The sequence below is a fragment of the Natronorubrum sediminis genome (assembly GCF_900108095.1).
Lineage (GTDB): Archaea > Halobacteriota > Halobacteria > Halobacteriales > Natrialbaceae > Natronorubrum > Natronorubrum sediminis.
The window spans coordinates 224432-336114 of sequence record NZ_FNWL01000002.1 but is presented as its reverse complement, the minus strand read 5'-3'; the positions used below and the strand labels follow the sequence as shown (position 1 = coordinate 336114).

Annotated in this window: 117 protein-coding genes, 2 tRNA genes and 2 pseudogenes (2 of these 121 running past the window's edge); 49 read left to right on the top strand and 72 right to left on the bottom strand. The window is 60.3% G+C overall.

Annotated features, from left to right (window positions below; genetic code table 11):
* From BLW62_RS08970 to BLW62_RS08955, 4 genes are all read right to left on the bottom strand, one after another.
* A protein-coding gene (locus tag BLW62_RS08970) for a helix-turn-helix domain-containing protein (RefSeq protein ID WP_090507553.1) crosses the window boundary here: on the bottom strand, positions 1-373 show its 5' portion. The gene continues 284 nt to the left of window position 1, outside the view; the window shows 373 of its 657 coding nt (coding positions 1-373); the start codon lies at positions 371-373; the stop codon falls past the left edge of the window.
* 78 nt (positions 374-451) lie between these two features.
* Positions 452-1699 (bottom strand): hypothetical protein, encoded by a 1248-nt coding sequence (locus tag BLW62_RS08965; RefSeq protein ID WP_090506747.1) that lies wholly within the window; start codon positions 1697-1699, stop codon positions 452-454.
* Positions 1700-1835: 136 nt separating this feature from the next.
* Complete coding sequence (locus BLW62_RS08960; RefSeq protein WP_090507552.1) at positions 1836-2282, bottom strand: universal stress protein; 447 nt, start codon at positions 2280-2282, stop codon at positions 1836-1838.
* Between the two features lie 120 nt (positions 2283-2402).
* On the bottom strand, positions 2403-3182 hold the full coding sequence (locus BLW62_RS08955) for a sulfite exporter TauE/SafE family protein (protein ID WP_090506746.1): 780 nt from the start codon (positions 3180-3182) through the stop codon (positions 2403-2405).
* A gap of 192 nt (positions 3183-3374) precedes the next feature.
* On the opposite strand from BLW62_RS08955, the gene ggt reads away from it, so the two are divergent.
* The 3 genes from ggt (at position 3375) to gyrA (ending at position 9752) form a co-directional block, all read left to right on the top strand.
* Positions 3375-5135: a gamma-glutamyltransferase gene (gene ggt, locus BLW62_RS08950; protein ID WP_175459722.1), complete on the top strand. Its 1761-nt coding sequence runs from the start codon at positions 3375-3377 to the stop codon at positions 5133-5135.
* 192 nt (positions 5136-5327) lie between these two features.
* The gene (gene gyrB, locus BLW62_RS08945; protein ID WP_090506745.1) at positions 5328-7262 is read left to right on the top strand and encodes a DNA topoisomerase (ATP-hydrolyzing) subunit B; all 1935 of its coding nucleotides are present in this window, start codon (positions 5328-5330) and stop codon (positions 7260-7262) included.
* Positions 7263-7280: 18 nt separating this feature from the next.
* Positions 7281-9752: a DNA gyrase subunit A gene (gyrA, locus tag BLW62_RS08940; protein ID WP_090506744.1), complete on the top strand. Its 2472-nt coding sequence runs from the start codon at positions 7281-7283 to the stop codon at positions 9750-9752.
* 245 nt (positions 9753-9997) lie between these two features.
* Here gyrA and BLW62_RS08935 read toward each other — a convergent pair whose 3' ends face one another.
* The 3 genes from BLW62_RS08935 to BLW62_RS08925 all read right to left on the bottom strand — a co-directional run bounded on the left by BLW62_RS08935 (position 9998) and on the right by BLW62_RS08925 (position 12471).
* On the bottom strand, positions 9998-10531 hold the full coding sequence (locus BLW62_RS08935) for an Rrf2 family transcriptional regulator (RefSeq protein WP_090506743.1): 534 nt from the start codon (positions 10529-10531) through the stop codon (positions 9998-10000).
* A gap of 143 nt (positions 10532-10674) precedes the next feature.
* Positions 10675-11640 carry a ZIP family metal transporter gene (locus BLW62_RS08930; RefSeq protein ID WP_090506742.1) on the bottom strand — a complete coding sequence of 322 codons (966 nt, stop codon included), beginning with the start codon at positions 11638-11640 and terminating at the stop codon, positions 10675-10677.
* 150 nt (positions 11641-11790) lie between these two features.
* Entirely contained in the window at positions 11791-12471 is a 681-nt protein-coding gene (locus BLW62_RS08925) for a metal-dependent transcriptional regulator (protein ID WP_090506741.1), read from the bottom strand.
* 87 nt (positions 12472-12558) lie between these two features.
* Between BLW62_RS08925 and rocF the strand changes: the two genes are divergently transcribed.
* Both rocF and BLW62_RS08915 read left to right on the top strand, forming a co-directional pair.
* The gene (gene rocF, locus BLW62_RS08920) at positions 12559-13479 is read left to right on the top strand and encodes an arginase (RefSeq protein ID WP_090506740.1); all 921 of its coding nucleotides are present in this window, start codon (positions 12559-12561) and stop codon (positions 13477-13479) included.
* Between the two features lie 133 nt (positions 13480-13612).
* On the top strand, positions 13613-14767 hold the full coding sequence (locus BLW62_RS08915) for an NAD(P)/FAD-dependent oxidoreductase (RefSeq protein WP_090506739.1): 1155 nt from the start codon (positions 13613-13615) through the stop codon (positions 14765-14767).
* 158 nt (positions 14768-14925) lie between these two features.
* Here the strand turns inward: BLW62_RS08915 and BLW62_RS08910 are convergent, their stop codons facing one another.
* From BLW62_RS08910 to BLW62_RS08865, 8 genes and pseudogenes are all read right to left on the bottom strand, one after another.
* Positions 14926-15447, bottom strand: coding sequence for an acyltransferase (locus tag BLW62_RS08910; RefSeq protein WP_090507550.1), 522 nt, complete (start codon positions 15445-15447; stop codon positions 14926-14928).
* A 258-nt stretch (positions 15448-15705) separates the two neighbouring features.
* A complete protein-coding gene (locus tag BLW62_RS08905) occupies positions 15706-16560 on the bottom strand; it encodes an Nmad3 family putative nucleotide modification protein (RefSeq protein WP_090506738.1) in 855 nt (284 codons plus the stop codon).
* A 1246-nt stretch (positions 16561-17806) separates the two neighbouring features.
* Positions 17807-17983, bottom strand: coding sequence for a hypothetical protein (locus tag BLW62_RS18665; RefSeq protein ID WP_175459721.1), 177 nt, complete (start codon positions 17981-17983; stop codon positions 17807-17809).
* Positions 17976-18218: pseudogene (locus BLW62_RS18975) on the bottom strand (DUF7563 family protein). The gene BLW62_RS18665 and the pseudogene BLW62_RS18975 overlap by 8 nt, the downstream one beginning before the upstream one ends.
* Before the next feature lie 112 nt (positions 18219-18330).
* Positions 18331-18401 (bottom strand) — tRNA-Pro (locus BLW62_RS08880).
* A 53-nt stretch (positions 18402-18454) separates the two neighbouring features.
* Positions 18455-19375, bottom strand: a complete 921-nt coding sequence (locus BLW62_RS08875) for an RNA-guided pseudouridylation complex pseudouridine synthase subunit Cbf5 (protein WP_090506734.1) — start codon at positions 19373-19375, stop codon at positions 18455-18457.
* 2 nt (positions 19376-19377) lie between these two features.
* A complete protein-coding gene (cmk, locus tag BLW62_RS08870; protein ID WP_090506733.1) occupies positions 19378-19953 on the bottom strand; it encodes a (d)CMP kinase in 576 nt (191 codons plus the stop codon).
* Positions 19954-20091: 138 nt separating this feature from the next.
* Entirely contained in the window at positions 20092-21036 is a 945-nt protein-coding gene (locus BLW62_RS08865) for a DUF106 domain-containing protein (RefSeq protein WP_090506732.1), read from the bottom strand.
* A gap of 231 nt (positions 21037-21267) precedes the next feature.
* Between BLW62_RS08865 and BLW62_RS08860 the strand changes: the two genes are divergently transcribed.
* On the top strand, positions 21268-22824 hold the full coding sequence (locus tag BLW62_RS08860) for a DUF7289 family protein (protein WP_090506731.1): 1557 nt from the start codon (positions 21268-21270) through the stop codon (positions 22822-22824).
* 9 nt (positions 22825-22833) lie between these two features.
* On the opposite strand, the gene BLW62_RS08855 is transcribed toward BLW62_RS08860, so the two are convergent.
* Positions 22834-23469: an adenylate kinase gene (locus tag BLW62_RS08855; protein WP_090506730.1), complete on the bottom strand. Its 636-nt coding sequence runs from the start codon at positions 23467-23469 to the stop codon at positions 22834-22836.
* Positions 23470-23528: 59 nt separating this feature from the next.
* Here BLW62_RS08855 and BLW62_RS08850 point away from each other — a divergent pair, with 59 nt between their 5' ends.
* The 4 genes from BLW62_RS08850 to BLW62_RS08835 all read left to right on the top strand — a co-directional run bounded on the left by BLW62_RS08850 (position 23529) and on the right by BLW62_RS08835 (position 28417).
* Entirely contained in the window at positions 23529-23996 is a 468-nt protein-coding gene (locus BLW62_RS08850) for a DUF7975 family protein (RefSeq protein WP_090506729.1), read from the top strand.
* A gap of 376 nt (positions 23997-24372) precedes the next feature.
* The gene (gene coxB / locus BLW62_RS08845) at positions 24373-25368 is read left to right on the top strand and encodes a cytochrome c oxidase subunit II (RefSeq protein WP_090506728.1); all 996 of its coding nucleotides are present in this window, start codon (positions 24373-24375) and stop codon (positions 25366-25368) included.
* Entirely contained in the window at positions 25368-27842 is a 2475-nt protein-coding gene (locus tag BLW62_RS08840; protein ID WP_090506727.1) for a cbb3-type cytochrome c oxidase subunit I, read from the top strand. Before coxB ends, BLW62_RS08840 begins: the two co-directional genes overlap by 1 nt.
* A 314-nt stretch (positions 27843-28156) precedes the next feature.
* On the top strand, positions 28157-28417 hold the full coding sequence (locus tag BLW62_RS08835) for a cytochrome C oxidase subunit IV family protein (protein WP_090506726.1): 261 nt from the start codon (positions 28157-28159) through the stop codon (positions 28415-28417).
* Between the two features lie 102 nt (positions 28418-28519).
* Here the strand turns inward: BLW62_RS08835 and BLW62_RS08830 are convergent.
* The 26 genes and pseudogenes from BLW62_RS08830 to BLW62_RS08705 all read right to left on the bottom strand — a co-directional run bounded on the left by BLW62_RS08830 (position 28520) and on the right by BLW62_RS08705 (position 44151).
* A pseudogene (locus BLW62_RS08830) lies at positions 28520-29288 on the bottom strand (SDR family NAD(P)-dependent oxidoreductase).
* Positions 29289-29536: 248 nt separating this feature from the next.
* Positions 29537-30997, bottom strand: a complete 1461-nt coding sequence (secY, locus tag BLW62_RS08825) for a preprotein translocase subunit SecY (protein ID WP_090506725.1) — start codon at positions 30995-30997, stop codon at positions 29537-29539.
* Positions 30998-31000: 3 nt separating this feature from the next.
* Positions 31001-31507: an uL15m family ribosomal protein gene (locus tag BLW62_RS08820; RefSeq protein WP_090506724.1), complete on the bottom strand. Its 507-nt coding sequence runs from the start codon at positions 31505-31507 to the stop codon at positions 31001-31003.
* A 2-nt stretch (positions 31508-31509) separates the two neighbouring features.
* Positions 31510-31977: a 50S ribosomal protein L30 gene (gene rpmD / locus BLW62_RS08815; RefSeq protein WP_076582164.1), complete on the bottom strand. Its 468-nt coding sequence runs from the start codon at positions 31975-31977 to the stop codon at positions 31510-31512.
* Positions 31974-32627: a 30S ribosomal protein S5 gene (locus tag BLW62_RS08810; RefSeq protein ID WP_090506723.1), complete on the bottom strand. Its 654-nt coding sequence runs from the start codon at positions 32625-32627 to the stop codon at positions 31974-31976. The genes rpmD and BLW62_RS08810 overlap by 4 nt, the downstream gene beginning before the upstream one ends.
* Complete coding sequence (locus BLW62_RS08805; protein WP_076582161.1) at positions 32624-33172, bottom strand: 50S ribosomal protein L18; 549 nt, start codon at positions 33170-33172, stop codon at positions 32624-32626. Before BLW62_RS08805 ends, BLW62_RS08810 begins: the two co-directional genes overlap by 4 nt.
* Positions 33172-33621 (bottom strand): 50S ribosomal protein L19e, encoded by a 450-nt coding sequence (locus tag BLW62_RS08800; RefSeq protein WP_076582160.1) that lies wholly within the window; start codon positions 33619-33621, stop codon positions 33172-33174. Before BLW62_RS08800 ends, BLW62_RS08805 begins: the two co-directional genes overlap by 1 nt.
* A complete protein-coding gene (locus BLW62_RS08795; RefSeq protein ID WP_090506722.1) occupies positions 33614-34366 on the bottom strand; it encodes a 50S ribosomal protein L32e in 753 nt (250 codons plus the stop codon). Before BLW62_RS08795 ends, BLW62_RS08800 begins: the two co-directional genes overlap by 8 nt.
* 3 nt (positions 34367-34369) lie before the next feature.
* Positions 34370-34903, bottom strand: coding sequence for a 50S ribosomal protein L6 (locus tag BLW62_RS08790; protein ID WP_090506721.1), 534 nt, complete (start codon positions 34901-34903; stop codon positions 34370-34372).
* 2 nt (positions 34904-34905) lie between these two features.
* Positions 34906-35298 carry a 30S ribosomal protein S8 gene (locus BLW62_RS08785; RefSeq protein WP_076582155.1) on the bottom strand — a complete coding sequence of 131 codons (393 nt, stop codon included), beginning with the start codon at positions 35296-35298 and terminating at the stop codon, positions 34906-34908.
* Between the two features lies 1 nt (position 35299).
* Positions 35300-35482, bottom strand: a complete 183-nt coding sequence (locus BLW62_RS08780) for a 30S ribosomal protein S14 (RefSeq protein WP_076582154.1) — start codon at positions 35480-35482, stop codon at positions 35300-35302.
* Positions 35475-36014: a 50S ribosomal protein L5 gene (locus tag BLW62_RS08775; RefSeq protein WP_076582152.1), complete on the bottom strand. Its 540-nt coding sequence runs from the start codon at positions 36012-36014 to the stop codon at positions 35475-35477. Before BLW62_RS08775 ends, BLW62_RS08780 begins: the two co-directional genes overlap by 8 nt.
* Positions 36011-36760 carry a 30S ribosomal protein S4e gene (locus BLW62_RS08770; RefSeq protein ID WP_090506720.1) on the bottom strand — a complete coding sequence of 250 codons (750 nt, stop codon included), beginning with the start codon at positions 36758-36760 and terminating at the stop codon, positions 36011-36013. The genes BLW62_RS08775 and BLW62_RS08770 overlap by 4 nt, the downstream gene beginning before the upstream one ends.
* On the bottom strand, positions 36757-37134 hold the full coding sequence (gene rplX / locus BLW62_RS08765) for a 50S ribosomal protein L24 (protein WP_090506719.1): 378 nt from the start codon (positions 37132-37134) through the stop codon (positions 36757-36759). The genes BLW62_RS08770 and rplX overlap by 4 nt, the downstream gene beginning before the upstream one ends.
* A 3-nt stretch (positions 37135-37137) precedes the next feature.
* A complete protein-coding gene (locus BLW62_RS08760) occupies positions 37138-37536 on the bottom strand; it encodes a 50S ribosomal protein L14 (protein ID WP_076582148.1) in 399 nt (132 codons plus the stop codon).
* Positions 37536-37979, bottom strand: coding sequence for a 30S ribosomal protein S17 (locus tag BLW62_RS08755; protein ID WP_090506718.1), 444 nt, complete (start codon positions 37977-37979; stop codon positions 37536-37538). Before BLW62_RS08755 ends, BLW62_RS08760 begins: the two co-directional genes overlap by 1 nt.
* On the bottom strand, positions 37970-38416 hold the full coding sequence (locus tag BLW62_RS08750) for a ribonuclease P protein component 1 (protein WP_090506717.1): 447 nt from the start codon (positions 38414-38416) through the stop codon (positions 37970-37972). Before BLW62_RS08750 ends, BLW62_RS08755 begins: the two co-directional genes overlap by 10 nt.
* An 8-nt stretch (positions 38417-38424) precedes the next feature.
* On the bottom strand, positions 38425-38640 hold the full coding sequence (gene rpmC, locus BLW62_RS08745) for a 50S ribosomal protein L29 (RefSeq protein WP_090506716.1): 216 nt from the start codon (positions 38638-38640) through the stop codon (positions 38425-38427).
* Entirely contained in the window at positions 38640-39596 is a 957-nt protein-coding gene (locus tag BLW62_RS08740) for a 30S ribosomal protein S3 (protein ID WP_090506715.1), read from the bottom strand. Before BLW62_RS08740 ends, rpmC begins: the two co-directional genes overlap by 1 nt.
* Positions 39596-40075 (bottom strand): 50S ribosomal protein L22, encoded by a 480-nt coding sequence (locus BLW62_RS08735; protein ID WP_090506714.1) that lies wholly within the window; start codon positions 40073-40075, stop codon positions 39596-39598. The genes BLW62_RS08740 and BLW62_RS08735 overlap by 1 nt, the downstream gene beginning before the upstream one ends.
* Before the next feature lie 7 nt (positions 40076-40082).
* Positions 40083-40505, bottom strand: a complete 423-nt coding sequence (locus BLW62_RS08730; RefSeq protein ID WP_076582139.1) for a 30S ribosomal protein S19 — start codon at positions 40503-40505, stop codon at positions 40083-40085.
* Positions 40502-41224 (bottom strand): 50S ribosomal protein L2, encoded by a 723-nt coding sequence (locus BLW62_RS08725; RefSeq protein ID WP_090506713.1) that lies wholly within the window; start codon positions 41222-41224, stop codon positions 40502-40504. The genes BLW62_RS08730 and BLW62_RS08725 overlap by 4 nt, the downstream gene beginning before the upstream one ends.
* Positions 41225-41226: 2 nt before the next feature.
* Positions 41227-41481, bottom strand: a complete 255-nt coding sequence (locus BLW62_RS08720) for a 50S ribosomal protein L23 (protein WP_090506712.1) — start codon at positions 41479-41481, stop codon at positions 41227-41229.
* Entirely contained in the window at positions 41478-42230 is a 753-nt protein-coding gene (rpl4p, locus tag BLW62_RS08715; protein WP_090506711.1) for a 50S ribosomal protein L4, read from the bottom strand. Before rpl4p ends, BLW62_RS08720 begins: the two co-directional genes overlap by 4 nt.
* Positions 42231-42233: 3 nt before the next feature.
* Complete coding sequence (locus tag BLW62_RS08710) at positions 42234-43253, bottom strand: 50S ribosomal protein L3 (protein ID WP_090506710.1); 1020 nt, start codon at positions 43251-43253, stop codon at positions 42234-42236.
* 4 nt (positions 43254-43257) lie between these two features.
* Positions 43258-44151, bottom strand: coding sequence for a putative RNA uridine N3 methyltransferase (locus BLW62_RS08705; protein WP_076582131.1), 894 nt, complete (start codon positions 44149-44151; stop codon positions 43258-43260).
* Between the two features lie 306 nt (positions 44152-44457).
* Here BLW62_RS08705 and BLW62_RS08700 point away from each other — a divergent pair.
* From BLW62_RS08700 to BLW62_RS08690, 3 genes are all read left to right on the top strand, one after another.
* A tRNA-Gly gene (locus BLW62_RS08700) sits at positions 44458-44528 on the top strand.
* Between the two features lie 576 nt (positions 44529-45104).
* Positions 45105-45458, top strand: a complete 354-nt coding sequence (locus BLW62_RS08695; RefSeq protein ID WP_090506709.1) for a HalOD1 output domain-containing protein — start codon at positions 45105-45107, stop codon at positions 45456-45458.
* Between the two features lie 172 nt (positions 45459-45630).
* On the top strand, positions 45631-45945 hold the full coding sequence (locus BLW62_RS08690) for an MTH1187 family thiamine-binding protein (protein WP_090506708.1): 315 nt from the start codon (positions 45631-45633) through the stop codon (positions 45943-45945).
* Positions 45946-46036: 91 nt separating this feature from the next.
* Here BLW62_RS08690 and BLW62_RS08685 read toward each other — a convergent pair whose 3' ends face one another.
* Positions 46037-46480, bottom strand: coding sequence for a universal stress protein (locus BLW62_RS08685; RefSeq protein WP_090506707.1), 444 nt, complete (start codon positions 46478-46480; stop codon positions 46037-46039).
* 102 nt (positions 46481-46582) lie between these two features.
* Between BLW62_RS08685 and BLW62_RS08680 the strand changes: the two genes are divergently transcribed.
* The 4 genes from BLW62_RS08680 to BLW62_RS08665 all read left to right on the top strand — a co-directional run bounded on the left by BLW62_RS08680 (position 46583) and on the right by BLW62_RS08665 (position 48904).
* Entirely contained in the window at positions 46583-46792 is a 210-nt protein-coding gene (locus BLW62_RS08680; protein WP_090506706.1) for a heavy-metal-associated domain-containing protein, read from the top strand.
* Positions 46793-46861: 69 nt separating this feature from the next.
* The gene (mch, locus tag BLW62_RS08675; protein WP_090507549.1) at positions 46862-47794 is read left to right on the top strand and encodes a methenyltetrahydromethanopterin cyclohydrolase; all 933 of its coding nucleotides are present in this window, start codon (positions 46862-46864) and stop codon (positions 47792-47794) included.
* A gap of 14 nt (positions 47795-47808) precedes the next feature.
* The gene (locus BLW62_RS08670) at positions 47809-48330 is read left to right on the top strand and encodes a double winged helix-containing putative transcriptional regulator (protein ID WP_090506705.1); all 522 of its coding nucleotides are present in this window, start codon (positions 47809-47811) and stop codon (positions 48328-48330) included.
* A 163-nt stretch (positions 48331-48493) separates the two neighbouring features.
* Positions 48494-48904, top strand: a complete 411-nt coding sequence (locus BLW62_RS08665; RefSeq protein WP_090506704.1) for a hypothetical protein — start codon at positions 48494-48496, stop codon at positions 48902-48904.
* 45 nt (positions 48905-48949) lie between these two features.
* Here the strand turns inward: BLW62_RS08665 and BLW62_RS08660 are convergent, their stop codons facing one another.
* Positions 48950-50605: a GTPBP1 family GTP-binding protein gene (locus BLW62_RS08660; protein WP_090506703.1), complete on the bottom strand. Its 1656-nt coding sequence runs from the start codon at positions 50603-50605 to the stop codon at positions 48950-48952.
* Positions 50606-50793: 188 nt separating this feature from the next.
* Here BLW62_RS08660 and BLW62_RS08655 point away from each other — a divergent pair, with 188 nt between their 5' ends.
* Complete coding sequence (locus BLW62_RS08655) at positions 50794-50973, top strand: hypothetical protein (RefSeq protein WP_090506702.1); 180 nt, start codon at positions 50794-50796, stop codon at positions 50971-50973.
* Positions 50974-50979: 6 nt separating this feature from the next.
* The gene (locus BLW62_RS08650; protein ID WP_090506701.1) at positions 50980-51237 is read left to right on the top strand and encodes a hypothetical protein; all 258 of its coding nucleotides are present in this window, start codon (positions 50980-50982) and stop codon (positions 51235-51237) included.
* 33 nt (positions 51238-51270) lie between these two features.
* Here BLW62_RS08650 and pyrF read toward each other — a convergent pair whose 3' ends face one another.
* Positions 51271-52071, bottom strand: a complete 801-nt coding sequence (gene pyrF / locus BLW62_RS08645; protein WP_090506700.1) for an orotidine-5'-phosphate decarboxylase — start codon at positions 52069-52071, stop codon at positions 51271-51273.
* A gap of 201 nt (positions 52072-52272) precedes the next feature.
* Between pyrF and BLW62_RS18660 the strand changes: the two genes are divergently transcribed.
* The gene (locus tag BLW62_RS18660; protein WP_090506699.1) at positions 52273-52557 is read left to right on the top strand and encodes a hypothetical protein; all 285 of its coding nucleotides are present in this window, start codon (positions 52273-52275) and stop codon (positions 52555-52557) included.
* Positions 52558-52660: 103 nt separating this feature from the next.
* Here BLW62_RS18660 and BLW62_RS08635 read toward each other — a convergent pair whose 3' ends face one another.
* Positions 52661-53080 (bottom strand): VOC family protein, encoded by a 420-nt coding sequence (locus BLW62_RS08635; RefSeq protein WP_090507548.1) that lies wholly within the window; start codon positions 53078-53080, stop codon positions 52661-52663.
* A 359-nt stretch (positions 53081-53439) separates the two neighbouring features.
* On the opposite strand from BLW62_RS08635, the gene BLW62_RS08630 reads away from it, so the two are divergent.
* The 5 genes from BLW62_RS08630 to BLW62_RS08610 all read left to right on the top strand — a co-directional run bounded on the left by BLW62_RS08630 (position 53440) and on the right by BLW62_RS08610 (position 60905).
* A complete protein-coding gene (locus BLW62_RS08630; RefSeq protein WP_090506698.1) occupies positions 53440-55104 on the top strand; it encodes an alkaline phosphatase family protein in 1665 nt (554 codons plus the stop codon).
* Between the two features lie 72 nt (positions 55105-55176).
* Positions 55177-56943, top strand: coding sequence for a carbamoyltransferase family protein (locus BLW62_RS08625; RefSeq protein ID WP_090506697.1), 1767 nt, complete (start codon positions 55177-55179; stop codon positions 56941-56943).
* A gap of 72 nt (positions 56944-57015) precedes the next feature.
* Positions 57016-57390, top strand: a complete 375-nt coding sequence (locus tag BLW62_RS08620; protein WP_090506696.1) for a methylglyoxal synthase — start codon at positions 57016-57018, stop codon at positions 57388-57390.
* Positions 57391-57496: 106 nt separating this feature from the next.
* Entirely contained in the window at positions 57497-59233 is a 1737-nt protein-coding gene (locus tag BLW62_RS08615; RefSeq protein ID WP_090506695.1) for a cation:proton antiporter, read from the top strand.
* Positions 59226-60905 (top strand): cation:proton antiporter, encoded by a 1680-nt coding sequence (locus tag BLW62_RS08610; RefSeq protein WP_090506694.1) that lies wholly within the window; start codon positions 59226-59228, stop codon positions 60903-60905. The genes BLW62_RS08615 and BLW62_RS08610 overlap by 8 nt, the downstream gene beginning before the upstream one ends.
* Before the next feature lie 113 nt (positions 60906-61018).
* On the opposite strand, the gene BLW62_RS08605 is transcribed toward BLW62_RS08610, so the two are convergent.
* Together BLW62_RS08605 and BLW62_RS08600 are read right to left on the bottom strand one after the other, a co-directional pair.
* Positions 61019-62722 (bottom strand): cation:proton antiporter, encoded by a 1704-nt coding sequence (locus BLW62_RS08605; RefSeq protein ID WP_090507547.1) that lies wholly within the window; start codon positions 62720-62722, stop codon positions 61019-61021.
* Complete coding sequence (locus BLW62_RS08600; protein ID WP_090506693.1) at positions 62715-64469, bottom strand: cation:proton antiporter; 1755 nt, start codon at positions 64467-64469, stop codon at positions 62715-62717. The genes BLW62_RS08605 and BLW62_RS08600 overlap by 8 nt, the downstream gene beginning before the upstream one ends.
* 260 nt (positions 64470-64729) lie before the next feature.
* On the opposite strand from BLW62_RS08600, the gene BLW62_RS08595 reads away from it, so the two are divergent.
* Entirely contained in the window at positions 64730-65425 is a 696-nt protein-coding gene (locus BLW62_RS08595; protein ID WP_090506692.1) for an HAD family hydrolase, read from the top strand.
* Positions 65426-65554: 129 nt separating this feature from the next.
* Here the strand turns inward: BLW62_RS08595 and BLW62_RS08590 are convergent, their stop codons facing one another.
* Positions 65555-65905: an avidin-fold protein gene (locus BLW62_RS08590; RefSeq protein WP_090506691.1), complete on the bottom strand. Its 351-nt coding sequence runs from the start codon at positions 65903-65905 to the stop codon at positions 65555-65557.
* 56 nt (positions 65906-65961) lie between these two features.
* Entirely contained in the window at positions 65962-67458 is a 1497-nt protein-coding gene (locus tag BLW62_RS08585) for a flippase (RefSeq protein ID WP_090506690.1), read from the bottom strand.
* A 221-nt stretch (positions 67459-67679) separates the two neighbouring features.
* Here BLW62_RS08585 and BLW62_RS08580 point away from each other — a divergent pair, with 221 nt between their 5' ends.
* Positions 67680-69113 carry a sulfatase-like hydrolase/transferase gene (locus tag BLW62_RS08580; protein WP_245726698.1) on the top strand — a complete coding sequence of 478 codons (1434 nt, stop codon included), beginning with the start codon at positions 67680-67682 and terminating at the stop codon, positions 69111-69113.
* A gap of 122 nt (positions 69114-69235) precedes the next feature.
* Positions 69236-70216, top strand: coding sequence for an alkaline phosphatase family protein (locus BLW62_RS08575; RefSeq protein ID WP_090506689.1), 981 nt, complete (start codon positions 69236-69238; stop codon positions 70214-70216).
* Positions 70217-70276: 60 nt separating this feature from the next.
* On the opposite strand, the gene BLW62_RS08570 is transcribed toward BLW62_RS08575, so the two are convergent.
* From BLW62_RS08570 to BLW62_RS08550, 5 genes are all read right to left on the bottom strand, one after another.
* A complete protein-coding gene (locus BLW62_RS08570; RefSeq protein ID WP_090506688.1) occupies positions 70277-72031 on the bottom strand; it encodes a PQQ-like beta-propeller repeat protein in 1755 nt (584 codons plus the stop codon).
* A 175-nt stretch (positions 72032-72206) separates the two neighbouring features.
* The gene (locus tag BLW62_RS08565; protein ID WP_090506687.1) at positions 72207-72590 is read right to left on the bottom strand and encodes a DUF7993 family protein; all 384 of its coding nucleotides are present in this window, start codon (positions 72588-72590) and stop codon (positions 72207-72209) included.
* Between the two features lie 23 nt (positions 72591-72613).
* Positions 72614-73084: a DUF2240 family protein gene (locus tag BLW62_RS08560; RefSeq protein WP_090506686.1), complete on the bottom strand. Its 471-nt coding sequence runs from the start codon at positions 73082-73084 to the stop codon at positions 72614-72616.
* Between the two features lie 426 nt (positions 73085-73510).
* A complete protein-coding gene (locus tag BLW62_RS08555; protein WP_090506685.1) occupies positions 73511-74668 on the bottom strand; it encodes a Gfo/Idh/MocA family protein in 1158 nt (385 codons plus the stop codon).
* A gap of 182 nt (positions 74669-74850) precedes the next feature.
* Positions 74851-75486, bottom strand: coding sequence for a ribonuclease H family protein (locus tag BLW62_RS08550; protein ID WP_090506684.1), 636 nt, complete (start codon positions 75484-75486; stop codon positions 74851-74853).
* A gap of 231 nt (positions 75487-75717) precedes the next feature.
* Here BLW62_RS08550 and BLW62_RS08545 point away from each other — a divergent pair, with 231 nt between their 5' ends.
* From BLW62_RS08545 to BLW62_RS08515, 7 genes are all read left to right on the top strand, one after another.
* Positions 75718-77259: an ABC transporter substrate-binding protein gene (locus BLW62_RS08545; protein WP_090506683.1), complete on the top strand. Its 1542-nt coding sequence runs from the start codon at positions 75718-75720 to the stop codon at positions 77257-77259.
* Positions 77260-77524: 265 nt separating this feature from the next.
* A complete protein-coding gene (locus BLW62_RS08540; protein ID WP_090507545.1) occupies positions 77525-78514 on the top strand; it encodes an ABC transporter permease in 990 nt (329 codons plus the stop codon).
* Complete coding sequence (locus BLW62_RS08535) at positions 78511-79527, top strand: ABC transporter permease (RefSeq protein ID WP_090506682.1); 1017 nt, start codon at positions 78511-78513, stop codon at positions 79525-79527. Before BLW62_RS08540 ends, BLW62_RS08535 begins: the two co-directional genes overlap by 4 nt.
* A 1-nt stretch (position 79528) precedes the next feature.
* Positions 79529-80845: an ABC transporter ATP-binding protein gene (locus BLW62_RS08530; RefSeq protein WP_090506681.1), complete on the top strand. Its 1317-nt coding sequence runs from the start codon at positions 79529-79531 to the stop codon at positions 80843-80845.
* Positions 80842-82158, top strand: a complete 1317-nt coding sequence (locus BLW62_RS08525; RefSeq protein WP_090506680.1) for an ABC transporter ATP-binding protein — start codon at positions 80842-80844, stop codon at positions 82156-82158. Before BLW62_RS08530 ends, BLW62_RS08525 begins: the two co-directional genes overlap by 4 nt.
* Positions 82159-82465: 307 nt before the next feature.
* Positions 82466-82831: a DUF7344 domain-containing protein gene (locus BLW62_RS08520; protein WP_090506679.1), complete on the top strand. Its 366-nt coding sequence runs from the start codon at positions 82466-82468 to the stop codon at positions 82829-82831.
* Positions 82832-83012: 181 nt separating this feature from the next.
* Entirely contained in the window at positions 83013-83939 is a 927-nt protein-coding gene (locus BLW62_RS08515; RefSeq protein WP_090506678.1) for a DMT family transporter, read from the top strand.
* 16 nt (positions 83940-83955) lie between these two features.
* Here BLW62_RS08515 and BLW62_RS08510 read toward each other — a convergent pair whose 3' ends face one another.
* Together BLW62_RS08510 and BLW62_RS18300 are read right to left on the bottom strand one after the other, a co-directional pair.
* A complete protein-coding gene (locus BLW62_RS08510; RefSeq protein ID WP_076582075.1) occupies positions 83956-84234 on the bottom strand; it encodes a DUF8028 family protein in 279 nt (92 codons plus the stop codon).
* A gap of 634 nt (positions 84235-84868) precedes the next feature.
* The gene (locus tag BLW62_RS18300; RefSeq protein WP_139305394.1) at positions 84869-85288 is read right to left on the bottom strand and encodes a hypothetical protein; all 420 of its coding nucleotides are present in this window, start codon (positions 85286-85288) and stop codon (positions 84869-84871) included.
* A 568-nt stretch (positions 85289-85856) separates the two neighbouring features.
* Here BLW62_RS18300 and BLW62_RS08500 point away from each other — a divergent pair.
* Positions 85857-86114: a DUF5789 family protein gene (locus BLW62_RS08500; RefSeq protein WP_090506676.1), complete on the top strand. Its 258-nt coding sequence runs from the start codon at positions 85857-85859 to the stop codon at positions 86112-86114.
* A gap of 65 nt (positions 86115-86179) precedes the next feature.
* Here the strand turns inward: BLW62_RS08500 and BLW62_RS08495 are convergent, their stop codons facing one another.
* The 3 genes from BLW62_RS08495 to BLW62_RS08485 form a co-directional block, all read right to left on the bottom strand.
* Positions 86180-87187 carry a TIGR04024 family LLM class F420-dependent oxidoreductase gene (locus BLW62_RS08495; protein ID WP_090506675.1) on the bottom strand — a complete coding sequence of 336 codons (1008 nt, stop codon included), beginning with the start codon at positions 87185-87187 and terminating at the stop codon, positions 86180-86182.
* 143 nt (positions 87188-87330) lie between these two features.
* Positions 87331-87654 (bottom strand): DUF8152 family protein, encoded by a 324-nt coding sequence (locus BLW62_RS08490; protein ID WP_090506674.1) that lies wholly within the window; start codon positions 87652-87654, stop codon positions 87331-87333.
* A gap of 39 nt (positions 87655-87693) precedes the next feature.
* Positions 87694-88926 (bottom strand): M48 family metallopeptidase, encoded by a 1233-nt coding sequence (locus BLW62_RS08485; RefSeq protein ID WP_090506673.1) that lies wholly within the window; start codon positions 88924-88926, stop codon positions 87694-87696.
* A 201-nt stretch (positions 88927-89127) separates the two neighbouring features.
* On the opposite strand from BLW62_RS08485, the gene BLW62_RS08480 reads away from it, so the two are divergent.
* Positions 89128-89481 (top strand): hypothetical protein, encoded by a 354-nt coding sequence (locus BLW62_RS08480; protein WP_090506672.1) that lies wholly within the window; start codon positions 89128-89130, stop codon positions 89479-89481.
* A gap of 15 nt (positions 89482-89496) precedes the next feature.
* Here the strand turns inward: BLW62_RS08480 and BLW62_RS08475 are convergent, their stop codons facing one another.
* Complete coding sequence (locus BLW62_RS08475; RefSeq protein ID WP_090506671.1) at positions 89497-91188, bottom strand: thiamine pyrophosphate-binding protein; 1692 nt, start codon at positions 91186-91188, stop codon at positions 89497-89499.
* A 121-nt stretch (positions 91189-91309) separates the two neighbouring features.
* Between BLW62_RS08475 and BLW62_RS08470 the strand changes: the two genes are divergently transcribed.
* Positions 91310-92170 carry a UbiA family prenyltransferase gene (locus tag BLW62_RS08470; protein ID WP_090506670.1) on the top strand — a complete coding sequence of 287 codons (861 nt, stop codon included), beginning with the start codon at positions 91310-91312 and terminating at the stop codon, positions 92168-92170.
* Positions 92171-92258: 88 nt separating this feature from the next.
* Here BLW62_RS08470 and BLW62_RS08465 read toward each other — a convergent pair whose 3' ends face one another.
* Entirely contained in the window at positions 92259-92528 is a 270-nt protein-coding gene (locus tag BLW62_RS08465; protein ID WP_090506669.1) for a hypothetical protein, read from the bottom strand.
* Between the two features lie 216 nt (positions 92529-92744).
* On the opposite strand from BLW62_RS08465, the gene BLW62_RS08460 reads away from it, so the two are divergent.
* The 3 genes from BLW62_RS08460 to BLW62_RS08450 all read left to right on the top strand — a co-directional run bounded on the left by BLW62_RS08460 (position 92745) and on the right by BLW62_RS08450 (position 94640).
* Positions 92745-93182: a DUF7344 domain-containing protein gene (locus BLW62_RS08460; RefSeq protein ID WP_090506668.1), complete on the top strand. Its 438-nt coding sequence runs from the start codon at positions 92745-92747 to the stop codon at positions 93180-93182.
* Positions 93175-93516, top strand: a complete 342-nt coding sequence (locus BLW62_RS08455; RefSeq protein WP_090506667.1) for a HalOD1 output domain-containing protein — start codon at positions 93175-93177, stop codon at positions 93514-93516. The genes BLW62_RS08460 and BLW62_RS08455 overlap by 8 nt, the downstream gene beginning before the upstream one ends.
* A gap of 224 nt (positions 93517-93740) precedes the next feature.
* Positions 93741-94640, top strand: coding sequence for a polysaccharide deacetylase family protein (locus BLW62_RS08450; RefSeq protein ID WP_090506666.1), 900 nt, complete (start codon positions 93741-93743; stop codon positions 94638-94640).
* 15 nt (positions 94641-94655) lie between these two features.
* On the opposite strand, the gene BLW62_RS08445 is transcribed toward BLW62_RS08450, so the two are convergent.
* Entirely contained in the window at positions 94656-95633 is a 978-nt protein-coding gene (locus BLW62_RS08445; protein ID WP_090506665.1) for an asparaginase, read from the bottom strand.
* Between the two features lie 202 nt (positions 95634-95835).
* On the opposite strand from BLW62_RS08445, the gene BLW62_RS08440 reads away from it, so the two are divergent.
* From BLW62_RS08440 to BLW62_RS18295, 3 genes are all read left to right on the top strand, one after another.
* Positions 95836-96159 (top strand): hypothetical protein, encoded by a 324-nt coding sequence (locus BLW62_RS08440; protein WP_090506664.1) that lies wholly within the window; start codon positions 95836-95838, stop codon positions 96157-96159.
* Between the two features lie 287 nt (positions 96160-96446).
* Positions 96447-96587: a hypothetical protein gene (locus BLW62_RS18655; protein WP_175459719.1), complete on the top strand. Its 141-nt coding sequence runs from the start codon at positions 96447-96449 to the stop codon at positions 96585-96587.
* 189 nt (positions 96588-96776) lie between these two features.
* Positions 96777-96974: a hypothetical protein gene (locus tag BLW62_RS18295; RefSeq protein WP_139305393.1), complete on the top strand. Its 198-nt coding sequence runs from the start codon at positions 96777-96779 to the stop codon at positions 96972-96974.
* A gap of 83 nt (positions 96975-97057) precedes the next feature.
* On the opposite strand, the gene BLW62_RS08435 is transcribed toward BLW62_RS18295, so the two are convergent.
* A complete protein-coding gene (locus tag BLW62_RS08435) occupies positions 97058-98236 on the bottom strand; it encodes a redox-regulated ATPase YchF (protein WP_090506663.1) in 1179 nt (392 codons plus the stop codon).
* 156 nt (positions 98237-98392) lie between these two features.
* Between BLW62_RS08435 and BLW62_RS08430 the strand changes: the two genes are divergently transcribed.
* A complete protein-coding gene (locus tag BLW62_RS08430; RefSeq protein WP_090506662.1) occupies positions 98393-98803 on the top strand; it encodes a DUF2267 domain-containing protein in 411 nt (136 codons plus the stop codon).
* A gap of 143 nt (positions 98804-98946) precedes the next feature.
* On the opposite strand, the gene BLW62_RS08425 is transcribed toward BLW62_RS08430, so the two are convergent.
* Positions 98947-99678: a GNAT family N-acetyltransferase gene (locus BLW62_RS08425; RefSeq protein ID WP_090506661.1), complete on the bottom strand. Its 732-nt coding sequence runs from the start codon at positions 99676-99678 to the stop codon at positions 98947-98949.
* Between the two features lie 239 nt (positions 99679-99917).
* Here BLW62_RS08425 and BLW62_RS08420 point away from each other — a divergent pair, with 239 nt between their 5' ends.
* Positions 99918-100373, top strand: a complete 456-nt coding sequence (locus tag BLW62_RS08420) for a hypothetical protein (RefSeq protein WP_090506660.1) — start codon at positions 99918-99920, stop codon at positions 100371-100373.
* Positions 100374-100422: 49 nt separating this feature from the next.
* Here the strand turns inward: BLW62_RS08420 and BLW62_RS08415 are convergent, their stop codons facing one another.
* From BLW62_RS08415 to BLW62_RS08400, 4 genes are all read right to left on the bottom strand, one after another.
* Entirely contained in the window at positions 100423-101004 is a 582-nt protein-coding gene (locus tag BLW62_RS08415; protein WP_245726697.1) for a DUF7344 domain-containing protein, read from the bottom strand.
* Between the two features lie 494 nt (positions 101005-101498).
* A complete protein-coding gene (locus tag BLW62_RS08410) occupies positions 101499-102191 on the bottom strand; it encodes a helix-turn-helix domain-containing protein (protein WP_090506659.1) in 693 nt (230 codons plus the stop codon).
* A 392-nt stretch (positions 102192-102583) separates the two neighbouring features.
* The gene (locus tag BLW62_RS08405; protein ID WP_090506658.1) at positions 102584-104926 is read right to left on the bottom strand and encodes a catalase; all 2343 of its coding nucleotides are present in this window, start codon (positions 104924-104926) and stop codon (positions 102584-102586) included.
* Between the two features lie 175 nt (positions 104927-105101).
* Positions 105102-105497, bottom strand: coding sequence for an SPW repeat domain-containing protein (locus tag BLW62_RS08400; protein ID WP_090506657.1), 396 nt, complete (start codon positions 105495-105497; stop codon positions 105102-105104).
* Positions 105498-105713: 216 nt separating this feature from the next.
* Between BLW62_RS08400 and BLW62_RS08395 the strand changes: the two genes are divergently transcribed.
* Positions 105714-106169 carry a response regulator gene (locus BLW62_RS08395; protein ID WP_245726696.1) on the top strand — a complete coding sequence of 152 codons (456 nt, stop codon included), beginning with the start codon at positions 105714-105716 and terminating at the stop codon, positions 106167-106169.
* A gap of 104 nt (positions 106170-106273) precedes the next feature.
* A complete protein-coding gene (locus BLW62_RS18650; RefSeq protein WP_175459718.1) occupies positions 106274-106432 on the top strand; it encodes a hypothetical protein in 159 nt (52 codons plus the stop codon).
* 347 nt (positions 106433-106779) lie between these two features.
* On the opposite strand, the gene BLW62_RS08390 is transcribed toward BLW62_RS18650, so the two are convergent.
* From BLW62_RS08390 to BLW62_RS18645, 3 genes are all read right to left on the bottom strand, one after another.
* Positions 106780-109254, bottom strand: coding sequence for a PAS domain-containing sensor histidine kinase (locus BLW62_RS08390; RefSeq protein WP_175459717.1), 2475 nt, complete (start codon positions 109252-109254; stop codon positions 106780-106782).
* A 401-nt stretch (positions 109255-109655) separates the two neighbouring features.
* Positions 109656-110687, bottom strand: coding sequence for a tyrosine-type recombinase/integrase (locus tag BLW62_RS08385; RefSeq protein ID WP_090506655.1), 1032 nt, complete (start codon positions 110685-110687; stop codon positions 109656-109658).
* On the bottom strand, positions 110684-110845 hold the full coding sequence (locus tag BLW62_RS18645; RefSeq protein ID WP_175459716.1) for a hypothetical protein: 162 nt from the start codon (positions 110843-110845) through the stop codon (positions 110684-110686). The genes BLW62_RS08385 and BLW62_RS18645 overlap by 4 nt, the downstream gene beginning before the upstream one ends.
* Positions 110846-111444: 599 nt before the next feature.
* Here BLW62_RS18645 and BLW62_RS08380 point away from each other — a divergent pair.
* Positions 111445-111683, top strand: the 5' portion of a protein-coding gene (locus BLW62_RS08380; RefSeq protein ID WP_090506654.1) for a transcriptional regulator. Its footprint extends 43 nt past the window's final position; 239 of the gene's 282 nt are visible here — the first part of the coding sequence; it begins with the start codon at positions 111445-111447; the stop codon falls past the right edge of the window.

Genomic DNA, 111683 nt, shown 5'->3' with positions numbered 1-111683 from the left:
CGGAGATATCCTGTCGACTGTCGGCGCGAGTTTCGAACGTCCACTGGTCGCTCGTTCCGACGGCTTCAATGAGTGCCACGTTCCCCTCCGAGAGTGCACGCAATACGCCGTCGTACTCGAGCGCCCACTCGACGCGCAGGAGGTGTTGGTCGTCGACGGAATCGACGAATCGAATGTCCTCGACTCCCGGGTGCTCCGCGAACGAATCCGCCACGTCGTCGACCGTCGTCCCGCGGACCCAGAAGTACGGGACTACGACGTCCTGTGCAGGAATAATTCGCTCGAATTCGACCGTAACACTCGGCAGTCGATCGAAAACCGTCCCAAGTGGAAACTGCGCTGCCGGAATCGTAAACGTCGCCTCAGCTGCCATCATCCGTACTGTTTGACTTCGAGTTTGTAAATCCCTATTACACCACGTTCAACGTACGTTCGACGATGAATCGCTCCATTAGGGCTCTTCGTCGATCACCGAAGCCAGCACGTCTGCGATCTGTTGATTCGTCTCCGGACTGTAGTGACCTCCCTCTCCGCGTTCGACGTACAGCGACTCGACGCCGTCGTCCGGGTCTAAGTGTCGAGCCATGTCGATCGTCTCGAGGGCGTCGTAGGAGTCGTCCAGTCGGTCCATCAAGTCGCCGTATATCGCTCCGTGTTCGGACTCGTACGTCGCGTATCGAAGCTGTTGAACCATCACGAACACCGGCGTGAACTCCTGTTCGTCCGCGTAGTCGACGAACTCCTCGATGAGCGCGTCGAAGAGTTGCTCGTGCGTCTCGAACAGTCGTTCGTGATAGTGGACGCGAGGGCGTTCCATTCGCAGCGCTGACTGCGTTTGCGCCTGATCGAAGTCGACACCCGGAACCGACCGCCCGGCGCGGCGCTCGAGTTCCTTCCCTCCCGTGTAGAGGGCGTACCGAAGGTACTCCGGCTTGTCGAGGAAGTCCGACGTGTACGGAAACGTCGCGTAGTGGGGTTTGAACCAGTGGTCGTAGTGAAAGTCGTACTCCCGCAAGACGTCAGCTTTGGCCGGCAGGTCGAGCAGTTCCTCTTTCTCCTGAACGGGGTTCTCGACGCGCTCGAGCGTGCCGTTCTCGAGGACGTATCGGGGCTTGACCGCGAGGATGTTGCCGAACTCCTGGTAGTGTTTCCAGACGGAGAGGATTCTGGCGATCGATGCAGCGGTGACGACCATGAACACGTAGTCGGTCTCTTCGTCGGGGTACTGGCGTTTGAGCCGCATCAGCGCCTGATCGAGACCGTAGTTGCCGCCGCCGTAGTTCGAAACGTGGGTGTCGAGGTCCGTCGAGAGATAGTGTTGAAACGTCTCGTCGTCGTCGACCTCCCGGCAGAAACAGTACGAATCCCCGTACGTGGAAACGGTGAGGTCGGCGTCTTCGTCCCGGTCTTTCGGGACGCACACTCGGCTTCCGTACTCGTCGGTCGAGTACGTGACGACGCTGCGAACTTCTTCGCCAGGGAGGTGATCACCCGTGTCTTTTTGCTTTTCGCGGTTTGGCTGTGGAGACCACCCTAACTCCGGATCGTAGCTGCTGAATTTGTCCAGCAGCGTTCGATCGATCTCCGGAAACTCTTCCGTCGCAACGGCGGGGATCCGTTTGAGTGAGGCGTACGAGACGACCTCGAGCACGATCACGAGTGCGACGAACGCGAGCACAAGCGCGACAACTGGAAGCATTCGGGTGTGGCTACCAGCACTGGTGGTAAGTGAATTTTGGCGATTGTCCCTACAATCTCGATTGTTGAACTCCACTGGGGCTGAATGGAGGTAGTAACTGATACGCTAGGAAAGTAACGCAGGAGAGCAGTCCCGATTAGCGAACGACTGTCACCGGCACTGGGGAATGTCGGACGACGACTTCGGCGACACTCCCGAGAACGACGCGTCGCATACCGGAGCGCCCGCGACTTCCGATCACCACGTGGTCGATCGATTCGGTCTCGGCGAACTCGACTATTTCTTGGGCCGGCGATCCGAGTCGCATTCGCGTCTCGAGGTCTACGCCCAATTCGTTCGCGAGCGATTCGGCGGTTTGTAGGTGTTCGTCGACGGAGGTGGATTCGTCCGATTCTCCGAAGAGTTCCTCGAGTCTGTCACGGGCTTGCGCGTCGGTTGCACTGTTCGGGATGAACGGCATCGTCGTCACGTCGACGACGGTCAACGCGACGAACTCGCCATCGGGAAAGAGGTCGACGGCGTACTCGAGGGCCTCGCGTGCGGGTTCGGAGTCGTCGAACGGGATGAGGATCCGGGGGGACATAACCGGTAGTCGAACGGAGAATCGATAGCGAGTGACTTCAGTGTCTGGCACGATGGTGCCGACGCTCGGCCGGACTGGCTGGCCGACCATTCCACGTCGACGTACTCGTCGACACGCGAGCTACAGCGCGAGGTACGGACCGACGCCGAGGAGGACGACCCCGAGGATGAGCTTGAGGCGTTCCGGCTCGATCATATAGGCGATCTTCCACCCCATGATGACACCGAGGAGCAGCGGAGAGCCGATGGCGACGGCAAGTGGTAAGATGACCTCTCCCTGCAAGGCGTACCCTGCGGTGGCAAACGCCGCGATAAAGATCGACTGGACCTGCGCGACGGCGACGGCGAGTAACATGGGGACGCCGATCAACACCAGGGCCGGGACGGCCAACACGGGCCCACCAATTCCCAAGAGGCCGCTACAGACGCCAAGAAACACGCCGAGACCCGCGAGCGCGAGTTGCCCCTGTCGCTCGAGCGCGTCGAGGTCGTACAGCGGGGTGAAGCCTCGTCGCTCTCGATAGAGGATAATAGCGCCGACGGCCATCGACACGGCTCCGAGCAAGATTCCGAACACGGTTCGCGGCACGAACGAGTTGATGTACGCCCCGGCGAGGGCACCGACGATACTCGAGGCGCTCAAAATAACGGCGATCGCGCGACTCTCGCCGGTGTCCATCTCGCCGGAGTAGAGGTAGGCGACGCTACCGACGAGACCGGTGACGACGAACGTCGCGTGGGCGGTCCCCGCGACCTCGCCCGAGGCGAGCGGTGTTAGCGAGTAGAGGGCGATGGTGACGAAGATGCCACCGGGACCGATCGTTGTGATTCCGATGCCGGCGAAGAAGGCGATCGAGACGAGCAACAAGACGAGGGTGAGTTCGAACGGAAATCCAAGCATCTGCGGGCGTTGGTGAGACGCTCGTGGCGGGGGTTGTGACTCTTCTGATTAGCAGGCCAATCACAACAAGAGAGACTGTTCAGCAGTCGTTTTCGTCGCCGAGTTTCGTTTCCTTTACCAGACTGTCAGGCACCGCAGACGGACAGAGCGATCGCCAATAACCGTTTAGTCAGTGCTTCAGGTATCGACGGTGTGACGAACAGACGGACGTTCCTCGAGCGATTCGGTTCTGAAACGGCAGTGACCGGTGTTATCGGGGCCAACGCACCGGGTGGGAGTGGTATCGGGGCCGCCGAACGCAACGAGTATAGTCCGTCTTCGACGGGCGAGTTCGAGTATCCATGGCAGTTCATCGGCCGTCGCTCGGCCGTCATGGCCCGAAACGGAATGGTCGCGACGAGCCATCCACTGGCGGCAGAGACGGGGGTTCGCGTCCTTCAGAACGGTGGAAACGCGGCCGATGCGGCCGTCGCCGTCGCGGCCGAACTCGCGTTCGTCGAACCACACATGACCACGCTCGGCGGCGATATCGTCGCGCTCACGCACTTCGACGGCGAGTACAAGGCGCTCAACGGAACGGGGTACGCACCGGCCGCCGCCGACGTCGAAACCTATCGCGAGAAAATCGACGAGACGGACGGGGACGCGTCCCCGAGTATTCCGTCCGAAGGACCACTATCTGTAACGGTCCCCGGTGTCGTCGACGGGCTCTACCGGCTGTCGGATCGCTACGGAGACCTCCCGTTCGCCGACGTGCTTCAGCCAGCGATTCAACACGCCAGAGACGGCGTCCCGATCAGCGAGTACATCGCGACTCAGTGGGAAGCCGCTGCACCGCGCGTTGCAGCGTTCGAGTCGTTTCGAGAGACCTACCTCGAGAACGGCGAGACGCCGGCTCCCGAGTCCGTCTTCACCAATCGTGCGTTCGCGGAATCGCTCGAGCGAATCGCAAACGAGGGCATCGAGACGGTGTACGGGGGGCAGTTAGGACAACAGATCGTCAATCGCGTGCAAGAACACGATGGGTTACTCGAACTCGAGGACCTGGAGGCGTTCGAGAGCAACTGGAACGACCCGATCAGCACGGAATACCAGGGGTACGAGGTACTCGAACACCCACCTAACACGATCGGAGTAGTCGCACTCGAGGCGTTGAACATCGTCGAGCACCTCGAGTTGCCCGACGAACCGACCGATCCAGAACGACTCCATAAACTGATCGAAGCGATCAAAATCGCCTTCACGGACGCCGAGGAGTACCTCGGAGACCCACTCGACGCAGACGTTCCACTCGAGTCGAAACTCGATGAAGCGTACGCTCGCGAGCGTGCAACAGAGATCGGCGAGTCGGTCGGGGAGTACGACCCCGAGGCCGGCGACACACCGAATTCGAATACGGTCTATCTCACCGTCGTCGACCGGAACGGAAACGCCGTCTCGATGCTCACCAGTGGCTTCAAGCCCTTCGGAAGCGGTCTCGTCGTCGGTGGCTTCACGCTCCAAAACCACGCGACAGAATTCAGTCTCGATCCAGCGGATCCGAACGCGATCGAACCGAGAAAACGTCCGTTCCACACGCTCATCCCCGGCATGCTCGCCCACAACGGCGAGTTCCGCGCTTCGTTCGGCGTGATGGGTGGGTCGATGATGCCACAGGGACACCTCCAATTGCTGGCTAACACGTTCGAGTCCGGGTTGAACCCCCAGGCAGCGATCGACGTTCCCCGATTCAGATTCGAGGAGGGCCACGAGGTCGCCCTCGAGACGACGCGACTGCCCGAGGAGACCATCGACTCTTTGCGCGAGCGAGGCCACGAAATCGTCCTCGAGTCGGAGTACTTCGAACCGGATGCGAATCACTTCGGTGGCGCACAGTTCATCTACCGCGATTCGGATGGGACGTTGATCGGCGGCTCCGATCCGCGACGGGATGGACAGGCGATCGGGTTCTAACGCTCGGGGCCGAGTACGCCCGGTCTTTCGGTCTCCAACGACCCATTACCTGTCGTATTCGATGAACGGGTTGCGTCCGCGACTGCGGGGGCGGTAGACCTCTTAAAACGTAATCACACATTGCCCCCTGCTCGCCCGCGCGCGTACGTGACTTTTATTAGTGCCCGAACACTACCAGAAAGCAGGTTTTACATGTCCCAGGAAAGCGAGTACGGCGCTGGTCAAATTCAGGTCCTAGAAGGCCTGGAAGCCGTCAGAAAACGGCCAGCGATGTACATCGGCTCTACCGATTCTCGAGGACTCCACCATCTCGTCTACGAAGTGGTGGACAATTCGATCGACGAGGCACTGGCCGGCCACTGCGACGACATCACCGTCACCATCCACGAGGATGACTCGGTGAGCGTCGCAGACGACGGCCGTGGTATCCCCGTCGATACGCACGAAGAGTACGATCGCCCCGCTCTCGAGGTGATTCTGACCGTCCTCCACGCAGGCGGGAAGTTCGACAACAAGTCCTACCAGGTCTCCGGCGGCCTCCACGGTGTCGGCGTGAGCGTCGTCAACGCGCTCTCCGAGCGCCTCGAGGCCCAGGTTAAACGCAACGGGAGCGTCTTCGAGCACGCCTTCGAAGGCGGTGAACCCGTCGGCGACATGGAGCGCGTTCGAGACATGGACGCAGACGAAGAGACCGGGACACAGGTTCGGTTCTGGCCCGACACCGGAATCTTCGAATCGGATGGCTTCTCGTTCTCGACGCTCTCGAATCGGCTTCGAGAACTCGCCTTCCTCAACTCCGACGTGCGGATCACGCTGCGCGACGAGCGCGAAGCGGCCGGAGAGGGCGAGGGAATCGTCGAAGAGACCTACGAGTACGAGGGCGGCATCCGCGAGTTCGTCACCTACCTCAACGAGACGCGCTCGGCGATGCACGAGGACATCATCTACTTCGAAGACGAAGAACAGAACATTCAGATCGAAGTCGCGATGCAGGCCACCGAGGAACTGCAGGGCTCGATCCACGCCTTTGCGAACAACATCAACACGCGCGAAGGCGGCACTCACCTCACCGGCTTCAAAACAGCCCTCACGCGGACCATAAACGACTACGCACAGGACAACGACTTGCTCTCCGACCTGGAGGAGAACCTCAAGGGTGAAGATATCCGCGAAGGACTCACTGCGGTCATCTCGATCAAACATCCAGACCCGCAGTTCGAAGGCCAGACGAAGACCAAACTCGGTAACTCGGAAGTTCGTGGCATCGTCGAGAGCGCGATGCACGAGGGGCTGGGAACGTACTTCGAGGAACACCCAGACACCGCACAGGCCATCGTGATGAAGGCCGTCGAGGCCGCGAAAGCCCGGAAAGCGGCTCAGAAAGCCGAAGAGTTGACGCGCCGGAAATCCGCCCTCGAGTCCACCTCGCTCCCCGGAAAGCTGGCCGACTGCCAGACCAAAGACCCGGAGAAAGCAGAACTGTTCATCGCGGAGGGTGACTCCGCAGGCGGCAGCGCGAAGCAGGCTCGAAATCCGGAGTTTCAGGCGGTGCTCCCCATCAAGGGGAAGATCCTGAACGTCGAGAAACACCGTCTCGATCGCATTCTCGAGAACGACGAGATACGGAACATGATCACCGCAATCGGCGCGGGGATCGGCGACGAGTTCGACGTCGAAGACGTGCGCTACAAGAAGATCATCATGGCGACGGACGCCGACGTCGACGGGGCGCACATCCGGACGCTGATGCTGACGTTCTTCTACCGGCACATGCGTCCGCTGCTCGAGGGTGGCTACGTCTACGCGACCCAGCCGCCGCTGTATCGGATTCGCTATCGTGGTGAGACCTACGATGCGATGACCGACGCCGAACGTGACGAAATCGTCGAAGAGAAGTGCGACGGCAATCCGACCCAGGTCCAGCGGTTCAAGGGACTGGGCGAGATGAACCCCGAACAGCTCTGGGAGACGACGATGAATCCCGATAACCGGATTCTCAAGCAGATCACCGTCGAGGACGCGGCTGCAGCCGACAAGATGTTCTCGGTGTTGATGGGCGACGCCGTCGAGCCACGAAAGCAGTTCATCAAGGACAACGCGCCGGAAGCCGAGTGGATCGACATCTAAGCGTATTGAGTTGATTACATGAGTTCAGACGTACCCGATCCGACTGATATCGAGGCGCGGGCGGTCGAAAACGTCCGCATCGAAGACGAGATGGAACAGAGCTACATCGACTACGCGATGTCCGTTATCGCGGGTCGAGCCCTCCCGGACGTTCGGGACGGGTTGAAACCAGTCCACCGACGCATCCTCTACGCGATGCACGAGATGGGCGTCACCAGCGGCTCGAGTCACCGCAAGTCCTCCTCGATCGTCGGGGAGACGATGGGTGACTACCACCCCCACGGCGACAGCGCGATCTACGACACACTGGTCCGCATGGCCCAGGACTTCTCGATGCGCTACCCGCTCGTCGACGGCCAGGGGAACTTTGGCTCGATGGACGGCGATCCGGCCGCAGCACCCCGGTACACGGAGGCTCGGATGGCCCCCGTTTCCGAGGAACTGCTCGAGGATATCGGAAAGGACACGGTCGACTTCTCGGCGAACTACGACGACCGCTTACAGGAACCCGACGTCCTGCCCGCAGCGTTCCCGAACCTCCTCGTCAACGGCTCCTCGGGGATCGCCGTCGGCATGTCGACGAACATTCCGCCACACAACTTGGGCGAGGTCATCGACGCCACGATCGAGTTGATCGACAACCCCGACGCGACCGTCGAGGACCTGATGGACCACGTCAAGGGTCCAGACTTCCCGACCGGTGCGAACATCGTCGGCCGCGACGCCATCTACTCGGCGTACAAGACCGGCCGCGGGCGCATCCGCGTTCGCGCCGAGTTCGAGGTCGAAGAGTGGAAGAACAGCCGTGAACGCATCGTCATTACCGAACTTCCCTACCAGTCGAACAAAGCTCGATTGGTCGAACGAATCGCCGAAGACGTTACCGAAGGGAAGATCGAGGGCGTCTCCGACCTGCGTGATGAATCCGACCGCGACGGCGTCCGAGTCGTCGTCGAGTGCAAACGTGGCGCGAACGTCGAGGTCGTCAAAAACCAACTCCTCGAGAACCACCTCGAGCGGACCTTCGGCGTCATCAACCTCTCGGTGGTCGACGGTCAACCACAGGTCCTCTCGCTGAGAGAGACCTTAGAAGAGTACATCACCCACCGACGAAACGTCGTTCGTCGGCGCAGTGAGTACGACCTCGGCGAGGCCGAAGACCGCGCACACATCCTCGAGGGCCGACTGAAGGCACTCGAGAACGTCGACGATGTCGTCGACCTCATCCAGAACTCCGAGGACCGCGACGCTGCGAGAGCCGGCTTGCAGACAGAGTTCGACTTCTCCGAAGACCAGGCTGCACACATCGTTCGGATGCAACTGGGGAGTCTCACGTCGATGGAAGCGGCCGAGATCGAAGACGAGTACGACGACGTGACCGCCGAGATCGAACGCCTGACCTCGATCCTCGAGAGCGAGTCCGAACTGCTCACGGTTATCAAAGACGAACTTCGCGAGGTCAAAGACGAGTACGACGACGACCGGCGGACCTCGATCATCGAGGACACGGGAACGGTCACGCACGAGGACCTCATCCCGGAAGAAGAGGTCTTCGTCGTCATGACCGAAGACGACTACGTCAAACGGATGCCGATCGACCAGTTCGACCCCCAGGGTCGAGGCGGGAAAGGCATCATCGGCGCGGACGTCAAAGAAGACGACCGCGTGACGACGGTGTTCCAGGCGAACACCCACGACTTCCTCCTGTGCTTTACGAATCAGGGGAAGGTCTATCAGCTCAAGACCTACGAAATTCCCGAAATGGGCCGAACTGCCCGCGGGAAATCGGCCGTCAACATCCTCGACCTCGATCCGCGAGAGGAGATCACGGCCATCGTCGACACCGACGCCTTCGGCGACGACGAGTACGTCACGATGGCGACTCGCCACGGCTACGTCAAGCGAACGGCCGGCGAGGAGTTCGACAACATTCGCTCGACGGGGATCATCGCGGCCGACTTAGAAGACGACGACGAACTCGTCGACGTCGAGGTCACCGACGGTTCACAGGATCTCGTCATCGCGACGGAAGGCGGCATGACGATCCGCTTCGACGAATCCGAAGCCCGTGCGATGGGCCGAACCGCACGCGGTGTCAACGGTATCAAACTTGAGGGCGAGGACGCCGTCGCAGGACTCGTTGCAACCGACGAGGACGACGGACAGGCGCTGTTGACCGTGACTCGAAACGGCTACGGCAAACGGACCCGCCTCGCCGAGTATCGCACGCAATCGCGATACGGTAAGGGACTGATCGACATCAAAACCGGCGAGCGAAACGGCCCGGTTACGACCGTCAAAGCCGTCTCCGACGCCGACCACCTCGTGTTGATGAGCGAGCGCGGCCAGATCGTCCGCACTCGAGCCGACGAAATTTCGGAAGTCGGCCGAAACACGATGGGTGTGATCGTCATGGACGTCGACGAAGGCGACGCCGTCGCGAGCGTCGACGACATCCCCGCCGCAGTCGCCGCTGACGACGAACACTAATCGAAGCGCGTTTTTTCTGGTCGCTCCCTATCTCGACTGAAAGTGAGTACGGGATCGCTACACAGGTACCCAACACTCGACTGGCAGTAGTCGACTCCAAGACGTCACAGCAAATCACCGAGACAGCACTCGGTACACTCGAGAGACCAGTACGCCACTACAAGAAGATTACGCCGCTGCAAGAAGATTACGCCGCTGCAAGAAGACGACGCCGCTGCAAGAAGTATAACGGAGAGTCGCTTGGCTCAGTGGGCCGGCTCTTCGGCCGGTGCAACCATGTCCTCGATGCGCAAGATGAGAATGTTGTTCGTGTCGTCTTTGCCGTCGACGCGACCCTCGATGCGGAGTTTCGAGAGCGGCGTCGGACCGACGATGACAGCGTCATCCTCGGAAATATCACTCATCGCACCCTGGATGTGTATCTCGGCACGACAGAGTTCCGGATGATGAACGCTCGAGAGATCGATCTCTTCGACGATGACGTCTTCGACCGACTGGCCTTCGTGCTCGAGTGGGACGGACGCCGGGTCGTCCATCTGTTGAATCTCGAGGGCCTCGTAGGCCGAGGCAGTCGGCTTGTAGCCACCTTTTGGTCCCGGTACACCTTCGACAAGCTGGAGCGCTTTCAGACTCTGCATCTGGTTTCGAATGGTCCCCGGATTCCGATCGACTTGCTCGGCGATATCCTCGCCTTTGATCGCTGCTTCCGATTCTTTGTGGAGATTTGTCAATGCGCGGAGAATCTTTTTCTGGCTGGGGGTGAGTTCGATTGATGACATACTATGATCTTCGTAATTGATTTCCTTAAACCCGACGGGTGAGTTGGTCGGATACGCTCAGATTCTTGTGTTTGAACCGGCCATAGTAAGGCGTTTTGTTTCGATCTATACAGGTGGATCCACGTACGTACGAGTTGAAAAAATTAGACAGGGACGAGCCAGCCCTCGAGAAGGACTTCAGTCAGCACATCTTCGAGTAAGAACATGACAATGAAGCCGAACGAAAACGTGGCCGCGTTCGTTCGCGTCAGGACCGCCTCGGCGTCGAAGCGAATGAGATCGGCAACCTCGAGGAGCACCTGCAAAATCGCGCCGATTGCGATGGCGAAGAACAGGACGGCGAGCAGATTCGACTCCGCAAAGCTACCGATCCAGCCGCCAAGAATAACGGGGCCACCGGCGATGACGCCCATCGCAGCGAAGTGTCGAAGCGGTGGCGTTTCCCGTTCGCGTGCGACTGCGGCGACGATGGTCGGCCCCTCCATCACGTTGTGCATGATGAACGCGAGCACGAGGAGCATCAACAGCGACGCGTCTCCCTGTATGTAGGCGACGCCGATTCCGAGACCTTCGCCGATACTGTGGAGTCCAAGCGCCAGGGCAACGAGGTAGGCGATCTCGAGACCGCTCTTCTGGGGCGACGCCATCTTTCGTTGACGCCACTCGCTTGCGGCGTACATGACCACGAAGGTGCCGCCGACCCCAACGATTGCAGCCGTTCCGGCGAGGATCGTTCCGTCGATCGTACTGCCGGCGAGCGTTGCGCTCTCGACCTCGAGGCCGTAATCGAAGATCATGTCTTCAGTCATCTCGACGGCGATGAAGGCGAGAACACCGGCTGCGAGCGCAAGAAACGCGTGTAGGTATCGTGGATCGAGATCCCGGATGAACGGAAACCAGAGCATGCCGATTGCGACGGGGATGATTCCGGCGATAGCCCCGATTACGGTCAGCATCCAGAGGATCTCGAGCGTACTCGCTTCCTCGACGGTAGAGAGATCACCGAACGGTGAGGTGAGATAGAGTGCGCCGAAGACGATCGCGAGAATGGCAACTGGGCCGACGAGTTGCACCCACCGTGGCAGATCGAGAACCGAACGATTCGTCACGGGTCCGATACACCCCTTCGACTGTGGACGAGATTGGTCATCAACAAAGGATTAGACACATCTAAACTTATAACTTGCCCATTGATGGTCCTCGAGCGTACTGCCGAGTTGGCACTACTGAACATCGACAGAGACCGAGGAACAGTCGGGTTACTGCTCTATCCCGGCAGGCTGTGACACGCGAACGTGATGTGCGACGGCCTCGGGCAGCGAAACTGGCTCGTCGCGATTGGTCGACTGTGCCGTTACCATGCCGAACGGTGCAACCTCGACGATCTCGAGTTCGACGCCGGGTTCGACGCCGTGTTCGGCGAGATACGAGAGGACGTCCGGGTCCCGGTCGGCGACTTCTTCGACGACGACGGCGTCGCCTTCGGAAAATTCCATCACCGATTCGCCGGAGGGGCGCTCTGGTGGCTCGAGATCCGCGCTGGGAATCGGGGACCCGTGTGGGTCCACCGTCGGCTGGTCCAGCGCGTCGGCGACCCGAGCCTCGAAGTTTTCGCTAATGTGGTGCTCGAGTCTGTCGGCTTCCTCGTGAACTTCCGCCCAGTCGTAGTCGAGGTGTTCGGTGAGGTACGCCTCGAGCAACCGGTGGTGACGGACGACCTCGAGTGCAACCGTTTCGCCTTCGTCCGTCAGCGTGACGCCGCGATACTTTTCGCGGTCGACGAGTCCGCGCTCCTCGAGTTTGTCGAGCATGCTGGTGACGGTCGGCGACGTGACGTCTAACTCCTCGGCGATCGCCGACGTCTTGATGCGGTCGTCGGTCTCTCGCTGGAGTTGGTAGATCGCTTTGAGGTAGTCTTCCATCACGTCACTCAGCATCATCGTACTCACGAATTAGCCCCATCTAACCCTAAATCTGTCGCCATCTCGACCGCTACCATCAAACGGGACCACCGTGTACGAGTGAGTATGAGCGAAACAGTCAGAATACTCGGCGCGCCGATGGACTACGGGGCCGACCGGCGGGGCGTCGATATGGGGCCGTCTGCGATTAGATACGCGGGGCTCGCCGATCGACTCGAGGACGCCGGTGTGACGACGATCGACGATGGCGACCTGTCGATCCCGCGGGCCGAAGAGCGGGACCCGGACGTGGAGCAACCGGCGGACGGACACGCGAAATTCCTCCGGGAAGTCGAGGACGTCTGTACACGCCTCGGCGAGCGCGTCGAATCGACGCTCGAGAGCGGCGAGTTTCCGCTCGTACTCGGCGGCGACCACTCCGTCGCCATCGGCTCGATGCGTGGGTCCGCCCGCGACGCCGACCTCGGTGCGATCTGGTTCGACGCCCACGCCGATTTGAATACACCCGCGACCTCACCCAGCGGAAACGTTCACGGGATGCCACTCGCCGCGACGCTCGGCAGGGGAGCGTTTGGCGACGTCGACTGGGCGCACGCACCGCGTGTGCGCGAGGAATCGATCGCCTACGTCGGCCTTCGGAGTATCGACGACCGCGAACGTGAACTCGTCCGCGAGAGCGAGATGACGGCGTTTACGATGGCCGACATCGACGAGTACGGCATGACGGCCGTCGTCGAAGATGCCCTCGACGTCGCGACGAGTGGGACCGACGGCGTCCACGTCAGTCTCGATCTGGATTGGCTCGATCCCAAAACCGCCCCCGGTGTCGGCACTCCGGTTCGCGGCGGCGTCACCTATCGCGAAGCCCACGCAGCACTCGAGACCGTCGCCACCCGTCACGAACGCGACGAAGTCGTTCGATCGATGGACGTCGTGGAAGTGAACCCGATACTGGACGAGCGAAACGAAACGGCCAGACTCGCGGCCGAACTCACTGCGAGTGCGTTCGGGAACCGAATTCTCTGAAGCGGCCATCACTTCTCGACATCGCGGGTCGCAGAATCTGGTGAGAAACCGCCAACCACTGTTCCTTGGTAACACCAATCACTGTTATATTCGTTTCAACACCTTTGTATCGTAGTGTATCAGACTGTCAGCTATGACTGAGAACGTCGTCGTGCTCGGTGCCGGATACGCCGGTGCTGGTGCGATCAACAAGCTCCAATCGGAACTCGGGGGAAGCGCGCAGCTAACCTGGATCGCTGACGTCGACTACCACCTCGTATTGCACGAATCTCACCGCGTCATCCGCGACCCGAGCGTCCGATCGGACATCACGTTCCCGATCGACGACATCGCAGACCCGTCGACGCGATTCATCCGTGACGAAGTCACCGGCCTCGACGTCGACGAACAAGTCGTCGAACTCGCCGACGGTGACGACGTCGAGTACGATTACGTCATGGTCGGCCTCGGGACGCAGACTGCCTACTACGGAATCCCTGGCCTCGACGAGCACTCGCTGACGCTCAAGAGTCTCGACGACGCCCTCGAGATTCACGACGCCATCAGCGACGCCAGTCAGGACGCGACCCGTGGTGACCCCGCACAGGTCGTCATCGGCGGTGCCGGACTCTCGGGTATCCAGACTGCTGGCGAAATCGCCGAATTCCGCGACAACCATCGCGCGCCCATCGACATCCATCTCGTCGAAGCGCTCGAGGAAATCTTCCCGGGCAACGATCCGGAAGTCCAGCAGGCCCTTCGAGACCTCTTAGAGGATGCTGGCGTCCAGATCCATACCGACGACCCGATCACGGAAGCCAACGAAGACGTCATCGAGTTCGACGAGGGTGAACCGCTCGAACACGACGTCCTCGTCTGGACCGGCGGAATCACCGGCCGCGACGCGATGGACGACGTCGACCTCGAGAACGAACACAACCGCGTCAACACAGAAGCGAACTTCCAGACCTCCGACGAACGCGTGTTCGCGATTGGCGACTCAGCCATCGTCGATCAGGGTGACCAGCCAGCACCGCCGACCGCACAAGCAGCCTGGCAGGCCGCGGAAGTCGTCGGTGAGAACATTTCCCGTGCAATCGAGAACCGCCCGCTCAAAACGTGGGAGTTCAAAGACAAAGGGACCGTCATCTCCGTCGGCGACAAGGCCGTCGCCCACGACGTCATGATGCTTCCCGTCGATACCTTCGGCGGCATTCCCGCAAAGAACCTGAAAAAGATGATCGCCGCTCGCTGGATCGCAGACATTACCTCCTGGAACGAAGCGCGCAAGTCCTGGTCGTCGCTGTAATTCGGAGACGAACGCGACGTTTAGTCACCGATTTCAATTCTGACGATCTCAGTCTCAGTACGCACACGTTCGATCGGATACGTTCGTATCGAACGCGATCGCCAGTGTCTCGGCGTTCCCGTAGACCGTTATTTCTCGTTTGCACTCGTCGACACGTCTTACTCGTCGTCACGGCTCGATGATCCCATCGGCTCGGCTGGCACCCCGGCCACCGTCGTCTCCGGCGGCACGTCTCGAGTCACGAGCGAGTTCGCTGCAACGCGCGCATCAGCACCGATTTCGACGCCTGGGAGGACTGTCGCGCCCGCGCCGATCATCGCGCGCTCACCGATGTGGACCTCACCCGTCCGATACTCGTCTTGAAGAAACTCGTGGCAGAGAATCGTCGCGTCGTATCCGACGATCGCCTCGGCTTCGACCGTGATCAGTTCCGGCCAGAAGACGTCCGGCGTGGCCTCGAGACCCCAGGAAACTCCCGGCCCGACCGTTACCCCCAGTCGGCGAAGCAGCCATCGTTTGAGGGTGAGACTCGGGGAGATCCGGACGAGCCAGACGACGGCGTACGATATCGCCAGACGGAGTGGACTACGATTGCGCCACCATCCAGAGAGGGAGTTGCCACTTCCTGGCGTCGGATGTGTCTGAATTCGATCGTGACGGGAGTCCGTATCGTCGGTCACTACCACGAGATATGATCTATCACTACATGAAACCGACCGTTCGAGTACACGCCGAGCAATCGTACGGATATCGTCCCCCGGTGTAGTGGACGACGACTGGTATGAGGGCCCACAGTACGGAAAACCGTTGTTGGATCCGTCGTCGTTTTCTCGTTCATTGGGACGTCCTAGCAAGGCCACTCGAGTGAAGTCATTGTCCAGGGTCCGACGGTCGAATCCATCGAACCGGACAGCACCGATCAGGACATTCCAGTCAACTCATCGTGACGGCTCTGTGGCTGATTTGCCGATCGGATCGTTCGAACCGTCGATCAGTTCGTCGGTTGCACTCCGCGAGCCGGGTGTCCCAACACGATCGTAAAACGCATCGGCCGTCAGGTCACACCGATATGCGGGCTTGTACATCATATTCTCACCCCCTTCGGTGACGTTCAACGCTGAAGCGACCGAATCGCGTAGATAATACTGTGCACGTTCATTTCCTTCTTTCACGTAGTACTCGGAGAGGCGAATCGGATGTCGCTCGAACAACCCGCCGGGCCCTCGGCCATCGACGAGCACGATTGGCTTCTCGAGATAGCACTCTCCGTCTCGAGCACGTTTGGTATGGGCATTGTCCGGGTGCTTCCCGAGAATTTCCTCACGTGTCTCGCCCGACATCTCGGGCGTCACGACGTCGACGCGTTCGACCGTGAAGTAACCGATCAGGTACCGATGTGCGCGCCCACCATCGGGCTTGCGCAACCCCGCGTAAAACCCTACCACGTCGCCGGCCTCGAGCGTCCGGAGTCTGGAAACGTAGCCGCTCGTTCGGTGTTCGCCGTACGTTAGCGCCTCGAAGTTCGGGTCGTGATGAAACGGCCAGGACTCGAGGGCGTCACCGCTAACCGTTCGGTCTGCGTCACCGATAGGCTGTGGGGTGATCCGTGTCGTCAGATCCACAGCTGTTCGGTCTGTCGTCCGCAACGCCCAAGATCCGAGCGTTTCAGTTTCGTCCGTCTCGGGTGTCTTCTCGGGGATTGGAACGTACTCGAAGGTGCCATCGTCGTATATCGGTGCCAGTGAACCGAAATTCGTACTATCAGCACCAACCCCTGCGAGAACGACCGTCATTGTCTTACCGTCAGGATGGATTGCACGTAAAGCCGCCGGTCGCGGTGTGGCAGGCGCTGAATTGGTCTCACACCACTATTTCTCTCCCCACAGCTATCGTTCTGGAGTAGAAGGGTTGAAATAATAGTGTGGAATACGGCCGTTCATGCCCGTGAAAGGTCGCCGATCGATCGCCATTTGCCGTCGATGCAACGGGGCCATTGCCGTCCGAATTGTGAGCGACGGATCGATTCGGCCAATTGGAACCGGAACACACTGTTCTTGTGGGGGCGACTCGTTCGACGTTATCGGCTCACCGGAATCGGTACCAACCGATTCGACCGAGTGATTCGAAAGAGGTCGTACACCACGGTATCGGTGCCTGTCGTCCGTGTCGTCACAGCGTTCGCACCCAGTACCCAGTAGAGTCATCGAGTTGGCCCATCGTGTACTTCCCTCGAGGTAGTGCTCACGTTTGCCGACCGCTCTCTGTTACTACTTCAGTGACACTCGACAGTGTGCTCCTCTCGTCCTCACAGCGAATTTTTCTCTGATTGATTCTGAGGCGGAGTCGATGGGAGGTGACGACGAAACGTCTCGCATGATGGCCACGTGTGTGGAGTGTGAATCTGTGTTCGCCGCTCTCGAGTTCCCGAACGGAACGATCCAGCCTATCGGAAGTCGTGATGGATGTACTTCGTGTGGAGCAACGGAGTTCGAACCGTTACCGGAGCCCTCGTTCGACTTCGACGAGACCGGCACCTAACTGGTTTGATGAGAGGAGGAATCGCCACCAATATCGACAGTCCGTTTACAGTAGCTCGACCAGTACCAATGAGAGCGCGTTGGAGTTTACGGACTCAGTCGAGTTACTTCTAGCGGCCCCCACTCTCGTGGGCCGTCGTCTCAACCTTAGGCACGCTCCGCACCTTCCTCGTGGCCAGTATCCGCACTGAACGTTCGTCGTGTCATCTCAACCTGCCCGACATCTCGCTCGTTCACCTGCTGGTTCAAGCGGGTGATTTTTCGAGACGGAAACCGGACTAGTCGTGATGGAGAGAGCATATCTTCTGCTGCTCACACTAGTGACGACTGGCGTCGGGACGCTAATCGTCGCATGGCTCGGCTTACTCGCAACGAACCAAAACCCGTGGCTACCGGATGCGATCGAGTTCCTCGTTATCGGAATTTTGAGCCTCGTAGTGCTCCTCGTGTGGATGCAACGGAGTGAGGACCTAATCTGATTGTACTCCGATCATCTCTTTCTTTAGTTAGATCGTTCAGGTCCACTCGAGTCGGTCCCGTCGCCGGCCCGTAACTGGCGTTCGCCTTCGGCCTCGAGCGCATGGCGTACGTCGACATTGGACACCTGGTGGCTGGATGGGCGATGGGTCTCACTCTCGACGTGGTAGAGTTCGCTCGCCGGGACGAACTCGCTACACATCAGTCTCACCTCCGCGGTGGCCCAGTGTCGTCTCTGGATCTGGAACGCCGACCGCGATGCCAGCGGCAGAGCCACGTTGAATTCGGCGGTAGGAATCACAGTGCCGACAGCGGTGAACGCGGTCACGATCGTCGCCGAAGACGCGACCGAACTGGTCGGTGACGTACGACCCACAGTGACGACACGTCGAGTCACTGCCAGTCGACGGTCAGGGGGCCGTCGTCACGCAGACCACCCCGAGACTGTATCCTGTCGTCTACATAGAATTATCGGAAAGGCGAGGATAGGACCTACAGGCGTTTCGCCGGACTGAGGCTCTAAGAGTTGAGTACTCCAATAATTTCGAGTGGGACCGCCGAGAATTGAACTCGGGTCCTACGGACCCCATCCGCAGAGGATACCACTACCCCACGGTCCCGCAGTTTCACGAAAGGCGCTCCGCTGTTTAAGCATATCGTTTCGATACTCGAGTTACACGAGTACACGCTCGAGGGACACGGCGATACCGTGGTCGGCATCGCCCGACCTGGCGAACGTACCGAGGCAGACGGCACTCCCGTTCGGCGTGTAACAGGCCACGAGCGACCCCTGCTCGATACCGTCGTCCACGTCGAGTACGCCCGGTTCGTACACTGGCGCACCGTTCGCTACTTCTTGGGCAGCACTTTCGGCAATCGTCACCGACGGAAGGTCCTCGAGGATTCGTTCGGCCGGGTCGACCACCTCGCGAAGGAGGGTCTCGTCATCGTCTTCGAGCCAGAACGTGAGCGCATCGAGGAACTCAGACGTGTTGTGGAGGTCGGTATCGTCGAACGGCGTCGTGGCCGACCGCCGAAGATGCCCCATGTGTCCGCCAGTACCGAGGGCTAATCCAAGGTCGTGACACAGTTTGCGCACGTACGTGCCACTCTCACACCGAATTCGCAAGAGCACCTTCCGGTCGTCGGTTTCGAGCACCTCGAGGTCGTATATCTCGCGGACGCGCAATCGACGAGAGACTGCACTTTTGCGCGGTGGCTTCTGATAGATCGGTCCCTCGAAGTCACTGACGACTGATTCGACGTCTGCTGGGACGGGGGCGTGACACTCGAGGACGGCGATGTATTCCTTCGACCCTTCGAGAAAGACCTGCGCGAGACGCGTCGCATCGCCGAGCATCAGTGGGAGACAGCCAGTAACCTTGGGGTCGAGCGTCCCGGCGTGGGCCGCTTGCTCGAGTGTGTCCTCCGAACCATATGCAGAAAGCGTTTCGTCGACGGAGTCGCGTAACCAACCGCTGACTTGGTGTGAGGATGGTCCCGGTGGCTTATCGAGGTTGACGACACCGAAGGTGAGCAACTCGACCGGCGTTCGGTCGTCGGGTGGACCACGAAGACGGGAATGCTCGGCCATGGTCAAAACTCGTACTCGAGTTGAATCGCTGCCTGTCCTTCGTCACCCGATTCGTCGTACTCTCCAACGGCCGTGACGAGCATGTCGAGTACGGCGTCGGGTTCCCAGCGAGCCGTATTCACGGAGAGATCGTAAATCGTCAAATCCTGAATGTTGATGTCGTAGTACTCTAGATATCGGGAGGCCTCGCTCGCCTCACGCGCTTTCGTCTCTTCAGTCGCCCGTTCGGGATCCTTCCCTTCGCGTTCTGCGATTCGTTCGCCCCGAACCTGTGGCGGCGCATCGAGCCAAAACCGGAAATCAGCCTGTTCGCCTGCGAGCCAACCTGCAAGACGGGATTCCAACACGAGTCCGTCCGCTTCGACGGCAATTTCGCGAAGTCGCCGATCCAGGTCTCGATCGATCTGGTCGTTTTCCTCCGCGAGTTTGTTGAACTCGAGTGGCGTATAGCCGCGTTCGTCGGCGAGTTCTCTAAAAATATCGCCACCACTGACGTGATCGAGGTCGAATGCATCGGCGAGCAGTTCCGCAGTGGTACTCTTCCCGCTTCCCGGCGGGCCGGAGACGGTCAGTAACATATCCAAACTGCGCGGTGGCGGGTAAAATGGGTTTTGAATCGCTCACAAGCAGGTCGAAACCGATCTGAGACCCACATTACGATTGATAATCCAGCGTGATCTCGTGAGAATGAACCGTCCGGCGGGACGGGACGTTCGTTAGGTTCCCGACGGCGTCATGTCGATATTGAGCGACTTGCGCAGTAACTGCGAGAAGCCCATCGAGCACAGGAAGTACCAGACAATCCAGGCTGGCATCGGACCGAGGAGGCCCGCGTTCCAACTCGTCTCACCGACGAGAGGCATGATGATCGTTCCCTCGACGCCGACACCGTGAATTCGCCAGTACATCCAGAGGAACAACGGAATGGTAAAGAGCATGATCCAGACCATCGGCCGGAGTTGCTCTTTGAACATGCCGAGGTTCTCCGCCATCGCCTCCATTTGCTCTTCACGAACGGCATCGAGTTCGTCGTCGAGTCGCTCGATTTCGGCTTCGCTGGCTCCGCGTTCTTCGGCCTCTTTCTTGCGCTCGCGGGCATCCTTTTGCTTCTCCTGCATCGCCTTCATGCGCTGTTGGTACTTACCCATGATTTCGGGGTTCATGAGATTCGCCTGCAACAGCGTGGAGTACAGTCCCGTCAGGAGGGCAACCGAGAGAATAACCGCATAGAACGGAAGCGCGGCGTCGAGTGGACCGAGTGCAGCGTCGATCGTTCCACCGACCGTGTCACGGACGGATTCGATCCAGTAACCGAACATCAACAATAGCGAGGCCACACCAGCCATCTTGTCGTACTGGGACCACTGTGATTCCTCGGCCTCGATCTCGATATCGGTATCGTAGCTTTTAGCGGACGAATCACCATCGAGGGCGTCGTCGTACGCCTCACGATCGGAGATTTCGAACCCATTTTCGCCGTCAACTAACACTCCTTTTTCGATCAGTCGGCCCCATTGCCCGCTCGTCAAATCGTCGCGGACGTCGGCCCACTCGACCTCGCCACCGTTCTGATCGGCCGCCTCACGGATGGACTCGAGTGCATCCGTCATGGCGGAATCCTCCCGGACGAGGGCGTCGATTTTCTCCGCTGTACGCGTCATCTATGTGTGGCTAGGGGAGGTTCGGTATACAAGTGTTTATCTTCGGTGCTCGAGTGGCCAGTGGTCGACTATTTTATCGGTAGATCTTGGATCCAAATTCGATAAAGAGTTTTCGCACCACTTTTTCCGCTACAAACGAGGAGAAAAATTCTCACTGTGAACTAATATAAACTGTCTGGAAATACTTGTCCGACCGATATTACTATAGTATTGGTTTTCTAGCTGTGTATCATGACTGTTCAGTCCGGGGACCAATCACTTCCATCATCCCTCCGGGGGCAATCCACAGTACTTGGTATCGTCCTCCTGATTGGGATGGTAGCAGTCGGCAGCACTGCACTTTTTCTCGTTGCGACTGACTCGATCTCGAGTGTCGAGCAAGATGCCGAGCATGACCGTGTCGAGTCTGGATTCGTCGAATTGAGCCAACAGATGGAGGCTGCCTCCTCAAGTAATGACATTCCACAGTCGATGGACATGGACGTCGGAGAGCATGGGGCAGTGGTGATGAACGAAGCTGGAACGCTTCGTATCGAAGGTGGTGACGGGAACGAAAGTGATGGGAATTACGTGAACGAAACGCTCGACATCGGAGCAATCGAATACACTGGCGATGACGGCACCAAGATCGCATATCAGGCAGGTGGTGTATTCCGTGAAACAGGTGAGGAGACGCAGGTAGTCTCTGCTCCGCCAATCGAATACGACGATGATTCCGAGACGCTTTCATTCCCTATCATTAAAACCCAAAACGAGGCCGAGCTGACCTCGGGTCAAGTGACGGCAGTACACAACGAAACGAACCCGATGCACAACGTGAGTGTCGTCGAAAACGATTCGGTGACAGTCGAGGTGACGAGTGAGTATTACCGTGGGTGGGAGAACTACTTTGAGTCCCAAGGTGGTGCATCAACCGTTCAAGACGTTGAGGTTCACGATGATGATACAGGAACGGTGACTGCAGAATACGGGTTTAGGCAGGTATCTGACGCGTTCAAGAGTGGAGCCGTCCATGCTGCTGATGATATTGAAGGTAATCGCGGTGACGATGTTGAGTCAGAAAGATCGATATATCCGCCATTAGACGATGAGGTTAATCGGTATATCAACCAGACAAAGGATGATGAAGAGGTTTTGGATCCTTTCGATGAAGAGTATATAGAAGATGATGTATCAAAATTAGAGGATGGAACATATTACACTGACGATATGTCTGATGAACATCTAGATTTCAACCTTTCTGAGGGGAATGCAACACTCGTAATCGATGATTCCATTTATGCAGGAACTGATGAAATAATTACAGTTAGTGAGTATGAAGATGGAAACAGCCTGAGTATTTACCTCGAAGGAGACCTCGATATTGATAGCGGGAAAATCTGTGTTACCGACGGAAAGGATTGTACTGAGAACAAAGAGGGCACAGGCTCAGTAATCCAAACAGTTGTTTCATCAGACTCTCGCATTGAGTTTAACCAGGGTGGAAGTCCTCGGTATGAAGGTGTAATCTATGCTGGGGGTGGTAAAGTCAATGATGAAGAGGATGCTGAGTGGGAGCACTCAAGTGGTTGTGAAGAGCAAGTTTGTGTCCACTCAAACCCAGACTTTTACGGTTCTTTGGTTGCCACATCAGTTTATATACAAGGCGGTGGTGGAGGCCTCGATTTCGAATATGATGACAACCTCAAGAACGAAGAACTCTCTATCTACCCTGATCCAGATATGCTCCCACCACAACTCACCTACCTCAACGTGGCTGAGCAACGAGTCGACATCAACGTAGAATAGCCGCTCGAGTTACGCTGCGTCTTCGATCGTCTTCTTCACGTCTTCCCACACGTCTTCAGGAGCCTGTTCGCCGTCGACGCGCTCGAGCGAGCCCTCGTCTTCGTAGTGCTCGATCACCGGTTCGGTGTTCTCTCGGAAGACACGAAGCCGTTCCTTGACGGTTTCCTCTGTATCGTCCTCGCGTTGCTCGAGTCGATCCTCAACTTCCGGATCTTCAGGCGGGTTGTACTCGACGTGGTAGATATCGCCAGTTTCGGGATCGAGTCGCCGGCCCGTCAGTCGGTGGACGAGTTCCTCCTCGCTCACGTCGAGATAGAGCGCGAGGTCGAGATCGGTCATGTCCTCGAGTTCGTCGGCTTGCTCGAGATTTCGTGGGTAGCCGTCGAGGACGAAGCCGTCAGCCTGTGAGAGAGCCTCGTCGACGATCGCGTTGACGACTGCGTCGGGGACCAGTTCACCTTGATCCATGTACTCTCGTGGAGTGTCGTACTCGGTATCCATGTCGGAGATGTCCATCTCCTTGTTCGCACGGAGTGCATCACCGGTGGTGACGTGGTCGATGTCGAATTCGTCGGTGATCTTTGCACTCTGGGTCCCCTTGCCTGCCCCTGGTGCGCCCAGGATCAGCATTCGTGGCTGTGCCATAGGGACCCGTTCTCCGGCGTCACATAAAGGCTTAAAGAAACGGGCACATCGAATGAAGTATGACTCGATTCGACGCGTCCAAGCCACCAGAACGGCGAAAACTGTACGTCGACGCCATCACGGCACACCGAAACCGAGGCAGCGAATTCCTGACACTCGAGGCCGACAGGTCGGTCCTCGAGTCGACCGACGCCGACACCGATACACCACTCGAGGAATCGGGCGGTGTGTCGGACACCGAACTCGAGGGCCCCGATCCGGAACTTGGCCTTCCCTGGATACAGTTCAGCGACGGAACGATCAACCTCGATTGTACGGATTCGGAACTCGAGGCACTCAAAGCTCTCTTAGGTGAGTTTCCCGCGTTCAAAATCGACGAGATTCGACGTCCCGAAGATGCGACGGGAGTGAACGTCCACGTAAGCGCGAAGGCGGATCCGAATCGAATTGCACAATGTCTCGATGCGATCTTTCAGCGTGTGTATGGACTCGACGAGAGCGCTCGAGTATGGGTCGTCGGAATCTGAATTATCGGGGCGCGCGCGAGGGTGAATTTGGCTTTTCAATTCGCTGCTCGAGCATCGAACCACAGTCGCCTCAATTTCGGGACGAACACGTTCGCTTCCGTCGTCAATTTGAGGCAGTACGTGTTTTCCAGGAGACACGATAATCGGGAAACAGCGATAGAAAAAAGGTCCCTGCCTCGAAGCTACTGATGAAGGACCCCGGAGTGATGGCCCTGAAGCACGACGATATATCGATAATAATCGCCGTAGCAGGTGATGACGTCTCCGATTCGGTCAGAGCGTTTCCAAATAGATAAGTGTCCACGGCCATCATCGTCCGACATATAAGCGGTTCCAAAACGAGGTGAATACAATCTTCAGCGCATTTACGACTCCGATGGAAGTGCAGACGCGCGTCGACGTGTTCGAGAGCATCTTTCAGGTGTTTCTTGCACTCGGGACGCTCGTCGGTGTCATCGTGATCGCATACACGATGTACAACGCGTACAAGTATCGCGATACCGACGACGCGGAAGCCGACGATTCTGTGCCAACACTCGGGGAGTTACCGACAGGAGGAAAGGGCGGCAAGAAACTGTTCCTATCGTTCGGTATCAGTGCAATCATCGTCATTTCGCTGGTTGTTTGGACGTACGCGATGCTGTTGTACGTCGAGAATCCAGAGGACGACTTCGACGAAGATCCAATCGAGATCGACGTCGAAGGTGAGAACTTTGCCTGGTACTTCGAGTACGAAAACGGCGTCGAAGCGACCAATACCATGAACGTCCCTGCCGATCACCCAGTCGCAATCGAGGTGACTGGCGGTGACGTCTGGCACTCGTTCGGCGTCACGGACTTACGGGTGAAAGCTGACGCAATCCCCGGTGAATACGACGAAACGTGGTTCATCGCAGAAGAAGCCGGTGAGGATCACGAAATCGAGTGTTTCGAACTCTGTGGTGACCAGCACTCCGATATGGTCGGCACCGTGCAGGTTATGGAAGAGGACGAATTCGACGACTGGCTCGACGACCAACTGAACGTCGAGATTACCCTCGAGGACGAGGATGAAGAGCCAGTCGAAGAAGGCACCTACGAAATCACCCTCGAGCACCAAGAAGAGGACTTCGTCTACGACGAAGACGATGGTGAGTACGACAACGGAACGATCACCTTCGAAGATATCGAGCAAGGTGGCGAGTACGAGCTGACGATCGAATTCGAGGACGACGAGTACGAGACGATCGAGGACTCGTTCAACCTCAACGGTCCAGAGAACATCTCTGAAACGCTCGAGGATCCGGATGCAGAAGACGATGAAGAGGATGACGAAGAAGATGACGATGATGAAGAAGAAGCGGATGACGACGAGGACGGAGGTGAGAGCTAATGGGTGATCTCCCCCCAATGACGTCCGTCAAACGGTGGTTAGTCACAACAAACCACAAGGACGTCGGGATCCTCTACATGGTGACTGCGTTGTTCTTCCTGTTGTTCGGCGGGATCCTCGCGTTGATCTTCCGTGCACATCTCTGGGAAGCAGGCGGAACAGGACTCCTCACGGGTAACGAGTTCAATCAGGCCGTCTCAGCCCACGGGCTGTTGATGGTGTTCTGGTTCCTCTCGCCCATCGCATCCGGGTTCGCGAACTACTTCGTCCCGCTTCAAATCGGTGCGAAAGACCTCGCATTCCCGCGACTGAACGCCTTGAGTTACTGGTTCTACCTGTTCTCAGGGATTCTCATCGCACTGTCGTTCTTCCAGGGCGGAACGTACGCCGGTGGTTGGACGATGTACGCGCCACTGAACGTGCCAACGTACACCCCAGCGATGGAAGCGACGTCCGGTGGCACCGCAACGGTTCTCGCGTTGTTGATGTTCGTCCTTTCGATTACCTTCGGGACCATCAACTTCCTGGTCACGATCCATCGCTCCCGCGCGGAGGGACTCGGCCTCTGGAACATGCCGCTTTTCACCTGGTCGTGGCTGCTCACGGTCTGGATGATGCTGTTCGCATTCGCAGCGCTCCTCGCAGCATTACTCCTGTTGTCCATCGACCGGCTGTTCCTAACACAGTACTTCATGACCGATCAGGGATCGGGCCTGCTGTGGGCGCACCTGTTCTGGTTCTTCGGCCATCCGGAGGTGTACATCGTCTTCTTCCCCGCGTTAGGGATCATGTTCGAGACGTTCCAGACGTTCACCGGCCGACGGCTCGTCGGTCGTAAGTGGGTTATCGTCGCAATGGTACTCGTGGCCGTCCAGTCGTTCCTCGTCTGGATGCACCACATGTTCCTGACGACGATCAACCTCGAGATTACGACTCTGATAATGGCGACGACTATCGGGATCTCGTTGCCGTTCGACCTGATGGTCTTCGCGCTGATCTACACGATGGTCAAGGGACGCGTGCGGTTCACGACGCCGTTCCTGTTCAGCCTCGGCGCGCTCGTCTTGTTCATCCTCGGTGGAATTACCGGGGTGTTCCTCGGTGCCGTCGTGCTGGACTACGAGTTCCGTGGCACCTACTGGGTCGTCGCTCACTTCCACTACGTGATGGTTTCGGGCGTGACCGCGTTGGTCGCGGGCCTCTACTATTGGTGGCCCAAAATCACCGGGAAGATGTACTCCGAAACCCTCGGGAAGCTCAACTTCGCAGTGTACTTCATCGGCTTCAACCTGCTCTACTTCCCGATGTTCCTCGCCTGGGAGACGCCACGACGTGTCTTCGGCTTCAGCGAGGGCTTGGAGATCTACCATCAGGTTGCGACCGTCGGTGCGTATATCCTCGGCGCGTCGTTCCTGATCATGTTCTACACGTTCGCGAAGAGTTGGATTTCGGGGCCTGAAGCACCCGACAATCCGTGGGAGTTCTCCCGAACCGCCGAATGGGCGATTCCATCACCACCACCGCTCGACAACTGGGGCGGACGACCGAGCTACGCGAGTGGTCGACTCGAGTTTGTCGACGATTCGAAAGCGGCGACCGACGGCGGTGTCGCGACTGGTCACGATGCTGCGACGGCAACTGAGACGGCTCACGAAGAAGAACACGCAGACCACGCCAGTATCTGGCCACTCGGCATTGGATTTGGTACCTTCGTGTTCTTCCTCGGTCTGTCTGGCTTCACGCCATACATGATCCAGTTCGCGGAGAACCGTGGGTTCGAAGAGGCCGCAATGGATGCCGACCCGAACATCATGTATCCAGTCCTCATCGTTGCTGGACTGGCGATCCTCGCGTACACGCTGTTCAAGTTCGGTGTCGAGCAATTCGACGCACCGACGATGGAGATTGCCGAACGCTGGCCGTTCGAAGGCGTCGGGAACTCGAAACTCGGTGTCTGGATCTTCCTGGCGTCGGACGTCGTCGTCTTCGGGGCCGTCATCGGCGCGTTCGTCTTCATGCGCCTGCACATGGGCTGGGGCAGCTGGGAGACCGTTCCGTTCGCCTCCTGGCCTGGCCTGCTCAACACCTATGTGTTGCTCACCTCGAGTTTCACGGTCATCATGGCCCTCGTCTTCGCAGAGCGCCAGAACAAGAAGGGACTTCTCGGCGCGATGAGCGTCACGCTCCTCCTCGGGCTGACGTTCATGGGGGTCAAAGCCTACGAGTACAGCGTCAAGTTCGCTGAGGGCGATTACTGGTGGAACGGAGTCGAGTACTCCATCTACTTCGTCACCACCGGCCTGCACGCACTACACGTGATCCTCGGGCTTCTGATCGCGATCTTCATGATCTACCGGATCGTGAGCATCGACGCCTACCTCGAGGACCATCGGCCCGTGGAGTTCTTCGGACTCTACTGGCACTTCGTCGACATCGTGTGGGTCTTCCTGTTCCCACTGTTCTACCTGATGTAGTGCCGGCGGGCTACGCAGGTAGAATCGATTCATTTTGCAGTTTTCGTTCTAACGCCACACTTACACTCGAGTTGTTCAGTTCGGCTCATACCTCGAGTCCATCGCTCCACGACTACGACCCCCTCTCAAAAACACGAGTGCGTCTCTTGCGCTCACTTGCACACTATTCGGTGGGTGGTGAGTCAAACCAAACGCGATGTCCGAAGCAGTGTGGAATCGTACCGAGAGATTGTGCGACCGGAGCTGAGTGAGTAGATCGACAGCATCGATCGTATGAGGAAGGTATAAGTGTCCGTCTTCCACATTGTATACCAATGGCTGACGTTCGGACATACACCCTCATATACGTCGTACTGCTGATATTAGGGACAGCGAAGTTCGTCTTCTTCGAGATAGACATTCCCGAGTCGGCGGCAATTGGCGGGACCGTCGTACTTGCTGTCATCAAGTCCCTGCTGATCGCCGCGTATTATCAGCACCTCCGGGAAGAGCCACGTGCAATCACCTATATGATGGTTATCGCCGTGTTCATGGTGTTCCTGCTAACCGTTGCAGCGGGATACTCGATTCAGTAATCGGCGACAAAACCACTGTTCTTGCCGTTACCGTTCTTTGGTTTTCTGTAGCTCTGTGTGGCATCCGATAGCTACTGTTTACGAGAAAGACGATATCGGTCGTTACCTCGAGGTCCACCCGCCGTCGACTTCGAGACAGGCCCCAGTGATGTACCGTGCTGCATCGCTCGCGAGAAAGACGGCTGGACCGCCGATTTCTTCGGGAGCCGCAAACCGCTCGAGCGGCGTTCGATCGATCACGGACTGGCGGAGTCGTTCGTTCTCCTCTAAGTCCTCTACTATGTCGGTCGAGACGTATCCCGGTGCGAGTGCGTTCACGCGAACGTCTGGTGCCTAATCGAGCGCGATACTCTTCGTCAACCCGACCAGGCCGTGTTTCGACGCGACGTAGGGATGTTGTCGAGGCAACCCAACGAGTCCACCGACATTCGCGACGTTGATCACCGATCCGCCGCCGTTTTCGTGAAGTTGTGCTGCCGCCGCGCTTGTAACTTCGAATGCACCCATCAGATTGACGTCGACTGTTTTCGCAAATCCTTCGCTCGAGACGTCTTCGGGGAGGCCGAGCCCATCATCGGGGTTGACACCGGCGTTGTTGACGACGATATCGACTGACCCGAAGGTACCGACTGTTTCGTCGATGGCTCGAGCAACGTCCTCGGGGTCGGTTACATCCGTCGTCACAGCGTGTGCATCACCGCCGTCGTCCTCGATTTCGTCGACGACCGATTGGATCTCTGCATCGGTACGAGCCGTCGGAACGACGCACGCACCGGCGCGAGCCAACTCGAGTGCAGATGACCCGTCCGATGCCGCGACCGCCGCCTGTGACTACTGCCACGTCGTCTGTGAGGTCGAAGAGTGAACTCATGTGTTCACCGTGTTTCTGTGTGCCACCACCAAGGTCCTAGCGCACCAGACGCTGGGCACTCGGTTACTGAAACAACATAGCACAATGAGCGCGTGCTGGCGACCCTCAGAAGTCCGACGAGATCTATTCCGTTGGTTCTCCCCCGAGGCGAACGATTGGCCTCGAGTGGTGGCTGGCCGAACCAACAAAGCATGCTGGTCGTACAGTGAGTGTACTGTACTCGAAACAGAAAGAAGAGAGAAGAACGCTTACTCTCGGCCGAACATCTGGCGCATCATCGGATGCATTTCCATCATCTGCTCCTCGGCGATCTCCTCGTACAGTTTGTACGTAATGGAGACAGCGAGCAGCAGACCGGTCCCTTCGACACCACCGACCGTGCCGAGCATGTTCGCCCAGACGGCCAGCAAGCCGACGAGCGCACCGCCGAGGACGGTAACCTGCGGAATGTAGCGCTCCATGACCTTCTCGATGACGCCGACGTTCTGTCGGAATCCGGGAATTTGCATTCCGGAGTTTTGGATCTGACGTGCGGTGGCGTCGGGGCCCATGTTCGTCGTCTCGACCCAGAAGATGGCGAAGATTGCACCACCGATGACCATGAACGACAGGTCGACGGAAATGCGAATTAGTACCATCCACGCGTCTTGTGTGACTGCCCCGGTCCACCACATCCAATCGTCAGGTGAATAGATCGGTGCAGTGTAGTAGAAGAACCCACTGGCGGGCTCTCCTCCTGAATAGTCCCCGAGCCACGTCGGCATTCCGGCCCAGACACTATCGAGAATCTGGCCCATGAACTGAATGTTCGCCTGCAGCGCGCGAACGAGGATCATTGGCAGGACGCTCGCGTAGATGAGCTTCACTGGGAAGCGACCGCGAGCACCCTTGACTCGAGAGTGACTGAGTGGAATTTCGACGCGGACGGACTCCGCGTAGACGACGACGCTGAAGATGAGCAACGTCGTCAATAAGGCGATGATCTGTCCTTCGCCGAGGAAGATCGTGTAGAGCCCGTCACTGGAGACGATGGACCCGGTTTCGACCTGGCCCGTAATGATCTCGTACCAGCTATAGAAGAATCCTTCACTGGATGGACTGACGAATCCGGTCACGAGCTGCTGGCTCACGCTAGCGATAATGAACAGGCCAATCCCGCTGCCGATCCCCCACTTGCTGACGACCTCGTCCATGTAGAGGATGAGGATCCCGCCAACGAAGATCTGGGCGAACATCAGCATCTGAACCTGTGTCTGGCCGAACTCGAGTCCGCCGAGAGTGAGCGACGGCTGAGCGGGCAGGAAGCCACCGGCGAACACCATCGGGAGCGCAGTCAACGCCGTCATGACGATGACGAGCAACTTCTGCAGCCCCTGATAGAGGATCTGATCTCGTGGGTCGTCCGTGTCGAGACCAAGCAAGTTTGCACCACCAAGCAACTGCATAACGATGCTGGCGGTGACGATCGGACCGATACCGACCTGCATCAGCGACCCCATCTCACCGGCGAGCACCGAACGGAACTCACCGAAGATGTCGGTCGCTTCTCCGCCTTGCAACCCGAGCAAGGCGATGTTCGTCAGGAAGAAATACAACACGAGGATGCCGGCAGTCCACGCCAGCTTACGCTTGAAGGGGACGTGCCCCTCTGGACGGCGCACTGCGGGCATCCGCGTCAAGACCGGTTCGGCGGCTTCCTTCCATCCCATATGTTAGTCCTCGTCCTGTTCGGAGTCTTCGTCAGCTTCGGCGGCGTCCGCTTTCTCTTGTGCCTCCTGCGCTCGCTCCGTCAACAGCGCCTCGCCACCGGCTGCTTCGATTTTCTCCGCTGCAGTGTCGGAGAACTCGTCGGCCGTGATTTCGAGGCTGTTTCGGACCTGTCCAGAACCGAGGACTTTGACTTTGTCGACTTCGTGACCGTCGTCGACGATATCACGCGCGTCGATGGCGTATCCGTCGTCGGTTTCTGCCGCGAGGTCGTCGGCTGCGTACAAGAGTGCATCCTCGTCGAGTTTCTGGACGTCGATTGCTTCGACCTCCTCGCGGATGCCCTGTGGACGCTTGAAGCCGTGTTTGCCTTTCGGTTCGTAGTTGTGGAACTCGTGTTTGCTCCGCCCGGCGCGGCCGCGACCGCCGCGGTGACCGGCTCCCCGTCGATTTTTGTGGGAGCCACCGCTGTGCGTACGCGATCCGCGCTGGCGTCGTTTTTTGCTTGTCATGGTTATCGCATCGATTCTAACAGGTCGTTAATCTGCTCGGTTGTATGTTTTCCGAGTTGGCCGCCTTCGGGTGTCGGCTTCTTGATCCCGTCGTGGCCACCTCGTGGCGGGTGAAGTCGAAGCGTTGGTGACAAGCCTTCCTCACGAAGTGTCGTCTCCTCGGCGAGCAATGCCTCGGCGAGGTCACCGAAGTCGTCGTAATCGGTGTTCTCGCTGAGCCACTCCTCGTCGACGTCGGACTGTTTGCCCTCGAGAGGTTCTGCTCGACTTTCGAGAACCGTCTCGAGAACGTCGCTTTCGGGCTCACCGTGGGCAACGTAGTCGTTGACTTTGTTGACCATTCCGACGTAGGTGTCGGTTTCGGGGACGAGAGCACAGTGATTGACGCTGTGGATGTTGAGCATCTGCAGCGTGTCCTCGACGTCCTCCTGTCGGTTTACCTCACCGCGGACCTGGACGATTGCTTTCATTGGTCAGCCACCTCGGCTTCGTCTTGTCGACCCCGCTGTTGGGGTTGGCGCGACTGGGACGCGTTCTCGAGTGCGTTGAACGTCGCTTTCGCGAGGTTCACGGTCGTACGCGTGTTACCGTGACTCTTCGTCCAGACGTTCTCGAGGCCGGCCAGTTCGAGGACGTGACGGACGGTGTCACTCGCGGCCAATCCGAGCCCTTCGGGGGCTGGAATGACGTCGACTTCGACGGAGCCAGCTTTGCCGCTGGTGCGTCGGGCCAGCGAGTGTGGCCGATCCGAACGGTCCTCCCACGACCCGGAGCCGCGGGGGACTTTGATCATGTTCAGTTTCGCGATACCGATTGCCTTCTGGATGGCGGAGCCGACCTGATCGTCTCGGCCTTCCGCGTAGCCGACGTAGCCGTCGCGGTTACCAACCACGACGACACACCGGAACTTGACGCGGCGTCCGGAGTCAGTCATGCGCTGGACCATGTTGATGTCCAGCACTTCGTCGTCCAGTCCGGGGAGGAGCTGGTCGACGAGTTCGGGCTCCTTGAGCGGGAGTCCCGAGTTGAGGGCGGTCTCCATATCGTCGATTTCGCCCTCTTGGACCTTCCGGCCGAGACGGGTAACGGGTTCCCATCCGTCGTCGTTGTAGTTGCTCATTCGAGAATCGCCTCTCGTACCTCGTCGAAGTGTTCTGGGAGTTCGGTTGCGTCGAAGTCACCGCTGTAGAGCGGTTCGTCGAGTTGCTCTGCGTACTCGGCGATGTGTTCGCCACGGGTACGCGACCAGTCTGCGAGCACACTGTCGTTGTGTGGGATCTCGAGACCGGCGTCGATTGCTCCCTCCTGAACTGCGAATACCTTGTTCCCGGGCGTGGCCGTATTCAGACCGATGTCGAGGACCGCTTCCTCGAGGCCTGCCTCGACTGCCCGCGTGCCGGCCAGCAGGCCGGTCAGGTATGCCGCAGAGATGTTACTCGTGGGTGCGTCCCAGCCGTACTCCTCGAGATCGCTCGAGTGTGCGCTTGCAAGCGTCTCGTCTCCCTGAGGTCCGGGAGTGATCAGCTGCGCCGTAGTGTGCTTGTTGCTCTTGCGAGCAACGAGGCGGGGCTTACCCGATTTCAGCAGGCGCAACCTCTGGTGGTAGTCCGTTCGGACCTCACGGCGACGCCGCATCGGCACTTTATATCGTGGTCCAGTCGCCATTATTGGTCACCGTAGTTTTCGTCGATGTAGTTCAACAGGTATTGGACGCTCCGGAACTCGCCACCGCCAGCCTTCTTGTAGAGCTCGCGGTACTGCGTGGGCGTGAGTTCGCCCTTGTCTCGGAGTTCACGAAGCTTCCGTCGCTGTGCGCGAATCTTGTTCTGCCACTCGTCTTTCTCGTTCTGGCGTGCACCCTTCTTGCCGCGGCGCTTGCCTGGCCCCTTCTTGTGGCCGTAGGCTCGCTTTTCGTTGCGCTCTCGTGCGCGTCCGCGGGAGTTGCTCTTGGCGTCACCAGCCTGAATACGACCTTCCTGGACGAGTTCTCGGATCTCGTCACGGGTGATCGCTTCGGCGATGTCTGCCTGAGCGTCGGGGTCGAGCCAGACGCGATTCTCTCCGACGTCGAGAACGTCGGCTGCAAGTCGTTTCTGTGCGGAGAGATCAGTCATTTGAATCCACCTCTACTTCTTCGTAGGTTGGGTTCAGGACGCGAACGTCCTGTTCCTCGGCTTCTTCTTCGATTCGTTCGCGCTTGCGCCCACCAACCGACGAGGAGATACGAACAGCCTCTCGGTCGCCGTCGACGCCCTCGAGGTCGTCGAGGTTCTCGACGTAGACCTCGTCGAATCCGCTTGGGTGCTTGCCACGAACTGCGGTTGGCGTTCGGAAGCCAGCCTCGACGGTCGGGCCTTTGCCTTTGACGCCCTTTCGTTGCTTGGACAGCTGTCCGCGTGGGCGTCGCCAGGACTCCGGCGTCCGCTTTTTCATGTGGTAGTCCTGTCGGTTGAACTGCGGTTTGCCCTCACTTCGACGCTGTTCGAGCAACTCCGATTCTTCCTCGGAGAGCTCCGGCGTCTTCTCGGTCAATCCGCGAGGTTGCAGTTCGGTTTCGACGTCCTCGTCGACGGATTCTGCGTCTTCGTCGACGTCTTCGTCTTCGATTTCGGCGTCGGTTTCGTCGCTAACTTCGAGGTCGCCGACGTCTGCTTTGATTCGGGCCGCAAGTGCGTTCCCGATACCGTCGGCCCCAGCGAGGTCGTCCTGGTCTGCTTCTTTGACGTCCTCGATAGTTTCGAAGCCGGCATCTTGCAGGGCGTCTGCCTTGCTCGTGCCGACACCGCTGATGTCCTCGAGTTCCTGTGGCTCGTCTGGGTCGGCCCCAGTGTCTTCAGTTTCTGGATCGTCGTCTGCCATCTATCAGGCACCTCCTTTAGCGGGTTTCTCGGTGATGTAGACGCCGTCTTGGAAGACTCGGGTGTCCTTGCCACTGACGCGTGTCAGTTGCTCGATGTCGGCCGCCGTTTGGCCGACGTCTTCCTTGTTGGGTCCGGAGAGGACGAGTCTCTCGTCGTCGACGGACACGTCGGTTTCACCGTGGATAGTCGTACGTCGCGCTGCCTTTTCGCCGAGGAAGTTCTCGATGACGACATCGTCGCCTTCCGCGCGGACCTGCATCGGGAAGTGAGAGTAGAAGACTTCCATCTTGTACTCCCAGCCCTCGGCCACGCCGTGGAATGCGTTCTTGATGTGACTCTCGAACGTGCCAACGGTCGCGTTCGTCTTCGCGTCCTCGTTGTCACTTTCGATTACCACAGTCTCGTCTTCGAGTTCGACGGTCACGTCGGGGTACCAGAGGCGGCGGGTAACGCTGCCTTCTGGGCCGTCGACGGTCACGTCGAGGTGGTCGATCTCGACGGTTACGTTGTCAGGGATTTCCAGTTCGACTCGCATGGTTAGTAGACGTATGCGATCACCTGGCCCCCAATACCCTGCTCACGAGCCTCGTAGTGGCTCATGATGCCACTGCTCGTCGTCACGACGAGTGCACCGAAGTCTCGAGCGGGGAGATACCGTTTCTCCCACTTCTCGAAGTCTTCAGCGCTGGCACTGTAGCGGGGTTTGACTGGGCCACAGTCGTTGATCGCTCCTTTCAATTCGACCTCAAACTGACCGGCTTTACCGTCGTCGACGTACTCGAAGCCGTCGATGTACCCGCGGTCGTAGAAGACCTCGAGTACGCTGCCGATCTCGTTGGAGGCGGGTGTTACCTCGTGGCTGAGATGCCCCACGCTTTCGGCGTTGTCGAGTCCCGAGAGCGCGTTGCTGAGTGGGTCGTTTCCAGTCATGTTATCGATACTTCTTGAATCCCATGTCGCGAGCGATTTCGCGGAAGCACTGTCGACAGAGGTTGATGTCGTACTTTCCGACAAGCCCCTGTTTGCGACCACAGCGCTGGCAGGCTTCGTCCTGCCCGGTACGCTTCGTGGCGTGCTCGCCCGTGCGCTCGGCTTCTGTTTCACTTTCACTCATCGTCTGATTCCTCCACGCTCACGTCGAAATTCGCCTCAAGGAACGAAATTGCGTCCTCGGGGGTGAGTCGGTGGTTCGACGGGATCGATCGGTTCGCCTTGTCGCGTTTGGCGACGCGGTATCCTGGTCGAACCAGGTTGACGGTGACGTCGAGTCCGTAGATACCGACGTTCGGGTCGTACTCCTGGCTTGGGAACTCGGTGTGTTCCTCGATGCCGAAGCTGATGTTGCCCGTATCGTCGAATTGCTTCGCAGACACGCTGGCGATTGGAATCGCGGTCTCGAGGAACTCGTATGCGTCCTCGCCACGAAGGGTGACCTTCGTGCCGATCGGGTCGCCCTGGCGAATACCGAAGTCGGGTTCGGTTCGTTTCGCCTGGGTACGGACGCTCTGTTGACCCGTAATCTCCTCGATGATGTCTTCGGCTTTCCCGAGTTCGCGGCCACCACGTCCGACGCCCATGTGGGCGACGACTTTCTCGACGCGTGGTTCGCGCATCTCGTGGAAGTCACCGGCATCAGCTTCGCTCATTCTGCATCACCCGTGCTCGCGGTTTCACCGCTTGCATCTTCCGAGGACGAGTCCTCGTCCGTGAAGTTCTCGTCGATGACGACGACGTACTCCTGGATGGTTTCGAATCCGTCGTCGTCCGTGGAGACGCCGACCGTATTCGGACCGCTTCCAGGCGTGATATCGATTGCGTCGATCTCACCGATCTTGCCGCCGTGGTTGCCACGAACGGCCGTCACGAGTGCCCCTTCTTCGAACGGGAAGTGAGCGACGATCGATTTGTCCTCGTTGTCGACGACGATCGAGTCACTCGAGTTGTACTCGGTTTCGTCGTCGACGAAGACGTTCGTCCCGTCGTGGAGAGTCAACTGCGTGTCCCCGCCTGGAACTTGCTGTTTACCCTCGATCTTTCCGAGACGGCTACCAGCGGCATCCTCGTCGATTTCGGTCAGCGCGAGGCGGCCGCCTTCGTCTGGGAAGACGCGGTAGTACTCCTCTCGGCCGGGGAAGGCAACGATGTCGAACATGCCGATCGGGCGCTGTTCGTCGTTGATCGGTTCCCCGTTGATGAGGATCGAGTCCTCCGAAAGGGCGTATCGTGCTTCTTTCTTCGAGTCGACGTAACCGAGTACGTCCCGCAGCAAGACGACGAGCGGGACGCCGTCCTTACCGTGTGGGCCTGCGCCGGCTTTGACCGTGAAGGTCTCCGTCTTGCGCTCGACCGGCCAGGACTTCGGCACTGACAGTCGTTTCTGGTGTTTCGTCATTCGCTATCACCTTCGGCTTCGTCTGCGTCGCCTTCGAGACGTGCTTCGCGACGCTCGTCCTCGAGATTGAGCTCCGTGATACGAACGTTCGAGGGAGCGAGTGGCCGTGGCACTTCTTCGCCATCTGCCGTCTCCACCGTAACCTCCTCGACGTGGATGGTTCCATCCTCGAGGATGGCGCGGAGAACTTCGGCCTCCTCGCCGGCGTGGTCGCCACGCATGACCTCGACCGTGTCGCCCGCGTTGACGCGGGTTCGACGGGTACCGTACTCCTCGCGGAGCTCGTCGGACAGCGTCGCGTGAAGCTGCTTCTGTCGCTTGTGCAGCGGTGCACGCTCCGTCTGCGTTCGCTGTTTGTGTGGTTGTTTACTCATTGTCTATACGATCATCGTCGCGGTAGATGCGATTGCTCCGAAGCGCTCTGCGACTTCGCGGGCGATCGGCCCCTTGATCTCCGTGCCGCGGGGCTCTTCGTTCTCGTCGATGATGACCGCCGCGTTGTCCTCGAACTTCAGGCGCGTCCCGTCCGGACGGCGGATCGATTTCCGCTGTCGAACGATGACTGCCTCGAGGACCTGACGGCGCATCTCGGGGGTCCCTTTCGTGACCGAAACGGTCACCTTGTCACCGAGGCCGGCCTTCGGCTGGCGGCTCTTGGTGCCGTGGTAGCCCGCGACGCTGATGACTTTCAGCTCCCGTGCGCCGGTGTTGTCGGCACACGTGACCAGCGACCCTTTCTTGAGTCCCTGGGTGACGTCGGCTTTCATTGCCTCCATTAGGCATCACCTTCGTCTTCAGCGTCGTCGCCGCCGAGGTCTTCGGCGGACAGCTGTGGGTCCGGCTCGGTTTCGCCGGTGAGCGCTGCCACGTCTTCGGCAGTCGCTTCTTCAGTTACTTCGACGACCACGTGCGATTTCGTCTTCGACAGTGGTCGGGTCTCTGCGATCGTGACCGTGTCACCGACCGAGAGCGGCTCGAGCACGCCCGGAACGTGTGCCGGGATGCGCGAGCGGCGTTTCATGAGGCGGTCGTATTTGGGTACCGCCACATCGTACTCTCGCTCGACGACTACGGTCTTGTCCATGTCCGTCGAGACGACCTGTCCCTCGAGGGTCTGTCCTCGAACGGGCAGTTCGCCGTAGAACGGACACGTCTCGTAGTCGTATTCCTCCGGGTTTTCTGGTTCCGGAGGGGTTTCAACGTCTAGTCCTATTGCCATGGTGAGTCACCATTAGTTTCCGTGCGTCGGGCGGGTCGTGAGAGCAACCGCGATCCATCGACCGTAACGTAGGCTACATCCTCGCCAGCGTGCTCGTTGATACGAGCACAGCCGACGGCGTCGCCGTCGGCTCGGTCCGACTCGTCCGTTTTATCGGCAGAGCCGGGTTGGGTGTCGGCCAGTTTGGACGCAGTCCCCGAGGACTTCGCGTCCTCGGCGGCTTCATCTGTGATCGCGAACTCGAATACTGAGCCCGATTTTGGCACCCGCAACACCCGAGACTCGCCATCGTCACGAACTTCGATCGAAAGCGTGTTCGTCGTCTCGATGACGACTCGGCCTTCGATTCCCTCCCGGCTGGCGTCGTCACTCTCGACGACGCGGACGGGAAGTCCGTTGAGTTCGTGCCGTGGGAGCGTTTCGGGTGTCAGTGCCATCGTTGTTCTTACTCGTCTTCCTCGAGATCGCCTTCTTCTCGCTGGATCGTCTTGACCCGCGCGATCGTCCGGCTCAGCTCACCGATGCGTCCCGGGTTCTCCGGGGCACCACCGGCTGCGAGAACGGATTTCTGGTTCAACAGCTCCGTCTCGAGTTCTTCGAGTTCTTCTTCGCGTTCTGCAGGCGTCATGTCGCGAACTTCTTCGACGTGGAGAATCGCCATCAGGCGTCACCTCCCTCGTCTTCCTCGGCATCGTCCGCGTCGTCCGCTTCCTCCTCGTCCATCTCTGCGACGAGTTCTTCGGCTTCTGCTTCGACGTCTTCCTCGAGTTCGTCGAGGTCGTCTTCGATCGGCGACTCGTCGGGGATCTCGACTTCTTCCTCGTCGGCCTCGACTTCCGCCTCGATGACCTCTTCGACGTCTTCTTCCTCGAGTTCTGGTTCGGTCTCGACAGCGTCCTCAGCAGGCGCTTCTGCGCCGGATTCGGCGGCTTCTGCCTCCTCAGGTTCGCCCTCGAGCAGTTCCTCGACACCCTCGGCCTCGTTGGCTTCGACGGCGTCTGGAACGATCTCTTCGGGATCCAGATCTTCGTGGACACCGAAGTCGTCGGGCAACTCGGCACCTGGCGGGATGATCTTGACGTTGACCCCGATGGTTCCGAGTTTCATGACGGCGACGCCCTGTCCGTGGTCGACGACCTCTTCGGCGGGTTCGCCGTTGTGCTTGATGTAGCCACGGTTGAACTTCTCCACGCGTGAGCGTGCACCCGTGACCTTCCCGGAGAGGACGATTTCCGCACCGAGTGCGCCGGCTTCCATGATCCGGTCGATCGTCGTGTGACCGGCCTTCCGGAAGTACCAGCCACGCTCGAGTGCGTTGGCCAGTCGGTCGGCGACGATTCGTGCGTTCAGGTCGGGTTCTTCGACCTCTTGCACGTCGATCTGTGGGTCCTCAAGGTTGAACTTCTCCTCGAGTGCCGTCGTGACCTTCCGGATGTTCTCGCCGCCTTTTCCGATGACCATCCCGGGCTTTTCGGCCTTGAGGACGATTTGCGTACCCATCGGCGTCTTGGCGACGTCCATACCGCCGTAGCCTGCGCGGCCGAGTTCTTCCTGGAAGAACTCGTCGATTTGGGACCGCTGAAGGCCATTTTCGATGAATTGGTGTTCGTCAGCCATTAGTTATCGTCCTCCGATGTTTCGTCGGTCTCCTCGACAACGATCTCAACGTCGACCTGCGGCGTGTTCCAGGCGGACGCTCGCCCCATCGCACGGGGTTTGCGGCCGACCGATTCGCCGACCTTGTGGGCTGCGATATGGACGATTTCCATCGTCTCGCCGTCGAAGCCCTGGTGGTCTGCGTTCGCCGCGACGTTCTCGAGCAAGTCGAGGAATTCGCCCGAGACCTTCTCGGGGTACTTGCCGGCGTCCCAGCCGTCGATGTCGGAGCGGTGACCCGCACCGGTGTTGTGGGACTTAAACGGAACCGACTGCTCTTCGTCGATGACGTCCTGAAGGTACGCCTGTGCGTCGGCGACAGTTTTGCCCTTCAGTTCGCGTGCGACCTCTTTGCTGTGCTTGTGGCTCATGTGACGCTCCCGAAGCATCGCTTTCGCGGTGGAGTCGGGATCGGCGTCGACTGAGTAGTTGATTCCCATACGATGATCACTTCAGTGGGACGAACTTCGAGGAACGAGTTGCACCGATACCTGCCTGTCCGTGCTCGACGGACGTGCGGGTGAGGCGGAACTCGCCGAGATAGTGTCCGATCATCTCGGGTTCGACGCGGACGCGCTCGAACGACTGTCCGTTGTAGACCTCGAAGGTGAGGTCGACGAACTCCGGCAGGATCGGCATATCCCGCAGGTGCGTTCGGATCGGCGCGTTCGCCGTCTGCTCCTCGTCTTTCTCGCGGGCTTCCTCGAGCAATTTCTGTTTCTCGACGGAGAGACCGCGTTCGATGCTTCGCCGCTTGCGAGCGGGTAGCAGTTCTGCAACTTCCTCGAGTTCCAGATCCTGCAGTTCCTCGAGCGTGTGGCCACGGTAGGTGAACTCACCTTCGCGGCCGGTTCTGTACTCCTGGCTCATTTGTCTCCACCTCGGCCGGTACGACGCGAGGAGATGTCACCCACCTTCCGTCCCGGCGGGGCGTCCCGCGAGACGGACTTGGGTTTGCCCGGGTGCTGTCGGCCACCGCCACCGAATGGGTGGTCGACGGCGTTCATCGCGACACCACGGACGCGAGGCCATTTGGAGCCCCGTGCTTTCATCTTGTGATACTTGTTCCCTGCTTTGACCATCGGCTTCTCAGTGCGGCCACCGCCGGCGACGACGCCGATGGTTGCACGACACTGCGGATCGAGGCGCTTGACCTCGCCGCTTGGAAGCTGGACGACCGCCGCGTTGCGGTCGTGGGTGATCAGGTCCGCGTTGACACCGGATGCGCGCGCGAACTTGCCACCGTCGCCCTGGTTGGCTTCGATGTTACAGACTGGGACCCCTTCCGGGATCTCTGCGAGTGGCATCGTGTTACCCGGCTTGATTTCAGCCGAGACACCGACCTGGATCTCTTCGCCGACGCTAATTCCCTCGGGTGCGAGGACGAGGCGCTGTTCGCCGTCCTCGAACTCGATGGCTGCGACTGGCGCAGAGCGGGCCGGGTCGTGTTCGATGTCGACGACCGTTCCGCGAACGATGTCGTCGTCCTCGGTCTGCTTGTGATCGAGCTTCGCCTTGTATCGGTGTGACGGAGCGCGGAACGTAGAGGTACCGCGACCACGTCGTTGTCCGAGAATACGTCGTCCCATTCTCAGAACACCCCAATTCTCGAGGCGACTTCCTGTGCGTCGTCGTCCTCGGAGAGTTTGATGATCGCTTTCTTCTTGCCCTTCATCGTTAGTTGCGTGTTGATGTCGTCGACTGCAACTTCGAAGCGCTCCTCGACGACCTCCCGGATCTCGGGTTTGGTCGCGTCGGGGTTACAAACGAACTGGAGCTTGTTCTCGAAGTCCATGTCGTTCATCGCCTTCTCGGTGACCAGTGGGTGATCGATAATCGTACTCATCGGTCAGCCACCTCCTCGAGTGCGCTTTCGGTCCAGACGGTCAATCTGCCGGCCTGTGTGCCGGGTGCGAGGTCCTCTGCGTTGACCTCTGCAGCGGTCGCCACGTCGGCACCAGCGAGGTTCCGTGCCGCACGGGATGGGCCGGTTTCGCTCGAGGTGACGAAGAGGATCGACTTCGGCGTCTGGTACTTGCGTCCACGGGTCTTTCCGCGACCCGAGCGGACGTTTCGACCGTCGTCAGCGCGTTCGATATCGTCTGCGAGGCCCGCTGCCTCGAGGAATTCGACGACCTCGGACGTCTTCTGGAGGTCTTCGAATTCGTCGTCGACGACGACCGGAAGCTCGGCGTCCTCGTCGAACGCGTGACCGCGCTCTGCGACGAGTTCTGCGTCCGTCGTTGCCGCGATGGCGCTGCGGACGGCCAGCTTCTTTGCTTTCGTGTTGATCGATTCGGTCTGGTCTTTCTCGGCCTTTGGCGGGTGTGCCTTTCGTCCTTTGACAGCCTGAGGGACGCGTCGTGCGCGTCCGTCCTGGCGTGGGACGTGGGCCATACCGCGGCCGCTACCGAACGATTCCGCGGGCGTTCGCTTGCCGGCGAACTCGTCGGCACCGTAGGCCTGTTTTCGGTTTGCCTGGGAGACGTTGACGGCGCGCGCGATCAAGTCCGGGCGGTAGTTCGTCTCGAAGACCGCCGGGAGCTCGACCGAGCCCGCGTCGTCGCCGTCCAGGTCTCGTACTGTTGCGTCCATGTGTTATCCCTGGTTAGATTCGGTGGAGACGTAGCGAACCTCGGGATCGAGGCGCGGCTGGTCTCCGGGTCGGATCGCCGGGCGGAAGCGTACGAGACGCTTGTTTGGCCCGGGGAGCGAGCCCTTGATCAGCGCGTGCGGTCCGTCGACTTCGCCGTAGTTGACGAAGCCACCGTCGACCGTCGCGTCTGCGCCGTCGCCGATGTCGACGAGGCGTTTGTTCAGTTCCGTCCGCTGGTGGTAACCGGTCTGACCCTGCTGGGGGACCGTCGACCGAACGCGGGACGGATTCCAGGGACCAAGGTTCCCGATGCGGCGGCGCCATCCCTGCCGGGCGTGCTTGCCCTTTCGTTTCTGGACGCCCCAGCGTTTGACTGGGCCTTGGGTCCCTTTCCCTTTCGTGACGCCGCTTGCGTCGACGTACTCGCCGGCGCGGAACACGTCGTTCATGACGTGCTCGCCGCCGTCAGCGACGGTCTCGAGGGCGAATTCGACGCGATCCTCGAGGGAGCCGCCGCCGACTCGCGTTTCCATCACGTCCGGTTTCTTCTTCGGCATCGAGGGAATGTCCCCCGGAACCGTGTGCGTGATGACGCGAACGTCGTCGACGCGCCCCTCCTCGAGGTGGCCGCGAAGATCGTCTTCGGCGGCGGTGGCGTCGTAGTCATCACCGGGAATGTCCAGAACGCGATCGAGTTCGGAAACGAACTCGTCGGTCCAGACCTCGGTGACCGGCTGCATGCCGTATGGCGTCTCTTCGTACGCTCGCAGTGCAACAGCGCGCATTGGCGGCGTCTCCACGATCGTAACGGGGACGGTCTCTTCCATCCCTTCGGTCGGCGAGTTCGCTTTGTCGTCGACCATTACGACGTGGGTCATGCCGGCCTTGTAGCCCGCGAAGCCCTGGAGCGTCGGCTGTCCGTCGTCGTCCGGCCACGAGTTAAAGCGTGGGACCTCGCTGGTCGCACGCTCTCGCGGACCGAACCCGAGTGAGCCTTTGCGTGGTGAATTTGCTTGTGGCATTCTATCACTCTCTCAGTGAGAGGGGAGCGAGGGTTGCGAACAGAGCCTCCTCCGTTCGCACGACCTCGCTTCCCTGATCCGGAACCGTGTTTAGCCAGAGGTCGAACCCCGGATCAGCGGTGGGTTCGACTCCGTCGTCAGCTGCGTCCTCGGTGGACGACTGAACGTCTGCCTCGTCGCTCGAGGAGACGGCCGACGCCTCGATTCCGAGGATATCCGGCAGCCCTCTCTCGGGCGCGCCGAACGCGATGGTCATCCCATCTCGTTCGGTGCGTCCGGCCAGCGTCTCGAGCCGCCCGACGGTGAGTTGCTCACCGAATCGGGAGGCCGCGATACAGACGCCGGCGTCCTCACGGCCGAGTGCTGCGGAGAGGTCCGCGCGCTCGACTGACAGCCCCGGAAGGGGCTCATCAGTGAGCTTCGCCCGGACCGGTCGTCGCGAAGAGATCCTGACGGTCACGCGCTCCCCCTCTGTGACCTCCATCGATGGAGGCACGTTGAGTGAGATCGGGTGTTGCAAGCCGCAATTGACCCGGACGCGCCCTTCAGGTCCGACCTCGGTCACGATCCCTTGTCTTGACGACCCCGAACCGTTCGATTCGGAGCCGGTCTGTGACACCGCACGGAGCGGCGGCAAGATGCCCACATACTCCAGTTCGTCTCGCATGCCCCACGCCTCGTTTCGGAGGTATGGCGGCGTTGCGGCGTACCGCAAGACGGTGTGTACGAACCCGCCGTCGAATCGCCCTGTTTCGCCGTCCCGATCTGGGTAGACGAGCAGGCGATCAGCCCGGAAGATGGTCGCCGCGCGGGCGATGTATCCGAGTTTGCGAGTTGCCTCGCGTTTGTCCTCGGCTTCGCGGGTGAGTGACGACGGAACGAGTATGCTGACGGTCATGCCGAAACGCTTCGGCGCCGCGTCACTAGACTGTAGCGTTTTGTTGCGCTCAAGGTCTTAAAAGGATAGCGGATTCGATTGCGACTGTGACGCTCTCACAGCCCCGAATTCGTGGTGAACGGACACATACTCACTCGATATGATAACTATGGCGCAGGGTTCGACGAATGTCCGAGAATTCGGCGGGAAATGGACTCGAGAACCGACAGCCTGCGGAGTGGGTGCCGATCGTGTGCCGGTCTGCCGAACCTGAAACGATTCGCAACCCTTATACATCCTTCCCGAAGTAGAATAAAGTGCAACAGGGCGCTGGTAGTGTAGTGGTATCACGTGACCTTGCCATGGTCACAACCTGGGTTCAAATCCCAGCCAGCGCATTTTTGGGTGAACAACAACGACGAGCGAAGCGAGGAGTCCGTTCACCCAAAAATCATCCTTGGATTTGAACGAGAGGAGTCGCAGTCCGGGGAGTAAGTGAAACGAACGACTCGGAACGTCTCCGCGTTGTTCAAATCCCAGCCAGCGCATTTCTCCGACGAACAACTTCGACGGGCTCCGCATAGCGTGTGCCCGTCATCCGTGAGTCGTGAAGCCCCACTGGATTTGAATCAGACTGAGGTTCTGCGAGCACCGCGAGCAGGTTCTCGGGCGTTGTTCAAATCCCAGCCAGCGCACTTCTCCGACGAACAACTTCGACGAGCACCGCGTATTGTGTGTTCGTCATCCTTCGAATCCTCGAGCGAGACGGGTATCGGTCGGTGAAAACCTCACAATCGACCGTCCTCGCTCGTGGTCTGCTTCGAGCCAACTCGCCTCGAGACTCGAGTTGTGAATTCGATGGCTGACCAGTAATCAGACGGGGAACTCATGGCAAGTGACTGAAGCTATCGCCGAGTGGCTTTTATACTGGGGTTTGCTACGGACGACTGGACGATTGGACGCCAGATCAAGCAATGCACACGGAACTACCCACCGCTGACGATGCGGACGACCTCCAGTACGACCAGCCCAACGACCGCTACGTGTTCCATCACGATTCAGAGAGCACGGCCACGATAACGACGACGATCGTTCACGCGCTCGCACAGATCGCAGATACCGACGTCTCCCAAGGAGAGTTCTCCCTCTACGATAGCGTCGATCCCGACGCACTCGATCGGCTCTTCCGGACGAAAGCCGACGGTACCGAACGTTCGGGTGGCCACGTCGCGTTCACCGCGCTCGAGCACGAAGTCTACGTCTACGCGAACGGAGACGTCATCATCTACCCGCCGTCCGAAGTCGACACACCCGGCCGTCCGAAATAATCGCGTTGGTGTCCACTGACGTTGTTCGATCGCCGTGAGTTTTCGCCGATGTTGTCCCGACTCCTGTTGGCCCGACTCGAGTCCGCTCGAGCGCTCGCACTCCCGTTTCGGTTGGAGTGTGCCAGTCGTCGCATGAGATGGGTTTAGGAACCATCACCACGTGGGTCCGGGCATGACGGTAATCGGACTACTGAGTGTCGCACCGGTAACCGAAGAGAGCATGTCCAGCGAAATCGCGAAGGCGGTCGACGCGCTCGAGGAGTACGACGTCGAGTACGAGACGAACCCGATGGGGACGGTAATCGAAGCCGAGAGTACCGACGAACTGTTTTCGGCCGCGCAGGCCGCTCACGACGCGGTGGATCACGACCGCGTGAGCACCGTCTTGAAGATCGACGATAAGCGGACGCGAGAGACGACTGCGGCGGAAAAAGTCGAGTCGGTCGAGGAGCACCTCGGTCGGTCGGCGACGAGTGCAGACGAGTAGGGATCACCGTTTGTTCTCTCCGAGAGCCGACAAAGAACGACGAATCGCGACGAGAGTTGAGGAACGCTGAGGAGAAGCGACAGCAAGCGAGTTACGCCGGAACGACTTTGACCGGTCGGTCGGTGTCGAGGATGACCGATTGGGCGACGCTACCGAAGAGAACCTTGCCCACCGGCGACTGTCGGCGCGCACCGATGACGATTTCGTCGACGTCGAACTGGTTCGCGATGTCCACGATCGCGGCCGCCGGATTTCCCGTCGCAGAGTGAACGCGTACGTCGACGTCAGCCGCCGTGAGTTCTTCGGCAGCCATCGAAACCGTCTCGACGAGTTCCGCGAGCGCGTCGTCGTCGAGGTCGCGTCGGATCTCGCCGATCTCCACGTCGTCGTCGCTGTCGGCGAACTCGAGTTCCTTGCGGACGTGCAGGAGTTCGACGGCGAACTCCTCGCTCGCGTTCGCGAGGTCGATAACGGACTCGAGTTGTGCATTCACGCGCGCCTCGTGGTCGTCGATCGGAACGAGTACTGTGTACATGCGAGAAAGAACAACGTTCTCACATATCAAACCATATCATCGATCCTATCGCCAGAAATCGTCGAACGAAACTTCTACCCCGCCAGCGAGGGTAGGGCCGATATGGATCAAACGACACTTCGCGTCACCGGAATGGCCTGTGACGGCTGTGAAGCGAACGTCATCGACGCGCTCGAGTCCCTCGAGGGAGTCTCGTCGGCGACGGCAGACCACGAAGCGGAGACGGTTCGCGTCGAACACGACGAGACGACGGTCGACGAAGCGTCGATCGCCAACACGATCGACGACGCTGGCTACGACGTCGCCGAGTAACGCCCGTCGTCGCTGGGGCGCGATAGTCGAACTGCAAACTGTTTTAGGCTACAGCAAGAACCTGTGGGCATGGAAAGTCTCAACCGGATGGCGATCGAGTTGGTCGACGAGGCCCTCGAGTACGCCGAGGAGCTGAATATTGGCGGCTACGATCTCGCGAACGACGCGACGGTTCTCGACTTCGGTCTCGAGTTCGACGGCGGGATCGAAGCCGGGCTGTTGCTCACGGAAATCCAGACGGCAGGGATGGCGACGCCGAGCCACCACCTCGAGGAGATCGGCGGCGCACCGATCCCACACATCGAACTCTCGACGGACCAGCCGGCGCTGTCGTTGCTCGGCTCCCAGAAGGCGGGTTGGGAGCTGGCAACGGAAGACTTCGAGGGACTGGGAAGCGGCCCAGCGCGGGCGCTCGTCGCCGAAGAAGACGAGTTTCGCCAGATCGGCTACACCGACGCGTTCGACCTGACGGCGCTCGCAGTCGAGACGGATCAGGATCCGACCGCGGCCGCGGCCGAGCAGGTTGCAGAATTGGCTGAAGTCGAGACGAGCAGCGTCTTCTTGCTCGCCTATCCAACTGCGAGCCTGGTCGGCAGCGTCACGAACGCCGCTCGAGCGGCGGAACTCGCGACGTTCAGGCTCTCCGAACTCGGGTACGATCCGCTGGATATCGTCTCGGCGACGGGGAAAGCGCCGGTCGCACCCGTCGGCGGGGACGAAGCGACGGCGATCGCTCGCACGAACGATGCCATCGCCTACGGCGGGACGGCACACCTGACCGTTCGCGAGGATGCGGACGTCTTCGATTCGGTTCCGTCGACTGCGGCAGACGGTCACGGCCGCCCGTTCGGCGAGATCTTCGACGACCTCGAGTGGGAGTTCTCGGAGGTGCCTGCGGATCTCTTCGCGCCTGCGAAGGTCACCGTCGACGTCATCGGCGGACCGACGTACGTCCACGGCGAAACTGACGAAGACCTCCTCGTCGAGTCCTTCGACCTGTAAATCGACTCCTACTCGTGCAGTTCAAACCAATCCCCGAACCGCCACACGATCTCGAGTCCGTCGAGTCGATTCTCGAGGCGGTGCCGGATACGGCGGGGGCCGTCGACGACTGCTGTGCCCACCTCGTCCGGGAAACGCGACTCGAGACCCGAGCGGACGCCGAGACGTGGCTCGCGTTCGTGCGGGCGCTCGAACTCGCGAGCGAGGAGCCGGCGGGGTATCGTCGGGCCGAGGACGCGACGGTTCGGCTGGCTCAGTTCGAAGCGGAAGCCGATTCGTTACAGGAATCGTTCAAAGCGCGTGTGTACGCCGCGGAAGCCGTTCTCGAGTCACTCGAAAGAGCCGACGAACCCCGGAACGTCGAAGCCGTTTTCGACGACGTTCGCGGCGAGATTCCGGCGTTGAAGCGGATGCAAAACGACGGCGACCTCGAGACGCACTGGCTCGAGCGAACGAAACGGCTCCTCGAGTGGGCCGCGCTGTTAGCCCTCGTCCAGCGAACGGAAGACGGACGATACCTGCGTTGGTCGGAGTAGCGAGACGAGATCTGGTCCACATCGCCGACGGTGCCGTCGATGGCGCGTATTGGCGTGTGCGAGCACTGTTAGACGGCCCGTTGCTGTGTGGCCCGTACTCCAGGGGGCAGGCATTGTCACTCGATCGGCCGATTTTTGAGTGGGTAGTTCGACGTGAATTGCAATGACCGACCGCGCGATCAACTTTCAGGATATCGTCGCGTCGATCCGTGACAGCGCCGATGGCGTCGACGACGAGACAAGCGCACCGTCCGCGGCGATCGCCACAGCCACGGGGACGGGAGTCGTCGAGACGTGCAAAGAACTTTTCAGTGCGCTCGAGGACGCTCCTGACCGACAATCCTGTGAGTTCTACATGAGTATTCACACGCGTCGCGAACTCGAGCGAGGACTGGTCGAGACCGGACCGGCCGCGGCGTCGATGGATTTCCTCGATCGGCAGATTCGAACCGACGTTTCGATGCCGGACGAGACGGTGTTGTTCATGCAACCGGATGCGGTCACGCTCGGCGGGACGATCACCGGACAGTCGACGATCGGCGTGGGAACGATCTCGAGCGAGCGAGCCGAGTAGTCGATACGGTTGGTCTCGGAACCGATCAATACGTCAACCGATCAATCAGTGTACCGGGTGAACGTCGGTCACCGTTCCGACGCCTTTGCTTCGGCCCTCGCGGAAGACGAATTTCTGACCCTCCTCGACGAGATACGGGCGGAACTTGAACCGGACGGTGGTTTCGCCAGTATCGCCCGGGAGGAGCCGTCCGTCTTCGGGGTGGAACGCGGCGGCTTCGCCGATGGTCTCGAGGTGGACGACGGGTTCGTAGCCGTCCCCGATCCGGGTCGGGTGGTTGAGCACCATCACTTCCGCGTCGAACTCTCGCACGGGGGTTGGATCTGCTTCCCGCGGGAGAAGGGCCATCCCGCGTTCGATGGCGCTCTCTTTGACTCCTTTCAGAGCGATTCCGACGATACGACCGGCTCGAGCCGTATCGACGCGATGGTAGTGCATCTCGATCGAGCGAACTTCGACCTCCTGAAACCGGCCGTCGGGCATCGGGCCGAGCAGGAGTTCGTCACCGGCCTCAACCTCGCCAGCCATGACGGTGCCGGAGGCGACGGCTCCAACGCCGGTCACGGAGTAGCTTCGGTCGACGTACATTCGGAACTCGCCCGTATCCTGTGAGGTCTTCGGCAGGCGATCGAACAGTTCGTCGAGCGTCTCGAGGCCGTCCATCGTAATGGCGCTCGTCTCGACGATGGGGACGACGCGTTCGCTGATTTCGTCGACGGCCGCGTCGACACCGTGGCGAGAGACGCGAAGCGGCGATTTGTCGACGTCCCGGAGGAGTCGCTCGACCTCGCGTTCGACCTCCTCGACACGTTCGTCGTCGACGGCGTCCGTTTTCGTGATCGCGACGATGGTCGGGAGGTCCGTGGCGAGCAGGACGCCCAGGTGTTCGCGTGTGGTTCGCGTTGGGCCGTCGTCTGCGGCGACGACGAGGAGCCCGTAGTCGAGTTTCTGACCGACGAGTCCGCGAATCGTCGTGCGGAGCCACGGCTCGTGGCCGACGGTGTCGACGAACGAGACGAGTCGCTCAGCCTCTTCGACGACGGCCGCGCGGTCTGCCTTCCGGTTGGGATTACGGACTCGAACCGGGCCATCGTCGTCGAAGCCGTAGACGGCATAAGAGAGGTCGGCCGAGAGACCTCGTTCGACCTCGTGGGGCTGGACGTCGAGGAACGAGCGTGTCGCACCGTTGCCGTCGTCGGCGTTGCCGGTCACGAGCGAGCCGACGAGCGTACTCTTGCCGTGGTCGACGTGGCCCGCCGTCCCGACGACGACGTGCTCGTCGTCCGTCTCGAGGACGCTCCCCTCCTGAATCGTCGCGAGACCGACGAGGCCGCGGTCGGACGCCGTCGACGACCGGTCCCCGTCGGAGTCGTTCGCGTCCGAACCACCGTTGATTCCCCACGTTTGTACGTCGTCGATGTGGGCGTCGGCTTCCTCGGCCAGCAGCGAGAGCACGTCCATCGTCTCGGAGAACGTGTCGGGGTCGATACCGGCGAGCCCGCCGTCGTCGGTGACACCGACCGCGTACGTCGCCTCGCCGTCGCCAGAAAGGAGTCGATGACGCAGTTGTGCGGCCAGGCTCTCTCGGCGTCCACCCTCGAGGTGGACATCACGTGATAGTCGTTCCTTGAATTCGACGTTGCCACCGTCCTGTTCACCACGGTCCAGGGCTCGCTCGAGGAGAGCCCGGTCACGGCTCATGTAGCCCGGTAGCTGCCCACATGGCAAAAGCCTTCCCGTACATTGCTAACACTGTACACGGACGTGGGTATCGGTGGAAAACACTGTACACGACTGAGTTGCATCGATGGGGTACGAAAAACGGGTCTGTGAACGGCAATTGAGGGTTCCGACACCGGTTTCAAGTCACTCGAGCGCCGAGTATCTCTATGAGCGTGAGCGGTCTCTGTCAGATCTGTGAGTCCAAACCGGCCCAACACCAGTGTGCGAACTGCGGGACGCTCGTGTGTACCGATCACTACGAGCGAGACGCCCAGTTGTGCGTCCAGTGTGCGACGCAAGCAAACCCGAGTCGCCAGTCGGACGACGTGGATATCAACCGGTTTTGACCGCCGATGACCACGTTTCGCGACCACCTCGGTGAGACGCTCGAGATTGGCGAGCGCGTCCGTGTCACCCTCGAGAAAGAAGACGACGGCACGCTCGTCGCTGCACACCCGAACGACTCGAGTCCGCTCGATATCGCCGTCGTTGAGGGGATGGCGTTACTCGAGGAAGAACCGCCGACGCAGCCAGTCGAGGTCGAACTCCTCCCGCGGGCCGTCGACGGGCGAATCGCCGGCCGGGTTGTGGATGCTCGTCAGTCCGGATAGTAGCTGCGCGTCAGTCCGAATAGTTGCTGCTCGTCAGTCCCGGTACTGATTCAATCGCGATTTCAACCGCTTCGCGGCCTGTCCACTCGCACTGGCGAAGCGCTCGCCGTCGTGCTCTCCGGCGAAGATGATCCCCCGCGAGGAGTTGACCAGCCCGACACCGTTTGCAAGGCCGTACTCGACCGCCGCTTCGGCGTCTCCGCCCTGTGCGCCCACGCCGGGGACGAGAAACGGCAGGTCCGGAACTTGCTCGCGGAGGTCCTCGAGTTCGTCTTCGTTCGTCGCGCCGACGACGAGTCCGACGTTGTCGTGTTCGTTCCAGAGATCTGCTAGTGCGGCGACGCGCTCGTAGAGCGTCTCTCCGGTCTCGAGTTCGAGATCCTGGAGGTCGGCCCCGCCGGGATTGGACGTGCGACAGAGGACGAAGACACCCGCTTCCTCGTCGGCAAGAAACGGTTGAAGGGAGTCTCGACCCATGTAGGGGTTGACTGTAATCGCATCGACGCGCTCGAGAATTTGGGCGTACTGGCGGGTCGTGTTGCCGATATCGGCCCGTTTAGCGTCTAAGAGGACGGGAACACCCTTCCCGTGGGCGTACGCGATGGTTTCCTCGAGGGCCGCCCAGCCGTCGGGGTCTTCGTAGAAGGCAGCGTTCGGTTTGTAGACGGCGGCGTGTTCGTGCGTCGCGTCGATAATCCGTCGGTTGAACGCCCACCGCGGCAGGTCGTACTCCCCTAAGTGGTCGGGAATCCGCGATGGATCGGGATCGAGGCCGACGCTGACGACGCTGTCGACCGTCCGAATGCGGTCGTGCAAGCGATCGAAGAAGTTCATGGCTGGGAGTGTGTGGGGGGCAATCGAAAAGGTTGCTATCCCGTAGAGTCGATCCGCTGGGAGTCAGTATACGCGCCATTTCAGACAGCCGTCGAAGTGTCTGCTGCCTCACAGGAATCTGATAGTCATCACCTTCGGATCGTCGTACTTCCAAATATTTTAGACATCAAGTACTTCGGTAGTATACCCGTGGACAACAGTATGGCAACACGAACACCTGATACCTCCACCTCCCGTCTCGGTCAACTTCGAAACCGTATTCGCTCCACGTTCTTCGCGAGCGAAGAGACGCCAGCAAACGATGCCGTCGACCGAAAAATGCCAACCCCTCACTCGAGTCCGAACCCCAATGCCCCGGGGAACCTCTTTCAGTGCTCAACGTGTGAAACGGTCTACATCGACTCCGAGAAAAGCCACTGTTCGTCCTGTGAGACGACGGTCGAAGAAGTTCGGTCGAAACTCGAGTCGACACCACCACAGTTGTAACTCGTCTCTGTTCACTGTCGTAGATCAGATTTCTCGAGGACACCAGAGCGGCGAACGGTCAGTTCACTATGTGTGTCACTCACTTGGTATCGCCCTCGTTTTCTCAGGATTCGAGAATTTCGATCAGGTTACCCTCGGGGTCCCGAAGGAAGAGAATCGACGTGCCACTCTCCGTCGTCCGTGGCTCGCTGAGCGTCTCAACGTCGTCGGGGAGCTCGTTCGCGAACACTTCGAGGTCTGGAACGTCGAGCCCGACGTGGACCACACCGGGCTGGTTGAGTCCGCCTGCGGGTGTCGCTCGTGCGGCAGGATCGTACTCGACGAGTTCGAGACGGATCCCGTCGGCCTCGAGGTGGACGAACTCGCCGTGTGCGTCCCCAACGCCGACGGCGTCGGAAAACGCCTCTCCGCCGACGTGAAATCGGTCGGCGACGGAGAGACCGAGGACGTCTCGATAAAACGGTAGTATCTCCTCGAGATCGCGAACGGTAACTCCGACGTGGTGGGCGCTGAGTGACGTCATCGAGTGAATCCTCTGACTCTGCGGGAAAAACGCTTCCGGCTCCATTCGTGCTCGACTCGAGCATCTGTAGACGGGTGATACCACTCGACACGGGGGTGGGCGGGCCATTGTGACGAAAAAATTCCCCTCCTGTGACACTGTAGACCGGCCGAATCAGCCAAGGCGAGAATCCGGACAGAGAGGCGCTTTACCGAGCTGTTAGGTGACTGTTTCACCAGTGAAACTGTTGCTAAATTCTCGGAGAGGGCGGTCTGAGGACAGTAGCAGGCGATGCTGGCGGTGCTAGCGCTGTCAGCGTGAACGCGGTACTTGTCCAAATATTACTTATCAGCGTTCCCGCGCCATAGTCGCGTATTCGAATGACACGGAATGCAGCGGCCGACCAGACGGACGGGGAGTCGGGTCGAAACCGGATGGACGCCTTACTCATCGGAATCGACGCCGGTTGCCTCTCGGTATTCGACCGGCTGGCGGACGAAAACGTGATCCCGAACCTCGAGTCGCTTCTCGAGACGGGCGTGAGTGGCGAACTCGAGTCACAGATTCCGCCGTGGACGCCGAGCGCCTGGCCTTCCATGTTCACCGGCGTCAATCCCGGGAAGCACGGCGTCTACGGATTCACTGGCTTCGACGGCTACGACTTCCACGTCGTGAAAGGTGACGACGTTCGCGCACATCGACTCTGGACGCTGCTCGACCACCACGATCGCTCGAGTGTCGTCGTCAACGTACCGGTAACGCATCCGCCGGACGATATCGACGGCGCGATTATCCCCGGGTTTATCGGCCCGGAAGATCCGCCGTGTCACCCGACGGGAATCCTCGACGACGTTCGCGAGGAGATCGGCGAGTATCGCGTCTATCCCGAATACTCGAGGGGCGACGACTCGCTGTCGCCTGCTGAAAAGATGGACGAGTACTGCTCGCTCGTTTCGATGCGGGGGCAAGCGTTCCAGTATCTCAGCGATCGCTTCGAGCCGGACTTCGGCTTTTTGCAGTTCCAGAAGACCGACACCGTCTTCCACGAGTTCGAAGGCGAGTGGGAGAAGGTCAAACAGGTCTACGCCGAGACGGACAAACAGATCGGCGAGGTCCTCGAGTCCTGTAACCCACGACAGGTGTTCATCGCGAGCGATCACGGCATTGGCCGCTACGAGAAACCGGAGTTTCGCGTCAACACCTTCCTCGAGAACGCCGGCTACGTCGAGACCACCCTCGGCGGGAAGGGGATGCCGACGTGGAACGTCATGCGAGACGACCTTCGCGAGGGCGAACAAGCCGACGAGTGGGAACCGGGCACCGTCGAACGCCTCGCCGCAGGGTTAGCGAGCCTCGGCATGACGACCCACCGAATCGGCCGGGTCCTCGAGCGACTCGGGCTCGCCGAATTCGCGAAGGAGCACGCGCCGGATGGCGTCGTCCGAACTGGAAACGAACAGGTCGACTTCCCGAACTCGAAGGCCTACGTCCGTGCGCGAACCGAACTAGGCGTGCGGATGAACGTCGAGGGTCGCGATCCCGAGGGAGTAGTCCCACAAGAGGAGTACGACGACGTCCGCGCGGCACTCATCCGCGAACTCGAGTCGGCGGAGGCACCCGACGGCGAGCCGGTTTTCCAGGAAGTCGCACCGCGAGAGGCGTACTTCGAGGGGCCCTACACCGACCGCGCGGTCGATATCGTGACGGTTCCGAACGACTTCCAGCACTTCCTCTCCGCGGAACCCGCTGAGGGATACTTCGACGAGACGACGGAACCCTGGAACCACAAACTCGAGGGTGTCTTCGCCGCGAGCGGGGAGGGAATCGACGCCTCGGTGCCGGTCGAGGACGCACACCTCTTCGACGTCGCGCCGACGATTCTCTCCGCCCTCGGCGTTCCCTACAGTGATCGGATGGACGGACGCGTGCTCCCGATCGTCGAGGAATCCGAACCGATGTCCTATCCCGCGTACCACGGGGAGGCGGCAGACGCCGTCGATTCGGGAGTCGAAAGCCGACTCGAGGACCTCGGGTATGTTCAGTAATCGTGCAGACGGCGATGGCCAGTCCGCTTCGACGACCCGGCAGCAATCCACACCGAGTGATTTGACGAACCCATGAGCTACCACCTCGCGTTCAAACCAGCGATCGACCTCTACGGACAGCACGACCCGAGTGCGGCGTTGTTCGACGACGGCGAACTCGTCTTCGCCATCGAAGAAGAGCGCCTCACTCGAGAGAAGCACGCGGTCGACACCTTTCCGGAGAAGGCGATTCGCGCCTGCCTCGAGTACGAGGGAATCTCCCTCACGGACGTCGAGAAGATCGTCTTGCCGTACGATCCATCGCTTCGGTCGAACATCCTCGGCCACTATCTGAAGAACACCAGGCAACTCGACAGCACGCTCCGGAAGGTATCACACCTCCAGAACGTCGCCAGAGACCAGTTCATGGCGCGGTTCATGCCGACGCGGATCGTCGAATCCCGACTCGAGCAGATCGACACCCCCGTGCCGCCCATCGAGTGTCGCTCTCATCACGAGTGTCACGCCGTGACCGCGTTCCACCCATCGACGTTCGAGGAGGCGCTGGTCGTCACCATCGACGCAAAAGGCGAGTACGAGTCGACCGTCATCTGGCACGCGACTCCCGACGGACTCGAACGCGTCCGGACGTACGAACACCCCAATAGCTGGGGACTGTTCTACGCCGCCGTCACGAACTACCTCGGCTATCGGATGTACAACGGCGAGGGGAAAGTGATGGGCCTCGCCCCCTACGGCGAGGACAATCCAGCGATCGAACGACGGCTTCGAGAGGCGATCGACACCGGAGTCGACTACGACGTCACGGCTCTCACCGGTCGGTGGGGGACCGAACACGGCGTCGACACGCTCGAGGAACTCCTCGGTCGGCCACCCTCCGAACCGACGGGCGAGTTCGACCAATTCGAGAAGGACCTCGCACACACCGCCCAGAAACTCCTCGAGGAGTCCGTCGCGGAGTTAGTCGAGACGTACGCCCGACGCCTCGGCACGTCGAACGTGGGGCTGGCGGGTGGCGTCGTCCTCAACTGCAAGTTGAACAAGACGGTCAGAGAACTCTCCGCGGTCGACGACGTGTTCGTCCAGCCGGTTGCACACGACGCGGGACTGGCCCTCGGCGGCGGCTGGATCGACCAGCGGCCGGCCGACGTCGAGCCGATGACGACCGCCTACTGGGGCCCGGAGTACGAGAGCGACGAGATCCGCACACTCCTCGAGACGAACAAAGTCGCGTACTCCGAACCGAACGATCTGGAGCGACGGGTTGCGGAACTGATCGCCGACGGCGCACTCGTGGGCTGGTTTCAGGGACGGGCGGAGTTGGGCCCGCGCGCACTCGGCAATCGGAGCATTCTCGCAGACCCCAGAACGGAGGCCTCGCGCGATCGAGTGAACCGATTCGTGAAACACCGAGAGGAGTGGCGGCCGTTTGCCCCCTCGATGCACGAGTCGGCAGCCGAAACCTACCTCGAGGACGCGACGGAGAGTCCGTTCATGATCGACACGTTCGACGTGAGCCAGGAGAAACGAGCCGACCTCGAGGCGATCGTCCACCCCGCTGACGACACGACCCGGCCACAGACCGTCCGCGAGGAGCAAAATCCGCGCTACTATCGGCTGCTCGAGGAGTTCGAGAACGTGACGGGAGTGCCCGTCCTCCTCAACACGTCGTTCAACGACAACGGCGAACCCATCGTCAACACGCCCACCGAGGCGCTCAAGGACTTCTACGGCATGGGACTGGACGTGCTCGTCCTCGAGGACTGTCTCGTGACGAAACCGGCCTCGAGCAACATCTCGCCAGCGAGCGCTGGGGAAACGGTGCTCGCGGACGACTAGCGCGGTTCGGGTTCCGTTCGTCGGGCGTGTCCCACACCGTAGCATTATTTCTGCAGGGGTCGACCAGCCAGTATGACCCGCGTCGCGCTCATCGCCCACGACGAGCCAAAGCCGGACCTCGTCGAGTTCGCCCGAAGCCACGAGGAGCAGTTGTCCGACTACGAACTGGTCGCGACCGGGACGACCGGCAAACGACTGGTAGCGGAGACCGACCTCGAGGTCGAACGCACGGAATCGGGTCCCTACGGGGGCGACATGATGATCGGTGCAGCGGTCGCAGACGGGCGACTCGACGGAATCATTTTTCTTCGCGATCCGTTGCGCGCCCAGCCCCACGAGCCCGATATCTCGGCGTTGTTGCGAATCTGTGACGTTCACAACATCCCGCTGGCGACGAACCTTTCGTCGGCCGAGTTTCTGATCGAAGGACTCGAGAACGCGGAGTGACGAGGGGACAGCAGTGGCTGTTGGATCGACGAGCGGCGGCGGTGAAAGTTGAGAAGACAACGCCTAAAGGCAGGACAGGAAAAGAGTACAATGAACTGACTTCCTGATGAGCGAAATTGCTCTCGCTGCCGACTTTGCTATCATCATCGTCGCTGCGACAGCGGTCGGCTTGCTCGCCCGCCAGACGGGCCAGCCGACGATCATCGCCTACATTCTGACGGGGCTGATTCTCGGCCCGGTGATGTTCGACATCGTCTCCGAGGGCGAACTCGTCGAGAGCATGGCCGAACTCGGCCTCGGATTTTTGCTGTTCTTACTCGGGATGAAGATGCGCTTCGACGATATCCGAGAGATCCTCCGCCCGATCGTCAACATCGCCGTCTGGCAGACGATCCTTCAGACGGCGCTCGCGCTCGCCGTCGCGTGGGCGCTCGGCTTCGACCCAACCGAGATCGTCATCATCGCGCTCGCGACCGTCTTCGGGGCGACGCCGATCATCGTCAAAATTCTCACCGACAAGAACGAAATTACCTCTCTGCCCGGCAAGATCGACGTCGGCGTCCTCATCGTCCAGGACATCTACCTCGTCGTCGTCCTCGCGTTGCTCGGCGCTGACGAACTCAGTAGTGCGAGTGAAATCGCGACGACACTCGGCGTCATCGCCGTCATGATGACCTTCATCGGTCTCTTCTCCATCGCCTCCTCGCGGTACTTACTCCCCGGTCTCTTCAGGCGGATTGCGGACAATAAGGACGTTTTCCTCGTTGTCGCCATCGCCTGGGCGTTCTTCTTCATCGCCATCTCGGAGTACTTCGACCTCTCGCTCGAGGTCGGTGCCTTCCTCGCGGGCATCAGCGTCGCCCAGTTGCCCTACAGCAAGGAACTCGAGGATCGAATCACGCCGATTACGGACTTCTTCATCTTGATTTTCTTCGTCAGTATCGGCTTGCAACTGGCCGCCGACGACTTACTCGCCTACTGGCTCGAGGCGATCGTCGCGTCGGTCGTGTTGATGGTCGGCAACTTCTGGATCATGTTCTACCTGATCGACCGGGAGGACTTCAGCGTCGAAACGTCGTTCCTCGGGGCGATCAACATGGTGCAGGTCAGCGAGTTCTCGCTGGTGGTCGGCGCGCTCGCGGTCCAACAGGGATACATCGGCACTGACGTGCTCGGCTATCTCAGCCTGATGGCACTACTGACGATGAGCGTCTCGACGTACATCATCAACTACAATCACACCATCTACGGCCACGCCCAACCGTGGTTCAGCCGCTTCGAGTCCGAAGGCAAAGGCGACGTCGACCTCGAGGAGTACGACGACCACGCAATCGCGATCGGGTACGACGAGATCACGGAACGCGTCTTGCCCATCCTCGAGGACGAGTACGGCGAGGTGGTCATCATCGACCGACAGACGGACCACATCGAAGCGCTCGAAGACGAGGGTCGCTACGAGTACATCTACGGCGACTTCCGCCACGGCGAGATCCGCAAGGCGGCGAACCTGAAGAACGCGTCGTTCGTCCTGAGTTCGACCGTCCAACCGGACGTCAACCGCGCGCTGCTCGAGGAAGTCGACGAGGATGCGATCACCTTCGTCGAGGCCGAGCGAATCGACGACGCCCGCGACCTCTACGACCGCGGTGCGGATTACGTCATCATGAGTACACAACTGACTGCCGAGAAACTCGGCGAGTACCTCGAGCGCTACGTCACCGACCGCGAGGCGTTCTACGAATCGATCGAACGGGATATCGAGCAGATCCGCGAACGCGGGGACGACCGAGGACGCAGACCCGAGGAGCGACCGACCGGAGCCAGAGGTGACGACGATGACTGAACTGATCACGACGCTCGCGATCGTCTTCGTGACCGCAGGGATCTTCCTGCTGATCGCCAATCAGCTATCGCTCTCGCCGATCCCGTTCTACCTCCTCGCGGGGGTGGTCGCCGGCCTCGCGATCGAGGAGACGCAGTTGCTCGAACTCGCGCAGTGGGGGATCGCCTTCCTCGTGTTCACCTTCGGCTTCCGAACCGATTTCTCGAGCATCAAATCGGTCCTCAGAGACGCCGAAACGGCCGCGTTTACCCAACTGTTGGTCGTCGGTCCGATCGCAATCGGCGTCGCGTACCTTCTGTTTGGCTTTAGCATCGAGAACGCCGTCTACTTCGCCATCGCGGCGACGCTGAGTTCGACCATCGTCGGCGCGCGCGAACTCGAGCGCGAGATCCGGAGCAATCTCGTTCACGGTAGGCTCGCCTCGTCGGTGCACTTCTTCGACGACCTCCTCGCGATCGGACTGATTCTCGTCTTGACCGCGGATCAATACACCTCGACGCAAGTTACTTCCCAGATCGGCTACGGCGTGATCCTCCTCCTCGGCGCGTTGCTCGTCTACCGACACGGGTTCCCGCTCGTCGCTCGACTCGCCGGCGACTCGGACGAACTGTTGATGATGGCGAGTATTTCGATCCTCATCGCGTTCCTCGCGGGAGCCGAATACGCCGGCGTCTCGATCGTCGTGGGCGCGTTCGCCGCCGGAATCGCGATTCGAAGCGACGAAGTCTCGTCACTCGGCGTCCAAAACGGCATCGCGTCGATCCGAGATTTCTTCGTCGCCATTTTCTTCGTCACGCTCGGCGCGTTGGTCTCGATCTCGAGTCTCACCGTCTTCCCCGTCGCCCTCGCTCTCGTCACGCTCGTCCTCTTCGTCAATCCGCTCGTCCTCATGCTCTCGTTCGTCTACGAGGGCTACGACGCCAGAACCGCGTTCCTCTCGAGTGCGAGTCTCAATCAGGTCAGCGAACTGTCGCTCGTCATCGCGATTCAGGCGTACTTGTTCGAGACCATCTCGCAGACGTTGTTCGAGGCGATCATCCTGGCGGCAGCCCTCACGATGATTCTGACGTCAGTCGCCAGACGGTACGAAGAGCCGGTTTATCACGAGATCGTCGAACGAGTCGTCGCCAGCCGACAGACGAACAAAATTGACGAGCGGAGTCACGTTTCTGAAGACATCGACGATCACGTGATTATCGTCGGCTACGGCCGACAGGGCCGTCGCCTCGTCGAAACCTGTGAACGACTCGAGCGCGAGTACGTCGTCGTCGACAACGATCCCGCGGTCTGGGACGACATCCGGACGGAGTGTCAAAATTACGTCTTCGGTGACGTGATCTCGACGTATCCGTGGACGAAGGCAGCGGTAACGGACGCCGACCTCATCGTCTCGACAGTCGATCATCGTCCCGTCAGCGAGGCCGTCCTCGAGGTCGAAACCGACGCCGACGTCATCGTTCGCACCGAAACGTCTGCAGCCGCAGCGGAGTTCCTCGAGCAGGGAGCGACGTACGTCAGCGTGCCGAACGTGATGGCCTCGGATCGACTGATCGAGACCGTCGAAACGGCGATCAGCGAGGGCGGTGACGAGGTGACGTTACGAGACGATCACCTCGAGACGCTCGACACGCTCGAGCGATACGGATTCGCCACGAGAAACGAGCGGCTGTGAGGGCCGATTCACCGGATCGCCGCGAGGAGAGCCTCACCCGGCGATTGTGAACGCGCCGGTGTTGTCGGTGCCTCGCGTCTCGAGGCGGTCCGAGACGCCACCCGAGCCCAGCGTCACAAGTGGTGGTGCGGAACGTCGGGTTGGTTCTCTAGCTCTTCGAGCTGTTCCGAGCGGAGTTCTGCGGGTGACACGTCGTCGTCTAACAGGGCGCGTATCTGGTGGGTCAGTTGCTTCCCGGCGAGTAGATTCGGAACGCTAACGTACAACGCGCCGTCCTCGAGTAAGTCGAACGCCGTCGGCTGATCACTCGCTTGCAAGATGACGTCGCTCTGGGATCCGAACGACAGAACGCGCCTGGAAACTGGCTCGGAGTCGACCGTCGAGACGACGAGTTTCGCGTCCTTTACGTTCGCTTTCTCCCACGTGTAGCGTTCCATCGCGTCGCCGAAGACGAATGCGTCGCACTCCTCGGTAACGAGTTCTCTGCGGAGCGGATCGTTCTCGACGACGACGTACGGTTGCTCGAGGGCTTCACAGGTTTCGGCCAGCTTTCGGCCGTGTCGGCCGTAGCCGACGATGACGACGTGATCGAAGAGGTGAGCGGAGACGTCGCTCCACTCGTCGATTTTACCGTGTCGTCCGGTTATCAGGTCCCGGTCAGCGAGGGTCCGATAGACCTGCTCGTCGTAGCGTTGTGTGAGACTCGAGGTCACCATCGTCACCGCGGCCGCGAGGATGATCGCGTCGAACACCGATTCGGTCACCAGCCCGAGCAACAGCGCTTCGATCGCAATGATGAGCGCGAACTCGCTAACCTGATCGCTGCTGAGACTTGCCAGCGTCGCAGAGCGAGCTTCGTACCCTCGGCGGAGCAGAATGATCGTGGTGATCGCCGGCTTGACCACTGCCGTCAGGAAGACGAGTCCGGCCACGAGGACCAGCTTCTCGACGGACTCGTTCCAGCCGAGTTCGACAAACGGGAGGACGACGAGCGCACCGATCGTCACGAAGAAAATCGCGACGAAGAAGTCCTTGATCGACTCGAGGCCGTTGAACAGGCCGAGGTGCTCGACGGGGTCGTGTCGGACCGCGAGTCCGGCGGCGAACGCACCGACAGCGAGCGAGATGCCAGCGAACTCCGCCGCGCCGACGAACACCGCGAGCAGCGAGACGACGCCGAGGATCATGAGTTCGTCCGAGTCGCCGGCCAGTCGGCCGACAACGTCGAACAGATACCGATTGACGAGGACGGCAGCGACGAGCAACGCGAGGCCATACCCGACGAGCGTCGCGATCGGACCGACGGCCAGCGTCCCGGCGCTCAATCCGAGGACGAACAAGATTGCCAGCAGGTCCTGTGAGAAGTGGATCGATCTGGCCAATCGGCCGCGAACCAGATTCATCTCGATCTCCGTCTGTAACAGTGCGGTCCCGACGAGCGTCGACGAGAGCGCCGCGGCCACACCGAGGAAGAGTGCCTCTTCGGGCGGGACGCCGAGGACGACCCCGAACCCGACCCCGAGCGAGCCGACGACGAGGATTTGTGCGAGCGCGGCGAGTTCGCTGTCGACGATCACCGTCCGCACTGCGGAGATATCGATCTCGACGCCGAACGAAAACACGAGTAGCGCGATTCCGTACTGTGCGAGTTCGAGCGTGAGCGCTTCGTCGATCCCGAAGGCGTCAAATCCGAAGCCGGTGACGATCCCCGCGAGCACCAACAGCGGGACAGTCGGCAGGTCGTAGCGATTGGCGACCAACAAGAACGGCCCCGCCACGATGAACATGATCGAGACCGCGGTGAGCAGGTCACTCATCGAGACCACCTCCGAGTCGCTCGTACGTGTCCGGGAACGGCTCGGTACTCTCGAGCAGTTCGACGTCGTCGTCGATCTCCTCGTCTAATCGCTCGTCTTCCTCGAGATACGCCCGGAGGTAGTCGGCGAGTCGATCGCCTGCGAGGTAGGGAGTCATGATGACACAGTGTGCACCTCTGTCGTAGAGATCGCGTGCGTGCTCGATCCGGTCCGCACCGGCGAAAACGGTCGTGTCGTCGCCGGTTTCGCGGAGCAACGCCTTGTTTACAGCGGGTTCGACCGAGGAGGAGAGAGCGAAGTCAGCCTTCTTCACGGCCACGTCCTTCCGGATCGTCGCGTTACGGAAGTCGCCATACACTGTGTCGTATCCCTCCTCTTCGAGGGTACCGATGTGCTCGACAGTCCGGTCGACGACGACCACGTCCTCGTAGCGGTCTGCCAGCAGGGGGAGAACGTTTCGCGTCACGTCGTCGTAGCCGATGACGACCGCGTGATCGTGATAGTCCTGCTTCCCGCCCCCGAAGTCGCCGTCGCTCGTCACCCGAGAGATGGTCGGTTCGAACCGCTCGTACAGGGCGTGGCTGTACTCGATAAAGTACACCGAGACGGCCATCGTGAAGATGGCGAGGAGCGTCATGAACCCGAGAATCTCGGCGTCGACGAATCCGCCCTCGAATGCGACGGCGGTCACGATGATGCCGAACTCGCTGACCTGAATCATGGTGAGACTCCCGAGAAACGTCGTTTCGGAGCCGAATCCCTGCCAATCGATTAGATAGAAGAAGATGAGGAACTTCACCGGCATCAGGATCAGCGCCGCGATAATCGCCTCCTGCGTGTACGCAAAGAGTTGACTGGCCTCGAGGTCGAGTGCAACCGAGACGAAAAACACCATGACGAACAGGTCGGTCAGCGGGTTGACGCGGTCTTGTAACTGCTTGCTGTAGGGAAGCTGGGCGATGGCGACTCCGGCCATGAACGCGCCCATCTCGATCGAGAGGTACGCCTCGATGCCCAGGGGCTCCAGAAAGAGGTTGATGTTGTCGGAGACGAAGACGAACAGGAACGCCCACGAAATGGCGATCAGGAAGAACACGTCCTTGTTGTCGGCGATTCGCCGAAAAACGGCCGGCAGGACGGTCCAGGAGGAAACGAGCGCCGCGACCGTGACCAGCGCGACGAGAACGAGCACGACCGCCAGTGTCGTTGCGACCTCAGCGACACTCTCCGGTTGCCCGGCCGCCAGCACGGCCAGAATAATGACGACGACGACGTCCTGGACGAGCAACACGCCGACGTCTAACTTGCCGTGAAGCGAAGTCGCCTCGTCCTTGTCCGTGAGCATTTTGATGACGACCGCGGTGGAACTGTACATCACGGCGAGCCCGATGAGGAACGCCTCGAGCGGGGCGAACCCGAGCGCTATCGAAACGCCGACGCCGGCGAGAAAGACGGCGATCATCTGCGGGATCGAGATTTTGACGATCGGCGCGAGGACGTGTCGAATCTCCTCGATTCGCATCTTGATCCCGAGCAAGAACAACAAGAACGCGAGGCCGAGTTCGGACAGCAACTCTGTCAGTTCGCTGACCTCGACGATCCCGAGCGCCGCCGGGCCGATGACGACTCCGGCGAGGATGTAGGCGATGATCGTCGGCTGTCCCGTCTGCTTGGCTAAAAAACCGGCAAATGTTGCACTCAAGAGAATAACGGCGAGATCGGCAGAGAGTGCACTCTCGAGTACCATTTCGTTCTGACGATTCGGATAGACGGAATTAACGATGTCGATACCATCTATCAGAGCCTCGAGTCTAGCGGAACCTCGAGATTACGTGGGCCGAAACCGTCTGGAGAGACGGTCGACGCCGTCACGAATTTTCGCTGGACGGCGAACGGGCTTCTAACACGGCTCGGACGAGGAGATTCACTGCTCGCGTAGGTGATGACGTGCGTGCTGCTCGGCCCGGAAGGGATACGTTCAACCTGCTGGAGTTCCCCGTGACTACCATGCTCCGGGCTGTCGTCTTCGACCTCGACTACACGCTCGCCGTTCCATCACGGACTCGCGAGGTGATCCTTCAGGACGCGACGGCAGAAGCCGACGCACCGGAATTGAGCCGCGAGGCGTACCTCGAGGCCCACAGCGAGAACCTCACCCGCGAGACGCGCGAGCCAATTTTTGCCGACTTGCTCGAGGGTCGAGAGACGGACGCCGACCCTGAGACCCTCGCGAAGACGTATCGAGAAACGATCGCCGAGTCCCTCGAGGCCCTGCCGGGCGTCGAGGCCATGCTCGAGGACCTCGCTGCGGAGTACCGTGTCGGTCTCCTTACGAACGGCCCGGTCCGCGCCCAGCGCGATAAACTCGAGACGCTCGGCTGGGAGGACGCCTTTGACGCGGCCCTCGTGACGGGCGAACTCGAGGCCGGCAAGCCCGACCCGCGCGCGTTCGAGGCGATCACGACCGAACTCGACGTCGACCCGGCAGAAGCGCTCTACGTCGGCGACGACGTCGAAGCCGACGTCGCTGGCGGGACGAACGCCGGATTGTCGGTCGTGCAAGTCCTCCTCGAGGACGGCCCCGGCAAGGACCCGCGCGCTGATGCGGCCGTCGAGCAATCCGCAATCGCCGACTCGCTTCCCGAGATCGTTGCCTCGCTCGAGCGCCGCGTCGGGGTACCGAGCGACGCGTCGAATCGGTGAGTTCGTATCTCGAGCGACCGACCTGTCCGTCTCCACCGCTCGCCGTCCGCGGTCGAATTGTCGCGACGGTAGAAATCAAAGGGTTTTGTCTGCGTACTCACCGATCCGAACGGGGTCTGCTGGCGGAAGTTACTGGTCGATTTCTTCGTGAACCGACTCGCCTTTGCCGGTTTTCGATTCCCATTCCCACTCATCCTCGACTCTCACACGGCCGTCCTCGAGCAGTTCGACGTCGCCGACGGAGTGACCAGTTGCGGTTTCGCCGTCCGTGTGTAGTTGCGTGTACCGAATGTCCCACTGTTCTCCGTCGAACGTTCCAACTAAATGCCCATCGACGATATTTCCGCCGGAGTAATTGGCGTATAGTCGGTCACCGGTCTGTTCGAAGTGAAAGACCGTGTCTGCCCCAACTTCTCCGGCGTCGTCGTCGTTTGCGACGCCCGCAAGTGTTCGTCCGTCCAGCGAGAAGTCTGTCTCCATACAGCATCTGACCTGACTGCCCGAATAACACTACCGGCATCGGGTGCGGGCGCTCGTTATCGGTCCGGAACCATGCCGAGGTATTCGTCGGCGATTCGTCGGTCTTCCTCGTCGATTCCGAGCATGTACAGCGTCGCGAGGAACGCGCCGACGCCGAGCGCGCCGCCGACGATTGCGAGGATGAGCCCATCAAACGAGAGGTGGAGGCTGTACATGATGACGCTGGCGACGGCGGCGGCGACGATCGGTTTCCAGATCTCGAGGGAGTAGGCGAACAGTCCCTCGAGATACCACACCTGAAGCACCCGGAGGGCGTTCAACGAGGCCAGCGTGCCGGCCGTCGCCATCGCCGCGCCGATGAGCCCGAACTCGAGGATGAAGACGTAGTTGAGTCCGACGTTGGCGAGACCGAAGACGAAGTGGTTGCCCATCACGACGTACTGGTGATCTGTCATCATGAGAATGTCGTTTGCGGGTCCGGCGGCGGCGTTGAACAGTTGTGCAGCGACGAACAGCGCGATAACGGCCGTTCCGGCGACGAACTCCGGGCCGAAAATTGCGAGGACTTCGGCTCGGTAGATGAAAAGCGGTAGTGCGACGATGACGGAGGCTGTGATGGACCAGCGAGTCACGGTGGCGTAAATCGACTCGAGGGTGTCGTACTCCTCGTTCGAGTAGAGTCGGGAGGCGACGGGCGGGAAGAACTGGTTGAATCCGGCGAGGGGCATCGCGATGACGCCAGCCAGGAGCACGGCGATGTTGTAGATACCGACGTCGGCCGAGGCGAGGAAGATCCCGACCATGAACACGTCGACGCGTTTGAACAGAAACGAAGCGGCCTGGGAGAGCGTCAGCGGCGCGGAAAAGTTGTAGAACTCCTTGACCTCATCCTTCGAGTAGCCCGCGGCGGGCCGGAGGTCGGCACGAACCAGCGAGTACGAAATCGCGAACAGTGCGGCCATGATCGCCGCGACGGAGAACGCCGCAGCGACGCCCAGCAGCGAGTAGCCGACGACGATCGCGGCGGCGATCGCGATCAACTGCAGCGCCGGTCCGACGACCATGATGACCGTCTTTTCGGGTGGCCGCTCGAGGCCGCGCATCGTGCTCGCGGCGACCTGTGTGAGGGCCTGAAACGGTAGTGCGATCGCGAACGCCTGCATCGCCGTCGTGAACAGCGACTCCTCGAGCGTGTAGGCGTTGATCGTCGGGGCGGCGACGAAGAGTATGCCCGCGACGACGCCGCTGATCGCGAGCGTCGTCAGGTAGGCTAGCCCGAGCATTCGCTGCTGGTAGGCCGTGTCGTCCTTGTTCGCGGAGAGATAGCGGGTGATCGAGATGTCCGACCCGAGGTTCGCGAAGGGCAACACCGCGGCGAGAATCATCGTCCCGTACGCGTAGATACCGTAGACGCTCGCCCCAAGCACCCGAGTTAACAGGAGGTTCAACAGGAAGCCGACGATGTTGACGACGATGGTTCCAAGGTAGTATAGCGAGGCACCGTCGGCGACCGATCGGAGATCCGAGAGTCCACGAGAGGAGTCTTCCGTCATCGTTGGCTCGATTCCCGAACGACGCCTATAGTAGTGGACCGGTTACTCGGTGGTGAGTGAGGAACTGTCGAGAGCGCGTCGAGTGAGCGCCGGACGGTTACCCACTGTGACTGTCATAACCTCGTTACCGAAGTTTCGGCGTAGGAGAGGCTAACAACCCCGGAAGGCTCCGAGAGTGCCATCGAATCACCGACCAGTTCGTGAGTAACAGGTCCGTAACAATGAGTGCGTTCGTGAACAGACCGGGCATGCGAAATGTCGTGTTTCTCTGTCTCGACTCCGTTCGGAAGGACACGTTCGACGACTGTGCCGCCCGCCTCTCCAACCGAGCCGATCTGACGTTCAAGCAGTGCCGAGCCGCGAGTTCCTGGAGCGCCCCCAGCTACGCGAGCATGATGACGGGGCAACTCCCACACGAACACGGCGTTCACACGCACGATACGCACGTGACCGGGATCGACCGCGAGGAGACCCTCCTCGGCGACCTCGAGTCACACCGCGCGCTGGGCGTCAGCACGAACGTCTTCGCCGGGTCGGCCTACGGCTTCGACGCCTTCTTCGACGAGTTCGTCGATATCACGGAAGCCTATCGATACCCCAACGGACTGGACCCCGTCGCCGTCCGCAGCGACACCGAACGGACGGGTTCGGGTGCGTACCTCGAGTATCTCCGACGGTCACTGACGCACGACCATCCAGGTGCCAGCCTGGCGAACGGAGCCGTCGGGTTCCTCGACACCGTCTCCGAGACCGCTCCGATTCCGAAGCTGTTCGACGACGGGGCGAGCGCCGTGACCCGAACCTCGCGGTCACTGATCGACGACACCGAGGAGCCCTTCTTCCTGTTCGGCTCGTTCATGGAGGCCCACACGCCGCTTCGCCATATCCGCGGCTTCGACCGATCGCTTCACTCGGCATCGAATACGTTCACGACCGCCGAGCACACCGTCTGGGAGCTAATGGAATCGGCAGACGACCACCGCGAGTTCCTCGAGACGCGCCGGGAGCTCTACGGGGCGTCCATCGAGTACCTCGACCGAACGATCGACGCGTTCCTCGAGTGGATTCACGCGGAGACGAGTCGCGAGACGACGGTCGTCGTGACGGCCGACCACGGCGAGAACCAGGGCTACGACTTCGAAGACGGCCTCGTCCGACACAAGAGCAGCCTCTCGGAGGGGCTGGTACACGTCCCGCTGCTCGTCAGCAACCCGCCCGAGGGCTACCCGGAGACCGAAGACCGCTACGTCTCCCACCTCGAGCTTCGCTCGCTGCTCGCGACCATGGCTCGAGACGAGGTCGTCGACCCGACGAGCGAGCGCGTCGTCGCTGAACACATCGGTATGAGCGCCGGACCCGAACCGCCGGACCGCACGGAGCACTGGGACCGGCTGATGCGGGCGGCCTACGACGGCACGATGAAATACGTCTGGGACTCCCAGGGCGGCCGCGAGGAGTACGAACTCGACCGAGATCGGCCGGGCTGGCAGCGACGCGTCGACGACGATGCGACCGTACCAGAGTGGGCGACAGAGCGCTTTGACGCGGATGCCTACGCGTACAAACGGGAGGCGCTCGCCGAGGCGGCCGACAGCACGACCGACGGCGTCGACGAAGGCGTTCAGGACAGACTCGAGAAACTCGGCTACGTCTGAGCGACGGGCCGATTCGCGGGCCGTCGCCACTGGAGTAACAGCGTCGTCGTCACTCGAGTAACGGCGTCGTACCGATCGTTTCTCCCTGACTAACAAAGCGGATCTGGCGGTTCGCGACACCTATGGCCGTTGGCTCGCTCCTCCCCGATCGCTACTCGCTCGAGAACGTCGAGAAAGTCGCCCGAAATCCGCGACTCCTCAAAAAGGAAGCGTTCACGCTCGGTTTGAGGGTGAACGCTCGAGCGAGTCGACTCCAGTCGGCCCGCGCCGGACGAACGGACGGTATCGACATGATCGCCGCCGACTGGGACAATCTCCTCATTCTCGACGGCTGTCGCTACGATATGTTCGCCGCCCAGTCAGACCTCGAGGGCGAACTGTCTCGAAAACGGTCACTGGGCAGCGATAGCTGGGAGTTCATGGAGACGAACTTCGAGGGCCGATCGCTCCACGATACCGTCTACGTCACGGCCAATCCACACGTCTACGAACTCGAGGACGACGTCTTCCACGCGGTCGTCGACTTGCTCGAGCGAGGCTGGGACGAGGAGACCCGAACGGTCCGCCCGGAAACGGTCGTCGAGGAGGCCATCGCCGCCCACGAACGCTACCCGGACAAGCGACTGATCGTCCACTTCATGCAGCCACACTTCCCGTTCATCGGCCCGACCGGCCAGCGCTTCTCGCACATGGGACTCGAACACCACCTCGAGGACGAGGAGCGTTCGAGCGCGCCGAACCCCTGGTTCGGACTCGTCCACGAACAGGATATCGACATCGAGACGGTGGTCGCGGCCTACCGCGAAAACCTCGATCTCACCTTACCACACGTCGAAACACTCATCGAGGAACTCGACGGCAAAAGCGTCGTCACGGCGGATCACGGCAATCTGATCGGCGAGCGCGGCTTCCCGATTCCGATTCGCCTCTACGGTCACCCGCGCGGGCTTCACATGGACCAGTTACTCGCCGTCCCGTGGCTCGAGGCCGAGCACACCGAGCGACGAAAAACCGTCGCCGAACCGCCAGTCGAATCGGTCGACGAGACGGACGCCGACGACGACGTGGTCGAGGATCGACTCAGCGCGCTGGGGTACGTGTAGATCGAGTGCGGTTCGGGTTCGATCCGAGACTCTCGCTCCGTCTCGAGGGGATGTGTTACGTTACTCGGCCGGCTCGTCCGCGTTAGCCTGGCGACGCAGCCACTCGAGGCCGAGGGCGCTGCCGACGATACCGGCACCGGCGGTGAATCCGGGGACACTATCGTCGTCTCCGTCCTCGTCCGAAGCGTCGTCCGTGTCGCCGCTCTCGCCGTCATCTGTCTCGCTGGGCTCGTCGTCGGAACCGTCCGGGTCATCGGTTCCGTCGTCATCGGTCCCGTCATCGGTCCCGTCGTCGGTTCCGTCGTCGGTCCCGTCTTCGGACCCATCGGATTCGTCGGAGTCGGTCTCTTCCGAATCGTCGTCGTCCTGATCGTCGTCAGATCCGTCCCCACTTGATCCGTCCTCCCCGGAATCGCCGTCGGAACCGTCCTCTCCGGAATCACCATCGGAGCCATCCGTCTCGGAATCATCGTCGTCGGAGCCGTCCTTGTCAGAGTCACCCTCGTCCGAATCGTCGTCAGAACCGTCTTCGCCTGAATCGTCGTCATCGTCGTCATCGTCGTCGGAGTCACCCTCCTCGGACGGCCGAAGCGCAACGAGCATGTTGTCAGAGCTATCGTCTGACTCGGATCGAACGTATACCGTCTCCTCGGTGAGCGTCGGTGCACGACGTCCCGTATCTCGGTTGTCGAAATCCATCTCGACCGCCCACTCTTCGTCGCCGGTTTCGATGTCGAACCCGACGAGTTCTGTCCCCTCCGATGGGGGGCGTCCCGCCTTGATTGCGACCACGGTCTCTCCGACGATCGACGCCGAATCCCATTGCATGGTACCGCCGTCCACGCGCCACAGTTCGTCCCCCGAGCGGTCGTAGGCTGTGAATCGATAGTCGAGCGTGCTGATCCACGCCGCCTCACCGACGGCGGCCTCGAGTTCGGTTCGACCGGCGCCGGTTTGTTCTCCGGTTTCCGCGTCGAGGATCGGGCCGCCAGTGCCGCCGCCGCTCGGGTCGCGAACGGCGTAGATCCGTCCGTCGTTCGCCATCAGTCCGCCGAAGGTCGGGAACTGCGAATCCGAATCCACCGTCGGCAACCACGTCCACACCGTCTCTCCCGTTTCGGGATCGAAAGCGGCGAGACCATTCTCGTCGTCCTCGTCACTTTCGACGGCGGTCCTCGCGTGGACGAGGTCGTCCGAAGCCACGACCGCGGACGCCGTGTGCTCTTGTGGATCGGACTCTTCGTCCTCCATTTCGATTGTCTCGCGCTCCCAGACGACCTCGCCGCTGCCGGGCTCGAGCGCGTAGAGCGTTCCCTCGTCGACCGCGAGGACCAGTCCGTGGGCGACGATCGGTGAGGACGCACCTCGTTCGACCGTCCACTCGACCTCGCCCGAGGCGACATTGAGTGCCGTTAGCTGATCGCCACCGACGTAGACGCCCTCGCCAGCGACCGCGGGCGTCGTCATCGTATCCGTGCCCTCGACATCGGCCGTCCACTCGACGGAGCCGTCCTCGTCGTCGAGCGCGTGGATCTCCTCGCCCGTGTTCAGGTACACTGTCCCGTCGACGACGGCGAGTGGCCCGTCCTCTTCGTACTCCCAGGCGACGGTGTCCGGCTTCTCGAACTCGCCGTCGATTGGCAGGTACCCGGTGTTGCCCGCGCCGCCGCGGTGAGACGACCAGCCGTCTGGTTCCTCGAGTCCGTCCGTCGTTTCGTCGCTTTCGGCCCCGGTAACCCCTGTCGAGGTGATCAGTCCACCAGTAGTAAGCGCTGCCCCCATCGCCATCACGGATCTTCGATTCCAATCCGACATATCGACTCTCTGGTATCTCTATAAGGTAACTATTTGACCAGTAATATAAATTGAAAGTGATAGAACTGTTTCAAGCGGTGAAAGGCGGTTTACACTCGTTCAGCACTCCGGACGGAGTCTGGCGTTTTGGCACTGCGTCAAGAGATCAACATATCTGTGAGAGGGAGGGCAACCCTCACTCAGACAGCGAGCGAGTAACGGCCTGGACGACGTCCGTCCCCCGCTTCGTCGCCGCGCCGCTCTCGAGAAAGACGAGCGTTCGCGGCGGCTCCGTTGCCTTCGGTCGGACGCGCAACTCGAGGTCTGTGGCCGTCTCGGCGGCAACATCCTGCCCGGCCTCGAACTCGAGTCGTGCGCGGTCCTCGTGGATGAACACCCGCGCGATTCGCTCGTCTGAGACCGTCACATCGTAGGCTCGCGCGCCGTCGGCTGTCGGCTCGACGTCCCCGTCGGCGTTGATGACGCGAGTCGACTCGAGCGTGCCGTCTTCGCGGCCGTCGAGTTCGGACGCGAGCAGTTCGGCGATCCGGCGGCCGTCGGTGATTCGCGTTTCGACCATAGGAACGGATGGGTCTGCGGGGATTAACGCCCTTCGGCTTCCGCGTCCTCGGCCTGGAGCGACGACCGTGCAACGGGTGCCAGTTCGCGTACGTCGATCCCTTCGCGACGGGCGTAGACGACCGCTGCGGTCTCGATCGTCACACCGAGTTCTTGCTGGAGTGTGTTAATCGCGCCCACTGCTTCGTGTTTCTCGACGCCCTCCGCGACGAGGGTATCGAGAACGCGTTCGAACGGCGAGCGCTCTCTAAGCAGGTCGTCGTCCGGCGAAAACTCCTCTGGCACCGTCACCGAAGACGGGTCGAACGTCGCCTCGAGTCCGTCGTCGGTGTGCTCGAGGAGGCCCTCACGCGTCGCGACGTCGAGCAATCGCTTCGATTGGTCGGGGGAGAACCAGTCTCGATCGAGCGAGAGCGCCACGACGAACTCGTTTTCCTGTAAACACTGCGTGCCGTTCTGAATGAACGGGGCGGCGACGGCGACCCGGAGGCTCATGAACAGTGTTCGCTCGAACGGCGAGATAACGGTGGCGGTCTTCGCTCGCTGCCGTTGCGTCAGCGATGCCCGCCGTCAATCGGAGGCGCGCCCGCCGCCGTTTCGATTCGCTCGAGTCCGCGACGAGTGCCGATCTCGAGACGCGTGCGACGCGAAACCGAGGGCGCTTAGATATGTGCTCTGACTTCGCGGGGATCGACGAGTCCACTGGCTACCGACGGACGCCCCCAGACGAGGACACTAGCGAGGATGACGCCCAGCAGACTGACGAATCCGTCGGCGAAGGGTTCGAAGAAGTGGACAATGTGACCATCGCCGCCGTGACCGCAACTGTGCTGGCGTTGCTGAGAGTAACGACTCGCGTTACCGGACGAGCGACCAGACTGTCGGAAGCTGACTCCGAGTCGGTGAAAAAAGACAAACAGCTCACAACTCAGCGTCGACGGTCGCCTCGGCGTCGAGATCCGTCGTCGGCTCCGCGGTGTCAGTCTCGTCGCCGGCCATCGCCTCGAGATCACCGACGCGGCGACGTGCCGACTTGCGGATCTCCTCGAGCACCCGGATCGTCCACCGCGACTGTTCGAGGGAGACGGGGACCTCCCCGTCGCCCTCGATCGCCTCGACGAACTCCCCGAAGATTGCCGCGTGTGAGTCCGTCTTCGCTTTGGCTTCCCAACTGTCGTCGAAGCGCGAGACGGCGACAGATTTCGCGTTCTCGAGCGTGCTGCGCAGTTGGGCCGCCGAGAGGTCGAACCCTTTCTTCGATCGGGTGACGACCGAGTTGGTGTACTCCTCGTCGATGCGATAAATCGACTGATTAATCTCGTCGAGGATCACCGATTGCTCTGAGCCGGTGACGACGTGGAGTCGCTGGGAGAGCGTTCCTGAGAGCATCGTGACGTTGCAGAGTGCCCCATCTCGAGAGACGTACTGGACCTGTGCCTGGTCGTAGCTGAAGTCGTCTTCGTACTCACGCGAGAGCACCGTCTGGGCGGAGAGGTCTGCCTCACTGGCGGGGAGACCACCGATGCCGAGCAGCGAGTAGATCGGGTGGGGGAGGCCCTCCTCGAACTCGCCTCCCGGCAGTTCGAATACCCAGGAACCTCGGTTGACCATATCCGGCGGCGTGAGCCCGGCGTAGAGCGTGTTGACCGACCTGATCTCTCCGAGTTCGCCGTCGTCGATCAGCCGACGAACCTTCCGGACAGCGGGGTAAAAGAGGTGGTTGTGAATTACCGTCGCCGGGACGTCGTGTTCCGTCGCGAGTTCCTCGAGTTTCTCGACCTCCTCGGCGGTGACGGTCGACGGCTTCTCGATGATGACGGCGACGCCCGCCTCGATCGCTCGCTTCGCGATTTCGAAGTGAGTCTGAACCGGCGTACAAACGTGCACGCAGTCGAGTTCCTCGAGCAGTTCAGTGTAGTCAGTGACGGCCATCGTCCCGAACTCCCGCGCCCGTTCCCGGGCCCGTTGTTCGTCGAGATCACACACTGCCACGAGTTCCATATCGGGATGTTTGCGAACGCCTGCGAGGTGTGAACGCGATACGGTTCCTGCACCAACGACTGCGGTTTGGACAACCATATGAGAACAGACTAGTCAACACACATTAGTTTCGAATAGATTATATTGAGAACGTAGCAGTGACACGAAGCGGGTGTGTATTATAGACTTCCTATATTTGCCGACAGTCAGCCTCGAGGAACGGTATCGGTCCCGTTGAAGAGGAGATCTACATTCATTGGGACCGATAGTCTGCCGATTTCTCAGTCCGACGCTCTTCCGCCGCCGTTTCGATTCGCTCGAGAGGGTGGCGGGAACTCGTTCGGGGCCGGGTCGGGCGTTTCGGGGAGGACGCAGCGGTCGGGTTCGCGGTTGACGTGGCGATAGCGGCCAGGTTCGTTTGCAAGTGGGTGTGCCGGGTTCTGGTCGCTATCGATGCGTGCGGCACGGACTTCGCCGAAGCCGTTGAGTCGGGCCTGAATGCCCCGCCAGTGATAGCGTGTGGCGGGTGGGACGGAGACCGGACGCGGTGGTTTTCCGTCCGGATGGTTCCTCGCGAGGATCGTGCTGTTGACGTTGCTGGCGAGGGCGTCGTGGTCGATGAGGACGCCAACGCGGGCGTCTCGAGGCGCACGGGCTGCCAGTATGTCGAGACCGAGGTGGAGTGCACGGTACTCGGCGACGTTGTTGTCGGGCGGTGTATCCATGGTCGCAACGCGGGCGACACGGGTGCCGTCGCGTGTTTCGATTACGGCGCCCAGTCCACCGCCCGATTTCCGGAAGGACCCGTCGGTAGCGACGTAGAAGTCACGATGATGGGTCCGTGGCGGGTGGGCGATGTGGGGTGTGGGCGACTCGTCGAACAGGTCCCGCAGTGCGGACCGGCCGTGAGCGGCCATGAAGGCGACTATGGGATTTGCACTCTTAACTATTCTGCCCATGACAGCTGTTGACACGAATTGTCGGCGAATGCGCGGGTCGAAGAATATGGTACGGAACGTATACTAAACTATTGTCGAGATGGGCACATGCGAAGCATGTCACTGAGACGAACGAACATCTGAACCAGTATTTCACCGAATCCTATTTGTGTCATCATACCTATATATTGTCGTGTTCTTTGTTTCCTTATGGCATGGGTGCCACACGAGAATTCAACACGACGGTCGTTTCTGACAGCCGTTGGCGCAACGTCTGTAGTCGCAGTCGCTGGTTGTCTCGGCGAGGAGGGGGAAGACACCGACGAACTGGTCATCACGCAGGGTGAGTTTGTCGAAAACACCGATCCGAACGATCACAACGCGACACCGTACTACAACGTCTTCGATCAGGTCTACGAGCCGATGTTCGAGGTGACAGAAGACGGCGAGATCGAAGAACGCGTGGTCACGGAGTGGAGTCACCCCGACGATGGCGTTGTCGAACTGACGCTCAGAGACGACGTCGTCTTTCACAACGGGGAGGACCTCACCGCGAGCGACGTCGCCTACACGTTGCGGCGACAGGTCGACGAAGACGTCGGCTTCGCGAGCGACCAGGTGGCCGGACTCACCACGGTCACCGGGGCCGAAGCCGAGGACGACACCACGGTGATCGTCGAACACGAGGGATCGGAATCTCTCGTCGAGTTCCAGCTCGCGAGTTTCTGTCGCGCCGTCAACGAAGAGTGGGTCGAAGACCAGGAGCAACCGATCGACGGCGACATGATGGGAACCGGCCCCTACGAACTCGAGGAGTACGAACCCGACGTGCAAGCCGTTTTCACGCGCTTCGACGACTACTGGGGCGACGAACCGGCGTACGAACGAGTGCGGATCAACGCGGCCGCCGAGTCGAGTTCCCGCGTGGGCGCGGTCCAAACCGGCGAGAGCGACCTCGTCGTCAACGTGCCGCCGACGGACGTCGACGACGTCGACACCGACGACGGAATCGAGATTCGCAATGTCACCAGCAACCGAAACATCTTCCTGGTGATGAAAAACGAAATCGAACCCTTCGACAGTCAGGAGTTCCGGCAGGCGATGAACTACGCGGTCGACAACCAGGGGATCATCGACTCCATCCTCGGGCAGTTCGGCGAGCCGATGACCCAGCCCATTCCCGAGGGGCTCTTCGGCTACAACCCGGACCTCGAGCCCTACGAACAGGATCAGAGCCAAGCCGAAGAACTCGTCGAGGAGAGCGGCTACGCGGACGAAGAGATCACGCTCTACACGATGGAGGGGCGATACCTCAACGACGCCGAGGTCGCCCAGACCGCGGCCGACCAGATCGACCAACTCGAGAACGTCGACTGTGATTTCGAAACCGTTCCGTTCGACGACGTCTCCGACGCGGCGGGAGAAGGGCCCGATTACGAGGAGATCCCATTCTTCCTGCTCGGTTGGGGGAATCCGACCGGCGACGCCGACTACGGGCTCTCACCGTGGTTCACGAGCGGGGGTGGCCAGTTCAACTTCGCCGACGAGGACATCGAGGAGCAACTCCTCGAGAGCCAACAGATCGACGACGAGGACGAGCGAGAGGAGCAACTCCAGGATATCAACGAACAACTCAGAGAGGAGGCACCGTGGGTGTTCCTCCATCTCGAGGAGAGTATCTACGGCGTCCGCGACGACCTCGAGTGGGAGCCACGCGCCGATGAGAGCCTCTACGCGGAAGAGATGGGCTGACAGACGAGAACTGAAAGAAGCGAGGAGGCCAAACAAGAGACGGGTGACACCACTCGAGGAAGGCAGCATCACTCGAGTGAGCGACGGACCGACCGGGACCGCTCGGAACCGATCCGGCCGCAATCGCCCGATCCGGATCGCCCTCGGGACACCCGATACTGCCGTCTCGAGGGTCACACTGGTTCGTCGACTTCGCCCGGTCGGCTCGAGGCACACTGACCGACAGCAACCACACCAACCCAGCACACACACTACACCACACTCGATGTCGTACGGAAAATTCCTGGTCAAACGCATCCTGCAAGGGTTCGTCGTCATCTGGGGGGTCGTCACAGTCACGTTCGGGCTCCGAGCCGTCTCGCCCGGAGATCCGGTGAATCTGATCGTCGACCCCGCGGCTTCGCCGGAGCTACGCGAGCAGATTCGCGAGGATCTCGGCTTGAACGAGCCGATTTACGTTCAGTACATCGAGTACCTCCAGGGACTCGTCGTCGGCGACCTCGGCTACTCCTATCAGTCGAGTCGGGAGGTGTCGACGATGGTCATCGAACGAATCCCTGCCACGCTCGAGCTGGCGATCGCGGCGACCATCGTCGCGACCGTCATCGCGATTCCGTTGGGCGTGATCAGCGCGACGAGACGCAATCAGCCCTCTGATTACGGCGCGACGCTGTTCTCGCTGGTCGGGATCAGCACGCCGAACTTCTGGCTCGGAATCATGTTGATCCTCGTGTTGGCCGTCCAGTTCGGGATCTTCCCGACGGGCCAGCGACCGGTCGGATTCGCCGACGCGATGCACTCCCTGATCACGACCGGCTACGCACACGACCTCGTGACGTGGGTGCGTCACATCACGTTGCCCGCGATCGCTCTCGGGACGTACTTCACGGCGTTGATCACCCGGCTCACCCGTAGCGGCATGATCGACGAGCTCGGGAAACCGTACGTGACAGCCACTGAGGCGAAGGGGCTGCCGGGCGTTTTGATCCGGTACAAGCACGTCCTGCGGAACACGATGATCCCGATCATCACCGTGCTTGGCCTCCAACTCGGCACGTTGATCGGCGGCGCGGTCATCACCGAAACGGTCTTCTCCTGGCCCGGGCTCGGCTTGCGGCTGATCAACGCCATCTACGCGCTCGACTGGCCGCTCATTCAGGGCATCATCATCTTCATCGGCGTCGGCTTCGTCGTGATCAACATCTTCGTCGACTCGCTGTACGCCTACCTCAACCCGCGGGTGGTCGACGAATGATTCCCGACCGACTCAAATCGAACCTGCGCCGGGAGTGGAACGAGAGCTTGCTCGCGAAGGTCGGCCTCGCGATCGCGATCGTAATCATCCTGTTGGCCCTGTTCGCACCAGTTCTCGCGACGCACAACCCCCACACGACGGGCAACTTCGACGAGCACGGCAACCCCTACCCGCCGATGGGCGTCGAGCACGACACCCACATGTGGGAGGAGGGTGAGGACGGCCAGGAACGGGTGAGCTACACCGTCGAACCGAGCGACGAGCACTACCTCGGCACGAACAACATCGGACAGGACGTGTTCTCGAGGGTCCTCTTCGGTGCCCGAACGTCGCTCCTCGTGGGCTTACTCGGAACGGGGTTAGCGACTGCGTTCGGCGTTCCCTTCGGCCTCGTCTCGGGCTACTACGGGGGTCGGATCGACGACGGCATGATGCGGATCGCGGACATCATGCTCGCGTTCCCGTCGCTCGTCCTCGCGATCGCGCTCATCGGCGTCTTCGGACCCAGCACGCAATACATTCCCGATCCGATCGTGATGGCCGGGTTCGCCGAGGGAATGCCCGAGTACGCCGTTCTCCCGGGAACCGTCACGCTCGTCGTCGCCCTCGTCACGTGGGTGTGGTTCGCCCGCGTCGCCCGCGGCGAGGCCATGTCGATCCGCAACGAAGAGTACGTCAAGGCGGCGAAGAGCCTCGGTGCGCCCAATCGGACGATCCTGCTCAGGCACGTCCTGCCCAACAGCCTCACGCCGGTGATCGTGCTCGCGACGATTCAGGTCGCCGCGATCATCCTCCTCGAGAGTTCGCTCTCCTACCTGGGCTTTTCGGGGACGACACTCTCGTGGGGCTACGAAATTCAACAGGGCCAAGACTACCTCGCGACGGCGTGGTGGATCGCGACGGTGCCGGGTATCGCGATCGTGCTCGCCGTGATCAGTATCAACCTCCTGGGCGACTGGCTCCGGGATTCCCTCGACCCGAACATCGAGGGCGAGGGCGGAGGTGCCGGCTAACATGACAGAGAACGCACCAGACACGCAGCGATCGGACGACTGGAGTACAGACGACATCCTCCGGGTCGAGGGGCTCTCGACGCGGTTCTTCACGGAACAGGGACAGGTAAACGCCGTCTCCGATCTCGACTTGCGAATCGAACGCGGCGAAATCGTCGGTATCGTCGGCGAGAGCGGCAGCGGCAAGAGCGTCACCGCGCGATCGATCGTCGACTTGATCGAGTCGCCGGGACGGATCACCGACGGCGAGATCTGGTTCAACGAATCGGACCTCGCCGAGGCGGTTCGCGACGATCACCCCGAGGCGGTCGACGGGGACTTCGTCGACCTGCGGGCCGTTCCAGAGCGGGTTCGGGACTCGCTGCGAGGGTCCGCGTTCAGCATGATCTTCCAGGATCCCGAGAGCAGTTTCAACCCAAGTCTCACCGTCGGCGAACAACTCGCCGAGGCCGTCGAGGTTCAGCGTCGTGCCAGCGCAAACCCTCGCTCGACGCGTGCCAGAACCAGTTCCGAGGAGTACTCGATGAGCAACTTCCTCCTCTCGACGGTACTTCCCTCCCAGCGCTACGTCAGCGAGTCGAGTCGCGAACGGGCCGTCGAGTTGCTCGAGTTAGTCGGCATTCCAGACCCGGTCGAACGGGCCGACGAGTACCCACACGAGTACTCCGGCGGGATGCTCCAGCGGGCGATGATCGCCCAGGCGCTCGCCGGAGAGCCGGACGTGTTGATCGCCGACGAGCCGACGACGGCCCTCGACGTGACCATTCAGGCGCAGATTCTCGATCTGCTCGACGAACTCCAGGAAGAGACCGGGATGACCATCCTGCTGATCACGCACAACCTCGGCGTCGTGGCTCGGATGTGCGACCGAGTCGGCGTGATGTACGCCGGCGAAATCGTCGAGCGCGGCCACCTTACGGACGTCTTCGACGACCACGTCCACCCCTACACGGAGGGGCTGCTGGGATCGATTCCCGATCTGGAAGGAGTCGGCGGCCGCCTCGAGCCGATCCCCGGAAACGTTCCGAGCCTACTCGATCACGAGATGGGTGATCGCTGTCACTTCGCCGACCGCTGTCCGAAGGCGATGGACGAGTGCCTCGAGCACCCACCCGAGTACGACGCCGCAGGGAGCGACGAGCACGCAGCACGGTGCGTCCTAACTGAGATGGCCTACGACGAGTCACGAGCGCTTCCGGCGGACTACTTCGGGGAGACGACGGACGGAGCCCGGGACGAACGGCCGGAGGAATCGATCGAAGCCCAGCAACCGGTCGAACAGCCGCCCCTCGAGGAGTCCGGAGGTGAGACGAAATGAGCACCGACGAGCCACTCGTCCGCGTCGAGGACCTCGAGAAGTACTTCTGGGAGAACGATTCGATTGTCGACCGACTGTTCGGCGACGAAGCGGTTCCGGTTCGGGCCGTCGACGGTGTGAGCCTCGATATCTACCGGGGTGAGACGCTCGGGCTCGTCGGCGAGTCCGGCTGTGGCAAGTCGACCGCGGGCGAGACCATCCTCAGACTACAAGAGCCAACGGACGGGCACGTCGAGTTCGACGGCGAGCCAGTCGCCGAACTGTCCGGAAGCGATCTCCAGGCGTTTCGCAGCGAGTCACAGATCGTCTTTCAGGACCCATTCTCGAGTCTCGACCCACGAATGACGGTCGGGAGCATCGTCAGGCAACCACTCGACATCCACGGCGTGGGAACGACCGAGGAACGACGCGAGCGAGTTCGTGAGTTGCTCGAACGCGTCGGCCTCGCTGCGGATCAACTCGATCGGTATCCACACGAGTTCTCCGGTGGCCAACGCCAGCGCATCGGCATCGCGCGTGCGCTCGCATTGGAACCCGACTTTATCGTGCTGGACGAACCGACGTCGGCGCTCGACGTCTCGGTGCAGGCACAGGTGTTGAACCTGCTCGACGACCTCCAGGACGAGTTCGACCTCACCTACTTGCTGATCAGTCACGATCTCTCCGTGATTCGCCACGTCTGTGACCGCGTCGCCGTGATGTACCTCGGCGAAATCGTCGAAGTCGGCCCCGTCGAGGCCCTCTTCGAGGATCCAAAACACCCCTACACGCAAGCGCTCCTCGAGAGCGTACCTCGAGCATCGACCGACGAACGAGAACGCGACCGAGAGACGCTCGCCGGAGACGTTCCCTCCCCGCGAGACCCGCCCAGTGGCTGCCGGTTCAGAACGCGGTGTCCGAACGTCATCCCGCCCGACGAACTCGACCTCGACCAGCAGACCTACCGCGACATCATGACCCTTCGCGAGCGAGTCGAACGTCGGGACATCTCCCTCGAGTCCGTCGGGGGCGACGGCGAGTTCGATCCCACCTCGGGGGGGATTCCGGAGGAAAACGTCCCCGAATTCGTCGAGGTGCTCCGAACGCGGTTGCTCGACACCGATTTGCCCCCTCGACACGACCGAATCGTCGACGAGGCACTCGGCGAACTGGCCGACGAAAACTGGGACGAGGCGGCAACTCGATTGCGCGAGGCCTACGAAAGCGTCTGCGAACGGGAGCAACCGACACTCGAGAACGGAGACCACCCCGTCGCGTGTCACCTCTATACCGACGGTTCCGACCCGTTCGCGGAGACGGACCCGCAGTTGTGAGTCGTCTCGGTCCGAGCAATTGATCTGAGTAGTCGCTGTGTCAACGGTCCAGTCTGCGTGGATTGGAACGATCCCGAGTATCACTGTGCCCACTCTCGAGTTTCGGTGTGTTGGACAGAGCGGTGTGTTGGACAGAGTTCATTTCCTGCATTATTCGCAGAAATATTTTTCGACCTCGTAAGTCGATATTCCCCTCTATAGGGCACGATTCCGACGAAATAGCGCATCTGGACGATCGTTGGGTTGGGCAGGTCGACCAATCTGTGTTGGCCGTAGGTGTAATACCCACCAGTTCCTGGCCTCGGGTATGAACGAGACGTCTACAACTCGGATGGAAGCCGCCTGTTCGCTTCTGTCGGAACCCGAGCGACGATACGTATTATATCAGTTGACAGACCGTCACGGTGCAAATATCGACGAAATTACCGACGGCATCGCCGCCTGGAAGTTCGACGCGGACCCAACAACGGTCGACGAGGCGCGCCGCCAGCAAATCTACATCTCGCTCGTTCACAATCACCTGCCGCGGCTGGCTGACTACGACATCATCGACTACGACCTCCGCAGCGGCGACATCGTTCTCACTGAAGGGTTCGAGGACATTAAACCGCTGTTGACCCAGTTCAAACAGACCGAAGAAGATCCGAAGATTCGCGAACTGCCGTCGCTGTAAGCGGCCACTTTTCGACTCGATTGGAGGGGATGGCTTCTGGAGAACGTCGCCACTTCCTGTGAGCGTCGCCTGAATGGGGTGCCTGTGGGTGTCGTCTGTACGAGCGAACGACACACGTCGTCTGAACGGACGAAGATGGACGAATCGAAACACGTAGAACGATACTGCGTCGATGTCCCGTGTGCGCAGATATCGGAACGCCCTCCTCTTCATCAGCCTCGCGGGAATCTGGGGCACCGCATTCGTCGCCATCAGCGCAGGCCTCGAGCACTTTCCACCCGTTTTGTTCGCCGCCTTTCGCTACGATATTGCCGGTGTGCTCATGCTCGCCTACGCCGTCTACGCCGTCGACGACTGGTATCCGACCCGTCGCGGTGAGTGGCTCCTCGTCGCCGTCGGAGCCACGCTCTTGATCGCGGCGTACCACGTCTTCTTGTTCGTCGGACAACAGCACACGACGGCAGCCGCGGCTGCCATCGTCGTAAGCCTCTCGCCCGTCTTGACCACCGGCTTCGCTCGAGTACTCACCCCGACGGATGCGCTCTCGAGCGTCGGCATCGTGGGACTGGCCTTCGGACTCGTCGGCGTCGGTCTCGTCGCACGACCGGATCCGGAACAGCTGCTGACGACAGACGTCGTCGCGATTCTCTTGGTCTTCTGTGCCGCGACCGCGTTCGCCCTCGGCGGCGTTGTCACCCGTTCGCTCGAGGCCACGCTCCCCATCGAAACGCTCGAGGCCTGGTCGATGCTCGGCGGCGCGCTCATCATGCACGCCGTCAGTCTCGCGCTTGGCGAACCCCTCGAGCCGACAGCGTGGACCCACCCCGAAGCGGTCGGCGCACTCGGCTACCTGGCCCTGGTCGCGAGTGCGATCGGCTTTTTGCTATACTTCGACCTACTCGAGCGGTTGGGTGCCGTCGAGATCAACATGGTCTCCTACGTCGCCCCCGTCTTCGCCGCGCTCTTCGGCTGGCTGTATCTGGGCGAAGTCGTCGACGCCGCCACGGTCGTCGGCTTCGGATTTATCGCGGCCGGCTTCGTCCTCGTCAAACGAACGGCCATTCGAAGCGAGTTCGATCACCTCGTCCGCCGATTCTCGAGTGAGTAACGGGATAGCACGTCGACTACTGCTGTCTGTGAACCCGTCCGACGTACAGCGCGAGGAGATTGAGCGCGACGAGGCCGAGAAAGAGTAAAAACTCGAACGATGTCGACAATCCGGTCACGAGCAACGGAACGTAGAATACGGGGAGAATAATGCCGCCCCAGAAGCCGGTCACCCGAATCGGCTTCGCGAGCGACGGCACGCGTTCTTCGAGCGCTCGGTGCGTCCGCTCGTCGTCCTCGAGTGTGCTGCGGGTCGGGTCAGCGCGACTCTCTCGTTCGGTGGGTGGGCTCGCCATTGCTTTGGGTGATACACCTCACAGAATCGACGCCAGCACATATACCAGTGCGAACGTTTGCCACAGACACGCTCGATTCATTCCCCGTAGTTGCCCATTACCCGAACATCTTCGGCGAGACTCGATTCCGTCCCCGAATCCGATGTCCACCGACGAACAGCTAGTTCGAGAGAGAAGCCATGAGTATGCGCGTCGTAATCGATCATTGGAACGCTGAATCTGCGTGAATGTGAGCCGATTCGGATACACACATCACTCGTCTGTCGTCACGGCTCACGAACCGACGTGCGCACGCTCGAGCGGGCACCGAATCGTACCAGAAGTGGCAAATACGATTGCTCTATTCAGAGAGGAACGTGAAATTCGCGCTCAGTAGAGGCGAAGGTGTTACCAGAGCAGTTGCTCAACTCTCGGATTAGCGTCAGAATCGACCTGCTGAATATAGAGCACGAGTACATCGTTTAACCCCCTATTCAATCAAATCAGATTCACCCAATCGAAAGTACAGGCCCATAACGCTGTGAGATTGACCGAGCGGCAGTGGTTTTCTTTCGGGTCCGTCGGTAGGAAGTCACCAACTGCTGGTACTAAATTTCAGACTTGTCATACGTTCGGAAGAGGTCCCCTCGGCTCCTTATGTGTCGTTGAACTTTGTCCACTCTGCTTCGGTCCCGAGAATATCTGCGAGTGAGATAACTACCGATTGCAGTTCGTTGATTTGTTGCTGTTGGTGTTCCACGAGATTGTGGAGTTCATCGACCTGCGATTGAGTCTCGTCGTATTGTTGGGTGGTTTTTTCAAGTCTATCCGAGAACGTTTCCATAGCTTTTGAGAGATGCGAGATGTCTTCATCAGTTGCCAACCCATGTTCATGGGGATCAGTCAGCATCTCTCTATGTGTGACGATCGCGTCAGCAACGTTCTCACTCCCGTCTGGCAGCGTTATCGACAGAGGTTGTGTTTCGGGCGTGTCAGTCACAGATGAAGTGCCATCCGTCTCAGGGGATTGATTCTGTTTGATACCTTGCGTGGATTCCTTCGAATCGCCACTCATACCTCTTGAGGGCTGCCCTACCCATATAAATCCTCGTCAGACATCGACACACAAGGTAGTGTATTCATTGATATTTATCTGTTATAGCTGGTCTCCGTTCAGCAGGCCCTCATTGGCACTCATAAGCTGTTCGATATTTAGTGATGCTTCTACTACTGGTAGTGACCTGTGTGATGAGCGTCTTGTACGATAGATCTCATTGACACGCGCACAAGCCACAAAGACGGACAAATAAGCAACGTTGGTATCTGTAGCAGTTATTCACGATGGATTAACCAACACTCTCATGATTCCAGCTATGGGGTTCCAACTGGAGCAATTGACACGTATGCGCTGTGTATCCAACACGACGCTACGAACCTCACACGAACCTGATAGAACGTTCGCTGATCAATAAGCACAGACAAGATACGGATAATCAGTCCCGAGTGAATGAAAGAGATGCCATGCGAACCGTTCTATGGTACCCTCTTTACACGGCAACGGAATGGTGGTCGCCGCAGACACCTGACTGTCGTCGAATCAGACGGGTGCATACGGCTAAGCCGACGCCGAGCCTCATCGAAGTATGGGGCAGGATGTCAAACTTAATCGTGTCGAGACGGTCCTCAAAGACCTCGAGTATCCGATCTCACGGGAGGACGCTATCGACGGGTGCGAAGACGTGACGCTGGTACTTTCCGAAGGTGAGGAGAACCTCAGCGAGATCGTCGCCGAGTCCAGCGGCGACCGCTTCGAATCGATGGACGACCTCGAGAACGAGGTGTTCAACCTCCTGCCGCGCCACGCCGTGGGCGAGCCGTATCAGTCCGAAGGCGAGGGCTGAGGCGCGGTCGCTGTGGACCGTCGGGTTCGAAAAACGGATTCGAGTCGAATCGCGGTCGCGCCGGCTTAGACGAGGTCCGCAACCGCTTCCATTGTCGTCTCCTTTTCCTCGTCGCTCAGCTCGTTGACGAACCCAATTCGGACGGCGTCGACGCCCTCGATTTCCGCGTAGGATTCGACCCACTCACGGACCTCGTCGGGCGTCCCCGCAGGGGCCAGTTCGTCGAGCAGTTCATCGGGCAACGCGGCGGCCATCGCGTCGGTATCGCGATCCTGCCAGGCCGCACGGATCTCCTCGACGATATCCGAGTAGCCCTGCTTGGCGACCGAGTTGCCGTAGTAGGGACCGTACGCGCCGAGCATGAACGCGATCGTTCCTCGCGCCTTCTCGCGGGCGACCTCGCGGTCTTCGCTCGCGACGCCACGAATGATCGGCGCGACGCGCAGGTCCTCGAGCGTCTTGTCGCCGAGTTCGGCGCCGCGCGCTAAGTCCTCGAGTCTCGTCTCGAGGCCGTCTTCCGTGAACAACTGCGGTGCCCAGCCGTCGCCGAAGCGGCCGGCCATCTCGGTCGCCTTCGGGCCGAGGGTTCCGAGATCGATTTCGGGCGGGTTCTCGGGAATCTCGCGTTCGTAGTTGAGTCCGGCGATGTCGAAAATCTCGCCCTCGTACGCCGGCGAGCCGTTTTCGTAGACGGCGCGGATAACCTCGATGGTCTCGCGCGTTCGTCGGAGCGGGCGGTCGAACTCGAGGCCGTGCCAGCGTTCGGTGATCGCGGGCGAACTCGGACCGAGCCCGAGCCGGAATCTGCCGTCGGAGGCTTCGTGCAATGCGAGTGCAGTCTGTGCGAGCATCGCCGGCGACCGTCCATAGGGCGAGATGACGTCGTTCGTGATCCCCAACTCCTCGGTGCGGTCGGCCGCGAGCGTCAGTACCGGGACGATGTTCCAGCCCGTCGTCTCGCCAACGGTGATCCGATCGAAGCCGAGTTCCTCCGCCTGAACGGCGCGCTCGGCCACTCCTTGCGGGCGTTCGTAGTCGTTCAGTCGCACCAGCAGGTCTAGTTCGGCGTTCACCGGTCTGCCCTCCGCGTCTCTCGAATCGCTCGAGTGTGTGCCATCATCACCTACCGCGTCAGCCACTCCCATAAACTTCAGCGTTCACGATAACTGAACCGAGCGCCGCGACCGAACGGTCACCTCACGAACGGACGGTTGTCTCAGGCGTCGAAATCGCTGTTTTGAACTGTCACACAGATTTGGCGTGCCGCCTCGAGGTGTTCGTCCGCCTCCTCGTGGCCGGTCTCGTCGACTTCCGCAAGCAGTGTCTCGATCTTCCCGACGCGTTCGTCGACGACGGAGCGTTCGAGATCGGTCGTTGCGACGTCTCGAGCGATCGCGTCGGCTTCTCCGAGCCAGCGGGAGGCGTCCCGATCGACTGGCAACTCGGCGGTAGCTGCGAGGTGTCGGTGGAGGTGCTCGAGGCGGCCCTCGAGCGATTCGTCGGCGTCGGGTCCCTGCGGCGATGTGGCTTCGTCGGTCACGTTCGACGAGACGGCCTCGAGACCCGTAGCGCTTGAGATCTATCGCTGCTCGGCGGTCACTGCTCGCGACTCGGTTGCCTCGGTCACGTTCCGAAGTCGCTCGATTCGCGAGTCCGTCGACGGGTGGGTTCCGAGGACGCCGCGGACGACGAACCGGGCCACCCCATCGAAATAGCGCTTTTCCTGCCACGGGGGCGGGACGATGCCGAATGCGGCCGTCGAGCGTTCCGCGCGCATGTCGGTGTCTGGCCGCCTCGAGCGATCGCCGTCGAGTTTCTCGAGGGCGCTCGCGAGTGCAGCTGGATTCCCCGTGACACTCGCTGCGGCGGCGTCAGCGACGTACTCGCGGTAGCGGGCGACGATGGCGACGGAGACGCGACTCGAGACGTAGACGGGAGCGACGACGGCGAGGATGATGGGGTGGTTGAACCGTGTGAGGACCATGGACGCCTTCGTTGCCGGAAAGCGGAGACCCGTCAGAACGGCTGCGTCACGATTGCTGAGATGTGCGAGTTCGTGAGCCAACACGGCGTCCAATTCGGGATCATCGAGGGTCTCGAGCAAGCCACGGGACACGACGATGACCGATTGCTCCGCTCGGTAGCCGACGGTTGCAGCCTGTGGCGTTCGGGTAGTACCGACGCGGACCTCCGGCGCGGGAACGTCGGCCTGTCGCGCCAATCGTCGAACGCGAGCCCGCAGTTCGGGTTCGCGCTCGTCGTCCTCGACGACGCCGTAGGCTTCCTCGAGGTCGCCTCGAACGACACCGTCTTGACGGAGTTCGTTGTCGACGAGTCGGTAGGTCTGCCAGCCGACGAACCCGAGGCCAACGACGACGCCGATGTAGGCGGCCGAAATCTCGAGAACGTCGACGATCAGGGTGTAGAGCACGAAGAACGAGAGTGCTCCGCCGCCGGCGAGTCCGAGGTACTTCGGCGGAACCACCCGCGTCGGATTCCAGAAGAGGGCACCGAGTCCAGCGGCGGCCTCAGAAACGCCATCGTGGGCGAATCGCTCGGAGAGCGCGCCGGGGGAAACGAGTCTGGCGAGAACGGTCGCAGTGAGCCACCACCAGAGGAGGAAGCCGGAAGCGACGAGTACGAGGACGAGCACCGTTCCAGCCATTTCCGGGACGCCTTCCACGAAGGCGAACGAGATGAGCGACGCGAGAACAATCTCGACGACGAAGAGGACGAGCACGCCGACGAAACCGAGGAGACTGGCGACACCCATTCGAATCCAGAGGCCAGTTCGGAGGTCGCCGAGACTCATCGCTGATCCACCGCCAAACGCGACGTCGATTGCATCGACTCGAGTGAGAGGGCACCCGGCGGTATCGATTGCACAAGTGAGAATCCGTTGGTCGTGTCAGATCAAAATACCTCGGGTTCGTGATGGGTCAGCTGGGTCGCCGTTCGATACTGCGGCGAATCTGCCACTCCCTTTTTCACGGTCCTCCGAGCAATAACGGGTATGACTCACGGATTGGACCCGACGGAGGAGTACGACGGGTCGATCACCGTCCGGCTGTTGGACGACGAACGGGGGACGGAGACTCACCGATGTTCGTCATACGAAGGGGCCATCGAACTCGTAAAGATCCACGAGCGACGCGTCACGGTCGCGAAAATCGTCGACCGAGACGGCGAGATCGTCTTTAGCTCCGTCGACACGGACATCGACGTCTGGGAACGCGTTTGGAACCGAGAGAAACGCCGACTCTCCGTCCACGTCGAGGAACGCGAGTGTCCCTACGATAGCATCTCCTGCTTTGCCGACGATCTCTGCGTGCAGTGTAAAATCGATACCGTCCAGGAACAATACTGAGACGAGGTGCGCAATTCAGTCGTGGACTAATACGTCGAGGACGTCAACGCCTTCGTTCGCCAGCGCGTCCTCGAGCGCACCCGCAATTTTGTCGGGCGTTTCGACGAGTTCGGCGCGCGCGCCGTGGCTCTCGGCGTTTTTCACGAGGTCGACCGGCGGGTCGAAGTCCATTCCGACGAACTCGTAGTCCGCTTCCTCGCCCCCGAGCAAGTCGAGCGTGTTGTTCTTGAGGATTCGGTAGTTGCGATTGTCGGAGATGACGACCGTGAGGTCGACGTCGTGGCGGGCCGCGCTGTAGATCGAGTGGGGATAGTACTGGTAGGAACCGTCCCCGATGAAGCCGACCACGTCCCGCGGTTCGTCTCGCTGGCCTTCCGCGATGGCCGCGCCGACGGAGGCGGGAAGCCCGTAGCCGAGTCCGCCACCCTTGTTGGAGATGTACTGCTCCGGCGCGAGGTCCCAGCGCGTCAACATGGCGTACTTCGAGGTGATTCCCTCGTCGACGATGGCGCAGTCGCCCGCCACCTGCTCCATCGTATCGACGAGTTCGGCCTTCGAGGCCCGCGGATCGTCTTCGGCGTTTCCTTCGCCCATGCCGGCCATCTTCGCGTCGACCATCTCTTTGATCGCGGCGACGTCCTCGAGGCGGCCCTCGACGGTCTCCGCCGAAATCCGTCCCTGAACGCGCTCGATGAGTTCCTGCAGGACGAGGCCGGGGTCGCCGATGACGGCCGCGTCGGCGGGCTGGTTCTTGCCGACCTGCCAGTCGTCGTCGCTGATGTGGATGCACGTTGTCTCGCTGTCGACGAGGTCACCCTCGTGGCGGGTCAGCGTCGTGTTTGTCGAACAGCCGACGAAGACGAGCGTGTCGGTGTCCATCAGCATCGACGCGAGCCCTTCACTCGGCGGGATGTAGGAGACCCATTGGTCGTGATCCGTCGGGAAGTCGACTTCCGCGGAGAGGATTTCTCCGTGGACGCGCGCCCCGGTCGCCTCCGCGAGTTCGACGGCCGCAGCGACGGCGTCCGCACCGGAGCGAGCGACGTGGTCTCCGACGACCATCACCGGCTCGTCGGCCTCGGCCAGGAGATCGGCCGTTCGCTCGAGTTGGGCCGGATCGCCGCTTCCGGCGTTCGGAATCGCGCCGAGGCGTTCGGGCTCGTCGTCCGTTTCGGCCAGCATGACGTCGAGGGGAAGCCCGAGGAAGACGGGACCCGTCGGGGGCGTCATCGCGACGCGGAAGGCCCGTCGGAGCATCGTCGGGAGGGCGTCGACGTCGAGGACTTCGTCGGACCACTTACAGAACTGCTCTGCCATCTCGGCTAACTGACCCGAGAGGATGGGCTCTTCGTGGCGGAAATCGGTGCTGTGGTTGCCCGCCGTGACGACCAGCGGCGCGCCGGCGATTTTGGCCGCGTACACGTTTCCGAGTCCGTGTGCGAGCCCGGGAGCGATGTGAAGGTTCGCGACGCCGACCGGTCGCACCGAGTCGTCGTGGTGTGAGTGATAGCGCCGCGTCTGTGCGTAGCCCGAAGCCATCCCCACGGCGATGTCCTCGTGGAGCCCAAGGATGTACTCGAGGTCGCTTTTGCCGATCGATTCGACGATCGGTAACTCCGTCGTCCCCGGGTTTCCGAAGACGTAGTCGACGTCGTACGCCTCGAGTGCGTCAGCGAAGAGATCAGCGCCAGTGTAGTCGTCTGTCATGGCTGTGCGTGGCACGGGATGATACATCAACCTGTGTGTTTCGGCGTCCGACGCTGGTTGTTCGGCTGTCCCCTCCCTGCCGGGGCTGGGTATTATACGCCAGTTCGGTGTCACTCGAGGCATGGCCGTCGTGAGAGACGGGACCGGCACCGTTGCGATCGTTCGGGCTTACTGGTCGCAGGTCCATCCCGTGTTCATGCTCCCACCGCTCGCAGCGTCGCTCTTCGGCGTTATTCTCGCGGGTACGCTCGAGGTCGGACTCGCCGCGACTCACCTCGTTGCCATCTTCGCTGCGGTGTACACTGCCCACGTCAAGGACGGCTACGTCGACTTTCACGTTCGCGGCGAAGACGACGATCACCCGCTGACCGAACGCGGCTGTCGGATCGGCCTCGTGCTCTCGACGGGAACGTTCACAGCGTGCTGTCTGGCACTGCTCGCGTTCGTCGACTGGGTCGCCGTCGCGCTGACGGTTCCGACGTGGGTTATCGCGTATTTCCACGCGCCACAACTCGACACGAACCCGCTCACGGCGACGACCGGCTACCCACTCGGCATCGCGCTCTCGTTGCTGGGGGGGTTCTACGTACAAGCCGGGACGCTCGCCCTCGTCCCCGTTGGCTTCGCGCTCGTCTTCCTCGTCTTGCTCTCGGGGATCAAGGTGATCGACGACGCACAGGACTACGAGTACGATCGGTCGATCCAAAAACGAACCGTCGCCGTCGCCCTCGGTCGACAGCGCGCGGACGGCGTCGCCTACGGCCTGCTGATTTCGGCGTTGCTCCTCGTCGCCGGGTTTGCCGTCGCTCGAGTGTTCCCGCCGTCGGCGATGCTCGCCGCGCTCGCCTTCGCAGCGGTCGCCGTCTTCGCTCGACGAGCATCGCCCGACATCGCGACGATGTTGCTCATCCGCGGCTCGTACGTCTTCCTGGCCGTGCTCGTCTTCGCCGTCTGGTTCGAGCCGCTGGCTGGACTCCTCTGACTCGAGTCGGAACCCTCACTGCGACAATGACGTGATCAACGAAACTGCGAACGCAGAAATGCGAGTGTATGCCGGGGATTGCGGTCTCTCAGACCGTAAAGTAGCCGAGTTGCCAGAGGACCAATCCGAGCAGCCAGAGCGTGACGCTGGCGAGCCCCATTCCGGCGAAGAGGTACCCGAACCACGATCGATCCATTGCATTCGAGAGTTTGACGCCGCTGTAGGCGGCGACGATTCCAACGATTGGGAGCAAGAACAGCGAGACGACTGCCGAAATAATCGCACCCCACAGGTGGGCTCTGTGCGTTTCGCGTGCCCGATCGATGTCTTCCATCAACGTCGGTGCCTGGTTTTCCATCGGTCACTCGAGGCTTGGGAGCCGCGGCTATTAAACTGACTGGTTAGTCAGTTTTTGCTCGAGTGGATCGATTCTCGCAGCCTATTCGCAGTAGCGCAGTGTTCGGATGACGAATCACCCGCCAGCCGTGCATTAGCTGAAATCACCTTTCAGAATCCTAGTGCTACCATTTCACGTGACCGAGGAATTAACAAATTAGGTGTGGTAGCTGTAGGCATGAATAAGGATTCTGGCGGAAAAGACAGCAACTCTCCTGCTGACGAGACCCAGCAGGAACCCGTCTTCCCCGACCGACTTCTCGAGATGGACACCGAATTTCTCGTTCTCTCACATCCGCGGCGGCGCTACCTCCTCTACACCCTCGCCGAACGGCCACAGTGGTCGCTTCGTGAACTCGCCACGAAGCTCGCGGCCTGGGAGCTAGACGTTCCCGAGGAGACGATTACGGTGGACGAGCGAAACAAGGTCTACGTCTCGCTCATGCACGCTCACGTCCCGAAATTGGTCGACCACGACGTGGTTGACTTCGACCGCGAGCGTGAGACCATCTCCAAAGGTGAGTATGCTGACCAAATTTTGAAGTCGCTGGCTGGGTTCGGAGCAAGCACCGATAGTGACCAGGAGTCTCACGCTGGGAGGGAGTATCATGAGTGAACGCAAAGACAGTCCGTCCGATACACACGCTACCGACGGCAGTGATCATCTGGTTGCAGACGCCCAAGCACACTACGATTACGACGAGCCCCACGACCTGACGACGACGATAATTTTTGCCGTCGCTGACGCCGAAGGAGTCGATCCACCCAACATCAAAACGCCGCCGCTGTACGACCACGTCGACACCGTCGCGGTCGAAGAAGCGCTGTTCGGCCCGGTTCGAACGCGCCAGAATCACGACGGCACGGAGTCGATTACCTTCAGCTATCGCGACCACGAGATCGTGGTCAGGAGCGATGGTTGGGTGTTCGTCCGGTCGGCCGACGGGTAGCGACCAATTTCTCCGACAGGTGGTTCCGGATACGAGAGTAGAACAAACGCGACTGTCGTGTTGAACTCACTCTCCGTGTTCACACACCGTCTATCGCTGTCGTCGAGGGCGGAAGTTGCGTCGCTCGAGAACGCTCGTCCGCGGAAATCGATCAACTCGTGTTACGGTCACGAACGGCCGTAACGAACCTCTTTACCGCGTCTTGTGGAATCGTTTGCTGAACCATGGGAACAGTTGACGTTGCCATCGGCGTCGACGCGGACTGCGTCGCCGGCTGGCTCGGCTCGTACGGCGGAGAAGACTCTCCTGCGGACCTCTCTCGAGGCCTCGCGGCCGGAAACGAAGGCATCCCGCGGATGCTCGCCCTGTTCGACGAACAGGATATCGACACGTCGTGGTACGTCCCCGGGCACACCATCGATACCTTCCGAGACGAAATCGAAGCCGTCGCGGCGGACGGTCACGAACTCGGGGTCCACGGCTACTCCCACGAGAACCCGACTGACCTCGAGCGAGAACAAGAAGACGAGATTCTCGAGGTGTCGATCGATCTTATCGAGGACGTAACGGGCTCGGAGCCAGTCGGCCACCGCGCGAGTTGGTGGGAGTTCAGCGAGAACACGCCGGATCTTGTCGAGAAACACGGCTTTCTCTACGACAGCAGCCTGATGGAACGGATGTTCGAACCCGGCTGGATGCGAAAGGGCGATAGTTGGGAGAAAATCGACTACGACAAGGACCCACAGACGTGGATGGAGCCCTACCAGTACGGCGAGGAGACCGACATCGTCGAGATTCCGATTAGCTGGTATCGCGACGACATCCCGCCGATGTTGTTCATCAAACAGCCCATCTACCACGCGGGATACAAAGACCCGGAGATGATGTACGAACAGTACTACAAACGCCAGTTCGACTACCTCTACAACCGACGCGGCGCGGGTGTCTACACGTTCACGATTCACCCCGATATCCACGGCCTCCCACACATGATCCCGCTGTTCGAGGAGTTCATCCAGTACGTCAAAAGCCACGAAAACGCACGCTTCGTCACTCTCGAGACCGTCGCCGAGACGTTCAAAGACGACCCGTCGGTCTACGAAAGCGAGAGTCAGTATATCTGAGCGCCCGCTACCCAGTCACGCGTCCGCCTCGAACACCGCCCGAATCGACTCGAGGTCGTCGACGGCCTCGAGCGCGAGTGCGAGTCGAAGCCTTGCCTGCCGCGGCGACCGATCCTCGCCGAAAATTGCCCCGTACTCGCGGAGGCGCTCACCACCGCCGTCGCCCCCGTAGGCTGGCGTGACTCGTCCCTCGAGACACCGCGACGTAACGACGACGGGAACCCCCGACTCGACTGCGTCGCGGACGCCCTCGGCGAGTCCCGGCGTGGCGTTTCCGAGTCCGGTTCCTTCGACGACGAGACCCTCGGCCCCGCACTCGAGGGCGGCCTCGAGTAGCTCACCCGTGACGCCGGTTCCGCTCTTGATCGTGTAGACGGGGCGCTCGAGCGACGTTGCCTCGATCGGGTCCGTCTCGGATCGAGGCGGGCGATGGATCGCGACGCCGTCTCGGTCGACGTGTGCAACCGGCCCCGCATCCGTCGATTGAAACGCGTCGAGTGCGGAGGTATGCGTCTTCGTCACGTACCGCGCACTGTGGATCTCCTCGTCGAACGCGACGAACGTCCCACCCGCGTCACGCTCGCGGAACGCACGGCCGGCCCGAACCGCCGTCAGGAGGTTACTCGGTCCGTCGGGGCTCACCTCGTCGGGTCGGCGCTGTGCCCCCGTCAGAAACACCGGCGTCTCAGGCTGTGTCGTGACGTCGAGGTAATACGCCGTCTCCTCCATCGTGTCCGTCCCGTGTGTGATGACGACGGTATCGACCGCTGAATCGGTGTCCAGCTCTCGGACGCGTTCGCCGATTTCCTCGAGCGTCTCACCGTCCATCTCGAAACTCGGCACCTGTGCGACGTCTTCGATCGTCAACTCCGCGTGGGACTCGAGTTCGGGGACGGCCTCGAGCAGTTCCTCGCCCGTTTGCGTCGGCTTCGGGCCGCCGTCCGAATCGGTGCTCGCGATGGTGCCGCCCGTGGTGAGTACGGTCGTATTCATGCTGTTCCCTCCCACGGTAACGACCGAAAAGGTACCCTACCGAACTCGATATCGGTTACCATACCGTGCAGCTCGTTTTGCGGTCGAGCTATCAGCATTTTTCCTGTGCGGCGATCGGACACGGTCCACAACTGGCGACCCAATCGGCGAGACTCTTCCGAGAGACAGAAGATCCTTATCAGGTTAGCGACACGTTCCGCCAATGAACGTATCGCGCTGGCAGTACCCGTGGATCGCGTTAACCCTCACAGTGATCGGTATCGCACTCGCCAGCCTCTACCTCACCGGCGTTAGCAGCGCAACGGTCTTCGCGGCCCTCATCGCCGGCGGCCTCGGTCTCATCGTCGTCCGTCCGAGACTGTACGCGTATACGATGATCGGAATCGGCGTCTCCTCGGTCGTGTTCGCCGGCGTCCTGATGCTCGGGGACTCGAGTCTGCTTACGGTAGCGGTGCTCACCCTCGTCGGCGTTGGGGCAGTCGTCCGTGGCGTTCACACTCACTTGTTTGTTGACCAAGAGCAGTAGCTTCGAAACTGTCTGTCCTCGTTTACGTCCCTCCACGCATTCTCGAGGTCTGTTTCTTCGAAACCTCGGTGTCCGTTCCGAATCGCTCAATTCCGGTCTCTACCTGATCAGTTCAACAGTCGAGGAAGTGGAACCCGTCGAATACTTTCGTTCTCGTGTGAAAGAGGCCGGCCTCGCGGACAGGATCAAACAGTGGTGCGACGACTGCATTCGTTACGGACTAGACGAACTACCCAGTGACTCGTCTACCCCGAACGATTAATCGCAGTCGGAACGATACATCGGATATGGCGACCGAGGATGGTTTAGAGTCCGAGACTCCACTCGATGAAGTGATGGAGGATATCCGAGGTGAGGTCGTCCGGCGGGTAGCAGCAGCTGACCGGGACGCAAATCGAGACATCTACGACGCGCTCGAAAACGAGTAACACGCGACAGTTCCGATTGTGTCAGTTCGTACTCACGATCTTGATTACTAGTTCTGAGTACACACAGTGTACACAACGTATAAATCGTCTCTCTATCCCGCCGATGCGCATATTCACTCTCGGTCCAAGTTTGGCATCTTTCAGTGTTTCTTGAAAAGTAATTTGAAGATTGGCGTCAGTACTTGACCCATGGAACAAGCGAAACGGTTTGGAGTGGGTGCGGTGATTTTAGGGTTATCAGGTCTTCTCTTTGGTTCTATGGCGATCCTTGATTCAGCAGAATCGACAGGAGTATTCGGATTTGCAGGGATCGCTGTTGGAGTCATGTTACTCGTTATTGGTGTCGGTAAATATCGAGGGTGGGAGAGTTTTTCAACGAATCAGTAATACTACTCGTATGGCCAATACTTGTGCCTCCAGTACAGAACGCTACCCTCGGCGATTGTAGGTAGAAATGTGTGTTTTGTTTGTCAATTAGTACTTACGATCTTGATCACATCACTCTCCTCGAGTTCGTACTCGTCGCTCACTTCCCGACTCGACTTCGCGTCGACGGCGTGGAGGTAGCCGTCGCCGATATCGGAGTGGACGGCGTAGGCGAGGTCAACGGGTGTCGAGCCGTCGGGCAGGAGGAAGGCGTCGGGGAGGACGTTGCCACTGCCGTCGGACCACTTCGCGGCGTCTTCGACGGGGTACGCAGTGAGATACTCGAGTAAGTCGTACACCGCGTAGTTCAGCGCGGACTGGACGCCCGTGCCGTCCCACTCGGCCATCGTCTCTGCGAGTCCCTCGAGCGCTTCACGCTGGGCGTCGCTGACGCCGTCGCCGATCTCGAGGCGTTCGTCGCCGGGATCGTAGTCGACGAGATCGTTATCGGCGGCTCGGCGGAGGGCGAGTTCTCCCTCCGCAGTGGTCGGAATTACGGGCTTATCGAGTTCGAGCAGTTTCTCGACGTTCTCCTGTGGGGCGACGTCGATCTTGTTCGCGGCGACGACGATCGGTTTGGTTCGCTCGCGAACCAGCCGCGCGAGTTCCTCGCGGTGGTCGTCCTCCCACTGGATCGGATCGTCGGGATACTCGAGTTCGCGCAGGACTTTCGCGATCTGCGTCGGTGAGGCTCCAAAGCCCGAGAGCATGTCCGCGAGGACTTCGTCGATGTCGAAATCTGGCGATCGAGACTTTCGCTCGACGGACTCCCAGTTGTCCTCGACGATGCCCGCGAGCCAGAGGTCCATCTCCTCCTCGACGAAGTCGATGTCCTCGAGTGGGTCGTGCTCGCCGATATCGACCGGTTCGCCCTTCTCGTTCGTCCCGCCGGAGGCGTCGATGACGTTGACGATCACGTCCGCGTTGGTCAGTTCGTCGAGGAACTGGTTGCCGAGCCCTTTCCCTTCGTGTGCCCCGGGAACGAGACCGGCGACGTCGAGCAGTTCGATCGGAACGTAGCGCTTGCCATTCTCGCAATTGTCGGCGTTACAGCGCTCCTCGCGCTCGAGGCAGGGACACTCGGTTCGGACGTAGCTGACGCCCCGGTTGGCGTCGATGGTCGTAAACGGATAGTTAGCGACGTCCACCTCGGCCATCGTCGCCGCAGTGTAGAACGTGGACTTGCCGGCGTTTGGCTTTCCGGCAAGCGCAATCGAAAGCATGCCTCCCCGTAGCATCGTCGCTTCAAATTGTCTTTCGATTCCTGTACCCCACAGTGACGATTCGCCGGACGTGTTCTGATCGCTCGCCTCGAGTCGGCCGAGAGCCTTTCACCTGAAGGCTTCAGTCTCTCGTGACGGGCCCGTGAACGTCCGCCCATGCAGTACGATAACTTCATCGGCGAGGTTCAACACCGCGCCCAACTCGACTCTCGAGAGGCCGCACTGAGCATCAGCCGTGCGACGTTGACCACGCTCTCCGAACGAATCCAACCCGGCGAAGCCGAGAACCTCGGCGCGCAACTCCCCGAAGAACTCGGCCGGTTCCTCGAGGTGGTCGACGACGTCGAGCAGTTCGCCTTCGACGAGTTCGTCGACCGCGTCGCCGACCGCGAAGAAGTTGGTGACGACGACCCGGCCGATGCCGCGTTTCACGCCCAGGTCGTCCTCGACGTCGTCGAGGAAGCGGTCAGCGTGGGCGCGCTCGAGGATATCAAAACGCAACTCCCCATGGACGAGGGATACGACGAGCTATTCGAGATTGCAGAGAGCGAAGGGAGTCCGGCGTAACACAATACTTCGAGCAGCGTCCGTTTTCGATAGTCCGGACCGTCCGTGCTCGCGACCGCGCTGGTCGCGCTCCGAGAGAACTCGAGGGTGCCTCGAGAATTGTCTCGAAGTCTTCGACTGGATCGGTTCTGCGTCGCCTTTCCTCACAACTCGAGGGCCATCATCACCTCGTCGGCGTAGTGGCCGTTGAGTTTGTAGTGGTCCTCGCGGACGGCTTCAGTTTCCCAGTCGTGGGCTTCGAGGAACGCGATGGCCTCTTCGTTGCTCGAGGGGACGCTCTGGTAGACGCGTTCGTAGCCGTTCGCGCCAGCCCACTCGAGTCCCCGCGAGAGGAGATGCGAGCCGATTCCGTACCCTTGGTACTCGTCTAAGACGCCGACGGTGAGTTCGGCCGTGTGTGAGAGCTTTTCGAGTTCCGGCGCGTGGAGGTGAACCCAGCCGACGACCTCGTCCTCGACGGTTGCGACGAAGAACATCCGGGACTCGATTTCGTTGTGCCGGAGCAGCGTCTCCTGGTGGTCGATTTCGTCGGCAACGCTCTCGGCTTCGATGTAGGTCTTCTCCTCTGCGACCTGGCGAATCGCACCGACGATCCCCGTGAGGTCTTCCTGTCTGGCCGGCCGGATGTGGAACTCGAGGTCGTCGGAAACGTACTCTTCTTCGGCACCGGCAGCCATCGTTACTCGAAGCGTTCCGTCTTCGCGCTCGAGTCGCCCGTCGCGTTTGAGGATGGCGACGTGATGTCTGAATCCGCTCGGATCGATGGAGAGGTCCTCCTGGACGGTATCGGGTTCGACGGCACCGTGGCGTTCGACGTACTCGTAGATGCGCTTACGGTCGTCGTGGCCGAACTCGAGGGGTTCACTGGATGACATGGTATTAGGTACCACCCAACAATACTTAGTTCTTGGCTGGCTGCCGTTCGTTCATCAGCCAATCGAGAGTAATCTGGAATTTGGATCGGCGAGCCTGTCGTCATCGCTTAATGAAGCAACAGTTGAAGCAGGAGTGGCTTCCGTCCGCAGTCATCAGATCAGCGTGCGTGAGACGCCGGGACGTGTTCGTCCACCAGTGATCCCACCTCGAATACGTCCCGTCGTCTCGCGTCGCTATCATGGTCGGAACGGAACTGCTGGTTGCTGGATGCTCGCTCGCCTTTGCAGTAGTGAGTGGACTCGTTCTCCACGAGTGGCTCCACGCATTCGTGCTCCGCCTCGCCCGAATCGACTACACGATCACGTACGGCCCGGATCGAAAGCGGGGCGTCATCAAGATGTTCACCAGTTGCCCGTGGGCATCGGTCACTCCCTATCCAAGCGGTCGGGAACCTGCCTGGCAGCTTCGGGTTGCTGCACTCTCTCCGCTCTTGCTCGTCGTTCCCGTTCTCGGGATTGCTAGACTCGAGTTTCTCTCGTTCGATTCCCCGATCGTGACGGCGATAACGATCGGCTGGCTCGCGTGTTCGATCCCCAGCCCACAGGATTTCTCGGTCGCATTCTATGCACACGAAATCCTCGAGTCGACAGTTACTCGCGAACCGGATTCACCTCGCCACTCCCACGCTGACTGATCGGTGTCGCGGCGACCCGCCCGTCGTTCGCGTCGGTCACGTTGGTCGTTCAGTCAGTGCCCTCAGTGTGCCACGTCGTGTACGTGTGTACTCCTGCGAGAAGCGCAAACACCGCGAGAATGACAGCCGTAACGCTACTCCACGGAACTGACACCGTGCCGCTGGCGACGACGACGGTGGCAACTCCACAACAACCTACGGTGCCCGCGTAACGAAACGGCCACGGATTACCCGAACTCGAGTTCTCGAGCCCAGTTAGATACGGATCGAACTGCACGAGTGGCGGCTTCGTCCTGATCGTCCCTCGATCCTTGTCGTAGTCGATGATTCCACGCGCATCCAGCTTCGGTAAGTGCGATTGATACAGCGAGATGTAGACGCGCTGGCGTTGATCCGAGTGGAGATTGTCGACGGTCGTCTCGTGTTCCCAGGCGGCGACCTGTTCGGCGAGATCGCTCAACACGACCGGTTCGTCGCTTCGCCGAAGATATCGAAGCACGTCACGACGACGTTGTGTCTGGAGAATGTGATGGATGTCATCGGGCTCGAGAGAAATCTCGTCCTCACCCCCAGAATCGTCTCCTTCGGTGTGTGTGACACTCCCGTGTCCTTCGGCTGCTGTGGGAGTCATTATCAATGAACACTCGCTGATGAGTATGAATAACTACCCCATTTGATCACCGACGCCAGCCGTGAGACTCGAGGTGATTTACTAGTGTGGGCCAAAGGACGGGGCGGGACGTGGCCCACGAACGGTTACGTGACGGTCACACAGCCACGAGTGACCGCCCTGAGTTGAGCACGAGTGATCCACCGGCGCGTTCGTACACTCGGTAGGTAATCGCAGCGTCGGCGTCTGCCGACACTCGATAGTCAGTTCGTTAAATAATAAAGCTATCTACTGCGGCATGTACGACGTAAACTGGATTATTAGTGGACAATCGAATCCACTATCCTGTAATAGTGGACAACGTGGCGATAACACGTATCGCCGGAAACGAAAAGTACCCGGCTGTTCGACTCGAGGTCTGGTCGCGTGTGCCTCGTTACTGATCGACGCTCGTTCGTTCGAAGCGGAGACATTCGAAGCGACGGTACCGAAACTGCGCTCGTTGCACCTCGTGGTCAGAGGTCGATCGGTGTCGGTTGCATTCCGTCGGTCAACTCGGCGCTCACTAACGCCGCGTGACAGCGCCGAAGCCGTTCGGAAAGTGCCTGGTGAGAGACGTCGAGTTCGCCCGCCAGTTCTTTGAGCGTAATCTCTCGTGGAATGTCGAAATAGCCGAGATCGTACGCCGTACAGATCGTTTCGTACTGCGTTTGGGTTAACGGCGTCCGTGCACTTTCGAAATCGTCGATACCAGTCAGTCGCGTCACCTCGACGGCGTAGTCGTACTGTTCGAACAGTGCATAACACTCCGACAGCGCACTCCGATCGTGAAAGAGGAGTTTCACGGACCACGTCCCGTTTTGACCACAGGCCGTCAAAATCGCACCCGCGTTCTCTGCGACGATTTGCTCGAATAACTTCAGTTCGTCACCGAACTCGAGTCTGAACAGCCACTGTTCGCGCTCCCCGAGTCCGTCGTTCGTCTCGGTGTGCTGGTTGCTCCCCGTCAAACTCGCAATAATCGTAAGCGACGGATCCGCCTCGAGTGCGTCCCGAACGCGGCGACGGTTCGGACCCGACACCCAGACGAGGGGCGGTGAATCGCCGATCATCCCACCGATCTGACACTCGAACGTCGGCACTCGATCGAACGTTTGGGCCGCTCCGAGTCGATCCGCAGGTATCTCGAGTTCGACGACTGTCGTCATGATCGAAACCCACCACGATAACCTATAGACGCGTTGGGTTTCCGGTAGCCTTTCCCGCCACCCAATTGCCGTGACTCTCAACTCGCTGTGAGTGTATATTCCCACAACACCAGACTCGAATTAGGGAGGTCTCAGCGTTGTATCGACGTATTCTGGCTGAGTTCACCGAAAGGCTATAATATCAATGCCCGCATACGTTTATCTGGCCGAGCTTGGGACTTGGCTCACAGGGAATACAGGGAGGCGGTGTTCGTTTTCTCCACGGCGAGACGCTGACACGCGAGGTGAGCGCTCGGTGGACCAAACTCGATGCTCGAGCGCGCTGTCCAGTCCAACCGAACGGTAGTGGTACCGAGACGAAACAGAACGCGGTGATGATTCGCGCGTCGAGGTTACGCTGGAACCTCCGCCGGACTTCGCCCCCAGTGACGATGCTGGGCAATCGCATCGACGAAGGCCTCGGCGAAGGCGTCGAGATCGCTGCCGTCGCGACTCGTTACGACGCCCTCGGACGTGACGGTTCCGTCACCGTCACTCGCAATGTCGATATCCGGCAACTCGACTTCCTCGAGTAACTCGGTGCCCTCACCGAGCGCAGCGATCGGTTTGTAGTGCTTGAACGCCTCGGCGACGAAGTGCTTCGGATCGCCCTGTTGGGTTAGCGTGTCGACGCTCTCACTGCCGCCAGGGACGACGACCGCGTCGAAGGAAACCGAGGCCGCCGCGACGTGATGTTGGTCGGCGTCGACCGTCTCGCCGTTCGCCCCGGACTTCTCGCCGAGGTACTTCGAGATGATCTTGACTCGTGCACCCTCGTCTTCGAGGGCGGACTCGAGTTCGCTCACGTGGTCGTCTTCGAATCCGTCGTCGAGGAGGATGGCGATCTTGCGCGTCTCGATCGTGTCCGGCGTCCGGTTTTCCATACTCAGCGACGGATCCTCCCTGTCGTGGTCGGGCATCTCGTCGCCCGGCGAGTCCGGTGGCTCGACGCCGATTCCTTCGGCAACGCGCGTCGCGAACTCGTGGTCGACGTTGTTGAACAGGTCGTAAACCATCCGCTCGCGGATCTCCATGCGGTCGACCTTTCCGAGTTCGAAGTGAGCGGCGTCGACGATGTTCTGTTTCTCGGGCTCGCTCATACTGTTCCAGAACAGTCGGGCCTGATCGAAGTGCTCCTGGAAGCTCTCGCTACGGTTGCGGATCTTCTTCCCGTCGATCTTCTCGTTGTAGTGCTCGTAGCCGCCTTCTTCTTCGGGGACCTCCTGTGGATCGTCGTCGCCGATCGAGTTCGGCTTGTAGGAGACTTTGCCCTCGTTGATTTCTTGGCGCATGAAGCCGGCGCGCTGGTTGTTGTGGCGCTCAGCGAGTGGTCGGTTGATCGGAATCTCGTCCCAGTTCGCGCTTCCGAAACGGTTGAGCTGGGTGTCCTGATAGGAGAACAGCCGTCCCTGGAGGAGCGGGTCGTTCGAGAAGTCGATCCCGGGGACGACGTTGCCGGGGTGGAACGCGACCTGCTCGGTTTCCGCGAAGAAGTTGTCCGGCGTTTCGTTGAGCACCATCTTTCCAATCGGCCGAACTGGAACCTCCGTCTCGGGGACGATCTTGGTCGGATCGAGGATGTCGAAGTCGAACTCCTCGGCTCGCTCTTCGTCGAAGAGCTGAACGCCGAGTTCCCACTCGAGATCGTACCCCTCCTCGATGACGTCGTAGAGCCCCTTCCGGTTGAAATCCGAGTCTTTCCCCCAGAGCTTCGTCGTCTCGTCCCACACGAGCTGGTGGGTGCCGAGCTTTGGCGTCCAGTGGAACTTGACGAACACCGACTCGCCATCGTCGTTGATCAGTCGGAATGTATGGACGCCAAAGCCCTGCATCATCCGATACGCTCGCGGCAACGCCCGCCCCGAGAGCACCCACATGATCATGTGCGTGATTTCGGGTTTCAGCGAAGCGAAGTCCCAGAACGTGTCGTGGGCCGCCGACGCCTGCGGAATCGCGTTGTCGGGCTCAGGTTTGATGGCGTGAACCAGGTCGGGGAACTCCATCGCATCCTGGATGAAAAAGGGCGGCATATTGTTCCCCACGAGGTCCCAGTTACCATCCTCGGTGTAGAACTTCGTCGCGAACCCCCGAACGTCCCGGACGGTGTCCGAGGACCCTCTCGAGCCGACGACGGTCGAGAATCGGGTGAACACTGGCGTCTTCTGGTCGGGATTGGTCAGTACCTTCGCCTTCGTCACGTCCGCGATTTCGTCGTACTCGTCGCCGAGATCGGGGTCCTCGTAGGGCTGATAGTAGCCGTGCGCACCCGTCCCGCGGGCGTGGACGACCCGCTCCGGGATCGACTCGTGGTCGAACTGGGTCATCTTCTCCCGGAAGTGGAAGTCCTCCATCAGCGTCGGGCCCCGCTCGATCGCCTTTAGCGAGTTGTCCGTATCGCTCACCTTGACGCCGTGGTCCGTCGTCAACTCCTCTCCCGACGGATTCTCTCTAACCCCCTCGAGTTGCTCGTCTTTGCTCGTCTCGTCGAGTTCTCCCTCGTGAGCGTCGCTCGTTCCGGGTTGTCCCCCACCTCCGTCTTCGCCTGCACCGTCTGCTCGAGGCTGTGGCGTCTCTTGGGCGTCGCTCGAGTCGAGTTCGGCTTCGTCGTCGACGCTTTCTGCGTTGGTCGATTGCTCGGATGGCGTCTCACCAGAATGCTCCTCCGCTCGGTCGTGGGAATGGTCGTCGGAAGTCATCAGTCAACCGGCGGTCGGGCGTTCGCTGTCCGGTTGACGTCCGAAGGAAGCCCGATTTCCGCCGTGTCAGCCCTTCGACGAACGGGTCCCTAATGGTCGACCTGACATGTGCATGCACCCCGATACGAGGGCGCTCGGCCGGGTTCGATTCGAGTACGGCCATCCCCCCGAACGCTTACGTCTCACTGGCACTCGAGTGCGTCAACTGCCAGCTACCGTAGACGCTGCCGACGGCCAGAAGCGTAACGAGCAACCCGGAAATCACGTTGCTCCAGAGGAGTCGGTCGGCGGTTCCCCCGAGGAGAAACGGTGCGGCGAGGACGACGAGCCCCAACAGTGCGACGAGAATCGGGGCAGCGACCGGGGGCAGCGCTCCACCGTCCGGCCACGCTGCGGTGTACGCAGCGAACGCCGCGATTGCTGTCCCAGCGAGAAAGTTGAGGATAATAATCGAACCCATGCCAGTCAGAACCACGCCGGACCAGAGAATCCAGGCACCGAGCCCAGCAGCGACCCCGGCCGTGCGAACCGGAATCGCCGACTGACTCGTCGTTTCACGCGTGTCGCTCATACCCACGATATGCGAGCGAGCGGTCTAAATTCACACCCAGCATTGTGCCGCCCAGCCACGATTGCGCTAGTATACTAGTCAGTTACGAACCTGGCGTGTCTGACCGTCTCGTGAACACCTGTCGCAGACGAATACCATGGCTGAGAACTATCACGACGAATGACTATCCACGTCGAATACCTACGTAGTTTTATCGTCGTCGTGCTAACCTTCCGTATGGATTCCCGGGAATCGAACATGGATGGAGTGGTCGATATCTTACTCGTCGAGCCAAACCCCGGCGACACGCGACTGTTTAGCGAGAATTTCAAGGACGCAAAGCTCCTGAACACCATCCACTCCGTCTCGAATGGTGAACTAGCCCTCGAATTCGTCCACCAACGAAACGAGTACGAAAACGCCCCGCGACCGGATATCATCCTCCTCGAGCCACAACTTCCGGGAACGAGTGGAATGGATGTCCTCGCCGAATTGAAAGCTGACCACTCTCTCGCCGACATTCCCGTCGTCATCCTCACGAGTTCGGATATGGGCGAGGCGATCGTCAAACGTCACGACCTCGAGGCCGACTGCTACATTCGCAAACCGGTCGCCCCCGAAGAGTTCGTCGAGTTCATCCAGTCGCTCGAGGAATTCTGGTTCGCGATCATCAAGAACCCGGCCGAGGAGTGAGCAGGTCGATCGTTCGCCAGTACCGTGATGCGCTGGCGGGTCGACACTCAACTACCGTTTCAATTTGGCGAGACGCTTTTTCCTCGTTCTCGTGTCCTTCTACTATGGCAACGAAGTCCCCCGTTTACTGTCGACTGTGTGACCAAGCAATGGGTCCTGAAAACACGCTCGAACAGCATTTAGTGCACACGCACGAACAACGAGAACTCGCCAAGCGACTCGTCTCCGAGTGGGAAGCGGAGGAACTTGGCGACACCGGTTGAGTAGGCTGCCACGACTTTCAGTGTCTCTGGGCGTCTGTTCCAACTACGTCTCGAAACGTCCTCTCTCGATCGAGAGAAAGGGGACGACCGGTGTGACAGTGGCACGCTGGTATCCGGTAGACGCCGTTCGGTTCACTGTTGTCAAGTCTCGCCCACGAACCCTGGCGCGGCGACGAACGCGGAGTATTCGGTAGTTCGCCAAATCTCTGCAAGAGACATCCGCTGAATCGGTTCCGTTGATTTGACGACAGCACGATGGCTCTTACGGGTCTCGTTGCATACAGCGCGCCTCTCTCGCAGGACGCCAAATCTTGACTGGAACGGCTCAACGGGTCAGTAGCGTGAATTCACGTATCGTCATCGCTTGTCGCAGGGAGCGTAAACGAGACGGTCGTACCCTCACCCGGTTCAGACTCGATCCAGATGTCGCCGGCGGCAGACTCGCTTCGCGAGCCTGCCGAGCTCGAGTTCGCTTCGCTCGCTCGAACGCCGTGGCGCTCGACGATGCGCTTACAGAGCGCGAGGCCGATCCCCGTTCCAGAGTGCTCGTCCTGCGCATGCAGGCTCTGGAATACGTCGAAGACACGCTCCCTGTCGTCCGGGTCAATACCGATCCCCTCGTCGGTGACTGAGACGATCACCGTAGAACCGTTCCGTACAGCCGAAATATCCACCTGTGGCGGGTCGTCGCTGTACTTGATTGCGTTCGAAAGCAAGTTCTGGAATACCTGGCGTAACTGCCCTGGGTCACCCTCGACACGAGGCAGCGACTCGGCCGTGATTTCGGCATCGCTTTCTTCGATTTTCATCTCGAGGTCCCGGCGAACATCCGCGAGAACGGCATCCAGATCGATCGGCTCGAAGGGATCGCCGCGCCGTTCGACCCGCGAATACTCGAGCAATCCGTCGATCATGTCGTGCATCCGGTCGGCACCGTCGACGGCGAAGTCGATGAACTCCTCACCGCCCTCGTCTAGCTCGTCCGCGTAGCGGTGCTCGATCAACTGAAGATAGCTCGAGATCATCCGAAGGGGCTCTTGTAAGTCGTGTGAGGCTGCGTAGGCGAACTGTTCGAGACGCTCGTTGGATGCCTCGAGTCGCCGCTCGAAGCGCTTGCGTTCGGTGATATCGGCCAGTGCACCGGGGAACGCCACCGGCGTCCCGTCATCGTCGTATTCGATATGACCGCGCGCAACGACCCACCGGAGTTCGCCGTCGTCGTCCCAAACGCGGTATTCTTCTTCGTACTCCTCCCCCGATTCGATGGCGTCCTCGATACTCCGTTCGACCCGCTCGCGATCGTCGTCGTGGATGGCCGAGATGAACTGGTCGAGCGAGACGCCCTCGGTGGCCGCGTCGGGATCGATCCCGTACTTCTTGGCGAAGGAAGCACTGGTAACCATCTGGTCGTCGGGAATATGCCACTCCCACGTCCCGACAGCGCCGGCTTCGGCCGCCGCCTCCAGTCGCTCTTTTGCATCCTCGAGATAGCGCTTGCGTTCGACCCGTTCGGTGACGTCGTTCGCCGCTCCTAACCATCGAGTGAGTTCGCCATCCTCGTTCACGAGCGGTGTGGCACGCAAGACGATCCAGGCTACCGTGCCGTCTTCACGAACGACTCGGTGTTTTAGCTCGAAGCTGCTTTTCGTACGAATGGCTTCGTCGATGGTGTCTTGAACCCGCGGCTGATCTTCAGGCGGAACGTATTTTTCGATCCACGATGACCCTTGCTCGTCGGTGTCAGCGAGGAAATCCGCCCCTTCTAAATTGTGCATCTCACTCCAGTCTGCGTTCGTACTGAACACCACGTCCGACGTGGTGGTGACCAACGCGCGAAATCGTTCTTCGCTCTCGCGTAGCTGTTCGTACGCTTCTCGTTTCGCCTCTTGTAGCAACTCCTGTCCGCGCAGTACGATGTCCGATGCGAGCTGTGAATCCGCCGCCTCTGGATCCTGTAGCAGCTCCTGCTCGCGGTCTGTCTGGAGTTCCTTGACGATCGGAGTGATATCCTCGACGCTATGGACGATGTAGTCGAGTTCGCCAGTCGTGTCGAACACCGGCGAATTGATCGGATTCCACCAGCGCTCCTCGAACTCGTTGCTGTCGGACGCGCGATCAGGAATCGGATAGTGTGTCACCGGCATGGTGTCCGCTTCCCCGGTCTCCGCTACTCTCTCGAGCGACTCGCGCAGGTTTCCGGCACCCTCGGCCGGATCGTCGGGATTGTTCGGAAAGATTTCGAACAACGTCTTCCCCATAATCTCCGCCCGCTCAGTCATCGTTGCCTCCAGATACGCATCGCTCACGGCCACGATTTCGTAGTCCTCGGGCTGGACGATGAGATAGTTTCCGGGAACGTTCTCGAACAGTCGACGAAAGGTCGCTTCGGTGGCTTCCGTTTCCGTCTGTTCACGTTCGCCAATTTCGCGAACGATCCCGAGTGTTCCGTCCACGGTATCGCCCGAATCGAGTACGTTCACCCGCACTTCACAGCGAATTTGTTCCCCCTCGACGGTCTCCATGGTGAGCTCGAGTACATCGCTTTGGCCGGCGGCATTCGCTCGGAGCTGGTCGATCTCGTGTTCAATTGCCACACTGTCGTCACCGAAGAGCACGGACACGTGCTCGTCGAGCAGTTCCTCACGCGTGTACCCGATTATATCGACGATGGCGTCGTTAACCGAGACGAAGTGGCCGTCGGCGTCGAGTCGATAGACTCCCGCGTCGATCGTATTGATGAGGGCACGATAGTGCTCGAGGGCCTCAGAGTCGTCCATCCCTTCCCAGAACTTCTTTTCAGAACCCTCGGCCCGTTCGCTCATAGACAGATTGAGGCCCTCAGATCGGATAAGTAGCTTGCTTAGACCGCTCCTTGTATTATTCGGCAATTTGAGAACAGCAGTACTATACCGATGACCTCGTCGTCACGTCGTCGAAGTTCGTCACACCACGTGAATTACTGAAGCCTCTCCAGCGTTTGCTCCGGTGTTTTATACGGGATCGCCCGCACGTTGTGGGTTGCGAATTGGTTGGTAGGTACGTGAAGGTCGGAGAGAGTGAACCACGAGGATCTCGCTTCACCCGTCATCTAGGGTAACCCCTTCACGTTCACTACCCACCGCTCACGACGTTGTTCAGGTGAGGAAATGGGGTCGGAGGGCGCGCCTCTCCTAAACTAAGCGGCAGTGTTCGGGCTGTACGGCTACGATTTTGAACGGTTGAATCACTCATGGGTGTCTTGAATGTCAAGTTTCAGAGTTACGTCTGCTCGCAGTTCTTCGAACTCCTCGTGGAGACCCGCCTTGTAGTAGTGACGACGGATCGTCTCGGGGCGGGCGTTCACGCGTTTCGCGACGGTCTCGATGTCGAGCCCTTGAAGCAACTGCCAGGTGATCGATCCGGTACGAACGGCGTGGAGTGCCCGACTGCTCGGACACTTACTGGCGAAATTCCGTCGGGTGTAATCACACGTCTCGCGGCGATTCGAGTGAGGACACTGCGTGATTACGCAGGGCTGAGTGCCCATGTAGCTCCAGGCGCGGAACGTCGAGTTAGACGGGCGTCCTTGCCGAGCACAGAACAGCGGTTCACGACCTTTCTCGTCGCGTTTGTTAACGCGCTCTCTCGCGAGGTACGTGTCAATCGCACTGACGACGTGCTCGGAGATCCCGACGACGCGTTCGCCCTGCTCTTTGTTCTTTAGTCGGGTGTAGGGTGCCCGGTGACGGAACTCGAGCGTTTGATCGTCGGGGTTGTAGTCACGTAGATCCAGCGCTCGAAGGCCACTCATTCGGCAGCCAACGTGCCACGCAACTTCGAGTATTGCGTGCTCCGGCGTGCCCATGTGCCTCCGAGATGTGCGATAGAAATCGATCAGGGCCTCCGCATCCTCGTGAGCGAGCTGCTGGTCACTCGACTCCTCAGAACGGGTGAGTGTCGGAACGTTCACCTTGTCGCCAAAGTCCTTGTCAACGACGTCGACCGACTCGCAGTAGTCGAGCAGTTGCTTTAGCGCGACCATCGACCCGCGAAGGGTCGTCGGTGCGATCTCGGCTGTCTCTCGATCGGCTCGGAACTCATCGAGGTCCCAGCCGGATAGATCGGACATACGGCTGATGTCGCGTTCTTCGCAGAACTCGACGAACCGCGTCAGCCGGTTCTCGTAGGTTCGCAGCGTGCGATCCGTATTCTCGGCTTTCCGCCTCGAGAGAAACCTATCACGGGCCTCTCGAGGAGACAAATCCCGGTCGCTCATCGCTCACCTCGAGTGTCACGCTCGTGCGCCTGCTCGGACGCGACAGCGATTTTCGCGGCGCAACTCGAGCAGACGTACCCGTTGGGGGTTATCGTCTCTGCAGCGCCCTCACAGAACGGTGTATCGCACTCGCCGACGCGGGCGGGCTCGAGGCTCATCGGGCCACCTCGAGCGTATCGGGTTGGTTACAGTATTCGGTACGCTTACCGTGGTGTGGTGTGCATTCGTGCATGGTCTCACTCTTGTGGGACCGCGGACCCACCGCACGCGTCGCCGGGTAGGATAGGAGACGCGTGCGGGCTGTCCGTCGGCTACTTGAAACGCTGTATGCCACCCTCTTAGTAGTCGGAATGCCGATTCCGATTCTTCCGAAAAGGTATAATTTCGCGACTATCGTGCTTATTGAGTGGTTTCGAAGGAGTTCGCCCTCATTCCGAAACTGACGAAACCAGTTCCGATAATTGACCGCGGGTTGTAATCGATCGGGTGCTTTATCCCTCGAAGCAATGTGCGTAAACATGGTTCTTGACAGCAGAGAACCGCTCAGAACCCGTGCCCCCACACGGGTTGCGCTTTCCTACGACAGTCGATGGCTCGAGTCCTGACGTTCTCTGGTAATCTGAGCTAGGAGAGAAACAACTTAAATCTATGCAATAGAACTTGTATGAGTGGGCTGAAACGTGCAACAGAACAACTCACCGGTGCGACTAAGAAACGAACGTGGGAATAAGACGGTATGCGACCCCGGGTGCCCTGGATGAACGAAGTCGACGATGCAATTCTCGAGTTCCTACGCGATCTCGAGGTCGATGGGCAACGGGTTGCCCTCAAGCCAGGTGCTGTTCACCACAATTTGGTTGAGGAGTTTGGAATGCTGGATAAGAGTCTGAGTACATTCTCGAGAAGAATGGATACGTTAGCTGGTGCAGGTTTACTCGAAAAATCGAAAGACGGGAAGGGTTCACCCTATAAAATCACAGACAAAGGAATATCGTA

What these genes read in the sequence shown, in the direction of transcription:
- BLW62_RS08445 (WP_090506665.1), bottom strand. Translation starts at nt 95,633, where the DNA reads ATGAATACGACCGTACTCACCACGGGCGGCACCATCGCGAGCACCGAT.
- BLW62_RS08850 (WP_090506729.1), top strand. Translation starts at nt 23,529, where the DNA reads ATGACTCGATTCGACGCGTCCAAGCCACCAGAACGGCGAAAACTGTAC.
- BLW62_RS08740 (WP_090506715.1), bottom strand. Translation starts at nt 39,596, where the DNA reads ATGGCTGACGAACACCAATTCATCGAAAATGGCCTTCAGCGGTCCCAA.
- BLW62_RS08575 (WP_090506689.1), top strand. Translation starts at nt 69,236, where the DNA reads ATGGCCGTTGGCTCGCTCCTCCCCGATCGCTACTCGCTCGAGAACGTC.
- BLW62_RS08650 (WP_090506701.1), top strand. Translation starts at nt 50,980, where the DNA reads ATGACCACGTTTCGCGACCACCTCGGTGAGACGCTCGAGATTGGCGAG.
- BLW62_RS08875 (WP_090506734.1), bottom strand. Translation starts at nt 19,375, where the DNA reads ATGGCCGAGCATTCCCGTCTTCGTGGTCCACCCGACGACCGAACGCCG.
- BLW62_RS08535 (WP_090506682.1), top strand. Translation starts at nt 78,511, where the DNA reads ATGATTCCCGACCGACTCAAATCGAACCTGCGCCGGGAGTGGAACGAG.
- BLW62_RS08695 (WP_090506709.1), top strand. Translation starts at nt 45,105, where the DNA reads ATGCACACGGAACTACCCACCGCTGACGATGCGGACGACCTCCAGTAC.
- BLW62_RS08525 (WP_090506680.1), top strand. Translation starts at nt 80,842, where the DNA reads ATGAGCACCGACGAGCCACTCGTCCGCGTCGAGGACCTCGAGAAGTAC.
- BLW62_RS08530 (WP_090506681.1), top strand. Translation starts at nt 79,529, where the DNA reads ATGACAGAGAACGCACCAGACACGCAGCGATCGGACGACTGGAGTACA.
- BLW62_RS08570 (WP_090506688.1), bottom strand. Translation starts at nt 72,031, where the DNA reads ATGTCGGATTGGAATCGAAGATCCGTGATGGCGATGGGGGCAGCGCTT.
- BLW62_RS08750 (WP_090506717.1), bottom strand. Translation starts at nt 38,416, where the DNA reads ATGGCACTGACACCCGAAACGCTCCCACGGCACGAACTCAACGGACTT.
- BLW62_RS08555 (WP_090506685.1), bottom strand. Translation starts at nt 74,668, where the DNA reads ATGGTTGTCCAAACCGCAGTCGTTGGTGCAGGAACCGTATCGCGTTCA.
- BLW62_RS08795 (WP_090506722.1), bottom strand. Translation starts at nt 34,366, where the DNA reads ATGGCAGACGACGATCCAGAAACTGAAGACACTGGGGCCGACCCAGAC.
- BLW62_RS08760 (WP_076582148.1), bottom strand. Translation starts at nt 37,536, where the DNA reads ATGGAGGCAATGAAAGCCGACGTCACCCAGGGACTCAAGAAAGGGTCG.
- gyrA (WP_090506744.1), top strand. Translation starts at nt 7,281, where the DNA reads ATGAGTTCAGACGTACCCGATCCGACTGATATCGAGGCGCGGGCGGTC.
- BLW62_RS08480 (WP_090506672.1), top strand. Translation starts at nt 89,128, where the DNA reads ATGACTCACGGATTGGACCCGACGGAGGAGTACGACGGGTCGATCACC.
- BLW62_RS08705 (WP_076582131.1), bottom strand. Translation starts at nt 44,151, where the DNA reads ATGACCGTCAGCATACTCGTTCCGTCGTCACTCACCCGCGAAGCCGAG.
- BLW62_RS08410 (WP_090506659.1), bottom strand. Translation starts at nt 102,191, where the DNA reads ATGACGACAGTCGTCGAACTCGAGATACCTGCGGATCGACTCGGAGCG.
- BLW62_RS08955 (WP_090506746.1), bottom strand. Translation starts at nt 3,182, where the DNA reads ATGCTTGGATTTCCGTTCGAACTCACCCTCGTCTTGTTGCTCGTCTCG.
- mch (WP_090507549.1), top strand. Translation starts at nt 46,862, where the DNA reads ATGGAAAGTCTCAACCGGATGGCGATCGAGTTGGTCGACGAGGCCCTC.
- BLW62_RS08775 (WP_076582152.1), bottom strand. Translation starts at nt 36,014, where the DNA reads ATGAGCGAAGCTGATGCCGGTGACTTCCACGAGATGCGCGAACCACGC.
- BLW62_RS08755 (WP_090506718.1), bottom strand. Translation starts at nt 37,979, where the DNA reads ATGGCAATAGGACTAGACGTTGAAACCCCTCCGGAACCAGAAAACCCG.
- rocF (WP_090506740.1), top strand. Translation starts at nt 12,559, where the DNA reads ATGAGCGAAACAGTCAGAATACTCGGCGCGCCGATGGACTACGGGGCC.
- BLW62_RS08860 (WP_090506731.1), top strand. Translation starts at nt 21,268, where the DNA reads ATGACTGTTCAGTCCGGGGACCAATCACTTCCATCATCCCTCCGGGGG.
- BLW62_RS08450 (WP_090506666.1), top strand. Translation starts at nt 93,741, where the DNA reads ATGGGAACAGTTGACGTTGCCATCGGCGTCGACGCGGACTGCGTCGCC.
- BLW62_RS08820 (WP_090506724.1), bottom strand. Translation starts at nt 31,507, where the DNA reads ATGACAAGCAAAAAACGACGCCAGCGCGGATCGCGTACGCACAGCGGT.
- BLW62_RS08625 (WP_090506697.1), top strand. Translation starts at nt 55,177, where the DNA reads ATGAGCTACCACCTCGCGTTCAAACCAGCGATCGACCTCTACGGACAG.
- BLW62_RS08455 (WP_090506667.1), top strand. Translation starts at nt 93,175, where the DNA reads ATGAGTGAACGCAAAGACAGTCCGTCCGATACACACGCTACCGACGGC.
- BLW62_RS08460 (WP_090506668.1), top strand. Translation starts at nt 92,745, where the DNA reads ATGAATAAGGATTCTGGCGGAAAAGACAGCAACTCTCCTGCTGACGAG.
- BLW62_RS18655 (WP_175459719.1), top strand. Translation starts at nt 96,447, where the DNA reads ATGGCGACCGAGGATGGTTTAGAGTCCGAGACTCCACTCGATGAAGTG.
- BLW62_RS08965 (WP_090506747.1), bottom strand. Translation starts at nt 1,699, where the DNA reads ATGCTTCCAGTTGTCGCGCTTGTGCTCGCGTTCGTCGCACTCGTGATC.
- BLW62_RS08405 (WP_090506658.1), bottom strand. Translation starts at nt 104,926, where the DNA reads ATGACTTCCGACGACCATTCCCACGACCGAGCGGAGGAGCATTCTGGT.
- BLW62_RS08605 (WP_090507547.1), bottom strand. Translation starts at nt 62,722, where the DNA reads ATGAGTGACCTGCTCACCGCGGTCTCGATCATGTTCATCGTGGCGGGG.
- BLW62_RS08790 (WP_090506721.1), bottom strand. Translation starts at nt 34,903, where the DNA reads ATGCGAGTCGAACTGGAAATCCCTGACAACGTAACCGTCGAGATCGAC.
- coxB (WP_090506728.1), top strand. Translation starts at nt 24,373, where the DNA reads ATGGAAGTGCAGACGCGCGTCGACGTGTTCGAGAGCATCTTTCAGGTG.
- BLW62_RS08385 (WP_090506655.1), bottom strand. Translation starts at nt 110,687, where the DNA reads ATGAGCGACCGGGATTTGTCTCCTCGAGAGGCCCGTGATAGGTTTCTC.
- BLW62_RS08500 (WP_090506676.1), top strand. Translation starts at nt 85,857, where the DNA reads ATGGGGCAGGATGTCAAACTTAATCGTGTCGAGACGGTCCTCAAAGAC.
- BLW62_RS08430 (WP_090506662.1), top strand. Translation starts at nt 98,393, where the DNA reads ATGCAGTACGATAACTTCATCGGCGAGGTTCAACACCGCGCCCAACTC.
- rpmD (WP_076582164.1), bottom strand. Translation starts at nt 31,977, where the DNA reads ATGAAAGCAATCGTCCAGGTCCGCGGTGAGGTAAACCGACAGGAGGAC.
- BLW62_RS08510 (WP_076582075.1), bottom strand. Translation starts at nt 84,234, where the DNA reads ATGGCGAGCCCACCCACCGAACGAGAGAGTCGCGCTGACCCGACCCGC.
- BLW62_RS08585 (WP_090506690.1), bottom strand. Translation starts at nt 67,458, where the DNA reads ATGACGGAAGACTCCTCTCGTGGACTCTCGGATCTCCGATCGGTCGCC.
- BLW62_RS08835 (WP_090506726.1), top strand. Translation starts at nt 28,157, where the DNA reads ATGGCTGACGTTCGGACATACACCCTCATATACGTCGTACTGCTGATA.
- BLW62_RS08935 (WP_090506743.1), bottom strand. Translation starts at nt 10,531, where the DNA reads ATGTCATCAATCGAACTCACCCCCAGCCAGAAAAAGATTCTCCGCGCA.
- rpmC (WP_090506716.1), bottom strand. Translation starts at nt 38,640, where the DNA reads ATGGCGATTCTCCACGTCGAAGAAGTTCGCGACATGACGCCTGCAGAA.
- BLW62_RS08635 (WP_090507548.1), bottom strand. Translation starts at nt 53,080, where the DNA reads ATGACGTCACTCAGCGCCCACCACGTCGGAGTTACCGTTCGCGATCTC.
- BLW62_RS08440 (WP_090506664.1), top strand. Translation starts at nt 95,836, where the DNA reads ATGAACGTATCGCGCTGGCAGTACCCGTGGATCGCGTTAACCCTCACA.
- BLW62_RS08655 (WP_090506702.1), top strand. Translation starts at nt 50,794, where the DNA reads ATGAGCGTGAGCGGTCTCTGTCAGATCTGTGAGTCCAAACCGGCCCAA.
- BLW62_RS08620 (WP_090506696.1), top strand. Translation starts at nt 57,016, where the DNA reads ATGACCCGCGTCGCGCTCATCGCCCACGACGAGCCAAAGCCGGACCTC.
- BLW62_RS08660 (WP_090506703.1), bottom strand. Translation starts at nt 50,605, where the DNA reads ATGAGCCGTGACCGGGCTCTCCTCGAGCGAGCCCTGGACCGTGGTGAA.
- BLW62_RS08805 (WP_076582161.1), bottom strand. Translation starts at nt 33,172, where the DNA reads ATGGCGACTGGACCACGATATAAAGTGCCGATGCGGCGTCGCCGTGAG.
- BLW62_RS08925 (WP_090506741.1), bottom strand. Translation starts at nt 12,471, where the DNA reads ATGATGCTGAGTGACGTGATGGAAGACTACCTCAAAGCGATCTACCAA.
- BLW62_RS08390 (WP_175459717.1), bottom strand. Translation starts at nt 109,254, where the DNA reads ATGAGCGAACGGGCCGAGGGTTCTGAAAAGAAGTTCTGGGAAGGGATG.
- BLW62_RS08470 (WP_090506670.1), top strand. Translation starts at nt 91,310, where the DNA reads ATGGCCGTCGTGAGAGACGGGACCGGCACCGTTGCGATCGTTCGGGCT.
- BLW62_RS08420 (WP_090506660.1), top strand. Translation starts at nt 99,918, where the DNA reads ATGGTCGGAACGGAACTGCTGGTTGCTGGATGCTCGCTCGCCTTTGCA.
- BLW62_RS08690 (WP_090506708.1), top strand. Translation starts at nt 45,631, where the DNA reads ATGACGGTAATCGGACTACTGAGTGTCGCACCGGTAACCGAAGAGAGC.
- BLW62_RS18295 (WP_139305393.1), top strand. Translation starts at nt 96,777, where the DNA reads ATGGAACAAGCGAAACGGTTTGGAGTGGGTGCGGTGATTTTAGGGTTA.
- BLW62_RS18665 (WP_175459721.1), bottom strand. Translation starts at nt 17,983, where the DNA reads ATGTGTAGCGAGTTCGTCCCGGCGAGCGAACTCTACCACGTCGAGAGT.
- BLW62_RS08395 (WP_245726696.1), top strand. Translation starts at nt 105,714, where the DNA reads ATGGATTCCCGGGAATCGAACATGGATGGAGTGGTCGATATCTTACTC.
- BLW62_RS08520 (WP_090506679.1), top strand. Translation starts at nt 82,466, where the DNA reads ATGAACGAGACGTCTACAACTCGGATGGAAGCCGCCTGTTCGCTTCTG.
- BLW62_RS18660 (WP_090506699.1), top strand. Translation starts at nt 52,273, where the DNA reads ATGGCAACACGAACACCTGATACCTCCACCTCCCGTCTCGGTCAACTT.
- BLW62_RS08590 (WP_090506691.1), bottom strand. Translation starts at nt 65,905, where the DNA reads ATGGAGACAGACTTCTCGCTGGACGGACGAACACTTGCGGGCGTCGCA.
- BLW62_RS08685 (WP_090506707.1), bottom strand. Translation starts at nt 46,480, where the DNA reads ATGTACACAGTACTCGTTCCGATCGACGACCACGAGGCGCGCGTGAAT.
- BLW62_RS08905 (WP_090506738.1), bottom strand. Translation starts at nt 16,560, where the DNA reads ATGACGGTCGTTCTCGCAGGGGTTGGTGCTGATAGTACGAATTTCGGT.
- gyrB (WP_090506745.1), top strand. Translation starts at nt 5,328, where the DNA reads ATGTCCCAGGAAAGCGAGTACGGCGCTGGTCAAATTCAGGTCCTAGAA.
- BLW62_RS08415 (WP_245726697.1), bottom strand. Translation starts at nt 101,004, where the DNA reads ATGACTCCCACAGCAGCCGAAGGACACGGGAGTGTCACACACACCGAA.
- BLW62_RS08610 (WP_090506694.1), top strand. Translation starts at nt 59,226, where the DNA reads ATGACTGAACTGATCACGACGCTCGCGATCGTCTTCGTGACCGCAGGG.
- BLW62_RS08475 (WP_090506671.1), bottom strand. Translation starts at nt 91,188, where the DNA reads ATGACAGACGACTACACTGGCGCTGATCTCTTCGCTGACGCACTCGAG.
- BLW62_RS18300 (WP_139305394.1), bottom strand. Translation starts at nt 85,288, where the DNA reads ATGAGTGGCGATTCGAAGGAATCCACGCAAGGTATCAAACAGAATCAA.
- BLW62_RS08810 (WP_090506723.1), bottom strand. Translation starts at nt 32,627, where the DNA reads ATGAGCAACTACAACGACGACGGATGGGAACCCGTTACCCGTCTCGGC.
- BLW62_RS08780 (WP_076582154.1), bottom strand. Translation starts at nt 35,482, where the DNA reads ATGAGTGAAAGTGAAACAGAAGCCGAGCGCACGGGCGAGCACGCCACG.
- rpl4p (WP_090506711.1), bottom strand. Translation starts at nt 42,230, where the DNA reads ATGGACGCAACAGTACGAGACCTGGACGGCGACGACGCGGGCTCGGTC.
- pyrF (WP_090506700.1), bottom strand. Translation starts at nt 52,071, where the DNA reads ATGAACTTCTTCGATCGCTTGCACGACCGCATTCGGACGGTCGACAGC.
- BLW62_RS08400 (WP_090506657.1), bottom strand. Translation starts at nt 105,497, where the DNA reads ATGAGCGACACGCGTGAAACGACGAGTCAGTCGGCGATTCCGGTTCGC.
- BLW62_RS08720 (WP_090506712.1), bottom strand. Translation starts at nt 41,481, where the DNA reads ATGAGTACGATTATCGATCACCCACTGGTCACCGAGAAGGCGATGAAC.
- BLW62_RS08800 (WP_076582160.1), bottom strand. Translation starts at nt 33,621, where the DNA reads ATGACTGATCTCTCCGCACAGAAACGACTTGCAGCCGACGTTCTCGAC.
- BLW62_RS08855 (WP_090506730.1), bottom strand. Translation starts at nt 23,469, where the DNA reads ATGGCACAGCCACGAATGCTGATCCTGGGCGCACCAGGGGCAGGCAAG.
- BLW62_RS08735 (WP_090506714.1), bottom strand. Translation starts at nt 40,075, where the DNA reads ATGGGAATCAACTACTCAGTCGACGCCGATCCCGACTCCACCGCGAAA.
- BLW62_RS08915 (WP_090506739.1), top strand. Translation starts at nt 13,613, where the DNA reads ATGACTGAGAACGTCGTCGTGCTCGGTGCCGGATACGCCGGTGCTGGT.
- BLW62_RS08960 (WP_090507552.1), bottom strand. Translation starts at nt 2,282, where the DNA reads ATGTCCCCCCGGATCCTCATCCCGTTCGACGACTCCGAACCCGCACGC.
- BLW62_RS08785 (WP_076582155.1), bottom strand. Translation starts at nt 35,298, where the DNA reads ATGACTGGAAACGACCCACTCAGCAACGCGCTCTCGGGACTCGACAAC.
- BLW62_RS08770 (WP_090506720.1), bottom strand. Translation starts at nt 36,760, where the DNA reads ATGACGAAACACCAGAAACGACTGTCAGTGCCGAAGTCCTGGCCGGTC.
- BLW62_RS08730 (WP_076582139.1), bottom strand. Translation starts at nt 40,505, where the DNA reads ATGAGCCAGGAGTACAGAACCGGCCGCGAAGGTGAGTTCACCTACCGT.
- BLW62_RS08435 (WP_090506663.1), bottom strand. Translation starts at nt 98,236, where the DNA reads ATGCTTTCGATTGCGCTTGCCGGAAAGCCAAACGCCGGCAAGTCCACG.
- BLW62_RS08710 (WP_090506710.1), bottom strand. Translation starts at nt 43,253, where the DNA reads ATGCCACAAGCAAATTCACCACGCAAAGGCTCACTCGGGTTCGGTCCG.
- BLW62_RS08425 (WP_090506661.1), bottom strand. Translation starts at nt 99,678, where the DNA reads ATGTCATCCAGTGAACCCCTCGAGTTCGGCCACGACGACCGTAAGCGC.
- BLW62_RS08615 (WP_090506695.1), top strand. Translation starts at nt 57,497, where the DNA reads ATGAGCGAAATTGCTCTCGCTGCCGACTTTGCTATCATCATCGTCGCT.
- BLW62_RS08545 (WP_090506683.1), top strand. Translation starts at nt 75,718, where the DNA reads ATGGCATGGGTGCCACACGAGAATTCAACACGACGGTCGTTTCTGACA.
- BLW62_RS08550 (WP_090506684.1), bottom strand. Translation starts at nt 75,486, where the DNA reads ATGGCCGCTCACGGCCGGTCCGCACTGCGGGACCTGTTCGACGAGTCG.
- BLW62_RS08485 (WP_090506673.1), bottom strand. Translation starts at nt 88,926, where the DNA reads ATGAGTCTCGGCGACCTCCGAACTGGCCTCTGGATTCGAATGGGTGTC.
- BLW62_RS08865 (WP_090506732.1), bottom strand. Translation starts at nt 21,036, where the DNA reads ATGACGCGTACAGCGGAGAAAATCGACGCCCTCGTCCGGGAGGATTCC.
- BLW62_RS08630 (WP_090506698.1), top strand. Translation starts at nt 53,440, where the DNA reads ATGACACGGAATGCAGCGGCCGACCAGACGGACGGGGAGTCGGGTCGA.
- BLW62_RS08725 (WP_090506713.1), bottom strand. Translation starts at nt 41,224, where the DNA reads ATGGGACGACGTATTCTCGGACAACGACGTGGTCGCGGTACCTCTACG.
- BLW62_RS08565 (WP_090506687.1), bottom strand. Translation starts at nt 72,590, where the DNA reads ATGGTCGAAACGCGAATCACCGACGGCCGCCGGATCGCCGAACTGCTC.
- BLW62_RS08595 (WP_090506692.1), top strand. Translation starts at nt 64,730, where the DNA reads ATGCTCCGGGCTGTCGTCTTCGACCTCGACTACACGCTCGCCGTTCCA.
- BLW62_RS08600 (WP_090506693.1), bottom strand. Translation starts at nt 64,469, where the DNA reads ATGGTACTCGAGAGTGCACTCTCTGCCGATCTCGCCGTTATTCTCTTG.
- BLW62_RS08560 (WP_090506686.1), bottom strand. Translation starts at nt 73,084, where the DNA reads ATGAGCCTCCGGGTCGCCGTCGCCGCCCCGTTCATTCAGAACGGCACG.
- cmk (WP_090506733.1), bottom strand. Translation starts at nt 19,953, where the DNA reads ATGTTACTGACCGTCTCCGGCCCGCCGGGAAGCGGGAAGAGTACCACT.
- BLW62_RS08665 (WP_090506704.1), top strand. Translation starts at nt 48,494, where the DNA reads ATGACCGACCGCGCGATCAACTTTCAGGATATCGTCGCGTCGATCCGT.
- BLW62_RS08465 (WP_090506669.1), bottom strand. Translation starts at nt 92,528, where the DNA reads ATGGAAAACCAGGCACCGACGTTGATGGAAGACATCGATCGGGCACGC.
- BLW62_RS08680 (WP_090506706.1), top strand. Translation starts at nt 46,583, where the DNA reads ATGGATCAAACGACACTTCGCGTCACCGGAATGGCCTGTGACGGCTGT.
- BLW62_RS08540 (WP_090507545.1), top strand. Translation starts at nt 77,525, where the DNA reads ATGTCGTACGGAAAATTCCTGGTCAAACGCATCCTGCAAGGGTTCGTC.
- BLW62_RS08840 (WP_090506727.1), top strand. Translation starts at nt 25,368, where the DNA reads ATGGGTGATCTCCCCCCAATGACGTCCGTCAAACGGTGGTTAGTCACA.
- secY (WP_090506725.1), bottom strand. Translation starts at nt 30,997, where the DNA reads ATGGGATGGAAGGAAGCCGCCGAACCGGTCTTGACGCGGATGCCCGCA.
- BLW62_RS18650 (WP_175459718.1), top strand. Translation starts at nt 106,274, where the DNA reads ATGGCAACGAAGTCCCCCGTTTACTGTCGACTGTGTGACCAAGCAATG.
- BLW62_RS18645 (WP_175459716.1), bottom strand. Translation starts at nt 110,845, where the DNA reads ATGAGCCTCGAGCCCGCCCGCGTCGGCGAGTGCGATACACCGTTCTGT.
- BLW62_RS08580 (WP_245726698.1), top strand. Translation starts at nt 67,680, where the DNA reads ATGAGTGCGTTCGTGAACAGACCGGGCATGCGAAATGTCGTGTTTCTC.
- rplX (WP_090506719.1), bottom strand. Translation starts at nt 37,134, where the DNA reads ATGAGTAAACAACCACACAAACAGCGAACGCAGACGGAGCGTGCACCG.